This window comes from Gordonibacter sp. An230, assembly GCF_002159915.1.
In the GTDB taxonomy this organism is placed as follows: Bacteria; Actinomycetota; Coriobacteriia; order Coriobacteriales; family Eggerthellaceae; genus Rubneribacter.
Window position 1 is genome coordinate 1 of the sequence record NZ_NFJP01000007.1, and the last position, 115,343, is coordinate 115,343.

Annotated in this window: 96 protein-coding genes and 3 tRNA genes (1 of these 99 running past the window's edge); 36 read left to right on the top strand and 63 right to left on the bottom strand. The window is 65.6% G+C overall.

Translation table 11 applies throughout. The features are described 5' to 3' along the window. Together B5F40_RS16815 and B5F40_RS04930 are read right to left on the bottom strand one after the other, a co-directional pair. A partial coding sequence (locus B5F40_RS16815; RefSeq protein WP_140396429.1) for an S-adenosylmethionine synthetase N-terminal domain-containing protein occupies window positions 1-119 on the bottom strand: 119 nt, incomplete at its 3' end. 430 nt (window positions 120-549) lie between these two features. Continuing rightward, entirely contained in the window at window positions 550-1,053 is a 504-nt protein-coding gene (locus tag B5F40_RS04930) for a LabA-like NYN domain-containing protein (RefSeq protein WP_087193272.1), read from the bottom strand. 238 nt (window positions 1,054-1,291) lie between these two features. Here B5F40_RS04930 and B5F40_RS04935 point away from each other — a divergent pair, with 238 nt between their 5' ends. From B5F40_RS04935 to B5F40_RS04965, 7 genes are all read left to right on the top strand, one after another. Next, window positions 1,292-2,656, top strand: coding sequence for a carboxylate--amine ligase (locus tag B5F40_RS04935; protein ID WP_087193273.1), 1,365 nt, complete (start codon window positions 1,292-1,294; stop codon window positions 2,654-2,656). A 170-nt stretch (window positions 2,657-2,826) separates the two neighbouring features. Next, window positions 2,827-3,564, top strand: a complete 738-nt coding sequence (locus B5F40_RS04940) for a lipoprotein intramolecular transacylase Lit (RefSeq protein WP_087193274.1) — start codon at window positions 2,827-2,829, stop codon at window positions 3,562-3,564. A gap of 461 nt (window positions 3,565-4,025) precedes the next feature. Continuing rightward, a complete protein-coding gene (locus tag B5F40_RS04945) occupies window positions 4,026-4,697 on the top strand; it encodes a hypothetical protein (RefSeq protein ID WP_239442917.1) in 672 nt (223 codons plus the stop codon). Window positions 4,698-5,255: 558 nt separating this feature from the next. After that, on the top strand, window positions 5,256-6,797 hold the full coding sequence (gene gltX / locus B5F40_RS04950) for a glutamate--tRNA ligase (protein ID WP_087193276.1): 1,542 nt from the start codon (window positions 5,256-5,258) through the stop codon (window positions 6,795-6,797). Further along, window positions 6,790-7,902: a 4Fe-4S dicluster domain-containing protein gene (locus tag B5F40_RS04955; protein ID WP_087193277.1), complete on the top strand. Its 1,113-nt coding sequence runs from the start codon at window positions 6,790-6,792 to the stop codon at window positions 7,900-7,902. The genes gltX and B5F40_RS04955 overlap by 8 nt, the downstream gene beginning before the upstream one ends. A 315-nt stretch (window positions 7,903-8,217) precedes the next feature. Then, window positions 8,218-8,991: a hypothetical protein gene (locus tag B5F40_RS04960; protein WP_087193278.1), complete on the top strand. Its 774-nt coding sequence runs from the start codon at window positions 8,218-8,220 to the stop codon at window positions 8,989-8,991. Further along, window positions 8,952-9,407, top strand: a complete 456-nt coding sequence (locus B5F40_RS04965) for a PaaI family thioesterase (RefSeq protein ID WP_239442918.1) — start codon at window positions 8,952-8,954, stop codon at window positions 9,405-9,407. Before B5F40_RS04960 ends, B5F40_RS04965 begins: the two co-directional genes overlap by 40 nt. Here B5F40_RS04965 and B5F40_RS04970 read toward each other — a convergent pair. Further along, window positions 9,404-10,528 carry a dipeptidase gene (locus B5F40_RS04970; protein ID WP_087193280.1) on the bottom strand — a complete coding sequence of 375 codons (1,125 nt, stop codon included), beginning with the start codon at window positions 10,526-10,528 and terminating at the stop codon, window positions 9,404-9,406. The two genes, B5F40_RS04965 and B5F40_RS04970, sit on opposite strands and share 4 nt — an antisense overlap. A 13-nt stretch (window positions 10,529-10,541) precedes the next feature. Then, window positions 10,542-11,081: a cysteine hydrolase family protein gene (locus tag B5F40_RS04975; protein ID WP_162610899.1), complete on the bottom strand. Its 540-nt coding sequence runs from the start codon at window positions 11,079-11,081 to the stop codon at window positions 10,542-10,544. Between the two features lie 507 nt (window positions 11,082-11,588). Between B5F40_RS04975 and B5F40_RS04980 the strand changes: the two genes are divergently transcribed. Together B5F40_RS04980 and B5F40_RS04985 are read left to right on the top strand one after the other, a co-directional pair. Next, window positions 11,589-11,897: an autorepressor SdpR family transcription factor gene (locus B5F40_RS04980; RefSeq protein ID WP_087193282.1), complete on the top strand. Its 309-nt coding sequence runs from the start codon at window positions 11,589-11,591 to the stop codon at window positions 11,895-11,897. Then, window positions 11,854-12,504, top strand: coding sequence for an SdpI family protein (locus tag B5F40_RS04985; RefSeq protein ID WP_087193283.1), 651 nt, complete (start codon window positions 11,854-11,856; stop codon window positions 12,502-12,504). Before B5F40_RS04980 ends, B5F40_RS04985 begins: the two co-directional genes overlap by 44 nt. A gap of 14 nt (window positions 12,505-12,518) precedes the next feature. Here the strand turns inward: B5F40_RS04985 and B5F40_RS04990 are convergent, their stop codons facing one another. The 5 genes from B5F40_RS04990 to B5F40_RS05010 all read right to left on the bottom strand — a co-directional run bounded on the left by B5F40_RS04990 (window position 12,519) and on the right by B5F40_RS05010 (window position 20,091). Beyond that, the gene (locus B5F40_RS04990; protein WP_087193284.1) at window positions 12,519-13,028 is read right to left on the bottom strand and encodes a nucleotidyltransferase domain-containing protein; all 510 of its coding nucleotides are present in this window, start codon (window positions 13,026-13,028) and stop codon (window positions 12,519-12,521) included. Next, window positions 13,025-14,020: an alpha/beta fold hydrolase gene (locus B5F40_RS04995; RefSeq protein ID WP_162610900.1), complete on the bottom strand. Its 996-nt coding sequence runs from the start codon at window positions 14,018-14,020 to the stop codon at window positions 13,025-13,027. Before B5F40_RS04995 ends, B5F40_RS04990 begins: the two co-directional genes overlap by 4 nt. After that, window positions 14,013-15,212 (bottom strand): DMT family transporter, encoded by a 1,200-nt coding sequence (locus B5F40_RS05000; protein WP_087193286.1) that lies wholly within the window; start codon window positions 15,210-15,212, stop codon window positions 14,013-14,015. Before B5F40_RS05000 ends, B5F40_RS04995 begins: the two co-directional genes overlap by 8 nt. Continuing rightward, on the bottom strand, window positions 15,209-18,697 hold the full coding sequence (gene mfd / locus B5F40_RS05005; protein WP_087193287.1) for a transcription-repair coupling factor: 3,489 nt from the start codon (window positions 18,695-18,697) through the stop codon (window positions 15,209-15,211). The genes B5F40_RS05000 and mfd overlap by 4 nt, the downstream gene beginning before the upstream one ends. Before the next feature lie 569 nt (window positions 18,698-19,266). Further along, window positions 19,267-20,091: a metallophosphoesterase family protein gene (locus B5F40_RS05010; protein WP_087193288.1), complete on the bottom strand. Its 825-nt coding sequence runs from the start codon at window positions 20,089-20,091 to the stop codon at window positions 19,267-19,269. A 116-nt stretch (window positions 20,092-20,207) separates the two neighbouring features. Here B5F40_RS05010 and nth point away from each other — a divergent pair, with 116 nt between their 5' ends. The 4 genes from nth to B5F40_RS05030 all read left to right on the top strand — a co-directional run bounded on the left by nth (window position 20,208) and on the right by B5F40_RS05030 (window position 25,098). Then, window positions 20,208-20,870: an endonuclease III gene (gene nth, locus B5F40_RS05015; RefSeq protein ID WP_087193289.1), complete on the top strand. Its 663-nt coding sequence runs from the start codon at window positions 20,208-20,210 to the stop codon at window positions 20,868-20,870. A 37-nt stretch (window positions 20,871-20,907) separates the two neighbouring features. Beyond that, window positions 20,908-23,373 (top strand): excinuclease ABC subunit UvrA, encoded by a 2,466-nt coding sequence (locus B5F40_RS05020; protein ID WP_087193290.1) that lies wholly within the window; start codon window positions 20,908-20,910, stop codon window positions 23,371-23,373. Between the two features lie 88 nt (window positions 23,374-23,461). Then, window positions 23,462-23,878: a cupin domain-containing protein gene (locus B5F40_RS05025; protein ID WP_087193291.1), complete on the top strand. Its 417-nt coding sequence runs from the start codon at window positions 23,462-23,464 to the stop codon at window positions 23,876-23,878. A 77-nt stretch (window positions 23,879-23,955) separates the two neighbouring features. Further along, entirely contained in the window at window positions 23,956-25,098 is a 1,143-nt protein-coding gene (locus tag B5F40_RS05030) for an aldo/keto reductase (protein ID WP_087193292.1), read from the top strand. 27 nt (window positions 25,099-25,125) lie between these two features. On the opposite strand, the gene B5F40_RS16620 is transcribed toward B5F40_RS05030, so the two are convergent. The 5 genes from B5F40_RS16620 to B5F40_RS05055 form a co-directional block, all read right to left on the bottom strand. Continuing rightward, the gene (locus B5F40_RS16620; RefSeq protein ID WP_239442919.1) at window positions 25,126-26,061 is read right to left on the bottom strand and encodes a flavodoxin domain-containing protein; all 936 of its coding nucleotides are present in this window, start codon (window positions 26,059-26,061) and stop codon (window positions 25,126-25,128) included. Further along, on the bottom strand, window positions 26,058-26,699 hold the full coding sequence (locus tag B5F40_RS05040) for a TetR/AcrR family transcriptional regulator (protein WP_087193293.1): 642 nt from the start codon (window positions 26,697-26,699) through the stop codon (window positions 26,058-26,060). Before B5F40_RS05040 ends, B5F40_RS16620 begins: the two co-directional genes overlap by 4 nt. 465 nt (window positions 26,700-27,164) lie before the next feature. Beyond that, on the bottom strand, window positions 27,165-27,587 hold the full coding sequence (locus B5F40_RS05045; RefSeq protein ID WP_087193294.1) for a DUF488 family protein, N3 subclade: 423 nt from the start codon (window positions 27,585-27,587) through the stop codon (window positions 27,165-27,167). Between the two features lie 193 nt (window positions 27,588-27,780). After that, a complete protein-coding gene (locus B5F40_RS05050) occupies window positions 27,781-28,269 on the bottom strand; it encodes a hydrogenase maturation protease (protein WP_087193379.1) in 489 nt (162 codons plus the stop codon). Between the two features lie 124 nt (window positions 28,270-28,393). Next, window positions 28,394-28,822 carry a viscotoxin-A3 gene (locus B5F40_RS05055; protein ID WP_087193295.1) on the bottom strand — a complete coding sequence of 143 codons (429 nt, stop codon included), beginning with the start codon at window positions 28,820-28,822 and terminating at the stop codon, window positions 28,394-28,396. A gap of 99 nt (window positions 28,823-28,921) precedes the next feature. On the opposite strand from B5F40_RS05055, the gene B5F40_RS05060 reads away from it, so the two are divergent. Further along, window positions 28,922-29,503, top strand: coding sequence for an NADPH-dependent FMN reductase (locus B5F40_RS05060; protein ID WP_087193296.1), 582 nt, complete (start codon window positions 28,922-28,924; stop codon window positions 29,501-29,503). 497 nt (window positions 29,504-30,000) lie between these two features. Here the strand turns inward: B5F40_RS05060 and B5F40_RS05065 are convergent, their stop codons facing one another. The 3 genes from B5F40_RS05065 to B5F40_RS05075 are packed head-to-tail and all read right to left on the bottom strand — an operon-like array spanning window position 30,001 to window position 33,586. After that, entirely contained in the window at window positions 30,001-30,687 is a 687-nt protein-coding gene (locus B5F40_RS05065; protein WP_087193297.1) for a cytochrome b/b6 domain-containing protein, read from the bottom strand. Between the two features lies 1 nt (window position 30,688). After that, the gene (locus tag B5F40_RS05070) at window positions 30,689-32,335 is read right to left on the bottom strand and encodes a nickel-dependent hydrogenase large subunit (protein ID WP_087193298.1); all 1,647 of its coding nucleotides are present in this window, start codon (window positions 32,333-32,335) and stop codon (window positions 30,689-30,691) included. Between the two features lie 6 nt (window positions 32,336-32,341). Further along, complete coding sequence (locus tag B5F40_RS05075; protein ID WP_087193299.1) at window positions 32,342-33,586, bottom strand: hydrogenase small subunit; 1,245 nt, start codon at window positions 33,584-33,586, stop codon at window positions 32,342-32,344. A 387-nt stretch (window positions 33,587-33,973) separates the two neighbouring features. On the opposite strand from B5F40_RS05075, the gene pheA reads away from it, so the two are divergent. Continuing rightward, entirely contained in the window at window positions 33,974-34,825 is an 852-nt protein-coding gene (gene pheA / locus B5F40_RS05080) for a prephenate dehydratase (protein ID WP_087193300.1), read from the top strand. Window positions 34,826-35,237: 412 nt separating this feature from the next. On the opposite strand, the gene B5F40_RS05085 is transcribed toward pheA, so the two are convergent. From B5F40_RS05085 to B5F40_RS05170, 18 genes are all read right to left on the bottom strand, one after another. Further along, window positions 35,238-35,816, bottom strand: coding sequence for a manganese efflux pump MntP (locus B5F40_RS05085; protein ID WP_087193301.1), 579 nt, complete (start codon window positions 35,814-35,816; stop codon window positions 35,238-35,240). Window positions 35,817-36,242: 426 nt separating this feature from the next. Beyond that, entirely contained in the window at window positions 36,243-36,863 is a 621-nt protein-coding gene (locus tag B5F40_RS05090; RefSeq protein WP_087193302.1) for a TorD/DmsD family molecular chaperone, read from the bottom strand. Then, window positions 36,856-37,296: a DUF4405 domain-containing protein gene (locus B5F40_RS05095; protein WP_087193303.1), complete on the bottom strand. Its 441-nt coding sequence runs from the start codon at window positions 37,294-37,296 to the stop codon at window positions 36,856-36,858. Before B5F40_RS05095 ends, B5F40_RS05090 begins: the two co-directional genes overlap by 8 nt. A 3-nt stretch (window positions 37,297-37,299) precedes the next feature. Then, window positions 37,300-37,656, bottom strand: coding sequence for a hypothetical protein (locus B5F40_RS05100; RefSeq protein ID WP_087193304.1), 357 nt, complete (start codon window positions 37,654-37,656; stop codon window positions 37,300-37,302). Window positions 37,657-37,719: 63 nt separating this feature from the next. Next, window positions 37,720-38,946, bottom strand: a complete 1,227-nt coding sequence (nrfD, locus tag B5F40_RS05105; RefSeq protein ID WP_087193305.1) for an NrfD/PsrC family molybdoenzyme membrane anchor subunit — start codon at window positions 38,944-38,946, stop codon at window positions 37,720-37,722. 15 nt (window positions 38,947-38,961) lie between these two features. Next, on the bottom strand, window positions 38,962-39,585 hold the full coding sequence (locus B5F40_RS05110) for a 4Fe-4S dicluster domain-containing protein (RefSeq protein ID WP_446718588.1): 624 nt from the start codon (window positions 39,583-39,585) through the stop codon (window positions 38,962-38,964). Continuing rightward, window positions 39,585-42,146 (bottom strand): molybdopterin-containing oxidoreductase family protein, encoded by a 2,562-nt coding sequence (locus B5F40_RS05115; RefSeq protein ID WP_087193307.1) that lies wholly within the window; start codon window positions 42,144-42,146, stop codon window positions 39,585-39,587. The genes B5F40_RS05110 and B5F40_RS05115 overlap by 1 nt, the downstream gene beginning before the upstream one ends. Window positions 42,147-42,445: 299 nt before the next feature. Continuing rightward, a complete protein-coding gene (locus tag B5F40_RS05120) occupies window positions 42,446-43,381 on the bottom strand; it encodes a slipin family protein (RefSeq protein ID WP_087193308.1) in 936 nt (311 codons plus the stop codon). Window positions 43,382-43,384: 3 nt separating this feature from the next. After that, window positions 43,385-43,783, bottom strand: a complete 399-nt coding sequence (locus B5F40_RS05125) for a GntR family transcriptional regulator (RefSeq protein WP_239442920.1) — start codon at window positions 43,781-43,783, stop codon at window positions 43,385-43,387. A 49-nt stretch (window positions 43,784-43,832) separates the two neighbouring features. Further along, on the bottom strand, window positions 43,833-44,711 hold the full coding sequence (gene nrfD, locus B5F40_RS05130; RefSeq protein WP_162610901.1) for an NrfD/PsrC family molybdoenzyme membrane anchor subunit: 879 nt from the start codon (window positions 44,709-44,711) through the stop codon (window positions 43,833-43,835). Window positions 44,712-45,099: 388 nt separating this feature from the next. After that, on the bottom strand, window positions 45,100-45,975 hold the full coding sequence (locus B5F40_RS05135; protein ID WP_087193311.1) for an adenine glycosylase: 876 nt from the start codon (window positions 45,973-45,975) through the stop codon (window positions 45,100-45,102). Next, entirely contained in the window at window positions 45,966-46,502 is a 537-nt protein-coding gene (locus B5F40_RS05140; protein ID WP_087193312.1) for an RrF2 family transcriptional regulator, read from the bottom strand. Before B5F40_RS05140 ends, B5F40_RS05135 begins: the two co-directional genes overlap by 10 nt. A 3-nt stretch (window positions 46,503-46,505) precedes the next feature. After that, window positions 46,506-48,104, bottom strand: coding sequence for a ribonucleotide reductase subunit alpha (locus tag B5F40_RS05145; RefSeq protein WP_087193380.1), 1,599 nt, complete (start codon window positions 48,102-48,104; stop codon window positions 46,506-46,508). A 242-nt stretch (window positions 48,105-48,346) separates the two neighbouring features. Beyond that, a complete protein-coding gene (locus B5F40_RS05150) occupies window positions 48,347-49,066 on the bottom strand; it encodes an HAD family hydrolase (RefSeq protein ID WP_087193313.1) in 720 nt (239 codons plus the stop codon). Window positions 49,067-49,115: 49 nt separating this feature from the next. Then, window positions 49,116-50,996, bottom strand: a complete 1,881-nt coding sequence (locus tag B5F40_RS05155; RefSeq protein ID WP_087193314.1) for an ABC transporter ATP-binding protein — start codon at window positions 50,994-50,996, stop codon at window positions 49,116-49,118. After that, window positions 50,993-53,155: an ABC transporter ATP-binding protein gene (locus B5F40_RS05160; RefSeq protein ID WP_087193315.1), complete on the bottom strand. Its 2,163-nt coding sequence runs from the start codon at window positions 53,153-53,155 to the stop codon at window positions 50,993-50,995. The genes B5F40_RS05155 and B5F40_RS05160 overlap by 4 nt, the downstream gene beginning before the upstream one ends. Continuing rightward, window positions 53,146-53,604, bottom strand: a complete 459-nt coding sequence (locus B5F40_RS05165) for a MarR family winged helix-turn-helix transcriptional regulator (RefSeq protein ID WP_087193316.1) — start codon at window positions 53,602-53,604, stop codon at window positions 53,146-53,148. The genes B5F40_RS05160 and B5F40_RS05165 overlap by 10 nt, the downstream gene beginning before the upstream one ends. A 556-nt stretch (window positions 53,605-54,160) precedes the next feature. Then, window positions 54,161-54,370, bottom strand: a complete 210-nt coding sequence (locus B5F40_RS05170) for a hypothetical protein (RefSeq protein WP_087193317.1) — start codon at window positions 54,368-54,370, stop codon at window positions 54,161-54,163. Here B5F40_RS05170 and B5F40_RS05175 point away from each other — a divergent pair. Further along, window positions 54,371-54,447: transfer RNA gene (locus B5F40_RS05175), tRNA-Asp, on the top strand. It begins immediately after the preceding gene. Window positions 54,448-54,604: 157 nt separating this feature from the next. On the opposite strand, the gene B5F40_RS05180 is transcribed toward B5F40_RS05175, so the two are convergent. The 16 genes from B5F40_RS05180 to B5F40_RS05255 form a co-directional block, all read right to left on the bottom strand. Beyond that, complete coding sequence (locus B5F40_RS05180; protein WP_087193318.1) at window positions 54,605-55,300, bottom strand: TIGR03936 family radical SAM-associated protein; 696 nt, start codon at window positions 55,298-55,300, stop codon at window positions 54,605-54,607. Then, window positions 55,293-57,308, bottom strand: a complete 2,016-nt coding sequence (locus B5F40_RS05185) for a TIGR03960 family B12-binding radical SAM protein (RefSeq protein ID WP_087193319.1) — start codon at window positions 57,306-57,308, stop codon at window positions 55,293-55,295. The genes B5F40_RS05180 and B5F40_RS05185 overlap by 8 nt, the downstream gene beginning before the upstream one ends. Window positions 57,309-57,354: 46 nt before the next feature. Next, a complete protein-coding gene (locus B5F40_RS05190; RefSeq protein ID WP_087193320.1) occupies window positions 57,355-58,437 on the bottom strand; it encodes a hypothetical protein in 1,083 nt (360 codons plus the stop codon). Between the two features lie 14 nt (window positions 58,438-58,451). Continuing rightward, on the bottom strand, window positions 58,452-59,654 hold the full coding sequence (gene rodA, locus B5F40_RS05195; RefSeq protein WP_087193321.1) for a rod shape-determining protein RodA: 1,203 nt from the start codon (window positions 59,652-59,654) through the stop codon (window positions 58,452-58,454). Between the two features lie 35 nt (window positions 59,655-59,689). Continuing rightward, window positions 59,690-61,852: a penicillin-binding protein 2 gene (gene mrdA / locus B5F40_RS05200; RefSeq protein ID WP_087193322.1), complete on the bottom strand. Its 2,163-nt coding sequence runs from the start codon at window positions 61,850-61,852 to the stop codon at window positions 59,690-59,692. A gap of 9 nt (window positions 61,853-61,861) precedes the next feature. After that, window positions 61,862-62,389, bottom strand: a complete 528-nt coding sequence (gene mreD, locus B5F40_RS05205) for a rod shape-determining protein MreD (protein WP_087193323.1) — start codon at window positions 62,387-62,389, stop codon at window positions 61,862-61,864. Next, window positions 62,386-63,279: a rod shape-determining protein MreC gene (gene mreC, locus B5F40_RS05210; protein WP_087193324.1), complete on the bottom strand. Its 894-nt coding sequence runs from the start codon at window positions 63,277-63,279 to the stop codon at window positions 62,386-62,388. Before mreC ends, mreD begins: the two co-directional genes overlap by 4 nt. 18 nt (window positions 63,280-63,297) lie before the next feature. After that, window positions 63,298-64,353 (bottom strand): rod shape-determining protein, encoded by a 1,056-nt coding sequence (gene mreB, locus B5F40_RS05215; protein WP_087193325.1) that lies wholly within the window; start codon window positions 64,351-64,353, stop codon window positions 63,298-63,300. A 955-nt stretch (window positions 64,354-65,308) separates the two neighbouring features. Beyond that, entirely contained in the window at window positions 65,309-66,601 is a 1,293-nt protein-coding gene (locus B5F40_RS05220; RefSeq protein ID WP_087193326.1) for a Ni/Fe hydrogenase subunit alpha, read from the bottom strand. A 10-nt stretch (window positions 66,602-66,611) separates the two neighbouring features. Beyond that, window positions 66,612-67,406, bottom strand: a complete 795-nt coding sequence (locus B5F40_RS05225) for an NADH-quinone oxidoreductase subunit B family protein (protein WP_087193327.1) — start codon at window positions 67,404-67,406, stop codon at window positions 66,612-66,614. Between the two features lies 1 nt (window position 67,407). Next, complete coding sequence (locus B5F40_RS05230; RefSeq protein ID WP_087193328.1) at window positions 67,408-68,319, bottom strand: FAD/NAD(P)-binding protein; 912 nt, start codon at window positions 68,317-68,319, stop codon at window positions 67,408-67,410. Continuing rightward, a complete protein-coding gene (locus B5F40_RS05235; RefSeq protein WP_087193329.1) occupies window positions 68,309-69,346 on the bottom strand; it encodes a 4Fe-4S dicluster domain-containing protein in 1,038 nt (345 codons plus the stop codon). Before B5F40_RS05235 ends, B5F40_RS05230 begins: the two co-directional genes overlap by 11 nt. A gap of 74 nt (window positions 69,347-69,420) precedes the next feature. Continuing rightward, window positions 69,421-69,825, bottom strand: a complete 405-nt coding sequence (gene ndk / locus B5F40_RS05240; RefSeq protein WP_087193330.1) for a nucleoside-diphosphate kinase — start codon at window positions 69,823-69,825, stop codon at window positions 69,421-69,423. A 182-nt stretch (window positions 69,826-70,007) separates the two neighbouring features. Beyond that, window positions 70,008-71,366 carry a tetratricopeptide repeat protein gene (locus B5F40_RS05245; RefSeq protein ID WP_087193331.1) on the bottom strand — a complete coding sequence of 453 codons (1,359 nt, stop codon included), beginning with the start codon at window positions 71,364-71,366 and terminating at the stop codon, window positions 70,008-70,010. Between the two features lie 46 nt (window positions 71,367-71,412). Then, complete coding sequence (locus tag B5F40_RS05250; RefSeq protein WP_087193332.1) at window positions 71,413-71,946, bottom strand: peptidylprolyl isomerase; 534 nt, start codon at window positions 71,944-71,946, stop codon at window positions 71,413-71,415. 649 nt (window positions 71,947-72,595) lie between these two features. Then, window positions 72,596-72,671 (bottom strand) — tRNA-Arg (locus B5F40_RS05255). A gap of 65 nt (window positions 72,672-72,736) precedes the next feature. Here B5F40_RS05255 and rlmD point away from each other — a divergent pair. Both rlmD and dcd read left to right on the top strand, forming a co-directional pair. Further along, on the top strand, window positions 72,737-74,080 hold the full coding sequence (gene rlmD, locus B5F40_RS05260) for a 23S rRNA (uracil(1939)-C(5))-methyltransferase RlmD (RefSeq protein ID WP_087193381.1): 1,344 nt from the start codon (window positions 72,737-72,739) through the stop codon (window positions 74,078-74,080). A 57-nt stretch (window positions 74,081-74,137) separates the two neighbouring features. Beyond that, complete coding sequence (dcd, locus tag B5F40_RS05265) at window positions 74,138-74,716, top strand: dCTP deaminase (protein ID WP_087193333.1); 579 nt, start codon at window positions 74,138-74,140, stop codon at window positions 74,714-74,716. A gap of 4 nt (window positions 74,717-74,720) precedes the next feature. Here dcd and B5F40_RS05270 read toward each other — a convergent pair whose 3' ends face one another. Then, entirely contained in the window at window positions 74,721-75,140 is a 420-nt protein-coding gene (locus tag B5F40_RS05270) for a GtrA family protein (protein ID WP_087193334.1), read from the bottom strand. A gap of 14 nt (window positions 75,141-75,154) precedes the next feature. Beyond that, the gene (locus tag B5F40_RS05275) at window positions 75,155-77,413 is read right to left on the bottom strand and encodes an ATP-binding protein (RefSeq protein WP_087193335.1); all 2,259 of its coding nucleotides are present in this window, start codon (window positions 77,411-77,413) and stop codon (window positions 75,155-75,157) included. 187 nt (window positions 77,414-77,600) lie between these two features. On the opposite strand from B5F40_RS05275, the gene B5F40_RS05280 reads away from it, so the two are divergent. After that, window positions 77,601-78,575, top strand: a complete 975-nt coding sequence (locus B5F40_RS05280; RefSeq protein WP_087193336.1) for a glycosyltransferase family 2 protein — start codon at window positions 77,601-77,603, stop codon at window positions 78,573-78,575. Window positions 78,576-78,860: 285 nt separating this feature from the next. On the opposite strand, the gene B5F40_RS05285 is transcribed toward B5F40_RS05280, so the two are convergent. The 3 genes from B5F40_RS05285 to B5F40_RS05295 all read right to left on the bottom strand — a co-directional run bounded on the left by B5F40_RS05285 (window position 78,861) and on the right by B5F40_RS05295 (window position 85,717). Continuing rightward, window positions 78,861-82,412, bottom strand: coding sequence for a UvrD-helicase domain-containing protein (locus B5F40_RS05285; protein WP_087193337.1), 3,552 nt, complete (start codon window positions 82,410-82,412; stop codon window positions 78,861-78,863). Next, complete coding sequence (locus B5F40_RS05290; protein WP_087193338.1) at window positions 82,409-85,330, bottom strand: PD-(D/E)XK nuclease family protein; 2,922 nt, start codon at window positions 85,328-85,330, stop codon at window positions 82,409-82,411. Before B5F40_RS05290 ends, B5F40_RS05285 begins: the two co-directional genes overlap by 4 nt. Window positions 85,331-85,642: 312 nt before the next feature. Continuing rightward, a tRNA-Glu gene (locus B5F40_RS05295) sits at window positions 85,643-85,717 on the bottom strand. A gap of 134 nt (window positions 85,718-85,851) precedes the next feature. On the opposite strand from B5F40_RS05295, the gene B5F40_RS05300 reads away from it, so the two are divergent. Further along, window positions 85,852-87,309, top strand: coding sequence for a glycosyltransferase (locus B5F40_RS05300; protein WP_087193382.1), 1,458 nt, complete (start codon window positions 85,852-85,854; stop codon window positions 87,307-87,309). 14 nt (window positions 87,310-87,323) lie between these two features. On the opposite strand, the gene B5F40_RS05305 is transcribed toward B5F40_RS05300, so the two are convergent. Further along, entirely contained in the window at window positions 87,324-87,539 is a 216-nt protein-coding gene (locus tag B5F40_RS05305) for a helix-turn-helix domain-containing protein (protein ID WP_204217332.1), read from the bottom strand. A 140-nt stretch (window positions 87,540-87,679) separates the two neighbouring features. Here B5F40_RS05305 and B5F40_RS05310 point away from each other — a divergent pair, with 140 nt between their 5' ends. The 4 genes from B5F40_RS05310 (at window position 87,680) to B5F40_RS05330 (ending at window position 92,906) form a co-directional block, all read left to right on the top strand. Next, window positions 87,680-88,096, top strand: coding sequence for a cytochrome c3 family protein (locus B5F40_RS05310; RefSeq protein ID WP_162610902.1), 417 nt, complete (start codon window positions 87,680-87,682; stop codon window positions 88,094-88,096). Window positions 88,097-88,160: 64 nt separating this feature from the next. Then, the gene (locus B5F40_RS05315) at window positions 88,161-89,696 is read left to right on the top strand and encodes an FAD-dependent oxidoreductase (protein WP_087193340.1); all 1,536 of its coding nucleotides are present in this window, start codon (window positions 88,161-88,163) and stop codon (window positions 89,694-89,696) included. Between the two features lie 658 nt (window positions 89,697-90,354). Next, window positions 90,355-91,893: a DEAD/DEAH box helicase gene (locus tag B5F40_RS05325; RefSeq protein ID WP_087193342.1), complete on the top strand. Its 1,539-nt coding sequence runs from the start codon at window positions 90,355-90,357 to the stop codon at window positions 91,891-91,893. Window positions 91,894-92,549: 656 nt separating this feature from the next. Beyond that, window positions 92,550-92,906, top strand: a complete 357-nt coding sequence (locus B5F40_RS05330; protein ID WP_087193343.1) for a NifB/NifX family molybdenum-iron cluster-binding protein — start codon at window positions 92,550-92,552, stop codon at window positions 92,904-92,906. Window positions 92,907-93,065: 159 nt separating this feature from the next. Here B5F40_RS05330 and rplT read toward each other — a convergent pair whose 3' ends face one another. From rplT to infC, 3 genes are read right to left on the bottom strand one after another with little or no spacing between them, the layout of a single operon-like run. Then, window positions 93,066-93,419: a 50S ribosomal protein L20 gene (gene rplT, locus B5F40_RS05335; RefSeq protein WP_087193344.1), complete on the bottom strand. Its 354-nt coding sequence runs from the start codon at window positions 93,417-93,419 to the stop codon at window positions 93,066-93,068. Window positions 93,420-93,442: 23 nt separating this feature from the next. After that, window positions 93,443-93,640, bottom strand: a complete 198-nt coding sequence (rpmI, locus tag B5F40_RS05340) for a 50S ribosomal protein L35 (protein ID WP_087193345.1) — start codon at window positions 93,638-93,640, stop codon at window positions 93,443-93,445. Beyond that, entirely contained in the window at window positions 93,633-94,229 is a 597-nt protein-coding gene (infC, locus tag B5F40_RS05345; RefSeq protein WP_204217333.1) for a translation initiation factor IF-3, read from the bottom strand. The genes rpmI and infC overlap by 8 nt, the downstream gene beginning before the upstream one ends. A gap of 1,726 nt (window positions 94,230-95,955) precedes the next feature. On the opposite strand from infC, the gene B5F40_RS05350 reads away from it, so the two are divergent. The 4 genes from B5F40_RS05350 (at window position 95,956) to B5F40_RS05365 (ending at window position 100,442) form a co-directional block, all read left to right on the top strand. After that, the gene (locus tag B5F40_RS05350; protein WP_162610903.1) at window positions 95,956-97,371 is read left to right on the top strand and encodes a LuxR family transcriptional regulator; all 1,416 of its coding nucleotides are present in this window, start codon (window positions 95,956-95,958) and stop codon (window positions 97,369-97,371) included. A gap of 162 nt (window positions 97,372-97,533) precedes the next feature. Continuing rightward, window positions 97,534-98,136 carry a cytochrome c3 family protein gene (locus B5F40_RS05355; RefSeq protein ID WP_087193347.1) on the top strand — a complete coding sequence of 201 codons (603 nt, stop codon included), beginning with the start codon at window positions 97,534-97,536 and terminating at the stop codon, window positions 98,134-98,136. A 55-nt stretch (window positions 98,137-98,191) separates the two neighbouring features. Further along, entirely contained in the window at window positions 98,192-99,865 is a 1,674-nt protein-coding gene (locus B5F40_RS05360; RefSeq protein WP_087193385.1) for an FAD-binding protein, read from the top strand. A gap of 169 nt (window positions 99,866-100,034) precedes the next feature. Continuing rightward, window positions 100,035-100,442 (top strand): YbaN family protein, encoded by a 408-nt coding sequence (locus B5F40_RS05365; RefSeq protein WP_087193348.1) that lies wholly within the window; start codon window positions 100,035-100,037, stop codon window positions 100,440-100,442. Window positions 100,443-100,460: 18 nt separating this feature from the next. On the opposite strand, the gene pyk is transcribed toward B5F40_RS05365, so the two are convergent. The 3 genes from pyk to B5F40_RS05380 all read right to left on the bottom strand — a co-directional run bounded on the left by pyk (window position 100,461) and on the right by B5F40_RS05380 (window position 103,568). After that, on the bottom strand, window positions 100,461-101,945 hold the full coding sequence (gene pyk, locus B5F40_RS05370; protein ID WP_087193349.1) for a pyruvate kinase: 1,485 nt from the start codon (window positions 101,943-101,945) through the stop codon (window positions 100,461-100,463). 129 nt (window positions 101,946-102,074) lie between these two features. Beyond that, complete coding sequence (locus B5F40_RS05375; RefSeq protein WP_087193350.1) at window positions 102,075-103,217, bottom strand: histone-lysine N-methyltransferase; 1,143 nt, start codon at window positions 103,215-103,217, stop codon at window positions 102,075-102,077. 33 nt (window positions 103,218-103,250) lie between these two features. Beyond that, window positions 103,251-103,568 (bottom strand): hypothetical protein, encoded by a 318-nt coding sequence (locus tag B5F40_RS05380; RefSeq protein ID WP_087193351.1) that lies wholly within the window; start codon window positions 103,566-103,568, stop codon window positions 103,251-103,253. A 408-nt stretch (window positions 103,569-103,976) separates the two neighbouring features. Between B5F40_RS05380 and B5F40_RS05385 the strand changes: the two genes are divergently transcribed. The 8 genes from B5F40_RS05385 to B5F40_RS05420 all read left to right on the top strand — a co-directional run. Further along, complete coding sequence (locus B5F40_RS05385) at window positions 103,977-105,602, top strand: ABC transporter substrate-binding protein (RefSeq protein ID WP_087193352.1); 1,626 nt, start codon at window positions 103,977-103,979, stop codon at window positions 105,600-105,602. Window positions 105,603-105,811: 209 nt separating this feature from the next. Continuing rightward, window positions 105,812-106,831, top strand: coding sequence for an ABC transporter permease (locus B5F40_RS05390; RefSeq protein ID WP_087193353.1), 1,020 nt, complete (start codon window positions 105,812-105,814; stop codon window positions 106,829-106,831). 5 nt (window positions 106,832-106,836) lie between these two features. Next, on the top strand, window positions 106,837-107,781 hold the full coding sequence (nikC, locus tag B5F40_RS05395; RefSeq protein WP_239442921.1) for a nickel transporter permease: 945 nt from the start codon (window positions 106,837-106,839) through the stop codon (window positions 107,779-107,781). A 4-nt stretch (window positions 107,782-107,785) separates the two neighbouring features. Next, window positions 107,786-108,913 carry an ABC transporter ATP-binding protein gene (locus B5F40_RS05400; protein ID WP_087193355.1) on the top strand — a complete coding sequence of 376 codons (1,128 nt, stop codon included), beginning with the start codon at window positions 107,786-107,788 and terminating at the stop codon, window positions 108,911-108,913. After that, window positions 108,910-109,941, top strand: coding sequence for an ABC transporter ATP-binding protein (locus B5F40_RS05405; protein WP_087193356.1), 1,032 nt, complete (start codon window positions 108,910-108,912; stop codon window positions 109,939-109,941). Before B5F40_RS05400 ends, B5F40_RS05405 begins: the two co-directional genes overlap by 4 nt. A gap of 463 nt (window positions 109,942-110,404) precedes the next feature. Next, entirely contained in the window at window positions 110,405-113,350 is a 2,946-nt protein-coding gene (locus B5F40_RS05410; RefSeq protein ID WP_087193357.1) for an insulinase family protein, read from the top strand. A gap of 569 nt (window positions 113,351-113,919) precedes the next feature. Then, window positions 113,920-114,696, top strand: a complete 777-nt coding sequence (locus B5F40_RS05415) for an ABC transporter ATP-binding protein (protein WP_087193358.1) — start codon at window positions 113,920-113,922, stop codon at window positions 114,694-114,696. A 92-nt stretch (window positions 114,697-114,788) separates the two neighbouring features. Then, window positions 114,789-115,343 carry the 5' portion of a SufB/SufD family protein gene (locus tag B5F40_RS05420; RefSeq protein WP_087193359.1) on the top strand. The gene runs 375 nt beyond the window's last position, so 555 of the gene's 930 nt are visible here — the first part of the coding sequence; the start codon lies at window positions 114,789-114,791; the stop codon falls past the right edge of the window.

A 115,343-nucleotide genomic window follows, 5' to 3' on the forward strand; every position in this document is an offset into this window, starting at 1 on the left:
TCTATCTCCTTGGAGATGATGGCGTCCAAGATGGCGTCCGATATCTGGTCGCACATCTTGTCGGGATGCCCCTCGGTAACCGATTCGGACGTGAACAGGTACGACGATGCTTCGGCCATGAGTTCCTCCTTCATCGCTGTAGGCCGGACCACCTTGGCGTATCCGCCAGGTTGGTGTCGGGATCCCAGAGCCAACTCTCTCCCCCGACTCTCGATAAAACAGAGGATGCCGCGAAGCGGCCGAAACCCCTGCGAAACCTTGCCGATGGTACCTTGAAACCTTTCCCCGCGCAATACCGGGCGCGCCGCGCGCACAACCCCCACGAGCTGCCGCGTGAACGCGCGGAACGGTCCGACAGCGCGAGCTCCCGCCTGCTCCCAGCCGCGGGCCGACGCCGACCCGCACGGCCCCGCACCAGCAGCATCCGCGCATACACCCGCATGCGGAAGCGCCGCGCGCCTCCCGCCGCCCGAAACGCCGCCGCGCATGTCGTCCAAAACGCGCGCCGACCGCCGCGCCCGAAGCCAAGCAGCGCGGGGGAGGGCGACCCTATCCGACCCGCTCTACCTCGTCCCTAATGTCCGCGAAATCCACGTAATGCATGCCGCAGACGGAGCGGATCTCCTTCGCCACGAGTCCCGCCGTGGCGATGACCTTGAACTTCTTCCCGCGCGCCCGCAAAAGCTCCAGCGCCCGCTCGAAGTCGCCGTCCCCGCTCACCAGAACCGCCATGTCGTAGGTGTCGATGGTGTTGAACAGATCGAGCACGATCTCTACGTCGAGGTTGGCCTTCTGCTTGGAATCGCCGGTGTGGGGGTCGAAGATCGTCTTGATCTGCTTGGTCACGAGCGAGTAGCCGATGTGCGAGAGGGCGCTCAGATACGCCTGCTGCTGAGCCTCGGGAGGCGCGCCCGTCCCGATGTAGTAGTAGGCGTCCTGCACGTCCCCGAAGCTCCGGCAATAATCCAGAAGCTTGCAAGCGTCGATATGCCAGCCAAGCTTCTTCTGCATGTAAAAGTAGTTCGCCCCGTCGACGAAAACGGCCACCCTCATCGTCGTCCTCCGCCCCTGCTCGCATGCTCGATCTTGGACAGGATACCACAAGCAACCGGCCAGATGCGGCGCGGAGACGCGCCTGCGCGGCCGAAGGCAGGTTCCGGGGCTTCGCCGTTCATGTGGCGATACCGCAACCGAACCCGCGGCGAGAGTTCGGCCATGATACACTTTTCGAAAAACTCCCTTCGTCCGACACCGCCGCACAAGGGCGCGGACCACCCGAAAGGACCGTACCATGACCTCAAACGCCGACTACACCAGCGAGTACTTCGCCATCATGGACTCCCTCGACGGCGACGTCGCCGGACGGCGCGCCGCTTGCGACTACATGCAAGGGTCGACCGCCATCGTGCATCACCAGGTGGTGGCCAGCACGTTCGTTCCCCGCCTATTCGACCGCGAAACGCGCAAGGCCATGAAGGAGACGGCGGAGACGGCGCACCGCATCCTCGTCAAGGTCATCGAGCATTACCTGGCCGATCCCGAGTACCGTCGCGCCTTCGACTTCGACCCGCGCCTCGAGGAGCTCATCCTGCTGCCGCGCGGATACGACTCGGTGCTGCCGTTCGCGCGCGTTGACACGTTCTTCGACGAGGACGACCTGCGCGTGAGGTTCTGCGAGTTCAACGCCGACGGCTCGTCGGGCATGAACGAGAACCGCGAGATCACCGCGTCGATTGCGCAGTCCGAGACGTACAAAGAGTTCGCGCGCCGCCACCGCGTGGAGGGCTGCGAGCTGTTCGAGCCGTGGGTCGACGCCTTCCTCGACATCTACGCCACCTACGACCGCCGCGTGGAGAACCCGCGCATCGCCATCTGCGACTACCTGGAGAACGGCGTGGTGGACGAGTTTCACGTGTTCGCAGAGCTGTTCCGCAAGCGCGGCGTGGAGTGCGTCGTCGCCGACGTGCGCGAGCTCTCGTTCGACGGCGAGGCGCTGCGCGACAAAGAGGGCGGGCGCATCGACGCCATCTGGCGGCGCTGCGTCACCAACGACGTCATTGACCATTGGGACGAATCCCAGCAGCTCATCGAAGCCGTGCGCGCCGAGAAGGTGGCGCTCATCGGCAGTTTTGCCGGCCATATCGTGCACGACAAGCAGATATTCAAGGCGCTGTTCGACGAGCGCACGACCGCCTTCCTCGACGCCGACGAGGTGTCGTTCATCGAGCAGACCGTGCCCCTGACCGCGTTTCTGGACGAGAGCCACGTCAACCTGCCGCAGATCCGCGAGAACCGCTGCGAGTGGATCATCAAGCCGACGGACCATTACGGCGCCGACGACGTTTACGCCGGCGAGTCGGTGACGCAGGAGATGTGGGAGCGGCTCATCGACCGGTTCGCCAACGGACGCGCAGGCCACCCCTTCATCGTGCAGCGCTACATCCGCCCCTACAAGACCGAGACGCTACCGCCCGATACGGGAATCGACGGACTGGCTGACAGCGAGGTGCGCCGCGAACCGGCGCTCTACAACAACCTGAACGGGCTTTACCTGTACGACGGCGAATTCGCGGGCGTGTTCAGTCGTCTGGGGCCGCTGCCGACGATCTCGAAGGACATGCAGGGCATGACGGCCGCCACTATCTGGGTGGATTAGGAGCCGACAGGCCGCACCGCTTGCAGCGCGGTCTTTTTCTTTCGCACGCTCGGTCGGCGTCGCTCCACGCGCCGACCTCGAGGATTCGGGGGATTGCTTTGCCGACGTGCGGAGTGCCGTCGGCCTGCGTGCCGACTAGGCGCGCCATGAGAGCTCGGGAGAGGAACGTTATGCCCAACTTGATCAACAAGGCGGCAGCTGCCGTGGCCGTCGTATCGCTTGCGGTCACGCTCGTGGCGGCAGGGTTCGCAGCGTGCGCAGCCTTCCCGCAGACCACGGAGATGCTTGCGGAAGCGTTCTCCGGCGATGGCAACCCGGACACGCCGTTCTCGCATGACGAGCTCGTGCACGCGGCCGTGGCAGCTCGCGAATACACGGTGGGTTCGAACGACCGCGAGGCCGTGCTCGCCGCGATCCGCTCCATCAACGAAAGCGCGGACACGCCCTACGCGGACGCCGACGACGACGAGCTCGCCGCCGCCCCCGAGGAGTACACGCTCACCTCCGATGCGCTGTCGCACCTTGACGACGTCTACCGCGTCGTGGCGGGCGCGCGCATCGTGCTCGCCGCCATCGCGATTCTGGCCGTTGCGGCCTGCGCCCACGTTGCCATCCGCGTCGGACGGCGCGCCCTCGGCGGCGTGCTGCTGGCGGCTGGCATCGCGGTGGTCGCCGTGTTCGCGCTCTTGGCCGCCTGGGTGGTCGTGGACTTTAACGGCTTCTTCGCCGCCTTCCACTCGCTGTTCTTCGCGAACGGCACCTGGACCTTCTCCTACGACTCGCTGCTCATCACCATGTACCCGCCCGCTTTCTGGATGGGGATGGGAGCGGTGTGGCTCGCGGCCACGGGCTTGCTGTCGATCGCGACCGTCGTCGTCGGCATGTTCTTGCGTCGCAAAGGCGCGTAGAGCGCATCTCCCACCTGCGAAGCCGCGCGGAACCGACGCGGACCGGGCGGAAAATCTACGCGGATCTAGCCAAAACCCAGCGCGCTTCCAGCGCTCAAATTGGTGTACTTTTAGCGTTTGAACTGGTAAGATGTCATTTGTTTCCCCAGTCGGCCCTACCGGGAGGGAGCGACATGACTTTGTACCTTACCAATGCGTCGGCCGTCGAATACTGGAGAAAGACCGCCCCGAGCGCGAAGGCGTTCACGAGAGCGGCCACGCCGTTCGGACGGGATTTCGCGACATCGCCGTTCAGCGCTTCGGATCTCGCAGCCCTCGAGGAGGCGGGGGCCGGATGGCTCTCCGAGCCAATCCACCTCCTCGTACCCGATGCGTCTTCGCGCAGGCGATGCAAGAGGGCGAGGCTCCACGTGTGCTCACACCGATTGCCGGAGCGATCCTTCGTCAAGCTGTCGCGTCGCGTGATGGTCGCCTCGCCCGAGCTCACCTGTCTGTCGATCGCGCCGTCGACGTCGTTCCCCCTGCTCGTCGAATTCCTGTACGAGCTCTGCGGCCGCTACCGTCTGCCCAACGGCCGAGGAGGCGACGCCGTCGAGTTTCCGCCCGCGACGACCGTGGTCGGCATCGAGCGTTTCGTCGACAAGGCCCGGGGAGTGCGCGGAGCCGCCGAGGTGAAGCGGGCCTTGCGCTACGCGTGCGACAACTCATTGTCGCCGATGGAGACCGATATCGCGGAAACCATGGTATTCGATCCGCGCATGGGAGGCTTCGGTCTGGAGAAGCCTCAGTTGAACCCTCGTTTCGTGGTGGCACGGAAAAATCGCCGCGCACTGCCGCAGTCGGCATACCTCCCCGATCTGTACTGGCCCCGCGCGAACATCTCCGTGGAATACGACAGCGACAAGCACCACCGCAGCAACCGAAAGGCATCCGAGGATGCCATTCGTCGTAACGGCATCGAGCATCTGGGCACCCGGGTTGTGACCCTCACTTGGGGACAAGCTCGAAATTACTACGAATTCGAGCGCGTCGCACTGCTTGTGGCCAGCGCCCTGGGCAAGAAGTTCGGACCGGGCTGGAACGCATGGGCGCCTCGGCGCATCGCGCTCCACCGCTTGCTGGTTCAGCGATAGGCGAAACGAGCGCTCAGACGGAATCAGCCATCCTCACGGTGTTCCTTGCGCGACGCGCGGAAACCGAAGCGGGGGAAAGTCTTTGAGTTATGCGCGCTCGCGTTATCGAAAAGGACAGGAAAGCACCATGTGCCCGACTTATGCGCACCTCACAAGGAACCGAAAAGGAAAAAGTGTGTTTTGGTTAATTTCTGACCTGCGGTTTTCTTTAACGAAGGATCGCATCGCCTTCCACAAAAGGCGTTTTCCCACGACGAAGGTGCGCATAAGTCCGGCACACGGGAGAAAGCGCGGCTTTTCGCGGCAGGGGCCAATCGAGCGACTCCCCTGCCACCCGGAAGACGGGGTTCCGACATCGACGCGGCTGAAGTTCGGCACCCAACGTAGAAAGCGCGCGACGCCAACGCACCGCGAACGCATTGGTCGAGCATTTTGATGAGGATGCGGCGCATGCGGTTTGCGGCTTGAGCTAGGTTGTCTATACTGGCATTCGTCCCCGAAGCCCTGCTTCGAGGGCTTGAAACGAGAAATCATCCAATCCGGAGGATCGCCGCAACCATGACTGACGAGAACAAGAAAGTGCGCGTGCGCTTCGCGCCTTCCCCTACCGGCCGCCTGCACGTGGGCGGCGCCCGCACGGCCATCTACAACTGGGCGTTCGCGCGCGCCATGGGCGGCGACTTCATCCTGCGCATCGAGGACACCGACCCCGAGCGCTCCACCGAGGAGAACGTGCAGGTCATCTTGAACGCCATGAAGTGGCTGGGGCTCGATTGGGACGAAGGTCCCGAGGTGGGCGGGGGCGCCGGCCCCTACTTCCAGACCCAGCGCATGGACACGTACGCCGAGGCGCTCGAGCGCCTGCGCAAGCGCGGAAGCGTATACCCCTGCTTCTGTACGAAGGAGGAGCTCGACGCCAAGCGCGCGAAGGCCGAGGCCGAAGAGGGCGGCTATGCGGGCTACGACCGCACCTGCCGCGACCTCGACCCCGCCGAGGCGGTCGCGCGCATCGAGGCCGGCGAGCCCCACGTGTGGCGCCTGCGCGTGCCCGAGGGCCGCGGCGCCATCGAGTTCGACGACGCCGTGTACGGCCACGTCAGCTTTCCCGCCGAGGTCATGGACGACATGATCGTCGTGCGCACGGACGGCTCCCCCACCTACAACTTCGCCGTGGTGTGCGACGACGCGAACATGGGCGTCACGCACGTCATCCGCGGCGACGACCACCTGTCCAACACGCCGCGCCAGATCCTCATCTACGAGGCGCTCGGATTCGACGTGCCCACCTTCGCGCACCTGTCGATGATCCTGGGCCCCGACGGCAAGAAGCTCTCGAAGCGCCACGGCGCGGCCTCGGTGGAGGAGTTCTTCGAGCGCGGCTACCTGCCCGACGCCATGGTGAACTTCCTGGCGCTTTTGGGCTGGTCGCTCGACGGCGAGACCACCCTCATCGACCGCGAGACCCTCTGCCGCGAGTTCAGCCTCGAGCGCGTGACCAAGAAGGACGCCGTGTTCGACGAGACGAAGCTCGACTGGATGAACGGCCAGTACATCAAGGACATGGGCGCGAACGCGTGGGTGCAGGCGTCAACGCCGTGGCTCTTCCGCGCGCATGCGGGCGTCGCGGCCGACGGCGAGCTTACGTGTGAAGCGCGCGACGCGGCAGCGGCCGACCTGAGCGCGCGTCCTGACTTCTACCTGGGGCTCTACCCGCTCGTGGCCGAGCGCCTCGTGCGCCTCGACGAGATCCCCGCGAAGCTGGCGTTCATGTTCTGGGGACCCGAGGTGCGCGAGCTCGACGAGAAGAGCGTCGCCAAGGTGCTGAAGAAGGAGGGCGCGCGCGCCGACGAAGCGCTCGCCGCGTGCCGCACGGTGCTGGCCGACGAGGATCGGGCGTGGAAGGCTGCACCGCTCGAGGAGGCGTGCCGCGCGCTGTCCGAGAAGCTGGACATGAAGCTCAAGCTCGTACTGCAGCCTTTGCGCGTGGCCGTATGCGGCAACATGGTGTCGCCGCCGCTCTTCGAGAGCATCGAGCTTTTGGAGCGCGCCGACGTGCTGGCCCGCATCGACCATGTGACGAAAGAGGTGTTCGGTGGCTGACGCCCCAGAGACAACCGAGGGCGTCGCTCCCACTCGGGAGCGACCGAGCCAGATCGTGGTGCTGCGCGATTTCTGCATCCGCACGCGCGGCGCCGCATGCGAGCGGTGCGCGGTTGCCTGCCCGCATGCGGCCATCGCGTTCGACGAGGACGGCCGCCCCGGCATCGACGAGAACTCCTGCACGCATTGCGGTATCTGCCTGGGCATCTGCGACGCGTTCTCGTCAACGCGCGTGACCATGCACGACCTGCACGCGCGCATCCGCCGCATCGCCCTGCGCGGAGAAGATGTGATGCTCACCTGCAAGGAAAACGTGTTCCCTGGCCTCGAGCCCGCGGCGAACGTCGTGGTCCTGCCCTGCCTGGCCATGCTCTCTCCCGAATTCTGGACGCTCGTGCTGGCCGAGAATGTGCCCGTGAAGGTGACCGCCGACCTGGCCTACTGCGCCGACTGCGAGCGTGCGGGCGAGATGGGCGAGATGCTGTACTCCCACGCCATCGAGACGGCCGAGGCGTGGAGCGGGCGCAAAGTGGGCTACGTGGACGTGATCCCCGAGAAGGAGAGTCTGGTCAAGGATTTGGCCGATCCCACGGGAGTCGACCGGCGCAGCGCCTTCGCGAACCCCGTGGGCGACGTGAGCGACATCGCCACGGGCAAGCGCCGTCTGCGCAACTCCGAAGTGCTCCAGCAGTTCTACGAGCGCAAGGAGCGTGCTCGCGCGCTCGCGCGCCTCAACTTGACCGACGGCATCCAGTTCAACGATTTCGTGCCCGAGGGACGCACGAGGAAGACGATGCATCCCAAGCGCCAGCTTTTGCTGGAGGCCATCGACCGCGACCCGGACATCGCCGCTCGTGTACCCGTGGCGGTGTCGGCCACCGACTGCGAGCTCTGCGCGAACGCGCTCGACTGCGCAGCCGCCTGCCCCACGGGGGCCCGTTTCCCTGATCCGGCCGACGGGACGCTCGCCTTCGACGCGCGTTACTGCATCGGCTGCGGTCTGTGCGTTGGGGCGTGCCCGGAAGGCGCCGTCACGCTCGTCGAGGCAACGGCTCGGCTGTTTCTGCCTGGAGAAGGCGAAAGAGGCAGCGAAAGCCGGAACTAGACCGGATCATCCGGTGAGCGAACCAGAGAGAGGAAGAAACCCATGAACGACCCCGAGCGCCCCACCACCGAAAATGACGGCCCCCAGTGGTCGGCGCACCAGGGCCCGACGCCTCCGCCACCCCCCGGTCAGCCGACCCCGCAGGCGCCCACGCCCTACGCCGGCCCCCCGGCACCGCCGCCATACGGTTCCCAACCGCCTTATCCCGGCAACGTCCAGCCGCCGTATCCGCAGCAGCCTTACGGCGCTTACCCGCCGCCGCCCATTCCGACTCCCCCCGCTCCGCCTCAGGCAAAGCGCAAGGTATGGCCTTGGGTGCTCGGCGGCTGCCTGATCGCGCTCGTGCTCGGCTTGGGAGGCTGCGTGGGATGCATGTCGTGCGCCGCCATGCTCGACCACGCCTACGAGAGGGGACACGCCTACGACTACCGTTTCGACGGAGGTTCGGAAACCTATCCGTACGACGGGTACTACGACGGCTATGGCGGAAGCCCCGATCCGTACGGATCGGGCACCTTGGGCGGATTCACTCGCCAAGACATCGAGAGGGCCTTCGGCGGAGGCGTCGGGACGATCGAGAACGGGCGATGCTCGTCCGGCGTCTACGAAGTGGGAGTCGACATCATGCCAGGACGCTACTTTCTCGACGGCAGCCCGAGCGCCGAAAGCTACCTCTATGTCTTCAAAGGCGAGAACGGAGGCACCTACCGCACCGACAAGTCCCTGGTGTATTTCGGCAATTACTACGCCGACCTCGAAACGGGCGACCTCGTGGTGTTCGAGGCCCCCGACGAGAACGCGCGCATGTATCCGGAGAGCGAAGCGACGTTCGAACCGCAGGCGCCTTACAAGAGCGGCCTGTACCTTGCGGGCAAGGACATACCCGCCGGCACTTACACCATCACGGTCGACGAAGATGCCGAGGGCATGGCCGAGCAGGAGTGCGCCGCATACGTGATGAGCGACCTCGCATTCGACACCGATTCCATCACCGACACGAAATACGTCGTGCGCGGCGGAACGCAGACCGTCACGATCAAGGACGGGGAATGGCTCGAGCTGTACGCCGCCACGGCAACGCCCGCTTGAGGACAGGCGGCCCCGTGCTTTCCGACAACCCGACGCTAACCGAGATAGAAGCGGTCTTCGGAAAGGACCGCTTCGCCACCGAGGCCGCTGGCTGCCGCATCGTGTCCGCCGAGCGCGGACGCGCGGTCGCCGAGATGGAGCTTTCCGACATCCACCGCAACGCCATGGGCAACGTTATGGGCGGCGCCATCTTCACGCTGGCCGACTTCGCGCTGGCCGTCTGCTGCAACATCGGCGAGGAGCCCACCGTGTCGGTGGACTCCTCCATCAGCTTCCTCCGCTCCACGCAAGGCTCGCGGCTTATCGCCACCGCAGCATGCGACAAGCCGGGCCGTCACTTGGGATTCTACACGGTCGCAGTCGAGGACGACCTGAGCAAACCCATCGCCCGCATGACCGCCACCTGTTATCGCTAGCACGACCGCACGTCAACCCGGCCGCCCTCTTCCAGCCGTTCGAAGAACGCGCGAGCGTTGCCGAAAAGCGCCTTGTCGGCCACCTCCCGGCCGAACCGGCTCGCGATGAGCGCGTGCAGGCCGCCCACCTGGTCGCACGGGTCGAGCCAGCTGGGCACGTCGCAGCCGTCGTAGTCGCTGCCGAGCGCGAGCACGTCCTCGCCGGCGGCTTCCAGCACGTGGTCCACGTGCCGCAGCACGTCGTCGGGGGTCGGGTCGGCGTGCGTCTCGGACAGGAAGTCGCGGCAGAAGTTCAGGCCCGCCACGCCGCCCGCGTCGGCCAGCTCGCGCAGCTGCCAGTCGGCGAGGTTGCGCGGGTGGCCGCACACGGCGCGTGCGTTGGAGTGCGAGGCGGCGAAGGGTCGCGTCGCGGCCGCGCACACGTCTTTGAAGCCGGCGTCGTTCAGGTGCGACACGTCCACGGCGATGCCGCGCAGCTCCAGCTCGCGCACGCAGGAGCGGCCGAAGCCGGTGAGCCCGTCGGCCGTGTCGTTGCCGCTGCCGAGCGCGTTGCGCCCGTTCCACGTGAGCGTGACCATGCGCACGCCCGCCTCTGCGAGCGCGTCGAGGCGGCCCTCGGCAGCCGCGTCGTCCTCGAGGAACGACGCGCCCTCAACGGTGAGGAGGCCCGCCGTCCTGCCGACGGCCAGCGCCGCGTCGACATCGGCCATCGAGCGCGCCGGCGCGAGCCGGTCAGGCCAGCGGCCCAGCTCGCGCTCCCACACACGCCGCACGCGCTCGAACAGCGCCCAAGCCGCGTCGCCGTGCACCTCGTCGGGGACGAACGCCGCGAAGCACTGGCACCAGGCGAACGCCGCTGTGCGCGCGAGCGAGATATGCGCGTCGTTGTCCGCGAGCGAGCTCATGCGCGCGGCCGGGATAGGCGCGTCGTGCGCGGCGAACCCTCCCGGCACCGACGCATCGCCGTGGAACGCCAGCCGGTCGAGTGTGTCGCAGTGCAGGTCGAACACCCGCAGGCGCCCCCCGGCCGCCCCGTCCGGCGCCTCCTCGGGCAGCACGCCCTCCCGCAGCAGCGCCGCCTCCTCGGCCGACGCGTCCTCCAACGTCATGAACAGCCCCACGGCCGCCCTCCTCTCACACGCCGCGCCCGATCGCGCCCAGCGCCTCTTCCAGCGGGACCACCTGCGCATAGCGGCCATCCCAGATGCAGTCCTCGAAGTACGTCGTCAGATCCCCGCCCGGGGCGAACGCGCAGTCGAACGTCGTCACCGCGCCCCTCGGCACCGTCACGTCGAAGCCCAGCTCGAAGGCCACCTTGACCGACGCGTCAAAGCAGAACTCCGTCTGCATGCCGCACATCAGCAAACGATGCAGGCCGCGGCGCTCGAGGTGCTCCTGCAGGCCCGTTTGACGAAACGCGCTGTTGAAACGCTTGTCGAACACGGGCTCGCCTTCCTGCGGCGCAAGCGGCGCGCAGATCCGCCAACCGTCCGTGCCCGCCTCCAGCTCGTCGCCAGGCCCGCCGTCGTGGCGCACGTACAAGACCGGCACGCCGCTTTCGCGGCACGCACCGACAAGCCTCGCGATCGCGCCCACCGTCCCATCCGCCCCGCAGGGCCGCCGCCCAACGAGGGCCTCCTGCATGTCGATCACGATCAAAGCGTCGAACTCCATCCACACATCCTTTCCGTCTCGTGTAGGCACTCCGCCATTGTACCGCGGCGCAGGGGGCAATCCCGATCGTCTCGGCAACGTGCGAAAAACACCGAAGGGTGCGCATACGACGGCACCTGATCGAACCGTCTTCGTCCCATCTGCGAAAGCGCACGCAAATCGCAGCCGACACCCAGGAACGATCCTTTTACACACGAGAAAACGCAACATTCCGTCGCTTTTCGCTCATTCACGACAAGCGAGATTCGTATATTATACGAATTGCAAAGCGCCCGAACGGTGAGTCATCGCCTACCTCCGGCGCTTTAGCTTTTCTTGCGGCCGTTTTCCTGACGCGTCGCCTCTTTCCGAAGCCCCTTCCCAGACGCCTCTCCAACAACCCGCACAGCCGAAAATCCCAGCGCATCCCAGCCAAGAAGCGAGCGGAGCACTTACCCCTTGCACGCGCTCTCTCGATATGTAACAATTAACTTAAATGTTAATCGTTATGCGAAGGAAGGGTGCGCCATGGGCATCCAGGAGACGCTGAAGGCCTTGTCGGACCCGGTTCGCCGGGATATCCTCGAGCACCTGAAGCGCGGCCGCCTTCCGGCCGGGCAGATCGCCGAGCTGTTCGACATCTCCGCCCCCGCCGTGTCGCGGCACCTCTCGGTGCTCAAGGACGCCGGGCTCGTGCGCGACTACCGCGAGGGGAAGTTCGTGTTCTACGAGCTGAAGGCGTCGGTGCTGGAGGAGACCCTGCTGTGGATGATGAACTTGAAGGAGGCAGGCGATGAAGAGGCTCTACGCAGCCACGTACATCCTGATGGCGCTTGACGTCCTCGTGGCGTCCGTGCTCATCCACCTCATGCCCGACCAGGTGCCGGTGCACTTCAACGCGGCGAACGAGCCGGACCGCCTGGGCAGCAAGTACGAGTTTCTCGTGGCGCTCATCTTCCCGCTCTGCGGAGTGTTCGGCGTGATGGGTTCCAAGAACGCGCCGATCGGCAAGGAGCGCCGCTGGGCGTGGGGCGCCGTGGCCTTCGAGGTGTTCGTGCTGGGCTGGATACTGCTCTACCTCACGAAGGCGCTCCTCTACGACGGCGCGCCCTTCCCCGAGCCCGACCCGGACGCGAGCCGCTGGGCCGCCGTCATCGGCGGCGCGCTCTGCGTCGTGGCGGGGAACCTCATGCCGAAGGCGGACCGCAACCCCTTCTTCGGCCTGCGCACGACGCAGAGCGAGGCCAGCCCGGAGACGTGGCGGCGCAGCCAGCGCCTCGGCGGGTACGCGGGCGTCGCAACGGGCTTCGCCATGATCGTGCTCGGCCTCGTGCTTCCCGCGCGCCTCGTGACCCTGGCGGTGCTGCTGGTGCTGCTAGCAGGGTTCGCCGCCGCCATCGTCGGCTCCTACGTCATCTACCGCCAGGAGCTGGGCAAGCAGTAGCCGCATGGCCGCCCCTATCCCTCGATCTCGCGGGCGTACTCGGCGGGCACGGGGATGCCGAAGCGCTCGCAGAGGAGGCGCACGTCGTGGACATCGCCCTCGTCGTGGTCGTAGCCGCAGCGGAAGGCCACCTGCTCGGCCAGCGGGATGCAGCGCACGGCGCGCCCCGCGATGCGGCCCTCGCCGTCGAAGGTGCTTGACGGGTAGGCCTCGCCCTCGAACAGGAGCGACCCGTCGGCCGCGCGCTCGAACACGTGCAGGTCAACCTCGCGATCCTCGTCGTCGGCCCAGGCCGTGTGCGCCTCGGTGGTGAACGCGCGCCCCACCGGCGCGAAGCCGCGCTCGCGCAGCAGGGCGACGAGCGCGTCCTCGTCGCGGCGTTCTGAGAACAGGTCGAGGTCGTTGTGTTCGCGCGTCTGCCTGCCCAGCAGCGCGTCCACGCCCCAGCCGCCGTCGAGCCTCACGTCGATGCCGCGCTCGGCGAGCGCGTCGAGCAGCCCGGCCGCGTCCTCTTCCCGCATCATCGGACCGCCTCCGCCGCCGGCGTGCTTGCGCCCAGAAAGTCGGCCATGCGCGCGAACAGCAGGTCCATGCCGGCCGTGCCGGGCATGTGGCCGCTGCGCGGGGCCTCAGCGTAGCGCAGGTTGGGGTTGCCGCATTCCGCGACGAACGCTCGGATGGCGCGGGTGGACGTGACGATGTCCGTCTCGCCCTGCACGATGAGGTACGGCACCTGCATGTTCGCGAGCTCGTCGGACAGGTCGACGGCGAAGATCTCCGCGAACAGGCGCTCGCTGCGCGAGAAGTCGTTCGACACGGCCGCCACCAGGTCGCGCAGAGTGTAGTCGGGGCTCGCCAGCAGGCCGCGCACGAACGTGCCGACGGGCATCATGCCTCCGCCCTGCGCCTGGTAGCCCTCGGTGTACTTCCGAACCCACCCCGCCAGTCGCATGCCCGACTTCAGGTCGCGCACGCCGGACCCGCGGATCGCATGCAGCTCGTTTTTCAGCTTCCCGGGCATCGCCGAGCGCTCGAGCGCCTCGAACACCTCTTCGTTGAAGCCGAGCTGCTTGAGCACCTGGCCGTACGTCACCACGTGGTCGATGAGCTCCGGCTCGCGCGTGGCCGCCCGAGCCGCCAGGATGGAGCCCCACGACACGCCCAGCAGGTTCACCTCGTTGCCGGGGAAGTCGCGCCGCACCGCGCGCACCAGGTCGAGCGTCATGTCCACGTAGCGCTCGATGCACGCGTCGTCGCCGAGCGCGCAGCGGTTCGCGCCGCATCCCAGCTGGTCCCACGCGACCAGCACGTAGCGGTCCGCAAGCTCGGGGAACATGCCGCGCGTGCCCACCGAGATGGGCAGCGGCGAGCCCGGCCCGCCGTGCAGGAAGATCACCACCGGCGCGTCCGCGCGGCGGCCTTCCAGCGTCACCTTCTGCTCCACGCCGCCCAGCTCGTAGCGGACGAGCCGCGACACCTCGCACGACTCTATGCAGCGCTTGCGCTCCTCATTCACGAGAGGCCTCCCCGTCCGCACGGCCTTGCGCGCCGCCTGCCGCCTCGGCAAGCGCCCTGCGCCCGCCAGCCGCCTCAGCATCGGATTCCGGTTGAGGCTTCTCGCCCGTGACCAGGAATATCATGGCTATCATGAGCACGAAGCCCACCCAGTCGGCCCCGGAGAACGCCGTGCCCAGCCACAGTGCGGAGAACGCCGTGGCGCTCACCGGCTCGATAGCGCCGAGCAGGCTCCCCTTCACCGAGCCCACGATGGACACGCCGTGCAGGTACAGCGCGAATGCGGCGAACGTGCCCACGACGATGATCAGCCCGAACACGAGGAATCCCGCCGCGTCGAGCGTCGGCAGCGCAAGCCCCGTGCCGTCCGCGGCACCGCCTGCCAGCCACACGAGCGCGGCCGCCACGCCGCCCACGAGCATGCCGATGCCCGTGACCGCGAAGCTGCCCCATTCGGCGAACAGCTTCTTCGGATATACGATGTAGAACGCCACCGACAACCCGTTCGCGATGCCCCACAAAAGGCCCGGCAGCGGCAGCGACAGCGCCGACGGGTCGCCCTGCGTGGCGATGAGCCAGGTGGCGAACAGGGCCGCCACCAGCCCGACGAACTCCTTCGCCCGCGGCAGCTTCCTCCCGACGACGCACGTGAACAGCATGACGAACGCGATGCCCGTGCACTGCAGCACCGTGGCAGTGCCCGCGTTCGTATAGTCGATGACGATGGCGTACGTGATCTGGCAGAGGTAGAGTCCCACCGCGCCGAACACCACGAGGCGCCCGAACGTGCGCCGGTCGCGCAGCATCGCGGCCAGCCGCTCCCGCTGGCGCGCTGCGAGCACGACGAGGAACAGGAGGCCCGCCCCCAGCATGCGCACCGCCGTGACGAAGGAGGGCTCGATGTCGTAGTTCGACAGCAAAAACTGCGCGCAGGCCCCCGAGAAGCCCCAGAGCCCCGCGCCCACGAGCGCGCAGACGACTCCGCGCCAGAACCGCCGCCTGAAAAAGGCATCTCCCGCCGCGACGCCCGCACCGGGAGCGGAGCCGAACTGGCGCCGCGAGCTCCCCGGATCCGCCGCCGCACATGCGACGGCCCCTTGCGCCCCGCCTCGCGACGTTCGAGACCCACCGGTCAACTCGGCCGTTGGGGACCCGGGGCGGCGAAACGGCGCGCGCTGCTTTCCCGCGCTCATCCCGCCAGCTCTTTCAGGAACTCGGCCACAGGTCCGAGCAGGTTGTCGCCCTCGTCCAGCTTGAAGTAGCGCAGGGGCAGCGACAGCTTCCGCTTGTCGGCCAGGTAGCGTCCGCCCGCGCGGCGCAGACCCGTCATCAAGGTGCGCGGCACGTCGATGGGTTCCACCACCAACTTGCCGGCCGTCACCGAGACGGTCTTAATGCGATGCTCGTTCGCATAGGCTTTAATGCGCGCCTTCTCGATCAGGTTCTTCGCCGCCTGAGGCATGTCAGGACGCTTCTCGGCCAGATCGGAGGCCACGTCTTCGACAGCCTGCTCAGTGGCGGCGCCCGCGATCTTGCGGTACCACAGCACCCGCTCGTCGGCATCGGGCACGTAGTCCTCGGAAAGGTAGGTGTGCCCCGGCACGTTCACCGTAATGTCGGAGAGCGCGGGGGGCAGCTGGTCCACGGCCTTGAGATCGCCTTCGCGCGTGGCGGAAACCGCCTGCGCGAGCATCTGAGCGAACAGGTCGAAGCCCACAGCTGACATGTTGCCCGACTGCTCCGCGCCGAGCAGGCTGCCCGCGCCGCGAATCTCCAGGTCGCGCATCGCGATGCGCATGCCGCTGCCCAGATCGGTGTGCTCGTTCAACGCCGTCAGGCGCGCGGTGGCCTCTTCGGTCAGCTCCTTGTGCTCGGGGAACATGAAGTAGGCGTAAGCCTGCGTGGACGAGCGGCCCACGCGGCCCTTCAGCTGGTACATCTGCGCCAAGCCGTAGCGCTGCGCATCCTCGATGATGAGCGTGTTGGTGTGCGGGTTGTCGATGCCGCTCTCGATGATGGTGGTGGCCACGAGCACGTCCAGCTCGCCGGCACTGAAGTCCTCCATCACGCGCTCGAGCTCCTCCTTCGACATCTGCCCGTGCGCCACGCCCACGCGCGCCTCGCCGGCGGCCGCCGCCACGCGGCCCACGGCCTCCTCCATGGTGCGCACGCGGTTGGACACGTAGTACACCTGCCCGCCGCGCGCCAGCTCGCGGCGGATGGCAGCGCTCACGAGGTCCGGGTCCCACTCGCCCACGTGCACCTCGACGGGGCGGCGCTCGTCGGGCGGCGTGAGGATGAGGCTCATGTCGCGCACGCCCGACAGGCTCATCTGCATGGTGCGCGGTATGGGCGTGGCCGAGAGCGTGAGCACGTCGATGGACTCGCGCAGGTTCTTCAGCTGCTCCTTGTGCCCCACGCCGAAACGCTGCTCCTCGTCGATGATCACCAGGCCCAAATCGTGCGGGTTCACGTCGCGCGAGAGCAGTCGATGCGTGCCCACGAGGATGTCCACGTCGCCCTCTTGGAACCCTTTGAGCGCCTCGGCCTGCTGGGCGGGCGTGCGGAAGCGCGAGAGCACCTCCACGCGCACGCCGAAAGGCTCGCAGCGCTCCTTGAAGTTCGTGAAGTGCTGCTGCGCGAGGATGGTGGTGGGGCACAGCACCATCACCTGCTTGGAATCCTGCGTGGCCTTGAACGCTGCTCGGATGGCCACCTCGGTCTTGCCGAAGCCCACGTCGCCGCAGACCAGCCGGTCCATGGGCTTGGCGGACTGCATGTCGGCCTTCACGTCGGCGATGGCGGCCAGCTGGTCGGGCGTCTCCTGGTAGGGGAACGCCTCCTCCATCTCGCGCTGGGCCGGCGTGTCGGGCCCAAAGCGGTAGCCCTGCGTGGCGGCGCGGCGGGCGTACACGTCCACCAGGTCGAACGCGAGCTTCTTCGTGGCCGCGCGCGCCTTGCCCATCGCACGCGACCAGTCGGCGGTGTTCAGGCGCGTGAGCCGGGGCGACGCGCCCTCCGGCCCCACGTAGCGCGTCACGCGATCGAGCTGCTCCACCGGCACGTAGAGCTTGTCGCCCTCGGCGTACTCGAGCAGGAGGTAGTCGCGCGCGGTGCCGTCCACGTCGCGGCGCACGAGCTCCTTGAAGTGCGCCACTCCATGGGCGGCGTGGACCACGTAGTCGCCCGGTTTATAGGGGAAGGTGATCTCGGTGATGTCGACGCTCCTGGCAGGACGCGAGGACGAGGACGCCCCCTGCGTGTCCGACACGCTCACGAGCGCGAGCAACGCCTGCGGGATGATCATGCCGAGCGGGATGTCCACGTCCACCACGTTCACCACCCCGCGCCGCAAGCGGCGCTTGGCGGCGCCCTCGGTCTCGTCAGCTTCGGCCTGCGCGTCCAGCGTCTCCTGTATCGGCAGCCCCCGATCCACGAAGGCGAGCTTCATGTCCTGGCGGGCGCGGAAGTTCGGCGCGCTAAACACCACGGTGTAGTCGCCGTCCACGAGCGTGCGCAAACGTCCGAACAGCTTGTCGGGATGCCCCGCCACCTCCACGCGCTTCACCGGCAGCTCGTCGTCCACCTGCCCGCCCACGCGCATGATGGACACGTAGGTGGCGCGCTGCCCCTCGCCGAAGCTCACGTTCGAAGGCTCGACGTACAGGCCTTGCGGTGGGATGCTCGAGCCCGCTGCCCGCCCGCGCACGTCATCGTAGGCGTGCGCCATGTCGTCGAAGAGCGATCGCGGTTCGATGAGCGCCGTGAGAGAGCCAGCCCGCACATAGTCGCCGAGCGTCGCCGTCTTGTTGTACAGGTAGGGCAGAAGCGCGTCCGAGCCGTCGAAGCGCAGGCCTCCGTCGAGCTTCTCCAGGATGTCGCGCAGCACGGGGTTGGTCTCGGCAGGCCGCTCGAGCTTCTTGCGGGCACGGGCGAGACCCGACTTCGAACACGAGAACTCCACCACCGGGTAGATGTCCACATGCTCTAGCGAGGCGATTGTCTGCCCTGTGGAGGGTACGATGCGGCGAATCTCGTCCAACTCGTCGCCGAAGAAGTCCAGGCGCACCGGGTACACGAGGTTGCCGGGAAACACGTCAACGGTGCCGCCGCGCACGGCGAACGTGCCGGGGCCGTCCAGCTCGCCGGTGTTCTGGTAGCCGCGTTCCTCGAAGGCGCGCGTGAGGTCGCCGAGCTCGGCGACGCTCGCCCTTTGCGCACCGGGCATGTCCGCAAGCTCGCAGCCTGCGTCGAGCGCGATCGGCAGGAACGCGCCCGAACCCGCCGGCGGCAGCGCTCGCACGAGCGAACGGGCGCTCGCCACCACCACGGCCTCGCGGCCGGTCGCGAGCGCGTGCACGGCCTGCATGCGCCGCGCCACCTGGGCCGGGTCGCTCGGCTTGGGGGCGAAGGGGAAATCCGAGCGCTCGGGGAAGCGCATGACGCGCTCCTCGCCCAGATAGGCCGCCAAGCTTCGCGCGAACGCGACGGCGGCGTCCTCGCCGGCCACCACGACGAGCGTGGCCTGCGGCCGGTGCGCGAACCGTGCCGCCACGAGGAACGGCCGCGCGGAGTTCGCCACGCCGAGCGCACCGTCCTCCCCCGCGTCCAGCTTGCCCCAGAACGCGTCAAGACAGCCCGATTTCTCCAGGGTGAACGTGAGCGAGTCGATGAGCATGGCGTGTCCTATCCGTATGCGAACAGCACGAAAAGCCGCGATTCGCGGCCTCGTGCAAGGTTTCTGCCTGCCGCCCGCGCAGGCGCGAACAGCGCAGACGATTCTACCACCCGAGCGCGCCCTGCACGATGCCCGAAGGCGCGCATGAAGGAGAAACCACAGGCGGGCGGAGCGCGCCGATGCATCGAAGGAGCGGAGCATCCGGCGCACGTTCCGGAGGCGCACGTTCCGGAAGTCCCTTCCGTATCCAAGGGTCCTCGGTCACCGTTTTGGCCGCTGTGAAGCGTTTCGGCGGCAAAAAGGGGCTCGGTGAGGTTCGCGACCTGCGCAAACGCGCAGAGGACAAGCAATCCGCCGCCGAAATCAGACTCTGAGCACGCGAGAAGCCTTCACAGCGGCCAAAACGGTGACTTTCGGAATGCTTTTCGTCGTTGTTTCGAGGCGAAGGAGGATTCCGCGCCTCGGATACCGTGTGGCGACAACCAGCCGCGACCTCCTCGGCTATCGCCGCGCGGGCTCCTTTCACCCCGGCGCTTCGCGCTCCTTCGAGGATGACAAAAGGGAATCCCCTACCAGACGCCGGCCGCGGCCACGACCTCGTCCCACGGCTCGAAGGCAGGATCGTCCGCGCCGGCCACGACCTCCACGCGGCCGTCCTCGACGAGCAGCATGCCGCCGTCGCCGATGGGGCGCATGCGGCTCGTGAGCGAGAACGTGTCGCACAGCCACAGCTCCTCGCCCGCGTCGACCCGCGCCCAGGCGGACGCGGGCGGCATCCGCTCGCAGGCGGCGACCGGCGTGTGCCCGACGATCTGGTCGATGCCGGGGTAGGCGTCCTCCCACAGCTCCGAGCGGTCGGCCCACAAAGGGCTCGGCTCGTCCCAACCGCCACGCCCGGCGCCGCAGGACGACAGCGCGCGCAGGTCGTTCCAGGTTCCGCGCTCGAGCATTGCGTTCAACTGCGATTTCGCCTCCTCCGCCCCGCTCGGCGCATCGAGATGCAGCCGCGCCCACTCCGCCGTGAGCCCCGCGTGCGTGAGCAGGAAGCCGTCTGCCGTCTCGGCCATCGTCGCGCCGAGGCCCCGAAGCAGCGCCGCGACATCGCCCATGATGAGGACCTGGGTGCCGGGCCCCTCCTCGCCCAGCAGGTACTGGAAGTCGTGGTTGCCCAGCAGCAGGTCGACCCGCACGCCCGCTGCACGCGCGTCTTCCACCCAGCCGGCGAGCAGCTCGAGCGCCGCGAGCAGCTGCCGGCCCGTCGACCTCCACTCGTCGCAGTAATCGCCCAGGAACACGACGCGCTCCGCCCCGCAGCGCTCGACCGACGCGTCGACCCGCGGCAGGATGATCTCCTGCTTCACATGGGTGTCCCCCACAACCAACGTCCCTCCCACGCTTCCCGCCTTTCATCGCAGCAGCTTCCCTTCCGCACCCAGTATACCCGAGAAGCGCCCGGGAAGTTCGCTATACTGGAAGCCGAACCCGTCCACACGACCCGACAGGAGACCCTATGCCGCGCGAGACCATGACCGCCAAGCGGGAGCGCGCGCTCGAGGTGGCGCGCCGCATGAACGAGCACTACCCGGCCGCCGAGTGCGCGCTGCACTACTGGGGCGACCCGTTCCGCCTGACCATCGCCGTGCTGCTGTCCGCGCAGACCACCGACAAGGGCGTGAACAAGGTCACGCCCAAGCTGTGGGAGCGCTACCCCACGCCGGCCGACCTCGCCTCCGCCGACGTGCGCGACGTGGAAGATATCATCCGCACCATCGGCTTTTTCCACACGAAGGCGGCGAACGTCATCAAGTGCGCCCAGATGGTGGTGGCCGACTACGCAGGCGAGATCCCGCGCGACATCGACGAGCTGCAGAAGCTGCCGGGCGTGGGCCGCAAGACGGCGAACGTGGTGCTCAACGAGGCGTTCGGCATCGTGGAGGGCATCGCGGTGGACACGCACGTGTTTCGCATCGCGCACCGGCTGAAGTTCGCGGGCCCCTCCGCCGACACGCCGGCGAAAACCGAGACGGCGCTGCTCAAGCTCTACCCGCGGGAATACTGGGGGCCCATCAACCACCAGTGGGTGCTGTTCGGCCGCGAGACGTGCATCGCGCGCAGCCCGAAGTGCGGCGAGTGCTTCATCTGCGACCTGTGCCCCAGCTGCGGCAAGGTGTAGGGTTCCCCCGATTCCCCTTCGGCGAAAGGACCCCGTTTTGGACACCCTCACCATCGTCGGCGCGCGCGAGGGCAACCTGCGCGACGTCACGCTCGCCATCCCCAAAAACAAGATCACCGTGTTCACGGGCGTGTCGGGCTCGGGCAAGTCCACCCTGCTCGTGGACGTACTGGCCACCGAGTGCCAGCGCCTGCACCTGGAGGCCCTCTCGATGCAGGGCATCCCCAAGCCCGCCGTCGAGCGCGTGCGGGGCGCCTCCCCTGCCATCGCCATCCTGCAGGACGGCGCGAACCGCAACCCGCGCTCCACCGTGGGCACGGCGACCGACGTGTACACGGCGCTGCGCATGGTGTTCGAGAAGCTGGGCGAGTACCCCTGCCCGCACTGCGGCCAGATGCTCTGCGCGGCCGACTGCGCAGAGGAGACGGAGCACGTGGGCGACGACTTCCACGTGTACCAGTTCTGCCCCTCGTGCGGCGAGCGCATGGACAAGGTCACGCGCACGGAGTTCTCGTTCAACACGCACGAGGGCGCCTGCCCCGCATGCGAGGGCATGGGCGACGTGCTCGCGGTGGACCGCGCGGCCGCCGTGGACGAGTCCCGGTCGCTCGAGGACGGCGCCGTGGCCTTCTGGCAGGCGAGGTACCGGGAATATCAGATAGGCGTGTTCCGCGCCGCGTGCCGGCATTTCGGCCTGCCTGACCCCGCGCACGTGCCCGTGGCGGCGTTCGACGCGCTGCAGAAGGCGCTCTTGTACGAGGGGTCCGAGGCGCCCGCGCTCGAGCGCGCGCTGCCGCAGGTCGAGCCGCCCCGGAAGGTGGCCGACGGGCGCTTCGAGGGCGTGGTTCCGCTGCTCATGCGTCGGCTGGGCGAGCAGGGGCCCGACGCGAAGGGCGTGCGCGCTTTCATCATGCGCACCCCCTGCCCCGCCTGCGGCGGCGAGCGCCTGGGCCCGCGGGGCCGCGACGTGGTCGTGGCGGGCACGCGGCTGCCCCAGCTGGCAGGCCGGTCGCTGCGCGAGCTCGCGGCGTGGGTGCGCCGGGTGGGCGCGCAGCTGGACGGACCGCGCCGCGCGGTGGTGAAGGACTACCTGCTGGACATGGAGACGAAGCTCGCGCGCATCGGTGCCGTGGGCCTGGACTACCTGACGCTCGACCGCGCAACCACCACGCTCTCGGGCGGCGAGCTGCAGCGGCTGCGCCTGTCCGCCGTGCTGGACTCGGAGCTCTCCGGCGTCGTCTACATCCTGGACGAGCCCACCGCGGGGCTCCACCCCTGCGACACGGAGGGCCTCGTGGGCATCCTGCGGCGCCTGCGCGACCTGGGCAACACCGTGCTCGTCATCGAGCACGACCCGGACATCATGCGCGCGGCCGACCACCTGGTGGACCTGGGCCCCGGCGCGGGCGCGCACGGCGGGCGCGTGGTGGCCGAGGGGTCGCTCGCCGACCTCGCGGCCGCGCCCGACTCCGCCACGGGGCGCTTCCTCGCGCGCCCGCTCGCGCCCAAGGCGGCGCCGCGCGCACCCCAGGGCGCTCCGATCAAACTGCGCAACGCCACCCGGTTCAACCTCGACCATCTGGATGCGGACATCCCCGCCGGGTGCCTCGTGGCGGTGACGGGCCCGTCCGGCTCGGGCAAGTCCACGCTCGTGTTCGACATCCTGGCCCGCGGCGACGCGCCCGGCCCCGAGAACGCGGTGTCCGGCTGCACGCAGTTCGACCGCATCGTCTCCGTAGGGCAGGCGCCCATCGCGCGCATGAAGCGCTCGAACGTGGCCACGTATGCGGACGTATGGACGCCCATCCGCGCGGCCTTCGCCGCCACCGGGGAGGCGCGTTCGCACGGGCTCTCGGCGAAGGCGTTCTCGTTCAACACGCCCAGCGGCCGCTGCGAGACGTGCGAGGGCATGGGCACCGTCACGAGCAACCTGCTGTTCTTCCAGGACGTGCAGGTTCCCTGCCCCACCTGCCGCGGCCGCCGCTTCCACGACGAGGTGTTGGAAGCGACGCTCGACGGACGCTCCATCGCCGACGTGCTGGCGCTGTCGGTGGACGAGGCGCAGGACGCCTTCGCCGCTTATCCCAAGGTCGCCCGCGCGCTCGGCCTCCTGTCCGATGTGGGCCTGGGCTACCTGGAGCTGGGACGTCCGCTCACCACGCTCTCGGGCGGCGAGGGCCAGCGGCTGAAGCTGGCGCGGGAGCTCCTCGGCGGCGGCCGCGGGCGCACGCTCTACCTGCTGGACGAGCCCACGCGCGGCCTGCACCCGCAGGACGTGGAGCACTTCCTCGCGCTGCTCGACCGCCTGGTCGATGCCGGCAACACGGTCGTGGCGGTGGAGCACGACCACCGGGTGCTGTGCGCGAGCGACTGGGTGGTCGACCTCGGCCCCGAGGGAGGCGAGCGCGGCGGCCGCCTCGTGTTCGCGGGAACCCCCGCCGAGCTCGCCGCGCACGGCGAGGGCGCCACGGCCGCCTGCCTGCGCCGGGCGCTCGGAAGGTAGCCGCGCTCCGGACGGAGGCTCTTGACTTGGAGCAGGCTCCAGGAAGTATCGTGGAAAGGACGATCCACTGCGAACCAAGGAGGCATCCATGAGCGACAGTCCAGCGCCCCTCGAACACGAGACGTTCCCGCGCGGCGAGGAGAACCCTTTCGGGCGACATTTCACCGGAAAGAGCTATTTGCACCTGCTCTCCACCGACCAGGCGACCATCGGCAACGTGACGTTCGAACCGGGCTGCCGTAACCACTGGCACGTCCACCGCGCAACATCGGGCGGCGGACAGATCTTGCTGATCACAGGCGGTCGCGGCTGGTACCAGGAATGGGGCCGGCCAGCCCGCGCGCTGAAAGCAGGCGACGTGGTGAACGTCCCCGCCGATGTGAAGCACTGGCACGGAGCCGCAGCCGACAGCTGGTTCGCCCATCTGGCCGTCGAGGTGCCCGCCGAGAACGGCTCGACCGAATGGTGCGAACCCGTGTCCGACGAAGAGTACGCGGCACTCTAGGCGCGACGAACGGCACCTGTGTTCGGGCTCGTCCGTTGGCGCCATCGACACGCGAAGAAGCATGCAGGAGGACAACCATGCGCTATCGGGAACTGGGCCGCACCGGCCTTGAGGTGAGCGAGATCGGCTTCGGGGCCGAGTGGATGGAGAAGAAGACGGCATCCGAGGTGAAGGCCGTGGCGGACGCGTGCGCCGCGTCAGGCATCAACGTCCTGGACTGCTGGATGGCCGAGCCCGAGGTGCGCAGCAACCTGGGCGCCGCCATCGCGGGAGAGCGCGACCGCTGGATCGTCCAGGGGCACATCGGCTCCACCTGGCAGAACGGCCAGTACACGCGCACGCGCGACCTCGACGCGGTGCGCCCCGCGTTCGAGGACCTGCTCGCGCGCCTGGGAACCGACCACGTGGAGCTCGGCATGATCCACTACGTGGACGACGTGGAGGAGTTCGAGGCCATCATGGCCGGCGAGTTCATCGCCTACGTGCGCTCGCTCAAGGAGGCGGGAACGATAGGCCATATCGGCCTGTCCACCCACGCGCCCGAGGTGGCGCGCCGCGCGGCACTCTCCGGCGAGGTGGAGGCCATCATGTTCAGCGTGAACCCCGCCTTCGACCTCCTGCCCGCCACGGCCAGCCTCGACGACGCGTTCACGTTCGACTACGCCGACGAGCTGGGCGGCATGGACCCGGCGCGGACGGAGCTCTACGCGCTCTGCGAGCGCGAGGGCGTGGGCCTCACCGTCATGAAGGGCTATGCCGGAGGCCGCCTGTTCAGCGCCGAGGCGTCGCCGTTCGGCGTGGCGATGACGCCCGTGCAGTGCATCCACTACGCGCTCACGCGCCCCGCCGTGGCCAGCATCATGGCCGGTTTCGGCGAGCCGTCCCACGTGGCCGACGCCTGCGCCTACGAGACCGCCGACGACGCGGCGAGGGACTACGCGAGCGTGCTGGCCGGCGCCCCGAGACACGCCTACTTCGGCCAGTGCACGTACTGCGGGCACTGCGCGCCCTGCCCGTCCGGCATCGACATCGCGCTCGTGAACAAGTTCTACGACCTGGCCACGATGCAGGACGAGGTCCCCGCTGGCGTGCGCGCCCATTACGGGTCGCTCGACGCCGCGGCCGCCGACTGCATCGCCTGCCGGGCGTGCGAGCCGCGCTGCCCCTTCGGCGTGCCGGTGGCCGAGCGCATGGAGAGGGCCGCCGCGCTATTCGCGTAGCGGCCCTCGCCCCGTCCGATGAACGCATTACGCGACAAGGCGGCGCTCCGTCCGTGATCGGTGCCGATCACCTGAGACGACGCCGAAGCGTATCGAATCCAACACCGCCTCTCGTCCACCCGGGAGACGCGTCCACAACAGGTCGCAGGGAAGCAACGAAAGCGCGTCGCTCTCAACCGCCGTTGTGCGCGCAGACGCCTTCCGACAAAGGACCGCACCCTGAACCCGATGCTGCCGCAGACCGCGACCGTTTGATCGCGGGAACACCCTCGTCCCGACAGGACGCGCGGAACGCACGTCGGCAGCGACCATCCTGCCGAGAACGGCCTCATGCGGCACGCCGCTCCCGCGCGCCGCCGCTAGGAGCGTCCGGCCCGGCAGGCGATGCGGCGGCTTCCCCGCCCATCCGTCAGGCTTGCTCCGCGCCCTTCGCGGCCGCCAGCTCGCGCACCCGGGCGACCACCGGCGCGATGGCGGCGCGGTCGGTGCCGTCGAAGCCGCCGCGCATGCCCGAGAGCATCTCGGCGCATGCGGGTCGGTGGCCGCCTGCTTCTCCTGCATCTTGAAGAACATCTTCATGGCCAGCTTGTTCGGCAGGCTCAAGCGCTCGTAGGCGAACCCGCCGCGCAGGTAGAAGCGCTCCACGCTGTCGAACTCCGGCGAGGGGAACTCCCGCGCCATCGCCTCGTCCACCATGTCAGCCCACTCGGGCGGCGTCGCGCCCACCGCGAAGGCGACGAACGGGGTGTGCGGATGCGCGGCGCGGGCGCGCGCGAGCCACTTCTTCCCCACAAGCCCGCCCGCATGGAACCAGCCGCCGAACACGACCGCGTCGTAGGCGCCCGCGTCGATCCCGTCTGCCCGCTCCACCGGCACGGCCTCGCAGCCCAGCTCCTCCGCGATCCATTCCGCATAGCGCCTCGTAAAACCCGTTTGCGATGCGTACACCACGACAGCCCTCATCGCGCACCCCCTTCCGTTGCGGCGCCCGCGGGCACCCCGATTACATGCGCGGAGAAGAACCGCCCCAGGTGGCCGCGCACGAGCGGCTCCGCATCCCCCCAGGAGACGTCCGAGAGCAGAAGCAGGAACACCGGCCCGTAGAACTCGCGCGCGAGCACCGCCGCATCGTCGAGTGCGAACTGCCCGACGGCCATCAGATGCTCGAACACCGCGCGTTGGATGGCCAGGGGCTGCTCCACGAACACGAAGCGGAACGCCTCCGCGGCATGCTCGTCGGCATAGCGGCTCGCAGCCAGCAACCGGCGCAACCGAACCATGTCCCCGTCCGCGAAGAAATGGCGGAACCCCGCCAGCACCCGCCGCTCCGTCTCCTCGAATGCGCCCGCATACCCGGCTGGGTCCTCGGCCGGCGCGGTCATGACGCCCTGCTCCGCGAACACCGCGCGCGTGCGCTCCAGCTGCGCGGCCAGCACCGCGTCGAAGATGGCCTGCTTACCCGCGAAATGGTTGTAGAGCGACGCGTCCTTGACGCCCACCGCCGCCGCGATGTCGCGCACGGAGACGGCATGGTACCCCCGCTCCGCGAACAGCCCGAACGCCGCCTCGACGATCAGAGCCTTCGTGCCCCTGTCCCTCATGCACCCTCCTTAACTAGCGAACGCTAGCTATTATACTAGCACTTGCTAGTTTTGCAAGCAAGTCAAACGATCGTACAGATGTTTCACATGAAACATCCGGCCAAGAGGTGCGGAATCGGGGCTGGAGACGTGCGCGCAGGGAGCGGGACCGCGGTGCGCGGACGCACGCGCGGACGGAACGCGCGAATTGCATGCGCGAACGGAATGCGTTGACTTCATGCGAATGGAACGCGCGGACGGAATGCATGGACCGCGCGCGGGATGGGATACGCGGACCGCGCGCGAATGGAACCGCCATCCAGCCGAACTGAACCGCCGCCCGGCGGAGCCGCACGCAATCGAAATCACCGCCCGCGAAGCCGCAGGCGCGGACGGGGCCGCCGTCCGGCGGAAAGCAAGGCCGACTCAGCGCGCGACCCGGCGCGGGCGTGAAAGCGAGCGCTCGACGTCGGCAGCTCGAGAACGCTAGCCCCTCGCTGCGGCCTCGAGCATCTGCTGGAGCACTTCCACGTGGCTGCGACGCTTATGGGTGGCGGTGCCCAGGAGGCAGACGCTTTTGTACTCGCCGTAGCGGTCGTAAAACCGCGGCACGGCCTCGCGCTCGCGAATGTCCTCGCGGTAGGCATCGGCGAAGGCATCCCAATCGATGTTGCCGTTCAGATAGCGCTCGAACATGGTGGGCGCCGGTGCGAACAGCGTGTCGTGCACGTAGCGGGCATGCGCGACGCGGCTCACGAAGAACGCCAAGTCGTCGCGCTTCGTGAATCCGGCCAGCTGGTTCGTGTTCCTGAGACGCGCATCCAGCACGAGATCGGCCCCCCACTCCTCGAGGCGGCCGAAGAACCGTTCGGCCGAGGTCTCGTACGCGCTGATGGTGTGGATGTCCATGGACGAATCTCCTTCTGCGGAAGCGGCGCACTCGGGCGGCACCGTGCTTTGTCGCCAAGAGTAGCGCATGATCCCCTATGGAAAGCGGCCGCGATTCGAATGTGGAGGAGCCGAAGCAACCGCGTCACCTCCGCGCCATGCGGAAGGTTCGAGCCGGCCGCGACCTGACGGCAGGCGGCAGCTCGACCGCCCCTTACGACCGAAGCCGCAGGGGCGCGCCGAAACGGGCCAGCTCCCCAGCTACGGTGTCCACGAGCAACGGCAGCGCCTCGTACACCTTCGGCGTGAGGCCGATGGTCGCTACGACAGGCGAGGCGTTCTCCACCTGCACGCCAAGGCACAGACCCTCGGCTTCGTAGCCCAGGAGCAAAGCCGCATCGAACAGGTCGACGAGCTTCAGATCGTGAAGCGACGCTGTGGCACCCGCGCGACGAGCCATCGCATCGGGTGCGAAACGCAGCACCGTCCCCGGTTGAGCGCCGGTTCCGTCGACCGCGTCCACGGTGATCAGAAGGTCGTAGTCGCGAACGGCTCCGATCATGTCGAGGCTCAGGCAGCCGAGGTCGAACGCGTCAACGTTCGGGGGCAGCTCATAGCGCTCGAGCAGCTCTTCGTAAGCCGCCGGACCCACGCCGTCATCGAGCATGAGCCTGTTCCCTACGAACAGAACCGCGATTCGCACAGGCGCCTCCTGCGCGTCCTCGGACCGCGATCCCTCGCCCACGCCCTGCGGTTCCCGAATCCTCGGCGCTTCCTTCGAAGCGACGACCCCCTCGCGCCGCTCCCCCGCGCCCCGCGCCGCCACGCTACGCCCCCGCCGTCGGACGCAGGACCAGGTTGTAGTACGTGGCAAGCGCCACCACCGCAAGCGCCACCACCGCACCGACAACCGCCCAAACGCGCTCGCGGCGAAGGTACTCTTCCTTGCCACGGCCCATGCTTGCGGCGCGATGCGCGGCGAAAGGCTGGCCTATCAAGGAAAACGCAACCGTACCCGCCAAAAGCGTGGCGAACACCGCGACGGCCAAAACGATGGATAGCGGCGTACGCTCCGTCACAGCGGCATAGAAGATATTGTCAGCGAACAACCACACTGGATAGAACAGGATGGAAGCCCAAAATCCATGCGCAGGCCCCCAGATGGGAGGGATGAGCAGCGCGCCTATATTGATGCGAGGGATGCCTTCGAGAAACTCCCTCTCGCGAGCGATCTGCTCGTCGGTCAGTTCAGCCACAATACGCCATCCTTTTTCGAAACATGCGAGAATCTCTGCCATTATAGACAAGGTTCCCCCCGATGCGAGAGGGACTTTTCCCAACGGAAGGAGATGGGCATGCACGTGCTCGCCATCGCAGGATCGCTGCGCGCGGGAAGCTACAACCGGCAACTGGCAGAGACTGCCCAAGACGTCGTGAGAAAAGCACGCCCCGACGTCGGCTTCACGATCCTTGCCTGGAATGATGTGCCCTTCATGAACGAAGACGCCGAAGATCCTCCCCCTGCCGCCGTGACGCGCGTGCGCACCGCCGTGCGCGAAGCCGACGGCCTATGGTTGTTCAGCCCCGAATACAACCACGCCATCCCCGGGCCGTTCAAGAACCTTCTCGACTGGCTCTCGCGACCGGAGGGACCGACGCGCCCTTCGGTCCTCGTTCGAAAGCCCATCGCGCTTGCGGGGGCGAGCGTGGGCATGAGCGGCGCATCCCATGCGCAGGACCAGATCGTCGGCATGTTGAGCTTCATCGACGCGAACGTCATGAACAAACCGCGCCTCTCCATCCCGCACGTCGCCTCGCAAGCAAAGGACGGTGTGCTGGAACTCACCGCATCCGCTCCCCATCTCGAAGCGCAGGCCGAGGCCTTCATTCGCTTCCTCGAAATCACCCGAGAGGGAGGCTGGAGGCAAAACGCCTGACCGGCGTCGATATCGAATCTGCGAAAAAAAAAGGGGGGGGGTCATCGTCGAACGGTGCCACTCGGCGCGGCGTGCAGCCCACGCCGCGCTTGAAAAGACCGCTCCCAGCCCGTCCCGCAACGACCCCCGATGCCGGATATGGAAAACGGGGGAAGGCCGGCGAGCCGAATCCGGAGCCGAAGCATCGGCCGGCGGGCACGAGGCCGAGGAGCCTAAATGGGCTCGCCTCTTTTCCGCACGACGGGAGCGTGTTCCGCACGCGAAACCGGGTTTCGACGTGGTAAAGAGAAGGGCCTCGAGAGCCGCCCATGCAACGAAGGGAAGCGTCGAGATCGCGCGGCGCCTCCTGGAGGGAAACGAGCGCCCGGCCCCTTCTCGCCTCGGGACCGCCCCTCCGAGGTAGTCGACAACCGAACGAGAAAGGGCCCGCGGACCGAGTTGACGATCCGCGGGCCCGAGAAGGCCGGAGCTTCCTCGTGCGGCAAGGCCGCCGAGCCTCAGTGCTTGAGGTCGTCCTCGCCTACGATCGCGTGCTTCTCAGGATCGTAGACCAAGCCGCCGTGCTCCTTGTGGAAGAACATGAGCAGCGTCGGGGAGATGCCCTCGATGTTCGCCAGGTACACGTGGATGAGCATGAAGCAGATGAAGATGTACATCATGAAGTAATGGATGATGCGCATCGACATGAGGCCGCCCACCAGATCGGTGCCCGCCGCGAAGAACCCGAGGTTCATCGTGGGGTTCCAGAGAGCCAGACCCGTGTAGAACATCACGATGATGAGGACGGGAATGGCAAGGTAGCTGATCTTCTGGGGCACGCCGAGTTTGGCGGACAGCGGATGGTCCTTCTTGAGGAACAGATAGTACCTGATCCAGTGAATGCCCTGATGACGGTTGTCAGCCTGCGGCAGCCACGTCTTGTAGTCCGTCACCTGCACACGCGTGCCGCCGGTAGGCGACGACTTCACGAAGAAGGCCATGACCACGCGGGCGATGCAGTTGATGAACAGCACGAACCCGCAGAACACGTGCACGCCACGGGCAATGCCCATGAAGTACGGCCAAAACGGGAAGTGGATGCAGAAGCCGGTGACGATGAGCAGGATCATCGCCACAAGGTTGATCCAGTGCGTGATGACGAAGGGCATCGGATGCGCTTCGCGGTAGTGTGCCAAATGCGCCATGTTACTTCACCCCCCAGGGGCTCGTGACCGTCTCGAAGCTCTTGCCCGTGGCCGGCTCGGTGATGTGGACGGCGCACGCCGTGCACGGATCGAAGCTGTGAACCGTGCGCAGAGCGTTGATCGGCTTCTCGATATCGCCGACCGGCACGCCGACGAGCGCCTGCTCGAGCGGGCCCGGGACCCCTTGCGCATCGCGCGGAGCGAGGTTCCAGGTGGAGGGGATGATGATCTGATAGCCCGTGATCTTCCCGTCCTTGACCTCCTCGCTGTGGTAAAGCGCTCCGCGAGGAGCCTCCCAGAAGCCGGTGCCGGCCCCCGTGATCCCCTCAGGCTTGCGGAAGTACTCGCCATCTCCGCTCTTGACAGCCTCGATAAGCTCGTCAACCCACTCTTTCATGAGACCGGCGATGTAGAGCGTCTCGATCTGGCGGATGGCGGTGCGGCCAAGCGTCGACTGCGCGATGCTTATCTGGCCGGGAGCGCCAAGGGCCTCGAGGAGGGAGTCCACCTGCTCCACGACGAACGGGACGTTTCGCTTGTAAGCAACGAGGATGCGGGACAAGCTGGTCGCCTCGTAAGGTTTTCCATCATAGGAAGGGCACTTGACCCATGTGTAGCGATCGTTCACATCGTAGGACGTGTACTCCGGCTCCGTCGTGAAATACGGAGCGTTGTAGCTATCGCTTCCTTTGTACCACGAGCGACCGACGTATTCCGTTATGAGGCTTTCCTGCGCGTCGGACAGCGAAAGGGAGTCGTCCAAAACGCCCATGGGAAGGTAACGGTCCACCATCTCCATGCTCTGATTCTCGAAGACGCCCCAGGCCAGGTAGCGACCGCAGCCCTTGCCCCAATCGAAGGCATCAGCGTAATGGGGGGCGAGCGCCAACGTGTCGGGGATCATCGTGGAGGCAACCCACGTGTACAGCTCGTCGACGAGTCCCTTTAGATCATCGAGCTTCTGATCGGTCGGAACGAAGGAAGTGCCTCCCGGAACGAGCGTCATGATATGGGGCATTTTCCCGCCGAGCAAAGCCGATATCTCGGAAGCCTTCGCCTGCATGGTGAGCGCCTCGAGGTAATGCGCCGTGCAGATGAGGTCGAGCTCGGGCGGCAGCGTATAAGCCGTGCCGTCCTCGGCGTCGAACCAGTTGCCGGAGAAGATGGACAGCTGGCCGTTATCGGCGAAAGCAGACAGGCGCTCCTTGAGTGCCACGAAATCGCTGTTCGTGGACGTTCCCGCCTCGAGCGCCAGCGCATAGGCGTCGGCCGGATCGGCCTTGAGGGCGTTCAAGGGGTTCACGTAATCGAGAGCGGCCAAGTTGTAGAACCACAGGATGTTGCTATGCAGGAACTGGGATCCCTCGAGAAGGTTGCGGATGATGCGCGCGTTGTTGGAAATCTTGATGCCGTAGGCCTTTTCGGCCGCAATGGAGGACGCATGGGCATGAGAGACCGGGCACACGCCGCAGATGCGCTGCACGATTTGCGCAGCGTCTTCGGGCGTGCGGTTCTCCACGACCATCTCCATGCCTCGGAAGCAGCCGCCGGACACCCAAGCGTCGGAGACCTTGCCGTTCTCTACTTCCATCTCCACGCGCAGATGGCCCTCGATGCGGGTGATCGGATCGATGACTGAACGGGTCATGTGGGCTTACCTCCCTTCCTTCTTGTCGTTGGGAACGTCGGCGGCGTCGTACTTGCCGATGGATTTGTCGGGATGCTTCGCGTCCCAGCTGCGGACCTTCTCGAAATCGGCGCCGCCGTCCATGCGGCCCGTGATCTTCATGCCGAAGCCGTGCACGACGAGCGCGGCGGCCAGAATGCCGGTGATGCCGAGCGCGATGGTTCCCGGCTGCACCATCCAGTCGCCGATGCGCAGGTCGCGATGGCGCTTGTAGAACGGGGTGTTCACCTCGACCCAGTTGTGGCCGGGGTCGTTCGGGTTCGCCTCGCAGCATCCAATGCAGGGAGCTCCGGCCTGGACGCACCAGCTGCGACGATTGTTATAAAGAACGACGCCGCAATTGGCCTTCGTCTGCGGACCGCGGCAGCCGAGCGGGTAGAGGCAGTAGCCAAGGGCCTCCTCCTTGCTGCCGAACTCGTAGACGAACTCTCCGTTCTCGAAATGGCCGCGACGCTCGCAGTTGTCATGCACGGTCTGGCCGAAGATGCCGGCGGGCTTGCCTTCGCTCGTCAGGTCGAGCTCGGAAGGAGCAAGGCTCAGAAGCACGACGTCGGCAAGAACGGCGACGAGCCACTCGGGGTTCGCCGGGCATCCCGGGACGTTCACGACCGGCGTGCCGACGCCCTGCTTCTTCAGGTACTCCTGCACGCCGAGCGCGCCCGCCTGGTTGGGATGCGCGCCCATCCAGCCGCCGTTGACCGCGCACGAGCCGAGCGCGACCACCACCGCGGCGGACTCGGCCGCTTCATACAGATGCTCCGTGCCCGGCTTGTCGGCGACGCGCAGCGCCTGGCCGCCCCAGCCTTCGAGCACGGCCCCCTCGTACACGAGGATGTAGTTTCCGGCGCACTCCTTGATGGTCTGCTCTTTGGCCAGCTCCATCGACTCACCGGCCGCGGCCGACAAGGTTTCCGAATAGTTCAGCGAGATCATTTCCAGCACGATCGACGCGGCATCAGGAGCCTCGAGCTTCGCGAACGCCTCCGTGCAGCCCGTGCACGACGCTCCTTCGATCCAGATGACCGGGTACAGCTTGCCTTTCGCTGCGCCGATCACGGACGACTCAAGGGCCTGCGCCACGCGGGGCGCTGCGAGCTCGGACAGCCCCGCTGCGACCGCGACCGCGCCACAGAGCTTCATGAAACTGCGTCGGCTGACGCCGCGTGCGGAAAGCATCTGCTGAAACTCCGAAACCGTGGCCTCTGTTTCCATGTGCACACCTCCTCAGGTGCTCTCGTCTTCCCTTTTCTCTGGTCACGTATTCTCCACGACGTGCGAAACAAACGGGAGAACATGCGCGCGAGCGCAACGTTTGGCCCGCCAATGGCATGAAAATGTTACGATTTCCGCCAGTCGTAACATGATCTATGCACTCTCGACGCCATTTCCCGCGATTTCATGCAAAACGGCCCGGAAAATCGCACCGCGTATACAGACGGCGCCCGTCAAGAAACGCACGAAAGCTGGTCGACCCTCTCGCTTGCCGGCCTCTCGTATGTTTCTTGTCGCGCGCCGCTTCTCCCGTCCCGTCTCGTCGCGAAGACCGGTATCATACCACAAGCAAGAACAAACGAGAATCATGAGCCAAAGGATGAACCCATGCCTGCTGACGGAACCGTATTCGCCTTCCTCGGCCCCGCCGGAACCTACACCCACGAGGCCGCTCGCGCCTTCGCCGCGCGACTCGGCATCGACGATCCCGCCTTCCTGGAATGCGCGTCGTTCGACGAGGTGTTCGACGCCGTCGACCGCGGCAAGTGCGAGTTCGGCGTGGTGGCGAAGGAGAACTCGCTCGAGGGGTCGGTCACGGCCACGCTCGACAACTTCGCATTCAAAAGCCAGGCCTCCATCCTGGGCGAGCACGTGCTCGACATCCACCACTGCCTCGTGCTGCACCCCGACGCGAAGCTCGAGGACGTGACCTGCGTGGCCTCGCACGCGCAGGGGCTCGCGCAGTGCCGGCGCTTTTTGGCCGAGCGCCTGCCGGGGCGCGCGACCGTCACCACGTCGTCCACCGCCGAGAGCGCCCGCATGGCCGCCGAGGACGTCCATGTGGCCGGCATCGCGAACGCGTTCGCCGCCGAGCTGCACGGTGCGCGCGTGGCCGAACACGACATCGAGGACCATTTCGGCAACCAGACGCTGTTCGCGCTCATCGGCCGCCAGGGGCACCCCGCCGTGTTCCACGGCGAGCGTTACAAGACCTCGATCGCGCTTTTTCTGCAGGTGAACCGCGCGGGAACTTTGAACATGATACTGTCTGAGTTCGCCTACGCGGGCATCGACCTGTCCATGATCCAGTCGCGGCCCACCAAGCAGCAGCTGGGCGACTACATGTTCTTCATCGAGTTCGAGGAGGACGCCAACGCCCTGCCCGTGCAGACGGCCCTCAATTGCCTGAGGCTGAAGCTGCGCGAGGTGAAGGTGCTGGGCAGCTACCCGGTGGGATAGCGCATCAACCTACGAGAGCCGGAGTCGGGGGAAGAGGCCCGACCATTCGGGCGACCCTCGCCTCGCCGCGAGACCCGCATGGCGGATCCCCTCCCCACCTGGTTGCCGGTTGGGGCGATCCATTGGCAGCTCCTCGCTCGAGCAGGAGCCTTCCGAAAAAGCGGCCATTCCGACGCAACGAGCCTCAAACCAGCGTGTTTTGCGCCATGGGGAGCGTAGTTGGAGCGCTTCCCGCCATCGCCGTGCGGAACATTTCAACTCCGGCGCTCCACGCTTCCGCCAAGGCGGCGAAATTCCCAGGCTGGCTAGACGCATCGGGTGCAGCGTTTTTGCGATTTGCACGAAAATATTTGACGACGCGCCTTTCGAAAGGACGACGAGCCGAACGCTTCCTGCATTGCGGACCCCTCTCCTATAGGGCCAGCACCCCTAAATGCTCCAAAAGTATTTTCATTCCGATGAGCACGAGCACGACGCCGCCGACGACGGTGGCGGCCTTCTCGTAGCGCGCGCCGAAACGGTGGCCGACGGCTACGCCGACGAGCGCGAGCACGAACGTCGTCGCGCCGATGAGGCCCACGGACATGACGACGTCCATGCGCAAGAACGCGAACGTGATGCCCACGGCCAGGGCGTCGATGCTCGTGGCGATGGCGAGCATGACGAGCTCGCGCAGGTCGAGCTTGCCGTCGGCCGGGCAGGACAGCTCCTCGTCGTCCTCATGGAAGGCGTCCCACAGCATTTTGCCGCCGATGAGCGCCAGCAGCGCGAAGGCGATCCAGTGGTCCACCGGCGTGATGTACTTCTCGAACTGGGTGCCCAGCGCCCAGCCGACGAGCGGCATGAGCGCCTGGAAGCCGCCGAAGAACAGCGCGATGACCGCTGCTTGGCGCAGGTTGAGCCGCTTCATGCACAGCCCCTTGCACACCGAGACGGCGAACGCGTCCATCGACAACCCTACCGCGATCAAGAACAACTCCATGAGTCCCATGGTCGTCTTCCTCCCGTCTTTCGCGCGGCACGTCGGCCGCTCCGCGGCCCATCCCCAGCCGCAGGCAAAAAAACACCGGCGCATGCGCACCGGCTGCATAAGCAAGCGGTGCGACGTCGAGCGCCACACCGCGAGTCTTGTCGTTTCAGGTTGCGCCAGCTTCGAGAAGAAGCAGCATGTTGACGCAGCCGCGCCTTGCCAGCGCCGACTACTCCCCCACGGGATTCGGCTATTCTAGCACAGGTTTCGCAAACCATGGGGAAAAGAGCGCGCCGAAGCCTGGCGTGCCGGTACCGCCCTTGCCAGAAGGCACCGACGGTCGCACGACGCGTGTTTTTTACAAGCCTCTGAACAGGTGAAATCATAAGTTTTACCCGATCTGACAGCCTGTTTAGCTCTGCACGAAAAATGGCTTCACGCGACGACCTACCCGACGAGAGCCCCCAGGAATGCGGCAGCGTCGCGGTAGAAGGGGATGCGGGTCTTTGCGGCGACGGCCTCGGCGAAGCGGGGCATCCAGGCCAAGGCGTGCTCGGCGAGGAAGGCGTCGTGGGCAGCTTCGGGCGAGCCTCCGGGGAGGCCGTCGTCCGCAGGAGCGCCCTCGGGCGGCTCGGCGCCTGCGGCGCGCAGGGCGAGGCGCTCCAGGAGCTCGCATTCGGTGGCGACATGGTCGAGCGGCTCGTTCGTGCCCTCGGGGCGGCCGAGGCCGCAGGATTTCATGAAGCGCTCGACGGCCATGGAGTGCGGGTTGACGAAGAGGAGCGCCTGAACCCCGTCGTCGGAGGCGCGCCACACGCCCTCGTAGGGCGAGACCGCCGGCTCCGGCGCGCCGACGAAGAGGCGCGTCGCCTCGGGGCGCAATCCCTCGGCGGAGAGCTCGGAGCCGAAGCCCTCCGGCAGCGCGAGGCCGAGCGCGGCCGCCACCTCACGGGCGGCCTCGGCCCACTCGCCGGACGCGACGGCACCGGCGAGCTCCGCGCCCGGGTAGCGGAAGGAGAGGGCGGCCAGCTCCCAGGCGGTCGCGACGACCTGCCAGTCCCTATTCATGATCCCTTCCCTTCTTCAAGAAACGGGCGATCCACTTCCAATGTACGACGACGTGCACCAGCAGCAAGGCCAGCAGCGCCTTGGCCGACATCGCGTGCAGGGGATCCCAGAAGTAGTACCCCTCCGCGTAGAGCCCCAGCGCCGGCAGCACCGCGCCGGACACCATGACACCGGAGACCGTGGCCGCCATGAAGACCAAGACGATCAGCAGGTCGAGCGCCAGGTTGCCCGTGCGGCCCCACGACGGATGCGAGAACGACCCCCGCAGGGCCTCAACCGCCCAGTCCGCGTGCAACAACAGGTGCACGAAGAACGCGACGAAGACGCCCAGCCCCAGCCACTCGTGGAGGCCGATCCCCGTGAGCGCGGGGTTCGCGACGACGAGGTAGGCCGCCAGCGCCGCAATGTCGACGATCAGGTTGCGCCTGTCCATGGCTCACCCCACCTTCCGCACGATCAAGACCAAGCCCACCACGAGGGCCACCGGCGCGAGAAGCCACAAGTTGAGGCTCGCGTCGCTCGCCTGGTGGTAGCGCGTCGTGAGCGAGTCCCACGCGTGGCACTCGACGCTCGCGCACAAGGCCTCGGGGCACTTCATCTCGTGCACGCCGCCCGGCTCGGGCACGGCGTCGAAGCCGTGGCACTCCCCGTTCGCGCAGCCGACGGCCGGGCAGGGAGACTCCGCCGTTATCGGCGAGACCCCCGTGGACGGCTCCGCAGCAAAGCCCGCAGCCAGCACCACGCCGCCCGCGAGCAGGAAGACGGCGAGCGTTACCAGGATTCTTCTCAGCATGGCTCCCCTTCCGCAGCCGCGACGAGGCGGGGCCGGTAGCGGGCCCCGCCTAGAACATGGAGCCTAACGAGACTCCTCCGCCGGCTTCAGCGGCAGGTACTTGAGTCCCACGAGCAGCAGAAACGCCCCCAGGCCCACCACTCCCAGCGCCACACCGAACTCAAGCGGCGTCGGCCAGTACACGAGCCCCTGATAGGCACCCGACATGCCGGATTCCCAATTGGTAACCGTGTGCTGCGCCATCACGCCCGGATCGGCGATGTTCGCAAGCTGGAAGCCGCCCACCAGCAGCTGCACGCGCTTGCAGAAGATAGCGGCGATACCGGCGACCGAGGCGGCCACGATCAGCCCGTTCCTCCTGAGGGCCGGCACGAACGCCACCACGGCTGCGAAGGCGCACAGCACGATCTCACCCCAGAAGAACGGCGCGAGGGACCCGGTGGTGAGCATCGTCACCACCTCGACGCCCGGGCCGCCCGGAAAGCCCTCGGTCAACAGATCGCAGCCGAAGAAGTACAGGTCCACTAGCACGAACGCGCCGAGCATCTTCAGCATCTTCACGACCTTGGCCTGCGCGACGTCCAGGTAGCTGGCCTTGCGCAAGGCCACCACCACGATCAGCACGAGGGCCGTGCCGCACACGAGCGCCGAGGACACGAACCACGGGGCCATGAGCGCCGTGTGCCACATCTCGCGCCCCTGCTGCAGGCTGAAGATCCAGGCGGTCACGGAATGCACGAGCACGGCGCATACGAGGGCCACCACGCTGATGACGCGCAAAGCCTTACCCGACACCTTGCCGGCCTCGTTCTTGAGCGTCGCCCATAGGTACACGATGGACAGGATCAGGTACGCGCCCAAGACCAGGATGTCCCACATGAGGGGGCTTCCCAGGTTCGAGTACGCGAACAGCTCCCAGAGGCGAAGGGGCTGGCCCAAGTCCACGACCACGAACCCGATGGCGAGCACCGTGCAGCAGATCGACGTCCACACGGCCACCTTCGAGATGCCGCCGAAGCCGGCCATGCCGAACGCGCGCGGCACCGACGAGATGATGAGCCCGCCGGCTGACAGCCCTACCAGGAACATGAACATCGTGATGTACAAGCCCCACGAGTCGAGGTTCCTCATGCCCGTCTGCACCATGCCGCCGGACAGCTGCGCGAACCACAGCGCCAAACCTGCGACGGTCACCAAGGCCGCCACAACGATGGCGACGTTCAATCCCCTGCCCCCGAATTTGGCAGCAGGAGCCTTGGGCGACGACGTCGCCCGCGTGTTCTCAGACATTGTTCCCCCTTTCTGCTAGACGAGGTAGTAGACGGAGGGCTCGGTGCCCTTCTCCGGAAGCAGCTGCATAACCTCGCGCTCGCGGATCAAGCGCGACACTTCGGACTCGGGATCGTCCAAATCGCCCCAGAAACGCGCTCTTTCGGGGCATAAGCGTATGCACGCGGGCTCCTCGTCCTTGGCCAGCCGATGCCAGCACATCGTGCACTTCTCCACCACGTGCTTCTGATGCCGAGGGACGTCTGAACCGCCGATGGAAAAATCGATCACATACTTCGGCTCCTCCCAGTTGAACGAGCGCACGCCGGTGTAGGGGCACGCCGCCATGCACATGCGGCAACCGATGCACTTGTCGTAGTCCTGGCGCACGACGCCCGTTTCAGAGTCGACGTAGGTCGCACCCACCGGACACACCTTCACGCATGCGGGATTGGCGCAATGCTGGCACGAAACCGCGATGTAGGACATGGCGACATCCGGAAAGAGGCCTTCGGGCGTGTCCATCTCCTCGCCGCCGTCGGTGAGGATCCTGTTCCACCATGTCCCCTTCGGCAAGTTGTTCTCCATGCGGCAGCTCACCGAGCAGGTATGGCAGCCGATGCATCGCTGCGTGTCTATCGCAAATCCGTAACGCATGATCAGCCCTCCCACTTCTTGAAATCGACGCGCGTGTCGTAAGGCGCGATCGAATCAGAGTACTTGTCCGTCTTAGGATTGGTCATCTCCTGGTAGCAACCGGCTTTGAACTGGTCACGTTGCCAACCCTTGGGAATGGAGACGATGCCCGGGGCGATCGATTCGTCGATCAGGCATTTGACCACCGCGAAACCGCGATCGTTGAACACCTCGATGTAATCGCCGTTTGCAACGCCCCGCGCCTCGGCATCCGCCCCGTTGACCTTGCCGAGAGGCTCGGGGTCGAGCTCGCGCAGGACGGGAGTCTCGTACCATTGAGTGTGGACGCGGAAGCGGGAATGCTCCTGCAAGTAGACGAGCGGGTATTTCTCGGCCATGGGGCTGTCGATTCCGCACTCGTCTGGCTCGCGGAAGTAGACGATGTGCTCGTCGGGATCGCGATCGGCAAGGTCCTGCCCATAGCTTAAACGCGGCGCGACCGCCTCATAATACAGCTGAACGCGTCCGGATTGGGTCGGCCAGGGAGCGCTTTTTCCACGAATCCAGGGCTTTCCCTCCTCTTGGCCGGTGTAGTTGATGACCTTCTCCTTGCGCAACCTTTCCTCAGAATAGCCGGCATCCTGCGAAACCTTGTCCGAGAACAGGAGTTTGAGCCAAAGCGACGTGTCGTTCCAAGTGTCCTCCGGGAAAGAGGCTTCGTACCCCAAGGCGCGGCCGAGCATCCCGATGATCTCCAGGTCGCTTTTCGTGTCATGCAAAGGCTCGATGGCCTTCTCGCTCAAAGTCATGTACGGGTTGTTGTAAGCCGTGCGCAGATCTTCCTTCTCGTACCAAGAAGCCACCGGTAGGATCAGGTCGCAATAACGGCACGAGTCGTTCATCTCCATATCGAGCACGATCCAATACTCCACGTTAGGAAGCACCTTGCTGATCCACTCGTTCTGCCCAACCATGTTGCTCATGGGGTTGTGGCAGTAGGATACGAGCACCTTCGCAGGATAGTCCTTGCCTTCGAGTTTCTGCGTCTCGAACATCTCAGGCAGACGAACGTTGGGGACGTTGGTGTTGTACTCCTTGAATTCCGGCGTGTTGAACCAGTAGGTTGTCAACGCGGGCGTGTAGGTCTGGGTGAACACTCCCGTGAAGCCCGCTCCATCGCGCTCGAACTGCCCGCACAGCGCCAGCAAGATGGCGACGGCCCACGTGTTGAGGTAGCCGTTCACGTAATGATCCAACCCGTAGGTGATGTTGACGGAGACGGCGCGCTCGGTTGCGAACTCCTTGGCCAAAGAGACGATACGGTCCTCGGGAACCCCAGTGAGTCGCGACGCCTCGGCAATGCTGTATTGGGTGAGCTGCTCCTTGAGCAAGCTGAAGGCCGTCGTCACCTTGACGCCGTCGGGCGTGGTGAACGTGCCTTCGAGCACCGGATTCGCAGCCTCTTCAACGAGAACGGGCGCGTTCACATCTGCATCCCACACATAGTATTTGTTGGGTACGGCAGCTGCTGCGGCGGCCATGGCAGCTGCCCCGCTGGCCTTGGCGGCCTCTTTCGCCGCACCGACGGCCGACGCGTACGCCGCGGCGCTTTCGGCCGGCCAGTTGCTCGTGCGCAAATGCGCTTTCGTGTCTTCCCTGACGAGGAAGGGGCCCGTCGATTCGGACATGATGTAGTCAGTGTTCTGCAGATCGTTCTCGATCAGGTAGTTCGCCATAGCGAGCGCTAGGTACCCGTCGTATCCGGGCTTCACGCAGATCCATTCGTCAGAGCGATGCGCAGTGGCCGACTTGATCGGATCGATGGTGATGACACGCGTACCCCGCTCTTTCGCCCACTGGATCCATCGCCAATTCTGCGGCGCAGTGAAAACGGGGTTGGTGCCCCACACCACCACGAGCGACGAGTCCAGCACCGAATTGGGCTCGTTGCAGTACGCCCAGTCGCCCGTTCCGAGAACGCGGTTGATGCCGTAGCCTGCGGCATAGTCGTAGCAAACAGCCGTTTTGGTCGCGCCCATGACGCCAGCCAACCGTGCGAACTGATTGTACACGCCGTTGAAGTAGCCGTACTGCCCCGACGCGCAATCGAATATGATCGATTTCGGACCGAACTGGTCGGCTGCCGCCTTGATCTTCTCGGCCGCCTCCGTCATGGCTTCGTCCCAGCTGATGGCCTCCCATTCGCCCGCGCCGCGCTCCGAGCCGGCGACGCGCCTCAGGGGCTGTTTGATGCGCGTCGGGCTGTAGACGCGCTCAATGTACGCGGAGCCTTTCAAGCAGCCGCCGCGATACCCCTCGTTGGGATAATCTCCCGGCTCAAGCTTGACCAGCTTGCCGTCTTTAACGTGTGCGAGCCAGCGGCACGATCCCATACAGTTGGAACGGCACATCACGCTGAAGATCTCCTCGTTTTCCCCCGCACGAGAGTTGTCGTCGAGAGATGAGGCAACCGCAAGCCCTCCTCCCAGCAAGCCGCTGCAAGCCGCAATGCCGGCCGTCGCCCCCGTCGTCTTCAAAAAGCTCCTGCGAGTCAGCCCGGTATGCGGACTGCTTGTTCCTGACATAGCTCCTCCTCGAACTCGTCAGAGATCCCCTGGCGATCCTCCATGCGCCATGGCTGCGCAACCAATACGCACGTCACACCACGAAAGGCACCCCCATTGAACCATAAGCAGAATCGGCCAGATCCCTTGTTTGACATATTATCATATTGAACTAGTTCAATGCAATTAAATGAATTGTTCTATATGAGGGATAATCTACGCGGGCGACGGCGCAGCCGATACGCAGAAGGCGCTCGACAAGCGAGCGCCTTCTCGTGACGAACGGCGGGAATGAGACGATATGCCCCCGTCCCTTTGCCTCACTCCCCCTTGAACAGCTTGCTCACGTCGAAGCCGTCAGCCAGGCTGCTGGGCGCCAGCAGCACGCCCTTGCCGTCCTTCGCGCCCTCATAGGCCAGGTTCATCGCGCGCAGCTGCATGGCCTTGGGGTTCTTGTCGTACACCTCGGCCGCCTCGACGAACATCTCGGAGATGTCCTTCTCCACCTCGGCCAGGATGACGCGCGCGTTGCGCTCGCGCTCCGCCTGGGCCTCCTTCGACAGCGCGTCCTGCAGCTCGCGCGGCACCTTGATGTCGCGGATCTCCACGCTCATCACCGTGATCCCCCACTGCTCGCACTTCGCGCCCATCACCTCTTGCAGCTCGCGGTCGATCTGCTTGCGCCTTAGCGACAGGTCGGCCAGGTTCAGCTGCCCGATGGCGTCGCGCATGGCCGTCTGCGCCGACCACAGCACGGCCTTCGGGTAGTTCTCCACCTCCAGGCACGCCTTCTCGGCATCCCACACCATCCAGAAGAGGATCGCGTCCACATCCACCGGCACGAGGTCGGCCGTGAGCGCGGCCTCAGCGGAGAACGACGAGGTCATCGTGCGATGATCGATATGGATGGCGGTGTACTCCGCGAACGGGACGAGCACGTAGAGCCCCGGCCCCGCGACGCGATGGAATCGCCCGAACCGCAGCACGGCCACGCGCTCCCATTGCGGCGCGACGCGGATGCAGCTCGCGCACAGCAATCCCGCCGCAGCCGCCGCGACCACGGTGCCCGCCGACAGCCACGGCAGCGTGGCCGCGAACACGACGCCGAACCCCAGCGCGAACACCACGAGCGCGAACAGGTACACGCCCGCCCGCGTCGCCTCGTTCGGCTCGAGTTCGGTGGACGCCACCGAGCGCCGCTCGTCGTCCTTCGCCTTCGACACCTTGGTCTTCTCGCTTCTCAGGCTGAACTTCATACCCTACCCTTCCAACGCTTCCAAGCGCCGCTCGACCAGCTTGGCGATGTCCGCCCTGGGCACGCCGAGCTCGCGGCACTGCTGGATGAACACGTCGGCCAAGGACTCGACGGCGTTGTCGGCCGTCTCCTCGGCACTTTTGTACCTGTCGTGCACGAACGTCCCGCGGCCCCGCTTCGAGACGATGTAGCCGTCCCGCTCGATGTCCTGGTACACCTTGCTCACCGTGTTGTAGTTGATCCCCAGATCGACCGCCATCTCGCGCACGGTGGGCAGCTTGTCGCCCGTTCGGTAATGCCCCGAGGTGATCAGGTAGATCAGGCGGTTGCGCAGCTGCAGCCAAATGGGGATGCCGCTGTCGTCGTCGATGGTGATCTGCATGGTTTTGCTTTCGGTAGTCACGCTATCCTGCAATCATGTCGTCCGAACCCGTATCTGCGTTGCGCGCTCATCATACCGCACTGAGCACGAGCGGCGAAAAGCTCGCCGCGGCCACGATGCAATACCTCAGAAGAAGTCCACCGACCAGCACGCCGAGCGATGCGGCCAACATGGCAGCGCGCCCGGGAAGCGCCCGCTCGAACGCATGCGCGGCCAGCGGCAGGGCGAGCCCCGTCGCGACCACGCCGCCCCAGAACATCGGGGCGAGCCGACCTTCGAGCAGCAGTTCGCACGAGGCGCGCGCCGAGTCCGTGAACCCGCTCTGCACGACGACGAACGCCGCGAGCACCGCGGCCTCGACGCAGCCGAGCGCCGCACCCGCCTTCCACAGCCCTCGCGAAACCTCGTACGACGGCGGCGCGAGGGCCGCGTCGAGCGCCACGATGACCGCGACGCCGCACGACAGAGACGACGCGACGAACAGCGCGACGAGCCACGGCGTGCGCCAGAAGTCGATCGACACCATGTCCGACAGCAACAGCCCCGTGTAGCCCATCACGCCGAGCGCGCAGGGAGCCCCGACGACGCAGCACGTCCATAAAAGCGCGCGCGGGACCGAGCCGAGCGCCGCGCTTGCCGCCACGGCGCACGACGCCGCGGCCAGCAGCGCCACGAGCCATGCGCCTGCCGACATCACCGACTGGAACGGCGAGAGGACGACGAGCCATGCGCGCTGGGCGTTGCCTAGGTCGAGCAGTAGGAAGAGCGCCGCGAGCACCACGAGGCAGGGCGCGGCGTAGAACCCCGCCTGACAGGTGCGCAGCATCCGCTCGCTCGCATCGCTGCGGACCGCGGCGTCCCACATGCTCGCGCAGGAGGCCGCGAAGAACGCGCCGGCGCCCGCCCCCGCCAAAAACAGGTACGCCACGATGTACCAGCCGAACACCACCGCACTCCCCTTTGACGCGACGATTTTCACGCTGCTGCCAGTATAGCATCTATGTCATAGAATATTAGTACAAGTTATGAAGAAAGCGATGCGCCGAGCGCGAGCCAGTCGAGATGGGAAGCCGTAGACTTATGCGCTCTTCGCAGGATGTCAAGCGAGCTTTTCCTGATCCCAAGAGGACATCGAACGAGAAAGGCGCAACTAGCGATTCCAGCAATCGCCGAGCGATCGCAGCTAGCGAACGCACGCCACGAGCACTTCGCGGTTTCGAAGCGGTCTCGACGATGCAGCGATACGAAGATCGAGGACCTTGAGGCTATTGCCGCCGAGAGCCTTCGACCGCAACCTCACCTTGCCAACCCGCCGCTTAGCCGCCCAAGTGCTCCCGTTAGGCCCAGAACCGCTCCCCCTCTCTGCGAAAAAACCCTTCAGAGACCAGATCGTCCACGATGGAGCGGAACGTATCGCCGTCCACGCCGTCGCGACCAGCGGCCCGCTCGAAGGCATCGAGACGCCGCGCCAGCTCATCTTGGCCGATGCCAGGCTCGGCGAGCACAACGCGCACGAGCTCAGCGCGCTTCTGGCGCCGCGAGCCCTCGAAGACGCTCTGCCGCGCGTGGTGCGCGCTTCTGCGCGAAGGATTCGCCATGACGGTCTTCAGATGTGCTCCGTAATCGAGAAGGGCATAGTACCAAGCCCGCGCCCCGTTCTCGGGGCACGTGGCCTCTACGAGCGGCACGAGCTCCTTGTCCGTCACGCCTTCGCATCCTGGAAACAGCTCGTGCAAGAACACCGCGCGCACGTTTGTCTCAAGGTACACGCCCGGCTTATCGAAGGCGAACGCCATGACGCCCGCCGCGGTGGCGGGTCCGATGCCCGGCAGCTTCACCAACTCCTCAGCCGTCTCAGGCAGCCTCCCCCCTCGAGAGGCCGCGCACGTCTCGCAAGAGCGTTTGAGCGCGAGAGCGCGACGGTTGTAGCCGAGCCCTTGCCATTGGGCGAGCACGTCCGACGTCGAGGCCGCCGCGAGGGCGTCAACCGTGGGAAACATCGCCATCCAGCGGCTCCAGTGCTTGAGCACGCGAGCCACCTGCGTCTGCTGTAGCATGACCTCGGACACGAGCACGGCGTAAGGATCGTCGACGTTGCGCCATGGCAGATCGCGATACAAGCGCCTTCCCTCCGAACGCACCTTCTCTTCGAAGGCTTTGCGCGGCGGCACGCCCGAAGGCCATGCGAGAGGGCGGGCGTCGTCTAGGCGCACGGATCGCAGACGTCCTTGCGCGCCGCCGACGCACGGGCTTTGCCCCTTGCAACGTCAAGGGCTGCGCAGATCGGGCGATGCCCCTCGGGAGCCCTGGCCATGGCCGCCTCCACCACGGGATGCGACGCCCCTTGATCGATGAGCTCTTTAAGGGTTATGGACGAGAAGTACTCATTGAGCAAGGCGTCAGCACCCTGCCATAGCTTGTTGTAGGCGCAGCTCTCCTGCTTTGCGCAAAAGCCGGGGTCGACAGAGCACAATGCGACGCTCACCGGCCCCTGCACCGCCTCGAGCACATCGAGCAGGGTGGTTTTTGTCGGATCGCAGTTGAGCGCAAGTCCTCCTCGGGCGCCGCGTACCGTTTTGATGAGGCCACCCTTCACCAGATCGTGCTGGATGCTGCGTGCGAAGGCGTAAGGTATATCCTCGACCTCGGCGATGTCCGATACGGACACATAGGAATCGCCGTTGCGATAAGCGGCTCGAAGGATCCGGCAGGCGTAATCGCAGCGTCGCGTGATATCCATCGGTTAGCTCTCCTCCTTTTTCAAAAGATCGTCCACATGTTCAAGCTCGCGACGAAACCCGCTCACGACGGCCTCTTCGAGCGCACGGTACTCGTCGGAATCAAGCGGCTGGTAAGCCGCCAGCTTGTCGAACAGGTTGTCGGCCGTCACCGGCACGTAGCGGCGCGATACGAGGCTGGCCTTATAGGCTTCCTCTATGGCTTCGCGCGCAGCCATGTACATGTCATAGCGAGGCATTTGCGCCGAATAGCGCACGAGAACCGCGCGGTCGACTCCTCGGACGGAAGGATGATCGCGGGCGATCTCCATCCAGATGTCGGCCCGCTCGGACTCGCTAGGATAGTCGATATCGATGAACGACAGGGGCTCGAGCAGCTCATAGAAAAACGGATCGATTTCACTTGACTCCGCTGCGGAAGCCAACACGTGCACGTCGGGGTTCTCCACCGCCGAGCGGATCAAGCCGATAGCCTCGCGCGCACCACGGGATAGACTAGCCATGAGAAATCCGCCGAGGTCGTCGGCGGCGACGTCGACGAGGGGCGACACCCACAGATCGATATCCTCGAGAACGAGCACGCCCGCGCCTTCGAAGGCCGTGCGGGACGCGTTGAGTCGAGGCTGGCGATCAGCTTGCGCCATGACGCACAAAACCGGCACGCCCTGAAGGTTCTCCTCCATGCGCATGCGAATGGCCGGCAGACCGAGCTCGCCAAGCGTGGCGGCAACGAAGCGGTTCGCGTCCTCGCGCGCCGGCGAACGGAATAGAAGCGCGTCGGAAGCCGGCATCCGATCAAGCCCATGGCGGTCGTTGAGCATGCTGACGAGCTCCTGGAAGCGCTCGTCATGCTGCATGCCAACACCGAAGTCGCGCATGAGGGCCACCGTCTCGTCGTAACCGACGAGATCTTTGTACGATATGGTCTCCATCGCAGGCGCAGTCGACCGGAGACCGGCCATGGCGTCAGCTTCGCGCGGGATGGTTCTGCGAGCGCCGGGATCGGAAGGACGCGCGGAATCGGCAGCCTCGCCAACCAACGAGGATCCGGCATCTGCCGACGCCGCATCCTCGGCAACAGCGGGCTTCGCATCCGCCTCGGACGATCCGTCTTTCCCGCCGGGCGGGCGCTTCGCCTCCGCAGGGCGCCCCAAAGCCGTTACATGCTCAACGCGCATGAGACGAGCCCCGCCAGCTCCTAGGAAGTCCTGGGAGATCATGTCGGTCATGTCCTCGAGATCTTCGCGCGAAAGCCCGAACTCCTCGAGCTTGTCGAGCGCAAGGCTCTGCAGTTGGTCGGCGCAAGCGGCCACCTCCTCCTGCGTGAGGTACGGCTCGAGCCGCTCGAAGGCGTATTCGGCAATGGAGCGCTCTTTGAGAGTGCACGCGAGACTCCACGCCTGTTTGAGGCCTGCAAGCGCGTCCTCGTCCGGCGGCGTGCCGTCGCTGTGCTGGGCTCTCTCGAACGCCGCCAAGTACAGATGCATGCCAAGCACAGCGTCGCCCGATGCGCACGCAGCGGCAGCGCGGCGCAAATACTCGTCAGACGAGTTCGCCTGCCCGTCATTGTGGCTGGGCGAGTTGTTCGCGTCGTTCTCAAACATGGACCCAACCTCCTTCGTCATGGGAAATGTCCTTGCCTCGAGTACAATTTGCCTATGAGCAAGTCCCATTTTAGCGGAGAAGCCGACAAAGAGAGCGACGCACCGCAAAAATCCCAAAACGTAGGAAAACCGAAGCCCCATCGCCCTCCGCGCGGACCCGTTCGCCTGCCGGAGCATCGGTTCCTCGCCCGCTTGCGCAAAACGCCGCGGCAAGCTCGCAGACGAGCCGAAAACGCACGATGCTACCAGTCGAGCACGTCCCATCCCCGCGCCCGCGCCGTGCGGGAAAGAGGGCGATCAGGCGAAACGGCATGAGCATGCTCGGCCGCAGAGAGCACGGCGCGATCGGAGTGATGGTCGCCGTAGGCATGGGCGAGTCGCCATCCCCCCGGGCCGAAGCGAGCGTCACCAAAGCGCTGGACGGCGGCGAGCTTCTCCTCCCCCTCCACGGGAAGCCCATCCACCTGACGCGTGTAGGTGCCGTCGGGAGCCACCCGCATACGCGTTGATATCTGGTTCTCGAAAGGATGATGCTCCCGCGCACGCAAGATGATAGGCTCGAACGTGGCCGATATCACCACGACAACGTCGCCGGCCGCAGCGTGCGCTCGCATGGCCGCATCGGCTTCAGGCCGAAACAGCGGCGCTACGCGCTCATCGTAGAACCTCGCCAGGAACGCATCCACTTCGCAGGCAGGCTTGCCCTCAAACGCGGTGAACACAAGGCCGCGCACCCAGCTCTCGTTCTGCGGAAGGCGGAACTTGTAGGCCGCCGCCCACAAGAGGATGCGCGCGAGAACGCGCTTTTTGAGCATCTTCTTGCTCATGAGGTAGGACACGAGCAGAACCGGCGAGTTACCGTCGATGCTCGTTCCATCGAAGTCGAACACGGCGAGCCGCGCCGGCTCGCCCGGCGCGGCCTCTTCGCGCTCGCTCGTCAATCCGGTCCCCGTCTGGGACATGCGCCGCCACCCCATCCTGTTCGAACGGAAAGGCGGCGCCTGAACGACGCTAGCCTTCCGTCCCGTCCATCGTCTCTGCGAACTGTGAATTATACAGCTCCGCATAGAAACCGCCAAGCGCGAGCAGTTCCTCGTGCGTGCCCTGCTCCACGATGTCGCCGTCGCGGATGACGAGGATGAGGTCCGCATTTCTGATGGTGGACAGGCGGTGCGCGATGACGAACGAGGTGCGCCCGGCCATGAGGTTGTCCATGGCCTTCTGGATACGCTCCTCGGTGCGCGTGTCCACCGAGCTCGTGGCCTCGTCGAGGATGAGCATGCGGCGGTCGGCCAAGATGGCGCGCGCGATGGTGAGCAGCTGGCGTTGACCTTGGCTGATGTTGCTCGCGTCCTCGTTGATCTCGGTATCGAAGCCTTGCGGAAGCGTCTGGATGAAGTGGTGCGCATAGGCCGCCTTCGCCGCCTCCTCCACCTCCTCGTCGGTGGCGTCCAGCTTGCCGTAGCGGATGTTGTCGCGGATGGTGCCGTGGAAGAGCCACGTGTCCTGCAGCACCATGCCGAACATCGAGCGCAGGTCGTCGCGCGCGAAGTCGCGGATGTCGTGGCCGCCTATCTTGATCGAGCCCGACTGCACGTCGTAGAACCGCATGAGCAGCTTCACCATCGTGGTCTTGCCGGCACCGGTGGGGCCCACGAGCGCCACGGTCTGGCCCTCGGTCACGCGCGCGGAGAAATCTTTGATGACGGGCTTGGCCGGATCGTAGCCGAAGTGCACATGGTCGAACGCCACCTCGCACTCCACCTGCGACGACGTGATCGTCGCGTGGTCCGGCTCCTCCTCGGGCTCGTCCAAAAACTCGAAGATGCGCTCGGCGGCGGCGGCCATCTGCTGCAACACGTTCGACACCTGCGTGAGCTGCGTGATGGGCTGCGTGAAGTTCTTCACGTACTGGATGAACGCCTGGATGTCTCCAACCGTGATGGTCCCTTGCACGGCCAAAAAGCTGCCCGTGACAGCCACGGCAACATATCCTAGGTTGCCCACAAAGTTCATGATGGGCTGCATGAGGCCGGACACGAACTGCGACTTCCACGCCGATTCATAGAGACGCGCGTTCGTTTCTCCGAAGCGCTCGACCGTATCGTCTTCCCGGTTGAACGCGCGCACGACGGCATGACCCGAGAACGTTTCCTCCACAAGGCCGTTGATCTCGCCGAGCGTGTTTTGCTGCGCCAAAAAGAACTTCTGCGAGCGTTTCACCACCACCGCGATGAGCGCAAAGGAGATCGGCAGGATGACCACGGTCACAAGGGTCATGAGAGGGTTGATGGACAGCATCATGGCGAGCACGCCAACGATGGTAACCGTGGACGTAACAAGCTGCGTCACGCCTTGGTTGAGGCTCTGCCCGAGCGTGTCCACATCGTTAGTGATGCGGGAGAGCACGTCCCCTGTGCTCGCACGCTCGAAGTAGCCCATGGGCATGCGGTCTATCTTCTCGGCGATGCTCTTTCTCAGCTCGTAGCATGTGCGCTGCGACACCGAGGACATCACCCAACCCTGCACGAACGAGCAGGCCGCCGACAGCAGGTACAGCCCGAGTGCGAACAGGAGAATCCGCGCGATCGAGTCGAAGTCGATGCCGCCCGTCCCTCCGATCTTCGCCACGATTCCGTTGAACAGCTCCGTCGTCGCCGTGGACAGCACTTTCGGCCCCACGATCAAAAACACCGTTGAGCCGACGGCGAACGCGAGCACCACCGCGACCGACGTCTTGAAACGGCCCATGAAGGCGATCATCTTCTTGAGCGTGCCCTTGAAGTCCTTGGCCTTCTCGCCAGGCATCATGCCATGCCCGGGTCCGTGGCCACCCATGGGGCCGCGGCGCGGTGGGCGGCGCGCGGCCACCTCGTTCTCCTGAGCGCTCATGCCGCATCACCCCCGTTCAGCTCAGCCTCGGACAGCTGGGACATCGCGATCTCCCGATATTCCTCGCACGTTTCCATAAGCTCCCCATGCGTTCCCTGGCCGACGACGCGTCCCTCGTCAAGCACGACGATCTTGTCGGCGTGCAGCACGGTCGAAATGCGCTGCGCCACGATGACAACGGTCTTGTCGGAGAGGCGCGCATGGAGTTCGCGGCGCAAGGCAGCGTCGGTCTTGTAATCGAGCGCCGAGAAGCTGTCGTCGAACAGGTACGCGCGCGCATCCGTCGCCAGTGCGCGCGCGATGGCAAGACGCTGGCGTTGGCCGCCCGAGACGTTCGTGCCGCCCTGCGACACCGGAGAGGCGAGCCCCTCCTCCTTCGAAGCTACGAGCTCGGAGGCCTGCGCGATGTCGACGGCTTCCTCGACGCGTTCCCGCGGCATGCCCTCGTCCGCGTACGCCACGTTCGACTCGATGGTCCCGCTGAATAGGAACGACTTCTGCGGCACGTAGCCCAGCTGTCCGCGCAGCGCGCCCTGCGTCACCTCGCGCACGTCCACGCCGTCGATGGTGATCGAACCGCACGTCACATCGTAGAACCGCTCGATGAGCTTCACCACCGTTGACTTTCCCGAGCCGGTTGAGCCGATGATGGCCGTGGTCTTTCCTGGCTCAGCTGTGAAGTCGACGTGCTCGAGCACGCATTCCTTGGAGCCCGCGTACCTGAAGCTCACGTCGTGAAAGGCGATTGCCGCTCCACCCGTGCATGCGGCAAGCTCGGCGTCACGCGCTCGGGTGGGATCGGGATCGCAGATCGAAGGCCTCGCCGCCAAGACCTCGTTCACACGCTGCGCGGCCACATCGGCGCGCGGCAGCATGATGGAGATCATGCCGATCACGAGAAAGCCCATGATGATGACCATAGAGTAGGTGATGAACGCGATGAGGTCTCCGGTCTGGATGGCCCCCGAATCGATGTAGCGACCGCCCACCCACACGATGAGGACCGACACGCCGTTCATAACGAGCATCATGAGTGGCATCATGAACGTCATGACGCGGTTCGTGAACAGCTGCGTCCTCATAAGGCTTGCGTTCGCCTCGTCGAAACGAGCCTCCTCGCGAGATTGCCGGTCGAACGCCCTGATGACGGGCAGGCCGTTCAGCATCTCGCGCGACACGAGGTTCACCCGATCGATGAGTTTCTGCACGATCTTGAACTTGGGCATGGCGACCTTCATGAGCACGGCGATGATCACGCCGAGCACCGCAACGGCCAGCGCGATAACCCAGCTCATGGACAAGTTGGTGCGCGACACCATGATGATGCCGCCGATGGCAAGTATGGGCGCGTAGAGCACCATGCGCAACAGCATGACCACGACCATCTGGATGAGCTGGACGTCGTTGGTGCCGCGCGTGATGAGGGAGGCTGCGGAAAACCCCTGCACTTCGGCATCGGAGAACGACACCACCCGCCTGAATAGCTTGGCGCGCAGTCCAGCACCTACTTTCGCGGCCGTGCGCGCGGCGATGAGGCCCACGAGCACCGAAACGGCCATGCCGAGCGCCGCGAGGCCGAGCATGGTCAAACCAACGTGGAAGAGGTAGGACATCTGCATATCCGACATGTTGTAGCCGAGCTGCTCGTACTCCGCGCGGGCTGCGGAGATCGCTTGCTGCTCCACGATGGAGCCGCCTCCGGCGCCCAGCTTATCCCTCGCCTCCGCGAGCATGTCGACAATCTGGCCCTTCGAGACCGCTCCGGCCTGATAGGCCTGCAATGCCTGATCGAGATCGATATCGGGCACCTGTTGGGAAAAATGGACGGCTACTAGCGGCAGCGCCATCATCGCATCGAGAGCATCAACCTCTTTTCGACCCTGATCGTTGAGACGGTAGGTGCCCTCGGGGGTTTCATCGTAGGCGTCCCGAAAAGTTCGCTCATCGGCCTCGGGCAGCATCATGGCGACAAGATCGTGGGTGCGGGTCGACATCTCGTCGACGGCGGCATGCTCGACGCCCGATTGCTGAATGCCCACGTCAACGATCTTCGACGTATAGTTAGGAAGCGCCAAATCGGTTGCCGCCTGCACCACGAGCAGGCACACGACGAGCGCCACTGCCAGCTTGCAGTCTTTGAGGTAGCGTATTATGCGCACGCGCCGTCCCCCTCCTTCCCATCGTGGAAATCGGCCACCTTGCGAAGTATGCGCACAAGGCAACGCACATCTTCCTCGCCAACATAAGCCATGACCTCGCCCATGTGCTCGCTGTACAGCCTCCTCACCTCGGCGGCAAGCCGCTCGCCTTCGGGCGTGAGGGCGACGGCGACGCCTCGCCAGTCTCCGGCCGCCCGGTGTCGCTCGATGAACCCTTTCCCTTCAAGCGACCTGAACGTCTGGGACAGAGCGCTTGGCGCGATGTGAGAGAGCTCAGCGATACGGCCGGGACGCGTTTCGCCTGCGCGGTGCGCTTCGGCCACGGCAAGCGCCGTTCGAGCCTCGAGGGGCGTCACCCCCTCGGGAATCGGAAGCGCGACGCGAGAGCCCCTCATGCGCTGCATGAGGTCGTACAGCTCGTGTTTGAGTTCTGCGAACGAATCCTCCATACCTCTCTCCTTTTCCACTTGCGACCGGCGCGTCCCGCATCCGTCCGCACTTCTCGCCTTGCCCTTGCTCCCACGTGATCGTCTGCGTCGTCCACGCCATTCGCGTTCGATTGCGACAAGCTCGTCGGCTTTCGCCCTGACGAGCGTTGCACAACCCGCAACGGTCGGAGCCGCGGAGGGCGTCGACACGGACGAGAAGCGCTCGCGCAAGGACGATTCCTCCAAAATCCAACAATAACAGAACTTATAATTTAGTTTATAAAATGTTTTATTAATCACAGAACTTTCTCAAGCGCCAATCGAAGGCTCGCAAAAAACCATGAGTCGAGAAAGGCCAGTCATCGCGTCGTAAAAAAAAGGGGGGGGGTCGAAGCGCCGCATTCCTGCGTCATAAGCTCGGAAGGCGCATTCGCCCTCGAAAACGGAAGCAAGATGGAAACCCCTCTCGATGTCTTTCTCGCAATCCGCATCGCCTCTAGAAACCACGCTTGGGTCGGCATAATGGTCGCAGATAGGGAGATACCGGAATGCCTCGCGCCCTGTCAGGCGGTTTTCGTCAAAAAGCATCCGAGCTTTCCGCATCCACGACCATGGGAGGCGGATGATCGCAGCCGCGCTCCATGCTCCAACTCGAGGCTTTGCGCAGCAGCGGCTCGCGGCGCAACGCGAAGATCGGAAGGAGCGCACAGCATTCATCGTTTTTCTTCAAAATAAGTATTGCGCGCTCGCGCGACACCCGGTAGAATAATCCGCGCTGCTGAAGCATGGGGTGTTAGCTCAGTTGGTTAGAGCGCCGGCCTGTCACGTCGGAGGTCGCGAGTTCGAGTCTCGTACATCCCGCCATCGAAAAGCCTAGCCCGCCGTATGGCGGGCTTTTTCGTTGATCAGACGACCGCGGACGAAGCGTTATGCCGCCCGAATCGGCTTTAGAGCGGCACCGCGCGTCTTCGGCTATGAGGGATCGTCCGACGACCTTCCGCCCCCCTCCCCTGCACCGAAATCACTCTGCGCGCGAAGCCTGGGAGATGCGCGTCACGGAAAGCGCACGCAACGGCGCCGTCGGAGCATCGCCTTCGACGGACGAAGGAGATGCGTTCTCCACGAACAAGAGCAACGGCAGATCGTCCGCCTCGTCAAGGCAGGCGCGCAGAAGCACGTCCGGGCGCAGGCTTCCCGTGGGCTTCGACTCGAGCGAGAACGTGAGCACCGCTCCGGAGAGCTCAGGCTCGCCGACAAGGAACTCCGCGACGGAAAGCTCCTTCTCCTTTCTCTTGCGCACCACCGTCACGGTCTCTGGCACGGACAGCGCGCGGACGGCGCGCGAAAGAAGAGCGCGGTACGTGCTCAGAGGATAGGCCGCCGACGCCGCGGGCGCATGCGGTTCTATGTAGGCGCACGACTTCACCATGAGGTCGGGCACGCTCGCTTTTTGAAGCGCTTCGAGAACCGTTTCGGGAGGGACGTAGCGCGTCATCTGCAAATCGAAGAGCTCGCCGGTTCCCCCGACACCCACGGGAAGCGCCGATCCGAAGGATATTTTCATATGAGGAGAGAAGCCCCGGCTCACCGCAAACGGCAGCCCTGCGCGGCGCACGGCGCGCTCGAGAGCGCGAGCCACTTCGAGATGGGACAACAACGCGAGGCGTCCCTGCTTGCAGAACGTCGCACGCAGGCGGAACAGGCTCGGATCAGGCATGCGAGACCTCCTTTCCAAAGTCTTCGCGCCTCGCGGATCCCTCCGGCTCCACAGCCTCGCCGCCGCAGCCGGGATAGCGGAAAAGGTCCGCGTCCGTGCCGGGTGCGACCTGATCGGCATTCCCTTTCGCGTTCGGACCAGCGGCCACCCGGGGCCGCGCAAGCTCGTTGTCGACGCCGAGCGCAGGGCACGCACCGCACGCGGAGCAGCGCTCGAACGTGCAGTCCGGCGTGGTGCTCCCTTCCCCCGCCAGCTTCCGCTCGCGCGCGAGCCAGCGCGTCGACACGCCAGTGGAAATGTGCGCCCACGGCATCACGCGCTCAACCGGATAGGCCGTCTGCGCGATGGCCTCCGGATCGATGCCCGTCTCGGCGGCCGCCTGCCGCCACGCCTCCTCGTCGAAGCACTCCGTCCATGCGTCAAAGCGCGCACCGCGACGCCATGCGGCCTCCACCCACGCGGCCGCCTCGCGCCCCGCGCGGCTCATCACGGCCTCCACGAAGCTTGTGGCAGGATCGTGCCAATGCACGTCCACCGCCTTGTACTTCACCGAGCGACGCAGCAGGTTCACACGACGAAGGGCCTCTTCGGGTGGGATCTGCCCGTCCCATTGAAACGGCGTCTGCGCCTTCGGCACGAACAGCGCGCACGACACGCTCACACGCACGCTGCCGCGCTGCTCGGGCGCCACGGCGGCCTTCGCGCGATCGTAGGCGCGCTGCGCGAGGCTCGCGATGCCCTTGACATCGTCATCTGTCTCGGTGGGAAGCCCTATCATGAAATACAGTTTGCAGCGACGCCACCCGGCGGCAAACGCTGCGTCGATGGCGCCGAACAGGTCGTCCTCGGTGACGTTTTTGTTGATGACGTCGCGCAGCCGTTGCGTACCGGCCTCGGGGGCGAACGTGAGGCCTCCCTTCTTCTGTCCGGCCACAAGGCCAGCCATTTCCACCCCGAACGCGTCGAGGCGCTGCGAGGGCACCGAGATGCGAATGCCCTTGCCCTCGCAGGCGCGGTTCAGGCGCGCAAGTATCTCGGCGATCTGCGAATGGTCGGTCGACGAGAGCGAGGTGAGACTCACCTCGTCGTAGCCCGTCTCGGCGAGGCCGCGCAACACGGATTCCACCACGTTGTCGGCCGAGCGCTCGCGCACGGGACGGTACATCATGCCCGCTTGGCAGAAGCGGCAGCCCCGCGCGCACCCGCGCAACACCTCCACGTTCAGCCTATCGTGCACCACCTCGGTGAACGGCACGATGCACGGTTCCCATCCGCTGCTTCGCGAGAATCCTTCGAACAGGCGCTTCTCGATGCACGCAGGAACGCCCTCCTCGGCCGGCACCGCCCATGTTCCCGCACGCTGAGCCTCGTCCTCGGAGAGCCAGCGGTAGAGCCCGGGCACGTACCAGCCCTTCTCGCGCGAAAGCGCCAGCAAGACGTCGGCGCGGCAAGCCCCTTCGGCACGCATCCGCCTGATGAGCGCGAGGCCTTCCGGTACGGCCTCCTCCCCCTCTCCGATGGACAGCGCGTCGAAGAAAGGGGCGTACGGCTCGGGATTGAACGCGCACGGGCCTCCGCCCAGAACGAGAGGATCGTTCTCGGCACGCGCATCCGCATGCAGCGGGATGCCCGCCAGATCGAGCGTCTCGAGCACGTTCGTGGCCGCCAGCTCATGCGGCAGCGTGATCCCCACCGCATCGAACTCGCGCACAGGCGCGCAGCTTTCGATGGAGAACAGCGGGATGCCTTCTGCGCGCAGCGTGTCGCAGAAGGCAGGAGCGGGCAAAAACGCGCGCTCAGCTGCCATGCCGTCTTGGGCGTTCACCGCGTTCACGAGGATGCGCAGCGCCTGGTTCGCCTGCCCCAGCTCGTAGGTGTCGGGATACACCATGCAGAAGCGGAAGGACGCATCGGGCTTGCGCACGCAACCGCACTCGTGGTTGAGGTAACGCGCAGGACGCTCCGCTTCGGACAGCAGAGGCTCGAGGCGCGGCCAGAGATCGGTCATCGGAAGGCTTCCCCTTTCTCGAAGCGAAAACGAGGCGACGCGACGGCTAGCGACGCCCTCTTACGAGGCGCGACGCAGCCGCCCGGCGCATGCCTCCCGCGACCCGCACCGCGCAGTCACGCGCATGCACAGCCGCAGCTGCGCCCGCATCCTGCGCTTTGGCCGTCACTCGGGAAGCGGCCGCCTGCACCGCCCGATCGCGCGCCCTCGCCACCGCGTCGACGAGGCGACCAGCCGTCACCCCGCCCTCATAGTACTCGATGGCCGCGCGTCCCATGGCCTGAGTCCCCGTGTACCCGATGGCGGCCTTTACGGCCCAGCCGAGGGCAGGGACAAATGCCACGAGCTGGCGTGCGACGGCTCTACATGCAAAAGCGCCTCCCACAAGCGCCGCAAGCTCCTTCACACGCGCAAGGCCAAGCTCCTCGCCATAGGCAGCCGCTATCTGCAGCAGCATTTTCGCCTGATTGAGCGTCATGACGGGCAGATCGGCCCCGGGAATGATGACGAGCAGCCCCACGCCTGCGTTTTGCAGAGCCGTGGCGTTCACGGCTTCGAGCGCGAGCGGCTTGCGAACGAACGGAAACGCGAGCGCGAACGCGAGACGCTTGTCCGCGCATGCGTCTATCACCCAATCCCCCATGCGCTCGGAGAGGGATGCGGCCGCGAAGGCGTCGAGCGCATAGGGCTCGGCGCCGAGATCCCCATCGTCGGCTGCCACGGCGGGAAGATCGCGTGGCGCTTTCGGCGCGACGAGATCCCCGCAGGGGATGGCGTGTCCGGACGCCTGGGCGATGTCGGACACAAGCTCGGGCAGCGTGGTCGCCACCATTACGGGCACGCCCGCCTCGCGCAGCCGTTTCGCGCACTCCCCCACCCGCTCGTCGAGGCCCGCCACGATCACGGCCATGTCGTCGCCCGCATAGGGCGCGAACGGTCGGCCTTCCAGATACATGAGCGACACGCGAGCGTGAGGGGACGCGCTGGCGAACGCCTGACGCACGTGAGCCTGCACGTCGCCGGGCGCGGTATCGTCCACGTACACGCTCACCGACAGCGGAGTCCGCCGTGCCTCGTCGATGCTGGCAGCCTCTTCGACAACTGCTTTGATGTCAACGGGTAGCTGCATAACCGCCCTTCTTCCTAATGCTGTTTCTGGGCATTGCGGGCCCACACTGAGCCGATAAAGCCGAGTACGATGAAATTGAGCACCATGCCCGACGAGCCGTAGGTCATGAACGGCAGGGGGATGCCCGTGATCGGCATGAGTCCGAGATCCATGCCGATGTTCTCGAGTATCTGGAATAGCCACATGCCGACGCCGCACATGACGACAAGCGCGCCGAACAGGTCGCTTGACGCGCTGGCGATGCGAAAGCATATCAAAACAAGGGCGGCGTACAACGCCATCAGCACCATTACACCGAAAAACCCCAGTTCCTCGGCAAGCACGCAGAAGATGAAGTCGGTCGGCGCCTCAGGCAGGAGACCGAGGGAATGCTGCGTTCCTTGGAACAGCCCTTTGCCGAACAACCCCCCCGATCCGATGGCGATCTGCGCCTGGCGCAGGTTGTAGCCGTCGCCCGTGATGTCGGCGTCAGGATCGAGGAATACGGTGAGGCGCGAGCGCTGGTAGTTCTTGAGCAGCTTGTACTCCACGGTCCCGTCGGGGTTTCGCGTGGCCAGCACCTCATCGAGAGCGAAGACCGCCGCCACAGCCAGCAAGCCGACAAGGAGCGTCACCAGCAAAAATTTCGGACGAGCCCCTCCGACGACTAAGGCCGTCGCCGCGATGGCGAGGTACACGAGGCCCGTGCCGAGGTCGGGCTGGGTCATGATGCAGAAAAACGGCACGAGCATGATGCCGAGGGCCTTCGCGTACTCGCGCGCATCGTCGAGCCGTCCGCCGTAGCGAGCCATGACGCTCGCATCAAGAAGAATGACCGTGACCTTGGCGAACTCGCCCGGCTGTATCTGCATGCCGAGCTTGATCCACGACTGGGCCCCTTTCGCCTCCACGCCAAGGCCCGGTATGTGCGGCGAGAGGATGAGCACCACGTTCACGATGAGGAACAGCGTCGTGAAGTCCGACAGGCGCCGGTAGTCGAAGCGCCATGCGACGATCATGGCCACGATGCCCGCGGCCACGCCCGCTAGCTGGCGGGAGAACGAGTAGTCGGGGTCGTTCGCAACCGCAGACATCACGATCACGAGGCCGTAGCACACGATGAGCGCGATCACGACGACGAACGGAAGGTTCAGCCAGGGGAAGCGCCGCGCGCGCGTGGCCTGCGCCACGGCGCGGTCGGGCGTCTTGAGCGAGTCGATCTGCGGCAGTTGCGGCATAGGCGGTCCTCCTTCCCTTCGTCCGACCCTCGCGGTTAATCGGTGCGCCCGGTCATAGCCCGTTTGGACGCGTCGGGCAGCGCGCGACCGGTCGAGCCGGCGATCTTGCCCATCTCGTCAAGCGTCCCCGCATCGTAGGACAGCACGGCAGCGAGCACCTCGGCACCGAGCGGAGCCGCCGCGGCCGATCCGCCGCCGCCGTGCTCGACCACGCAAGCCACCACGTATTTGGGATCGCTCACCGGAGCGTAGCATGCGAACCAGCCCGTGTCTCCGTCGTCGGTGTACTCGGCGGTGCCCGTCTTGCACGCCACGACGGCCGGATCGATCCCGAACCTCTCGAGCGTGCCGGAGACGTCGGCGTTGTCCGTGGCGACGCCGTTCAACGCCTCGCGCACGTACGCCAGATGCTCGGGACTCACATCAGGCTCGTCCACCACCTCCGGCTCGAAGGTGCGCACCGCCTCGCCCTCGGCGTTGCGCACGTCCTTCAGCACATGCGGCTTGAGCACTTTGCCCGTGGCCACGGCCCCGTAGGACACGGCCAGCTCGATTGGGGTGACCAAGACGTAGCCTTGCCCGATGCACATATTCACCGTGTCGCCGCCCACCCAGGCCGCCGACTCGGGATAGTCCCGGTAGTTCTCGGCCTTCCACTCGGGCGTCGGGATGCGCCCGACCGCCTCGCCGGCAAGGTCGATGCCCGTCGGGCTCTCGAGCGGGTACTTCGCAAGGAAGTCCTGCAAAGCGTTCTGGCCCGCGCGCTCGCGGTTGTCCCAGAACTGCTTGCCGATGTCGTAGAACACCGTGTCGCACGACTGCACGATGCCGCCGCGCAGATCGAGCGTGCCGTGGCCGCCGTGGTCCCAGCATAGCTTCTCCTCGCCGGAACCCCATCCGTCCCACGATCCGGTGCAGTTCCACGAGCTCGAGGCGGATGCAAATCCGCTCTCGAGCGCGGCGAGGCCCGTGAACGTCTTGTAGGTGGACGCCGCGGGGTACTGTCCGCCGATCACGCGGTTCATGAGGGGGTTCCACGTTTCCGCAGACTGGTAGAGATCCCATGTCTCCTGCGAGACAACGCCTTCGAACACCGCAGGGTCGAACGTGGGGTAGCTCGCCATGGCGACGATCCCCCCGTCGGAAAGGTCCATCACCACCACCGCGCCCGCCACGCCGGTGCCGGTGCCGATGGTGCCGTCCTCGGGCGCGATGAGCGCGGCGAGCGCGCGGTCGCACACGTACTGCACGGGGCCTTTGAGCGAAAGGCGCACATCGGAGCCTTTCGAAGGCTGCACCTCGCTCACCACCTCCACGATGTTCCCATCGGCGTCGGCCACCACCTTGCGCTCGCCATGGTCGCCCGCCAAGAGGTCGTCGTAGTACTGCTCGACGCCGGCGCGACCCACCACGTCGTCGAGCTCGATCTCGCGGCCCTCGCCCACCGAGGCGAGGTCCCCTTCGGTAACGGTGCCGGTGTAGCCTAGCACATGCGCAGCGAGCGCGCCGTACGGATAGTCTCGCACGCTGCGCTCTTCGACTTCGACGCCGGGAAACGCATCGGAATGCTCGGCGATGAAGGCCGCGTCGCGCAGGCGCGCGTCGCTCGCCACCACGCGCTGGCTCTGCGCGCCGGACGAGGCGTCCTGGATGCGCTGGCGCACCACATGGTAGGGCACGCCGAGCAGCGCCGAAAGCCGCAGCACGACATCGCGGTCGTCGGCCACGTCGGGATCGGCCAGAACGGTGAGCGATGCGCGGTTCTTCACGAGCGGAAGACCATCGGCATCGCAGATGAGGCCGCGCGGTGCGGGTTTGCGCACCGTCGCGTACCTGTTCGCCTCCGATGCGCTGCCGAACTCCTCCGACTCGAGGATCTGCATCACCCAAAGCTTGGCGGAAAGCGTGCCGAAGACGGCTGCGGCGAACACCCCCATCGCAACGAAGCGCGACTTCAATCCGTCGGCGGGGTTCACCGTGGATCGTGCGGGCGCGCCGGAGCGGCCTGCGGCCCGCGGAGCCGCCCCTCCGGTCGACTCGCCGAGCGATGAGGACACGCCCACTGAGCTGATGGAGCGCACGTCCTTCTTGACGCTCACGTTGGACGTCCTCGCGCGGTCGCGCGCGACGAGCACGGCGACCGCAACGGCAACGACGGCGACGAGCGTGACGATGGCTGCGAGGATTGCGACGAGCATAGCCAGCTCCTAGCGCAACCGGGGCGCGCGCGGCCTGCGATCCTGGGTTCCGTCCGCCACGAGACGCGCGACAAGCGGATAGAGCACCAGTCCCGCGACGCAATCATAGAGCGCGCACGGCAGAGCGCGGTAGAAAAACGCGTCCACCGGACCGACCGGCAAGCCAAGCGCGATGAGCAGAGCGCCGTAGAGCGTCTCCACGGCAAACGAGGCCGCAACGAGTATGGCGAGCGGCATGAACAGCGTATCGTTGTCGAGCACGGCGAACGCACGCGACGCGACGAACGACACGAGCACGAACAAAAGCGCCATGCCCCCCACAGGCCCCGTCCCGAGCAGATCGGCAAGCAGCCCGAGGACGAAGGGCAGCACGGGGCCCGCACCGAGCGGGTTCGCAATGGCCACCGCCAACACGTACGCGAGGAGGAAGTTGGGCTGGGCCGAGAAGATGGCCACGTTCGGCGACACGACCACCTGCAAGACGATGGCAACGACCGCGCCCACGGCGACGACGATGTTCTCGCGGGTTAGGCTCACTCAGCATCGCCCCCTTCCGCGCCGTTCGCATTTTCACCGTCGTCCCCGTCGGCCTCGAGGGCGCTGAACACCACGAGCACCTCTTCGAGAGCCGAAGCGCTCTCGTTGGGCGAGACGACTGCGCGTCGGGAGGACTCGCCCTGCTTCGCGTCCACTTTGACCACCGTACCGATGACGAGGCCGCGCGTGTAGCTGCCGCCGAGACCCGAGGTGACAACGAGGTCGCCCTCCGCAACCTCCGCATCGGCCTCAAGATCCTCCAGATAGAGCAGCCCTTCGAGCGAGCCGCGCACAACGCCCTGCGCACGGCTCGACTGTACGAGCGCGGCAGCGCCGCTCTTCGGATCGGTGAGCAAGCGGACGGTCGCGGTGCGCGCGTCGGCAGCGACCACCTGACCGATCACGCCGGACGTCCCCATGACGGTGAGACCGGCATCCACGCCATCATCCGAGCCTTTGTCGATGGTCACGGTCTGGTCCCACGCTCCCGCAGGGTTGCCGATCACGCGCGCACCAACGCCTTCGATCCCATAGGTGTCCTTGAGGTCGACAAGCTGGCGCAGGCGCTCGTTCTCTTGCCGGTACTCCTCCATCTGCGCGTACTGCTCGACAAGCTGCTCGTTGTAGGCGCGCAGCTCCGACAGCGTGTCCGCGTCAGCTGCAAGGTCGCCGAGCGCCTCGCCGGCCGACTGCGCGCCCGAGCTCGCCGTCGCGCCGACGAGCTTCAACGGCGCGGCGGCACCCGAGACGGCGGCCTGAGCGCGATGGAGCGCGCCGTCGTCCCCTTCGCGCGCGTACACCGCCGTCATCGCGAGCGACGCAACGAGGAGAACACCGAACAGGACCCGGCGGACAAGCGCCGAGCCCCTCTGTTGGAAGTTAAGCGCCATAAGGGGAGGTGTCCGCCTTTACTTCGAGCGCATGAGCGTCTGCTTGAGGGCCGTGGGCGTCTCGAGCACCTTGAGGCAGCCCATGACCACGTTCGTGAGCGCCGTCTCGCTCACCCACACGGGAATCTCCAGCTTGTCGGTGAGGTAGCGGTCCAGTCCGGACAGAAGGCCGCCGCCGCCCGTGAGCAGGATGCCGTTCTGTATGATGTCGGAGGCGAGGTCGGGGTTGGTCTTCTTGAACGTTTCCTTGATGTGCACGACCATCTCCTCGCACGGCTGCACGAGCGCGGCGCGCACGTCCTCGGACTGGATGGTCACTTCCTTCGGCTGCTCGGTGATGACGTCTTGGCCCGAGATGATCATGTCGCGCTCGCGGCCGTCCTCGAACGGCAGGATGGAGCCGATCTTGATCTTGATGATCTCGGCCGTGCGCTCGCCGATCTTGATGCCCAAAAGGTCGCGCAGGTGCATGGCGATGGCCTCGTCCATACGGTTTCCGGCTAGGCGAAGCGACGAGGAGGTGACGATGCCGCCGAGCGAGATGACGGCCACCTCCGTGGTGCCGCCGCCGATATCCACCACCATTGACCCTGTGGGCTCGGTGACGGGCAAGTCGGCGCCCATCGCCGCGGCCATCGGCTCCTCGATGAGGTAGGCCTGGCGCGCTCCGGCCTGGATGGCGGCCTCGAACACCGCGCGCTTCTCCACCGAGGTGGCGCCGCACGGGATGCAGATGACGATGCGGGGCTTCGCCTGCCACGGATACTTGCGCGGCGCGGCCTTATTGATGAACGCCGAGATCATGGCCTCGGTCACATCGTAATCGGCCACCACGCCGTCATGCAGCGGGTGCTCGGCCGAGAACGCCTCCGGCGTGTGGTTGATCATGTTCTTCGCCTCGTGGCCCACCGCGAGTACGCGATGCGTGCTCTTCTCGATGGCCACGACGGACGGCTCGTTCACAACGATGCCCTCGCCCGGAATGGCGACCAGTGTATTTGCAGTCCCGAGGTCGATGGCCATGTCCGTAGACATTTGGCCGGTCAGCCCGGAGAACGCGTCTAAGAAGGACATAGAGGCAAACCCCTTGAATTCTCGTGTTCCAAGTAAAATCGCATTCTAGCACAGGCGTTGCCACGGCGTTGAAAATCCACGAGGGACACACCCTGCCCGACAAGCGGAGACTGCGACGAGAGGACGGGCTCCTTCGCACCAAAGCTGTGAGAAGCGGGCCTATCGCGCCGCACGGTGGCGCCATGCGCGTCATCGATCCCGCCTGGATGGCGGAGGCGGCCGCGGCGCTTGCGAGCCGCAGGGATCCGGAAGCGGAGCACGAGGCGCCACGACGGGCGAAACCGACCGCAGCTATGCGCTCGAAGTCGATCTCGACCGACGATGATCCTTCGAAAGGCTCCTCGAGCCTGCGGGAAACCCTGCGTCGATCTGCTCGCGCGGCGCCTCATGGACAGACGCACCCACATGCCGGCAAAGGCCGCCACGCGCACTTGCCAATGAGCTCGCCTCGTCCCGCCGCCTCGCGAGCCATGCGCCCCTACGACATGCAAGACCACATGGGCCCCTCATTCGGACCGCTTATGCAGCCTCCCCCATCGAGGCGAAATGGCGCCCGCCATGGCGCCGCGCTCAATGAATCCCGGCCCCCGACCTGGGAGCGGCCTTCCTTGAAAACCGCCGAAGCGGCTACGGACAGCACGCCGGCAGCGATTCGAGGCCGCCTACGACGCCTCGACGGCGCTCGGCCTCCTCACCGCGAAAAACCCGTCGTCGAACCCTGCAATCCGCACCATGGCCACAAGCGCTTGGCCGGTCTCGACGTGAAAGGAATCCGCCCAAGCGAGATCGAAAAACAAGCGCCCAGCTGAAACTTGCCGGAGTGCGGTTTCCCAGACCGAGGCTGGCTCGCATCGCACGCGACATCATCATGCACGCGACTCTGGCACCGCGCCGATGAGCGCTTCTATGCGCTATCGATCCTCCTATCCCCTTGTTGCAAGCTCGCAGCGAGAGGTTAATGCACGCTGCAAGAGAGACAGGGATCGTAGGCGCGCACGAGCTTCTCTATCTCGAGCTGGATGTCGTCGCGCTCAGCGCCGTCGGAAACCAGCTTTTCGGCCAAAGCGCGCATATCGGTTTCGAGGCTCGCGCAATTCTGAGCCGTGGGAGTGAGGATAGAGGCATGCTCGACGCGCCCCTCGGCATCGAGCGCGATATCGTGGAAGAGCGCCCCGCGCGGAGCCTCGGTGAAGCCCGTGGCGCGACCGGCACGCACCTCGAAGGGTGCGGGAGAGCTCGCGCCCTCGAAGGAGTCCGGCTCGGCAAGGCGACGGCACAGCGCCGCACAGCGGTCGAGCGCATCGACGATCTCGACCGCCTGGGCCACGTTGTTCATGAAGGGGTTGCGCTCGGGCGGGCGCAACCCTGCCTTCGCGGCGGCCACTTTGGCATTTTGACCGAGATGCTGCCACGAGGCGTTCGCTCGGGCGAGCGCTCCGGTGAAGTACGGTCGGCCCGTCTCGCGCACGCGCGCGAAGAGCGCCGCCGAATGCGGCACCGAAAACTCCTCGATACGCACGGCCGCCTCGTCTGCGTCGAACTCCGCTTCGGCATCGAGGAAGCGCGCGCTGCGCGAGCTCGCCACCGGATAGGCTCCCTCCTCCACCATAGCCAGCATGTCGCCGGCCATCTCGACATCAGGCGCCGAGAAGCTGCGGAACAGATCGACCGCCCGAGTCGCGAACTCGCGCGCCGCGTCCATCTTCTCCGCCAGCTTTAGGTACTCCCCTGCCGAGATCTCGTGCGTGAAGCCTCCCACGACCGCGGTGATGGGGTGCACGCTGCGACCGCCCACTTTCGTGCACAGCTCGTTGCCGAGCGCCTTGAGGGCAAGCGCCTGCTCGAACAGCGCAGGGTCGGTCTCGGCCAGCGGAAACACGCTTGGCATACCGAGGAAGTCCGGCGCGGCGAACACGAATAGGTGCGTGGCGTGGTTCTGGAGGTAGGATCCGTACACGAGCAGGTCGCGCAGCGCGAGCGTACGGTCGGTCGGCTCGATGCCGAAGACGCGCTCGATGGCCAGCAAGTCGGTGACCACGTGGCTCGAAGAGCAGATGCCGCAAATGCGGGAGGCGATGTAGGGAACCTCGTCGAAGCGGCGACCGCGCACCATGCTCTCGAACAGGCGCGCCGGCTCCACCACGTTCATCTCCACGGTCTTCACAGCGCCGTCCTCAATGACCACGCGCACGTTGCCGTGGCCTTCGACGCGGGCGATATGGTCCACGCGTATGGCGGTTTTCGTCATGGGAGCTTCCTCACTCGCTGCCCCGAAGGGCGGGGTTCGTCTGGTTGAACATCTCGAGCGCCCGATCGAGGTCGGATGCGGGCACGCCGTAACGCTCGCAAGCCTCCTGCGCGCTTCTCAAGTTCGCGTCCGGCGAGAGACCGCGGCACCCGTTGCAAGGACGGCCGAGGCTCACGCAGCGCGCTCCGCAGCCGGCGCGCGTCACAAGGCCGAGGCACAAAGAGCCCTTCCCGAAGAAGCACTCCGTCTCGTTGCGCTTGCAATCGCCGCACATCGTGCGCGTGGGGATCGCCTTGTTCGAGCCGTAGAGAGCCCGTTGCAGCACGCTCACGAAATCGAGCGAGTCGATAGGGCACGAGCGCACTTCGAAGTCCACGTCCACGACGGCGCTCACGGCGCGCGGCGCGATCATGTCGCCGCACGCAGAGGGCACATGCTCGTACACTTGGCGCGGACGCTCGATAAACCCCGCAGCCGCCATTCCGGGGATGCCCGCCGTCGTGGCGCACGCGCCGATGGCGACAAGCGTGCGAGCGCGCTCGCGCAGCGTTCGCACGAGCTGCTCGGCCTCCTCGGTGGTGACGGCGCCCTCGATGACGGCCACGTCGAACTCCTCGGGCAAGGGATCGCTCGAAGCCAGCTGCCAGTAGCGCAGATCGACTTGACCGAGCACGTCCACAAGGTGCTCCTCGGCGTTGGTGATCTGCAGCTGGCAGCCAAAACAGCTGGCCAAGCCCGCCACCACGACACGGGGCGCGGCCGCGTCGCCGCGTCGAAGGGGGCGCTGTCCGTTCTCATTCGTCATATCACATCGACCCCTGGATGTTCTTGGCTTCCCAGTAGTTGAACACGGGCCCATCGATGCACACGTACTGATGCCCGATCTGGCAGTGGCCGCACTTGCCCATGCCGCACTTCATATGCCGCTCGAAGCTCACGTAGATACGGTCGTAGCTGATGTTCTTCTTGCGCATCTCGTCGATGGCGAACCGGTACATCACCGGCGGGCCGCACAGCGCCCCGAACGTGTTCGACGCATCGATCTCAAGATGCTCGAAAGGCTTCGTCACCACTCCCACCTCGCCATCCCACGTGTCGTCGGGATGATCGACCGTCAGGTGCAGATCGAAGTCCTTGCGGTGGCGCCACATCTCGAACTGCTGGCGGAACATCACCTCGGAGGGGTTCTTCGACCCGTAGATGATGGTGACCTTGCCGAACTCGGAACGCTCGTCGTGAATGTTGTTGATGAGCGAGCGCAGAGGCGCGATGCCGAGACCGCCCGCCACGAGCAGGATGTCGTGCCCCTTCATCTCCTCCACGGGAAATCCTCGGCCGAACGGACCGCGCAGGCCCACGATGTCGCCGCACTGCATCGTGTGCAGCACCTCGGTGAACGCGCCGGCGCGGCGCACGGTGAGCTCGACGAACCCGCGCTTGGTTGGCGAGCTGGAAATGGAGATGGGAGCCTCGCCCACCCCGAAGATCGACAACTCGACGAACTGACCGGGCTCGTGACGGAACGCGTCGCGAATCCGCTCGTCGATGAGGCGGAATTCGAAAAGCTTCTCAGTGGCCGTGAGATCGGTGATGGACGTGATGCGAGCCGGCCAGGGTCGGTAGGGGTTCGCAGCCATCATCTGCTCACCCGTCTGCGACGAAAGGGCCGCGTCGTAGGGCTTCACCCGCACGGTGGACGCGGCGCAGCTACTGGGCATCGTCAGCCCCCTTCCTCTCGAAAAACTCGAGCACCCTGATGGGGTTGATGTCGGCCTTGCACGCCTTCACGCACCGTCCGCAGCCCACGCACAGCATGCGGTCATGATTCGCCAAGAAGCCGTTGAGCTTGTGGTACATGCGGTGCCGCACGCGACCCCTCCCGTCGGCGCGGAAGTTGTGCCCGCCCGCCACTTCGGCGAACTGGGGCGAAGTGCACGCATCCCATACGCGCTCACGCTTCCCCGTCGCTCCGTCGGGGTCGAGCGCATCCCGGATGTCGAAGCAGAAGCACGTGGGGCACACGGCCGAGCACGCCGTGCATGAAAGGCAGCGCCCTCCCAGCTCCTCCCAGAACGGATCGCTGTGGAATGCGTCCATGAGCATGGCGACGTCCTGGATGTCGGGAATAGCGCCGTTGAACGCATCTTGGCGTCGACGCGTCGCATGGCGGAACTCTATGCGGTCGGCATCGGTTGCCACACGCGGGTTGCAGGCCGCTTCGAGGATGTTCGCCGCCTCGACGCTCGATATGCTCACGAGATACTTGCCGCCTATATCGTGCAGGAACAAATCGTAGCCGAAACGCGCCTCGTCGCCATCCCACAGATGGCAGAAACATGTATCGGCAGGCGTGCAGCTCACGCCCACCACGAGTGTTGCCGCACGGCGCGCGACATAGTAGGGATCGGGATAGCGGCCGTCCCTGAACACGAGATCGAGGCGGTTCAGGGCATTGATGTCGCATGCGTGTGCGCCGAAGACGACCCGGGGAGTGATCTCGACGGCGTAGTCGCTCACGCCGTTTTCCCTCGCATCAAACGTCATGAGCGTCTCGACGGGCGGCAGGAAATATTTCTTGGGAGACGCGATGGTGGTGTCGTAAGAGAGATCCATGTCATCGGGCGACTGAATGGCCTCGAACACGTAGCTCCGGCCGCGCTTGACCGGAGCTACCACTTCATAGGATTCCATGAAAGCCGACACGAGCGAGGGAAGTTCTGAGGCATCGATGACGCGATAGAGCATGCTCTCGTCCTTTTCTCGTCTGGTGACCTGCTAATGCGCAACAGAATACCCGCTCGATGCGCCAGCGGCGATGACTATTCGAAGAAGATGCCGATTTCTCGCTCAGCGGACTCGGGGCTGTCGGAGCCATGGATAACATTCTCGTCCATAACGAGGCCGAAATCGCCGCGAATGGTGCCGGGGGCCGCCTCCGCCGGATTCGTGGCGCCCATGAGTGAGCGGCACTTCGCCACCGCGCCCTCGCCGGACACGACCATCTTCACCACAGGACCGCTCGTGATGTAGGAGATGAGGCCCTCGTAGAACGGCTTGCCCTCGTGCTCGGCGTAGTTGGCCTTGGCCTGCTCGTCAGTGACCATGCCCAGCTCCATGCGCTCGACGGTGAGGCCCGCGCGCTCGAAGCGGTTGACGATCTCGCCGATGTGGCCGTTGCGCACGCCGTCGGGCTTGATCATGGTGTAGGTTCTCTGCACTGCCATGGGGTTTCCTCTCTCTCGTGTACAGGTCGTGCCAAGCGGCGGCGCGAGTCGTCGCGCAGCCTCCGAGCGGGATGCGGCACAGCGAAGGCGGAAGAGCCTGCGATGACCGCAGAGCCCTTTCCGCCCAGTACGCCGACGACGTCGCCCGGGCGGTGAAAAAACGGCTCCGGCCGTCGTTTCCGTCAGTTCTGGCTGGCGAAGTAGAGATCGACGCTCGATACTTTCCAGCCGATCAGATCGCGCACGAGCGACACCTCGTATTGCATCTGACCGCCCTCGGGCGTCTCGACCGTCACATGAGCGGTCGTCTCGCTCATGGAAGCGTCCATCCCGTCGAAGCCGACGAGTCCGGCGCCCTCGGGGATCAATCCCGCCATACTTGCGGCGCTGTCAGGCTCCACTTCGTCAGCGAACAGCGTCGATGGCGCCGCCTGCGGGTCGGCGAACAGCTCCTGCACCACCGTCTCCGCGGACGGATAGCCCCAACCCTGCGTGTACAGGAAGACGGCGGCGGCAAACGCCGCCAGCACGAGCAGAACGATGACCACGAGGATCTTCAAGCCGACGTTCCTGCGCTTGCGATCCTGCTTCGCTAGGCCGCGCGACCACTGCTCGAGCTCTTCGTCGCTGGCGTTGAAGAAGCGATCCTCTCCCCCGGCCGCCGGATAGGCGTCCTGCTGAGCATAGGGATCGGCATAGTAGTACGGATCGGAGGTGCCGTAGGGATCCTGCTCCACGTAAACCGTCGACCCGTCGGCGGCAACGTCGAGACCGGACATGTCGGCAGCGGAAACCGGAGCCATGACCTGCGTGATCTCAGACGTTCCCTGCGCCACGGCGGCAACGGCGCGCTGATAGTCCACGCTCGCCGAATCGCTGAGAAAATACGTCTTGTCCGCGATGGACTCCTCGAAGGCGTTGACGGCCTTCTGCATCTGCCCGCAGGCCACGTAGGCTTGGCCAAGGTTCGCGTACAGGCGGTTGCGCGTCTCGGGCCTCATGTCGAACTGCAGCGCGCTCTCGTAAGAGGCGACGGCATCGGCGGGACGATCGAGCGCCATGAAGCAGACGCCTAGGTTGAGGAGCGCTTTCGTGGGATCGGGATTCGCCTCGTCGAGCGCGGCCTCGCGGAAGGCGACCCCGGCCTCGGCCGACTTGCCCAGCTTGAGAAGCGCGCTTCCCATGCCGGTATAGGCCTTGTAAGGGGCGTCGTACTTGGCGTCGGACACAGCCACCTCGAAATGCTTGACCGCATCCTCGTAGTCATGCAGCGAGGCGTAGGCCATGCCGAGGTTGTAGTTCACCGCGCCGCACGCATCGTAGGCCGCATCGGCCGTGGCCTGCGTGTAGGCATGAATAGCCTCGCCTGGATTTTTGAGTTTGACCAGGCAGTTGCCAATTTGATGGTAGAGCAGACCCGATTCGCCGGGGGCGAGCGGACTGCTCGCATCCTGCAGGCACTGCGTGTACGCGGTCAGGGCCTCTTGGTAGTCCTTGCGCGCATACGCTGCCCGAGCCTGCTGGAATAACTCGTTGTTCATCTGCTTCCTTCGTGTCCTCGTGGGCCAACGCCCGCTACGGGGGCCCTTACTCCGCGGCGTTCTCGATCTCGACGCTTTCGATCACATCGCCGACGCGCAGCTGGCCGATCACGTCCAAGCCTTCGACGGTCTGCCCGAACACCGTGTAGCCCGAGTCGAGCATGGGTTGGGCGCCCAGGCACAGGTAGAACTGGGAGCCAGCGGAGTTGGGATCCTGCGAGCGAGCCATGGCGAGCGAACCGTCAAGGTGCTTGTTGTGGGGGTTCGTGGAGAACTCCTCCTTGATGGAGTAGCCCGGTCCTCCGGTGCCGAGGCCCGCAAACGGGTTGCCGGCCTTCTTCACGACCTCTTCGGAGGAGAGGTCGCGGGTGTTGGGGCATCCGCCCTGGATGACGAACCCGGGAACGTGGCGGTGGAACTTCAGGTTGTCGTAAAAGCCCTTGCGCGCCAGCTCGACGAAGTTGCCCACGTGGATGGGGGCGTCTTTGCCGGCCAGCTGAACGCGGATGTCGCCTTTCGACGTCTTGATGACGGCGATCTCCTCGCCGGTCGGCTGGTATTCGGGGGTGTACTGCGCCATGGAGCGGCTCCTTTTCGTTTCTCATCTATCGTGCGCCCACGCGAAACGGGGCGATTGGCGTCGCATGCAAGGACGAAGTTTAGCAGGTCGAAGCCGCCCGTTCGGAAAAATCGTAGAACATCCACGTCGCAGCCGCGCGCCCGACGGACAACCGCGCCCGATGCGAAAGGGACGCGTTCGCGGCGCACCGCCATGCGGAAAAGACGGCAAGGAGGCACCGCCCCTTGCCAAGCCCCCTCGTCGTCTCGGATCGGCTTTTCGCCCAAAGCGAGATCCCCGCCAGCGCCGATCGCCTCGAACCGAGCTCCCGCGCGCATCTCGCACAAGCATTCCGCAGGGCCAGGTTCGCAAGGCGAACCGGGCAAAGGCGCCTTCCCTCGCGCCCGTCTCGACGCCCTTGCGCTCGCGTCCGACCCGACGACCTTGTGACCCATCGAACCCCCATGAGCGCTGGCCACCTCGTCGACGTCATCGAGATTCCGGCCAACCGACGCCTGGCGATCAGGAATTCCCCAGATTCGGAAACGAGAGACGGGGTCGTGCGAAAAAGCCGCCGAGAAGTGAGAGAAGAACCGCTCGCCCGTTGTCCGACGAGCCGTTTGGATGCGAGCCGAGGGCAGATCGCGCCCCTGCGCCGCCTATGGCGATGTGGTGCCCTTGACAGGATTCGAACCTGCGGCTTTCTGCTCCGGAGGCAGACGCTCTATCCCCTGAGCTACAAGGGCACGGACGGAGATTATACGCTATCATGGTGGAAAACGGAAAAACAATGCAAGGAATCCCCACGATCATGAAGCAGATCATCACGATAGAGCGCATGGGCTACGGCGCCGAGGCGGTCGGGAGGCTGGAAAACGGCAAAACGGCGTTCGTCGAAGGCGGCGCGCCCGGCGACGTCGCACTGATCGACGTCTTCGAGGAAAAGCCGTCCTTCGCCCGCGCGCGCATAGCGAGGCTCGTCGAGCCTTCCACTCTGCGCGTCGAGCCCCTTTGCCCGCACGCGGCGCTGTGCGGCGGCTGCCCATGGGCGCACTTGTCCTATGCCGCCCAGCTCGACGCGAAGCGCGCCAACGTCGTGGCGGCGCTCGCACGCACGGCCCGCCTCGACGAGAAGCGCGCCGACGAGCTCGTGCGCCCCTGCCTGCCGAGCAAGCGGCAGTGGGGCTACCGCAACAAGCTCGAGCTGAGCGCGACCTTCGACGGACGCGGAGCGCTCCATTTGGGGTTTCATCGCGAAGGCACGCACGACGTCGTCGCAGTCGACTCCTGCCCCGCAGCAAGCTCCCCCATCGCGAGGGCCCCGAAGGCGCTGCGAGGCGCGCTCAGGTTCGCCCAAGGCTCGCAAGACCTCGGCATCTACCGGGTCGGCGTGCGCGGCAGCGTTCGCACGCGCGCCGTGGAGATCGCGCTGTGGACGAGGCCGAGGGCGTTTCCGCGCGGGCACGTGGCGAAGACGCTCAAAAGCGCCCTCAAGGCCACGAGCATCGTGCGCGTCATGGCCGACCCCGGCAAGGCGCGCAAGATCAAGGGCCTCGAAACGCTCGACGGCAGGGGCTGCTGGGAGGAGCGGCTGGGCGAGGCACGCTATCTGACGAGCGCCCCGTCGTTCTTCCAAGTGAACACCGCGCAAGCCGAAAAGCTCGTCGCGCGCGTCGTCGAAGGGCTGGGCGGCCGCATGGGCGAAAACGGGCCAGAAGGGCTGAACGGCCTTCTGGTGGCCGACCTCTACGCCGGTGGCGGCACGTTCTCGATTCCGCTCGCGCAGGCGGGCGCCGATGTGCTGGCCGTGGAATCCGCAGGCTCGTCAGTGCGCGACCTTCGGCGCAACGCCGACTTGAACGCCGTGGATGTCGAGGTGATCGGCGGCGATGCGGCACGGGAGCTGCCGGAGCTCGGAGGCCTCGATGCGATCGTGGTGGATCCGCCGCGCGCAGGCCTCGCCGACGGCGTGGCGGAGAGCATCGCCGCGGCCGCTCCCGCGCGCGCGATCTACGTCAGCTGCAACCCGGCCACATGGGCCCGCGACGTCGCGCGCTTCGAACGCGAAGGGTACCGCCTGGTGAGCGCCCAGCCCGTCGACCTGTTCCCGCAAACCCATCACGTCGAGACCGTCGGCGTCTTCGAGCGCCTTTGACGGCATGCGGCGCTCCGCGCCGACCGATACCGCCCCGAGAACCTGAAAGGACCCGCCATGATCTTGTCGGACGCAACCATAGAGAAACTGCTCGCCGAAGGCATGCTCTCCATCGAGCCGCTCGAGCCCGAGCAGATCCAGCCCGCGAGCGTGGACATCCGCCTCGGCAACACGTTCAGCATCATCGAGGACACGCCGAGCGGCATCGTGGGGCTTGAGGACGAGATCGCCTACAAGTCCATCCACGCCGACCGCTACATCCTTCTGCCGGGCCAGTTTGTGCTGGCCACCACCATGGAGTACGTCCGGCTCGGAAACGACCTGACCGCTTTCGTGGAAGGCCGAAGCTCACTTGGGCGCATGGGGCTGTTCGTGCAGAACGCCGGCTGGGTGGATCCGGGCTTCGAAGGGGAGATCACCCTCGAGCTGTTCAACGCGAACCGCTGCGCCCTTGAGTTGCGCGCTGGGCGGCGCGTGGGGCAGCTCGTGTTCGCCCGCATGGACGGCTCGGCGAAGAGCCCGTACGCGGGCAAGTACCAAGGGCAGCGCGGCGCGACGGGTTCGCGCGTGTACCTCGACCGCGAAGTCGGTCGCGAGCGCCTCGATCGCCCTGACGGCCCGCAAGCGCGCCGTTAGGGTGCTACTCGGCTTCGGGAAGCGCCCCTTCGAGCTCGTCCCCCGCATCGAGAAGCTTCTTGCGGGTGACGAAGTTCCACACCATGACGAGGAACGTGGCTCCGATCTTCACGACGAGGTAATGGATGCCGACAAGTTCGACGCCGGCCCACATGCACAAATTGTTTATGGCAAGACCGATTACCGACAGAGCAACGAAGATGGCGAACTCTCGCCGACGGCTCATGCCCTCCTTGTGAGTGAACACGTAGCGCATGGACGCAGCGTAGTTGAACGCGACCGAAACGGTGAACGATACGGTAGCGCTCGCAAGGTAGTTCACGCCGAACACCTCGGTGAGCAACGCGAGCAGTCCATAGTCTATGGCGAACGCGACGACGCCCACGACGCCGAACTTCATGATCTGGGCAACGAGCCTCTTCACGGGCGCACTCCCTTTCACCCCCGAGCGCCGCCTGCGGGCGGCCTTTTCAGAAACCCATCTATTGTGGCATAAACGCGACCGATATCAAGGGGCTTGCTCAGATGGCCGTCCATGCCGCTCTCTCGGCTTCGACGCTCGTCCTCGGAGAACGCGTTCGCCGTCATGGCCAAGATGGGCACGCGCGCAGCGTCGGCTCGCGAAAGCGACCGGATGGCGCGCGTGGCCTCGTAACCGTCCATCTCGGGCATCTGCACGTCCATGAGAACGAGGTCGTAGAGGTCCTCCGGAGACTCCTCGAACAGGCGCACGGCCTCGGCGCCGGTGCGCGCCTCGTCCACCCGCGCGCCCGCCATGGACAAAAGCTCGACGGCGATCTCGCGGTTGAGGTCGTTGTCCTCGGCCACGAGGATGCGCGCGCCGGAGAAATCGTAGCCGGACTTGCCCCTCCCGCCTTCGCAGCGAGCCGCAGGCGCCGGCAAGGGCCCCGCCGGAGCCTTCGACCCCTCCGCCTCCTCGGCAAGCGGCACCTCCACCGTGAACGTCGATCCGAGACCCACCTCGCTCTCCAATCGGATGCGGCCGCCCATCATCTCCACGAAGCGCCTCGAGATGGCGAGGCCGAGCCCCGTTCCCCCGAAGGAGCGGCCCGTCTCGTCGTCTCCTTGGTCGAAAGACGAGAAGATGCGCTCGAAATGCTCGCGTTTGATGCCGCGTCCCGTATCGGAAACCTCGAAGCGCACCCAGACAGGCTCGGTGCCCTCGTCTCGCGGACACCCGCGAGCGGGCCCCGAAGGTGCATGCGCGTCGTCGATGCGCTCGATGCGCAGGCTTACGCGTCCGCCCGCCGGCGTGAATTTGAGCGCGTTGCCCAACAGGTTGTACACCACTTGGTTGAGCCTGAGGGCATCCCCTACCAACCGCGGCGGCATCCCAGGATCGACGTCCATGCGGAAATCGATGCCCCGTTCGGCCGCCTGCGCGGCGAACACGGCGTCGAGGGCGCGAGCGAACGTCGGGAAGTCGAAAGGCTCGCAGCGGATCTCGATCCGACCGCTTTCGATCTTGCTCATGTCGAGGATGTCGTTTATGAGCGCCATGAGGTGGCGCGAAGCGACCGTCACCTTTTCCAGACACTCGCGCACCTTCTCGTCGTCTCCGATGCGATCAAGGGCGATGGAGGTCATACCCATGATGCCGTTCATAGGCGTGCGGATCTCGTGCGACATGCGAGAGAGGAACTCGCTTTTGGCGAGGCTCGCCCGCTGCGCCTGCTCGAAAGCCACTTCGGCGCGGTTCTTCTCCTCGGCGAGCAGGCGCGTGTTGCGCCGGACGAACCGCGCGTAGACGAGGAAGCAGGCGCCCACGGCAACCGCGACCGCGCCGCCCATGACGATTGCGTTTCCCAAGAGCACGCCGCTCAGCGAGGCGATGCTGGCATCAACGAGGTCGGAGGGCATGCCCGTGAGCAGATAGCGGCCGCTGTCGCCTATGGGGCGCAGGTAAAGATAAGTGCGGCCGGAGCCGGTCGAAACGGTCACAAGGCGGGGTTCTCCGCAGGCCATGCCATCGCGCACGGCTTCGGCGACGGAGCCGTCGGTCGACGAGCTCCCGCCGAGGACCTCGAACGCATTGGCGCCCACCCGAAGCGAGCTCTCCTCCCCGCATGCGACGCAGGTGCCGTCCGCATCGACCATGCTCGAATGGGACCAGCCGTCAACCAGGTCGGCGCCGTGCGCTTCGGAAACCTGAGCCGCGTCGCACACGGCCATGATCGACGTGATCGTAACGCCGTCGCACGTCACAGGATCGATCGGACACGAGAAGACCACGGCCGATCCGCGCAAGGCCACCTGCCGCCCTTGCGACGCGCCATCGGCCTGCTGCCCCCTGTCCGCAGGAACGGGACTCACGGCATCGGAGGTGACGCGCCTGCCGTCGTCGGTGTGAAAGGCCAGGTACGCGTACTCCCCCGCCTCCTCTTCCGCAGAAAGCAAACTCTGGGCGTCCTCCATCGTGGGTTCGTCGAGCGCCGCAAGCGAGGCCCCCACGCGTTCTGCGAGTCGAAAACGATCATCGACGTCGGAGGCTACCTGCGTCGCGGCCTGGTCGCTCAGCCCCCGAAGGTACACTCCGCTGATGGACTCGACAGCCCTCTGCGTGGCCTCCTGGGACGAGAGCACCGTGCGAGCGAGCGCTCCCACCAGCCCGAGCGCGAGCACGACGGCGAGCAAGACGAGGCTTCGATGAGTTCGAACGCGTTTCGTCAGTTCCATCGGAAGAGCGCCACCTCACCTCGTTGTCATGGGCGCGAGTATTCTACCACGCACCGAATCGAGCATCCTTACCGCACGTCAACGGCTCGCCCACCGCATTCCGTCTGAAAAATGACGCGCACGGCTGGCGCGAACCGCCCCGTTCGGGTAGGATGAAGCGGCTTACCGACACCGCAAGGAGCCTTCCGTGGAACAAACAGCTTACGCCCCCGAGACGCTCGAGCGCGCACCCCGCGTCGCCGTGCTCATCCCCTGCTACAACGAGGCCGTGACCATCGGCAAGGTGGTCGACGACTTCCGCCGGGTGCTGCCGGAGGCCACGGTGTACGTCTACGACAACAACTCCTCGGACGGCACGGGGGAGATCGCGCGCGAGCACGGGGCCGTGGTGCGCTGCGAGCGGCGCCAGGGCAAGGGCAACGTCGTGCGCCAGATGATGCGCGACATCGACGCGGACTACTACCTCATGGTGGACGGCGACGACACCTACCCGGCCGAGGCCGCGCCCGCGCTCCTCGCCCCGCTCATGGCCGACGAGGCCGACATGGTGGTGGGCGACCGCCTCTCCAACGGCACCTACGGCGAGGAGAACGACCGCGCCTTCCACGGCTTCGGCAACGACCTCGTGCGCGTGCTCATCAAGTGGATCTACGGCTTCGAGTTCTCCGACGTCATGACCGGCTACCGCGCCTACAACGCCGTGTTCGCCAAGACCATGCCGGTGCTCAGCCCCGGCTTCGAGATAGAGACGGAGCTCTCCATCCACGCGGTGGACAAGCGCTGGCGCATCGCCGAGGTGCCCATCGACTACCGCGACCGCCCCGAGGGCTCGGAGAGCAAGCTCGACACGTTCTCCGACGGGTGCAAGGTGCTGCTCATGATCCTGTCGCTGTTCAAGGACTACCGGCCGCTGGCCCTCTTCAGCTGGGTGTCGCTCCTGTTCTGCGTGCTGGGGCTCGTGGCGGGCGTGCCCGTGATCGCGGAGTTCCTGGCGACGGGCCTCGTGCCGAAGCTGCCCTCCGCGCTTTTGGCCGTGGCGCTCGTGTTCATCGGCATCTTGAGCTTCACCTGCGGGCTCATCCTGGACACCGTGGTGAAGGGCACCCGCAAGGAGTACGAGCTCGAAGTGCTCAAGGCCTACGGGCATTACGGGCATCGCTGACGCTCCTTCCGGACGGTCGCTCGGCCGCCGCGCCGCCCGGAGGCGCCTCGGGGCCTGTTTACAGGTCGGTCGCGTCGTCGTGCTGCCTCCCCCCGCGCGCGGCCCCGACAACCCTCATGATAGCAGCGTTCCGTCGCGCTCACCCCGCACCTTCGTTACAGCCCCCAACCATTCGCAGGGGCTTCGAGGCGCGCCCGTCTGCGATACTAGAAGGTTCGGGCTTCCGGGGCGCTTCCCGGAAGCCCGAACCGCATGAAGGGGTTCATTGTCGCCTGGTGCACTTTTTCACGAACGCTTCCGCGCTGCGAGAATGCGCGCTTCGAGATCAGCGAGGTCGGAGATGGCGAAACGGTAGCGCACCTCCTCAAGATCTCCGTCCGGCGTTTCGCGCTCTACTCGCACGAAACGCAGCTCCACCTCCTCGAACCCGCTCCTTAGAAGCGCGAAAGCGTAGCAGGCAGCCTGCAGCCCATGGCGCTCGCGAACCGAATCCAAAGGCTCGCCGCCCCGACCGCCCGTCTTATAGTCCACGACGAGAGCGCGCCCCTCGGCGCATGCGCCCCTCGAGCACAGAAGGTCGATCGCTCCCGCCAGGCGCGCGCCACCGACCGTCACGAGGAACGGAACCTCCGCGCGGCACATCGGCCAAGAGAACGCCTCTGCGAACGTGGCGCTCGAGAGCCAGCGGGCGCACGCGGCCTCGAGACGCGCGCGCTGCGCCAAGGAAAGCCCGAAAGAGCGTTTGAGGGCGTCGAGATGCGCGGCATCGGGGAAGCCCCCCGTTTCCACGATCTGCTGAGCGGCTCGATGGAACGCAGCGCCGAGGCGGGTGGCGCGATCGGCGTCCATGCCGCCGAGCGCCCCAGTCCCCTCGATATCGGCATCCCCTTCGGAGGCGCCATCAAAACTGTCCGAGGAGAAAGCGGGCGCGATCGAGGAGTAAGAGAACACGTCCTCACGTCCGCCCCCCCAAAAGAGGCGGGGGATGCGGGCACGACCTCCCGCGGACGGGACGAAGAAGCGCTGCGTCGCAGCGTCGGATGCAGCGCGCACGTCCGCGTCGCCAGCCGCGGGCAGGACGTCGACCGACCGCACGGCGATGCGCTCGAACCGCGCAGGGCGCGTGCCCCCATACGCAAGCTCGGCCTCGCCTTCGGGGAAATCCTCGACACCGCAGAGCGCGCTGCGGATGTCGTCGACGAGCGGTGCGTAGGAGAAGGGTTTGCCCGGAGAAGGAGCCTTCGCGTCCATGGCAACGACAAGAGCCTCGCTCGCCCGCGTGAGCCCCACATAGAGCTTGCGACGCGCCTCGGCCAGTTCCTCGCAGGCGGCGCGATCGATAAGCGCAGACCGATAGGCCGCTTGCGAGCAGGAGCAAGACGCATCGACGCCGCCTTCCACGAACCGACGGGCGGCGATCACGTCGGAATCTTCGTCCTCGTCGCCGCCCGAAGAGGCGACAGCCCCCGCTACGCGCTTCGCAAGCCGGGGAAAGGCGTCGAGCGTCGATCCGGGCATGAGCGAGCCGCGCACGACCTCGCCGCAAGCCTCGACGACGAGCTTCGAGCCCGCGCGGCCCGCGTCCGCGAAGTCAGCCAGCGCGACGATGGGGAACTCGAGGCCCTTCGACGCGTGGATGGTCATGATCTTCACCACGTCGCCATCCGCGCCCGACAGCGCGCCAGGCGCCTCTTTGAGTCCCGCATCCAGCTCGTCGGAAAAGGCGCGCGCGACCGAAGCCGGTCCGAGCGGGCGCGCGCGTTCGATCTCCTCGACCAGGCGAATGGCCTTGAGCACGTTCGCCGCGCAAGCCACGCCGCACGCCCCCTTGCGCTCGAGGCGCGCCATCCATCCGGAACGCACGACCGCCTCGCGCAGCACCTCCGACGCCGGACGCGTGCGGATCGCATGACGCGCGCCATCGATGAGGCGCAGCGCATGCGCGAGGCTCGGCGACAGCCCGTCCTCGCGTCCGACGAGACGCGCGAGGCCCTTGTCGAGATCGCGGCGACGCAGCTGCCCTGTCTCGGGGTCCTCCTCGGTGGAAAGCTCGAGGAAGTCGTCCGCCGACAGACGCGCCAGGTCGCTCGCGAGCACCTCGAAAAGCGCCGAAGTGTTCGCCGGGTTCGCAACGGCCTCCAGAAGGCGCTCAACCACACGCACCTCGGGAGCGGAGGCGAACAGCGAGCCGCCCGCGATGACGCATTCGAAACCCTCCTCGCGCAGCGCATCGGCGTACAACCCCGCACGCGACATCTTGCCCAGAAGCACCACCATCTCGCCCGCCGCGTGCCCGTCGTCCTTAAGGGCCGCGAAGCGCCGCGCGACGGCGCGCGCGCAGGCGCGCTTCGCATCGGCCGCGCCCACCCCCGTGCCGCGACCCGGCGGCAGCTCGGCCAGCACGAGGTCGATGCGGGGAGCGCGACCCCGGTAGCGCGAGACGCGCGCCTCGCAGGGGGACAGCGACATGAACGCGCTCCCGAACACGTGAGGCTGTTCAAACACCCGGTCCACGAACGACAGCACGTCGGCATGGCTGCGGAAGTTCCGGTTCAGTTCCACATAGCGCGCTCCCACCGCTTCGGAGCACATGACGCGCTTGTGCTCTTCGTACACACCCACGTCGGCGCCGCGGAAGCGGTAGATGGACTGCTGCGCGTCGCCCACCGTGCACAGACGCGAGAGGTTCGGGCCGGCCAAGCGCGCGATCATGTCGATCTGCAGCTGACTCGTGTCCTGGAACTCGTCAACCATCACAAGCTTGAAGCGCTGCTCGTATCGTCGAGCGATATCGGGATGCCCCTCAAGGGCCTCGAGCGTGCGTGAGAGCAGATCGTCGTTGTCGAGCGCGCAGGCCTCGCGCTTCGCCTCTTCGTAGCGGAAGCTCACGTCGGCGGCAAGATCGACGAGGGCGCTTGCGAACGGACGAGCGAGCCCGAGCGCGATCTGGCAGACCACACGGTCGTAGACCGCCTGAAACGCCCTGACCGCGGGCTTCGCCACCGCCGCGAAGTTCCCGCCGATGCGCGCGCAATCCGCATCCACAATGCCCGCAAGAGCACGCAGCGCGACGTCCGCACCGTCCCCTTCTGCGCACTCCTCGCCGACTCCTCCTGCCAGAAACGCCTCGAGCGCCGAGGCGGCATCGGCCGCCTGGGCTCGAGCGCGCTCGGCCGTCGCGCTGCCCCCCGCACCCGCAAGCGCGCCTGCCGCCTCCTCGTAGGCTAGGAGAAGATCTCGCGCGAGAACGGAGGCTCGCTCGGACGTCGGTCCGAAGTCCAGCGCGTCGATCCCTCCGCGTTGCCCGGCCGCCTTGTCGATCAGGGCCTCGACCATCGACGCCACCGACGTCTCGTTCGGCATGCGCGAACGCGCTTTGTACTCGTCGAGGAGCGCGCGGTACGCATCGCCGCCCGCAGACAAGGCTGCGTCGATTGCCGTTTCTAGAAGGTCGGCGCGCTGCGCGTCGCCCACGATGCGAAACGCGGGATCGATGCCCAGCTCGAGCGCATGCGCCCTCAGGATGCGCGCGCACATGCCATGGATCGTCGATATCCACGCGCCGTCCACCTTGAGAGCCTCGCCTCCCAGGCCCTCCGCTCGCAGCGTGCGCTTGACGCGCGCCTTGATCTCGGAGGCCGCCTTCTCTGTGAACGTGATGGCGAGCACCTCGTCGATGCCGTCTGCGGCAGGGCCGCTGTCCGGCAGAAGAGCGTAGGCGATGCGCTGCGTGAGCGTGAACGTCTTGCCCGAGCCCGCTCCCGCGGACACGAGCAAAGGGCCCTCCACGTGCTCCACGCTCGCGCGCTGGCCCGGCGTGCAGGCGTCGAGGTTCATGCGTCGCGCCTCCTCTCGCAAGCGGGCACGGGGCAAAATCCACACGGATCGCCGCCGCGCGGATCGGGATCGATGACGCCTTGCGAAAGCGAGCGCACCGCGCAGGCGATGCCCTCCTCAACCGCATCCACCAGCTCGGAAAAAGACGCGGCGCCCATGGCCTCGCATGCGGGCCCCGGCGCGCCGCACCCCTCCTCGTCGATGCCGGGCAAGTCGACAGGGCCGAGGACGGTGCGGTCGAACGCCCCGGACACGCCCCCGTTGCGCCCATAGGACACATAGAGCGCCCCCACGACGTCAAGTCCGAGAGCCCTGCGCGCCACCTGGGCGTACACGAGCGCCTGCACCCGATGGGGCAGAAGCGCGCCTGCGGCCTGAGCGACGGGAGAGGCCGCCGCGAGGGCATGATCGCGCGAAAGCGAGCCTTTGTAGTCGATGACGACTGCCTGCCCGCGGTCGTTCACGTCGATGCGGTCCACGCTTCCGCGCAGAAGGCAGCCTCCGTAGGAGAACGCCGCATGGCCGCCGAACTCGAACTCGAAGCGCTCCGGCACGAAGCCCGGCAAAAGCCCGCACTCGCGATCGAGATAGGACAGGAGCGTTCGCTTGAGCTCCCGCACCTCGGCCCGCTCGACGGCTGTGCGCGGCACAAGCGGGTTGAACGAGCGCTCGAGTTCAGGCTGGATCGCAAGGAGCTGCTCGAACGTCTCGCTCAAGAGGACGCGAGCCGCCTCGACGTTCTCCGACGACACCCTTCTTCCACCCGCCTCGCGGAAGCGCTCGTAGAAGCTTTTGAGCACGCTGTGCGAGAAGCTCCCCCTCTCGAGGGGGCCGAACCCCGCGTCCAGCTCTGACAGGCGCAGGCGCCGCGAGGCGAACCACTTGCAGGGGCATTCAAGATACGCCTCAAGGGCCGAAGGAGACAACACGATCCGTCCCTCGTCGAGATCGATCGCCGGCGATCCCTCCGAAGCGCGGCGGGGCAGCGCTACTCGATCCCTGCGAACGACCTCGCCCACGCGCGGCAAATCCCACTCCTCGCCCGCTCCCAAGGCCAGAACGTCGGCGGAGACGAGCGCGAGGTTCTCGTGAAGCGCATCCTCGCCTGCGGTGCGCGCGAAAGGAACGAGTCGCACAGGCAGGCTCGTCGTCCGGTCGACATCCTCCGCAGGACCCACAGAGGCATCGCGATAGCAGTCGAGCAGCTCTTCGAGCATGACGGCAGGATACGCCTCCGCCGCATCCTGCGTGCTGAGTTCGCGCTCGCACACCACCTCCGAGCGCGCCGCGCACAAAGCGCGGAAGAAGCGCCGCCGGGCTGCGGCGAGAGGGTCAACGGGGCGCGCCAGCCCGAGGCGCTCGAGCAGAAGCGTCCCGGTGTCCTCTTCGACACGCACTGGATACGCCTTTGATGTGAGGTCGCAGATGAAAAGCGCCGATACCGAGCACATCGGCAGCTCGGCCGCATCCGATAGCGACATGAACATAGCATCGGGACTCGCGACGGCGCCCTGCAGCGGCGTCTGGGCGCTCGCCGGACACGGGGCCCGCTCGAGAAGGGGGAGGGCCGGCAACGCGTCCGTTCCGACCATGTCGCACGCGTCGACGAAGCGCCGAGCTCGCGCCGCGGCCGCAAGCGCCTCGGCACGGCTCGCCGCATCAAGCCCGCCGGCCTCGCGCGCACCCTCCTCGAGAGCGCGCAGCGCCCCATCCGCATCCTTGCGAGAAAGCGCCTCGAGCGCGTCGGACGCGACGGAGCTCGCGGCCGACAGGTCGCGAATAAGGCGAGCGGCATCGACGGTGCGGTCGCCGCGCCAGGCGGCGTCGAGCCGTCCGGCCGCATCGATCGACATGCCGGAAAAAGCGCCCAACGCAAAGTCTGTGGCTCTCTCGACAAGCCTCCCCTTCCCGATCACGAGGGAAACGAGCGCTCCGAACGCGCGGCCAAACGCCGTTTGGGAGAACGGACGAGTCGCGACAACGGCGACAGAGGCTCCCTTTTCTCCGAGCGCGTCGGCAAGCTCGTCGAACAACCCGAGCGGATCGCGCGCGCACACCACCGCCGGTAGCGGATCGCGCTCTTGGCGCGCTGCAGCCTCACGCTCGCGGGCGATGGCGTCTAACAGCTCGTCGAGCACGAGCGCAGGTGCAGCGTAGCGGCCCGCGGGCACGAGGAAGCGCACCGCCCCCGTCGGCTCCACCGGATCTGCATCTGCCTTGTAGAGCCGTCCGACGAGCGAGGTGAGCTCCGGCGCGCGACGAGCATCGGCAAACGGAGCCCGGCAGCCGTCATCGAAGCGCGCTACGACGGTGCGCACGGAGAGGGCTTCGGAGAGGACCTTGAGATAGCAGGGGACTTCGTCGAAGCCGAGCAGCACAAGCGGGCGCGCGGGCAGCAGCGCGGGCAGCTCCCATGCCGCCTGCGACGCCTCCGCAAGACCGCGCTCCCCGAGCAGTCCGGCGTAGCGGGACAGCGCGTCGACGAGGGCCCGCTCGGCGTCGCCGAGCACAAGGCGCTGCGCCTCGGCGCCGCCAACCGAGACGATCCCCGGCAGAGCCTCGCGTGCGAGCGCAGAGGCGAGATCGATCATGCCGGGAGTGGGCTCAGGGCACAGAACGTCCGACGAGCCTTCGGCGAGCGCACGGCGGACAAGCAGCTCGCGCTCGACTCCGTCCACAAGACGCCTGCCGTCGCCGAAAAGCTCCCATCGGTCGGCAATCCAAGACTCAGGGGTCTCGACTCGAGCTCCGAACGCGTCCGCATCATCCGCAAGCGCGCATCGGACACGCAGTGCAGCGGCCGACGTGGGCACGAGCAGCGTCGGGTCCTCCCCCGTCTCCCCGAACTCAGAGAGCAGCGAGCGCGCGGCGTCGAGCGCGGCATCCGCATTGTCGAATATGTGCGATCGAAACGGCATGGCGTTCATTGTAGCGCAGACGCGCCCGCAGCGCCGATATGGATGGGCGCCTTGAGGACGAACCGAATCCGACGAGCGAAAGGCCTCCGAAAGCCGAGAGCGCCGTCGCTCTCGCTTCACAACCCACTGAAGCCGAGGCACGCAGAGGATCGCGGCGGCGCCTCCGAACCTTTCCCACGCTCGGCAGGCCGGCCATCGTCCGAGCACCGAATGGGCGCGGCCGCGATCACCGCCACGATCAGAGGGCCGTCCGGCGAACCGCCTTCAAGAGAAAAACGGGCCGGGCGACATGCGCCCGGCCCGCGATGTTCGTGGTGCCCCCAACGGGAATCGAACCCGTGTCTCAGCCTTGAAAGGGCCGCGTCCTGACCTCTAGACTATGGGGACATGGCATGCATTTTCCCTGCGGAAAAGCAGCCTGAATATTATTGCAAAGCCCGCGCGGCATTGCAAGCGGTTTTTTCGCGCATCGATGCTCGAACGCGGTGGCCGATGCCGTCCGCTGCGGTATGATAGTCGCCATGAGTCCAGACGTTTCCGACACCACCGAGCACCTCTCATCGCCCGTCACCGCCTCGGACGGCGGCGACGGGCGTACCCGCTCCGACGAGACGGCGCCCGAACCCAACCCCCAGCTTGCGCTTGGCGTCTCGCCGGCGAGCCGTCAAGCTCTCGGCCCCCAAGAGGGGCCCGAGAGCGCCCACCGCCCGACGCTCATCATCATGCACGCCTCCGTGGGCTCGGGCCATCGCAGCGCGGCGAACGCCGTCGCCCAGGCTTTCCGCCTGCTGCGCGACGAGCTTTCTGCAGCCGACGGTTCGTCCGACGACTTGAAGGCCAAACCCCACTTCCCGGAAGATCTCGAGGTGGAGGTGCTCGACGTGCTCGATTTCGGGCGCATCGTGTTCGATGGGAACAAGGCCGCGTCGCTGTTCACGGGCGCCACCCGACCCATTTACGACCTCACCTGGCGTTTCACGCTCACCGGCCGCCTTTTGTGGGGAGGCGGCACCGCATGGAACCGCATCATGTACCCCGCATTCACCGAGTTTGTCCGCGAGCGCGAGCCCATCGCCATCGTGTGCACTCACATCACCGCAGCGAACGTGGCGGTGGCTGCGCGCATGCTCACCGGCCAGCACTTCCCCATCGTATGCGTGCCCACCGACTACGAGACCGAAGGGCTGTGGCCGCACCTGTCCGCCGACCTGTTCTGCGTGGCGAACGAGTCGATGGCCGAGACGCTGCGTCCGCGCAAGGTGCCCGAGGAGCGCATCCTCATCACCGGCATCCCCACGCGCGACGACTTCCGCCGGCCCATCGATCGACCGTCCACGCGCGAGCGGATCGGGCTTCCGCAGGATAAGCTTGTCGTGCTCGCGCTAGCAGGCGCCTACCTGCCCCGCCCCTACGTCCACTTCCGCGCCGCCCTCGACAAGCTCCTGCCCTATCTGCACACTTTCGAGAAGACGCTGCACTTCGTGTTCGTGGCCGGCAACGACGCCGACTACGCCCGCCACCTGCGCCAAGAATGCGACGAGCTGGGAGTTGGCAACGCCACCGTGTTCGGCTACGTGGACGACATGGCCGCGCTCATGGCCGCAAGCGACGTTGCCATCTGCAAGTCGGGCGGCCTCACGGTGACCGAATGCTTGTGCGCGCAGGTGCCCATGATCCTCATGGGCAAGGCCTACGGGCAAGAGAAGGTCAACGTGCAGATGCTCACGTCGCTCGGTGCGGCCATGCATGCGACCACGGCTCGCGAGCTGCTCGAAGCGCTGCGCCGCGTGGCACGCAACCCGGAAAGCGCGCGCGCCATGCTCGTCAACGGGAGCTTCCTGCGTCGTCCGGACGCTGCCCGAGACATCGCTATCGCCACAATGCGCCTGGTCGAGAAGCCGAAGGATCCCGCAGACGCGCGCTACCGCAAACGGTTCCTTCATTTTTATTGGGGAGGCAAGCCGGCGCACATACGCTAGCGCATCCGAAGAGGCTAGAACTCGATCAGATCGCGAACGTCCACCCCGAACGCCGTGGCGATGCGGCACAGCACATCTATCGTAACGTTCTTATCGCCCCGCTCCATCGCCGATATGTATTGTTTGCTGCCGTTGCCTATCATCGCAGCCACCTGGGCCTGCGTCAGCCCGCGCTCTTCCCTTAACGAGCGTATCCGGCGCCCGAGCAGCTTTCTCTGTCCGATTCCCATTGGACAAGCGTATGCTCTTCGGATATTATATGGTCATCCTATAGGATGACTTTTGCAAGAAGAAGCAAGAAGGGCTCGTCACGAGTGCTCGATTCGGGCGCTTGCGGCGAGCCCTTCGCGAGCGAATGAAAGGAAAGGCTATGAGAAGAGCAGCGACGGCGCTTGCGGCGGCCGCGCTCGTCGCGGGTGCGGCGTGCCTGGGGTGCGCGCCGCACGGAGCAGCCGTCTCCGACGAGGACGCGCTTCGCGCGGCCTACCCGCTCAACAACCCGATGCACAGCGAGAACGCAGCCATGACGTGCGCATCCTGCCACGACGAGGAGGATCCGACGCAGGGAGTCCAAGCGGTTTCGAACGACAAATGCCTCTCGTGCCACGAAAGCTACGACAAAGTCGCCGAGAGGACGGCCGGCATCGGAGAGGACCTCAACCCGCACAACAGCTTCCATTACGATCAACAACTCGACTGCACGACCTGCCACAAAGCCCATTCGGAATCCGTGAACCTCTGCATGAGCTGCCACGACGCCGACCAATGGATGAACGACGCCCCCTGATCGGGCGCGAAAGGCAATCGTGCAACAACGCACGAGGGAGAACACGACACCCGAAGGAGGGTCCATGGATAGAAAGCAGTTTCTGAAAGCCGGCCTCCTCGCAACCGTCACAGCTGCGGCAATGGCCGGAACAGGACGCGCCTTCGCCGAGGACGGAAGCGGAAAGGAATCCGGGAACGAAGGATTCGACGAGATCGCCGACGTGATCGTCGTTGGCAGCGGTCTCGCAGCCACGGTCGCCGCCGTCACCGCTGCCGAAGCAGGAGCCAAGACGCTCGTGCTCGAGAAAATGGATCAACTCGGCGGCACTTCGCGCGTGAGCGGGCTTAACTGCGCCGTGGTAGGCAGCGACGAGCAGGCCGCGGAAGGCATTCTCGACGATCCCGAGTGGATGTACGAGGACATGAGGAAGGTGGCCGAGGACTACGGCAACCCCGATCTGGCGCGCGTCGTGGCGGAGGGATCGCACGACCTCTACCGGTTCCTCACAGAGCGAGGAGCGACCTTCAAGCAGCTCAAGAGCGGCGGCGGCCACAGCGCGAAGCGCCTGCTGTGGGCCGGAGGGGGACGGTACCTGCTCGACGCGCTCGTCTCGCACGCGCAGAGCACGCTCGCCGACACGCTCGAAATGCGCACGCGCTGCAAGGTTGACGACCTCGTCTTCCGCGACGGACGCGCCATCGGCGTCATCGCACGGGAGAATTACTCGTTCGACTACGGTGCGCCAGAAACCGACGACCTTGAGAACCAGACAGGGAGCGCCAAGCGCATCGGCGCACGTCGAGGCATCGTGTTCGCCACGGGCGGCTACGCGCGCGACAAGGAGCTTTTGCGCTCCGAGTCCGCCGTCTTGGCGCAAGCGGACACCATGACCAATCCCGGAGCCACTTCCGGGGTGCTGCGGATGCTGGCCAAGCACGGCGCGCAAACGGTCAACCTCTCGCTGTTCCGCCTGTCCTACCCCATTCCCACCGAGGATGTCTGCTGGGGCATGCTCGTCAACCCCGACGGAAAGCGCTTCGTCAACGAGCTCGGCAGCCGCAACGACCTCGGCATCATCATCCTGAGGCAGATGCGGGACTTCGACGGCAAGCCCCCTTTGCTCGTGTACGATTCGAAGGGAATCGAACTGTTCCACGACAAGCAGCGTCTTGAGATGTCGCTTTCCGGACGCAATTTCAAGAACGGAACCATGTACCGGTTCGACACCGTCGAGGAACTGGCCGACCACTTCGGCTACGACAGGCAAACGCTCGTAGACGCGGTGAGCCGCTATAACGAGATGTTCGACAACGGGGTGGACGAAGACTTCGGAAAGGACATGTCCGCTTTGCAAGGAGCCGCCATAAAGCAGCCACCTTTCTACGGAATGAACCTCATTCCAAACAACAACTACACGCCCGGCGGCGTGCGCATCGACACGTCGGCCCGCATCCTCGACTCGAACGGGAGCCCCATCGAGGGCCTCTACGCCGCGGGCGAGGTCACAGGCGGAGTTCACGGCGCACAGCGCCTCACCGGATGTTCGGCTCCTGACTGCGGCGTGTTCGGCATGGTGGCGGGCTCCACGGTCGCGGGCGCGACGCCCGTAGAGCCGTAGGCAATCCGCTCGCAGCCGTCCGAACCGAAAGAGCGGGCAGCCGCGACGACCCGCCCGCCGAGGTCGAATCCCAAAGCCGGCCGCAGGCGAACGGGGCTACACGCTCGCACACGAAACGGTGTCGGAGGCGCCGCGTCGACCGGCGCCTCCGACACCGTCCATCGCAGAAGCCCGAAGCCTCTGCGGCAAAGAACCCGCCTCCCGACGGCGCCTCGCCCTTGGATCTGCGGCAAAAGCGTTTAAACCGCCTTTTTTTCGGAGAGGATCTGCTTTTGGGCGAAATGCGCCGCAGAAAGGCCGGGACATCGGCTTCGATCCGCAGCGTCCCCCTCCTTGCGCCCACGGATCCCTGCGAAACGACCGCGCGCCGAAGGCGAAAGGCCGAACGGGCCTCCGAAAGCTTTCGCGTGGAACCCGCCCTGCGAGCATCGTCGCACGCCCTCGCGCTGTATCCGCTCGATCCGCCATGCGCTCGAGCGATCAGAACTTTCTCGGCGCATGCTCGCGAAAGCCCGCTGGAAGACGTATAATATCGACCTGGCGCCCCTCGGCCGCGGGCCGGGACGCCTCGATCTTCCGCACAGACGACGCGGCGGATCGAACCCCGCGTCCGCATCGCGCGGCCTGCGCCGCGCCGACACAGAAATCAGAGAAACCTATGCTGAAATTCGACGAACTCGGCCTGTCAGAGGCTGCCCTGCAGGCCGTCGCCCGACTCGGCTACGAGGACCCGACGCCCGTGCAGGAACGGGCCATCCCACTCGCGCTCGAAGGCCGCGACCTTATCGCCGCCGCCAAGACCGGCACCGGCAAGACCGCCGCGTTCTCGCTGCCCTCCCTCGACAAGCTCGGCCATGCGAAGGGCGGGCAGGGCCCGCTCATGCTCGTGGTCACGCCCACGCGAGAGCTGGCGCAACAGATAGGCGAGGTGTGCGGCACCATCGCAGCGTCCACGCACCATCGTATCCTCACTGTGGTGGGAGGGCTGTCCTACGAGCCCCAGATCAGCAAGCTCAAGCGCGGCGTGGACGTGCTCATCGCCACGCCGGGGCGACTCGTGGACCTCATGGAGCGGGGAGCAGCGCGCCTCGGGGACGTGGAGGTGCTCGTGCTCGACGAGGCAGACCGCATGCTCGACATGGGCTTCTGGCCTGCCATGAAGAAGATCATCGGCGCGACGCCGGTCGGCCGCCAGACGCTTCTGTTCTCGGCCACCATCGACCGCTCCATCCTCGGAAGCGTGGGGAAGCTTTTGCGCAACCCGGCCATGGTGGAGATCGCCCACAAAGGAGAGACGGCCGACACCGTGGAGCAGTACGTCGTCCACACGCAGCAGGCGCTCAAGCCCGCCCTGCTCAAAGCCCTCCTCGCCGAGAGGGGCGCCGAACGCGTCATCGTGTTCGCTCGCACGCGCAGCCGCGCGGACGCAACCTGCCGCCGCCTCAAGCGCGCAGGGTACGCAGCCGAGGCCATCCACTCCGATCGCAGCCAAAACCAGCGCCGTCGCGCGCTCGACAACTTCGCCTCCGGAAAGACGAACGTCATAGTGGCGACCGATGTGCTCGCACGCGGCATCGACGTGGACGAGGTCGATTACGTGGTGAACTACGACCTTCCCACCCAGCCGGAAGATTACGTGCACCGCATCGGACGCACAGGGCGCGCAGGCGCGGCGGGCTTCGCCGTGTCCTTCACCTGTCCCGAAACCGCCGACGCGCTGCGCGATATCGAGAGGCTCATCAAGCGTCCCATCCCCGAGCTGAAGCTAGCCTCTTGGGACGCCGAGGCCGCCGCCGAAGAGGAGGCGGCCCGCGCGGCCCGCTCCGAAGCGCGCAGGGACCCCGAGATCAAACAGGCCGCCAAAGAGCTGGCCGCGCGGGAGCGCAAAAAAGAAAAGGCGCGCGAGACAGCGCGCAGGGAGTCGCCAACCGGCGGCAAGAAAAGGCAGGGTGCGGCGAAAGGGGGCGGCGGCGATCCGAAAACGAAAAACGCCCCCAACCGCGGATGCCGCAAGCAGACAGGCGGAAGGCAAGAACCGCAGCGCGATGGCCGGCCTTTGGGCAAAAAGCCCCGAGCAAACGCTCCGAAGCGGAAAGGATCGCCGAGGGGAGACGAGCGCCAAACGCGCAAGCCCGACCTGCGCCCAGGTCGGGCGCACCGCGCCTCGCTCGCGCGGGAACGTGGCGAACAGCGCTAATTCATCTTTGCAGGATACGGCAGCGATCATCCGTCGCGGATCGCAGACGACGCCCTTCCCTTCCCAGCTTTTGGCAAGGACTCAATCGCTGCGATCTTCGTCTGCCGAATACGCCGAACCCACGCACTCGTCGGCGGCTGCGACGCCCTCCAAGGCACCGCGCCCGCCGACCAAGAAGGCCCTCGCCCCGCTTCGCGCCTACGCACACGAAGCGCATGGGCGGCCGCTGCGCCCCTCGAAGCAGCGAAACCCGAAAGAGGGGTATCGGCGTCCCCACGCCGTCCCGATGACGACGAGATCGTCCTTGCCGCTGCGTCGAACCGCACGTACGCCGCCACAGGACATGTCGTCGCAACGACAAGCAACTCGCCAAATCCGCCCTCCCTGACGCCCTCACTGCATCGCCATCCCGTTCACATGCCCTCGAGCACCTTGTTTTAGCCGCACTGCGAGGCCTCGGCCCGCCTGAAGCGCACGGGGCGGGCGTATGCCCAGCGCCGCGTCGTCGCACGGCGGCGCTTCCTGATTAGTTATATGAGCACTCAAATCATATTATGTCGTTCATCTTGCTATTTGTCCCCGCTGGGCGAAAGAGCGCCCCGGGGCAGGGTTCGACGCGCTATCGTGGCAGGAACGAATGCGACGAAAGGATCGATATGAGGATAGCGGTGGCGAGCGAGGGGCTGAACGTGTCCCCTCACTTCGGACAATGCGCAAGCTTCACCTGCTACACGATCGACCGAGGCATGATCGTCGAATGCCAGAACACGCCCAACCCCCGCCTTCCGCCTCGCCAGCTGGCCTCGATGCTCGGCGATCTCGACGTACGAGTGCTCGTCGCAGGATGCGTCGAACGCGACGCCCTCGATGCCCTGGGCGCCGAGGGCATCGAGGTGGTTCCGTGCGCTTCCGGAACCGCACGCGGCGCGGCAGAAGCCTATTTGGCGCGCACCCTCGCCGGAGACGGCGAGTGGCACGGCGAAGAGGAGGGACGCGCAGTCCACGGCATGTAGGCCATCGCCCAACGCTCCCAGGGCCCTATATGCGAAGGCCCCCGATAGGGGGCCTTCGCATATCGTTTTCTGCCAGGCAACCAACCCGAGCGCCGCCGAAGCGCGCCGGACATGCCTTCGCCTCTCGGCCCAAAGTCCGGAAAAGTCGAAAAGAAGCCCTTACAAGGCCTTCTTGGCCACCTCGACGACGGCGGCGAACGCGGCAGGATCGTTCACGGCCATGTCGGAGAGCACCTTGCGATCCAGCTGCACGCCAGCCTTCTTGAGACCGTTCATGAACACGGAGTAGCTGAGTCCGTTCAGGCGGGCGGCCGCATTGATGCGGGTGATCCACAAACGGCGAATCTCGCGCTTCTTGTTGCGGCGGTCGCGGTACATGTACTGGAGCGAATGCTGCACCTGCTCCTTCGCCGCGCGGTACGAACGGGACTTCGCGCCATAGTACCCCTTGGCGCGCTTGAGGACGGTACGACGCTTCTTATGGGCGCTCACTGCGCGCTTGATGCGTGCCATAGTATCTCACTGCTCCTTCTGGTCTAGCGGATGCCGAGGTTTCGACCGATAACCTTCTGGTCGGCCTTGGACACCTCGGTCTCGTGGCGGAAATTGCGCTTGCGCTTCTGACTCTTCTTCGTCATGATGTGGCTCTTGTAGGCCTTGGCGCGCATGATCTTGCCGGAACCGGTGACGCGGAACCGCTTCGCGGTGCCACGATGGGTCTTCATCTTAGGCATTGCCGTCGTCCTTCCCTTCAACTTCCTTTTTCTTGTCGTTTTCCTTCTTCTTTTTCGCCGCCACCGCCGAGGGAAGCGGGGCGATGAGCATGTGCATGTTGCGGCCCTCCATCTTGGGCTGGCTCTCGATGACGGCCACGTCCTTCAGATCGTCGGCCAAGCGCTCGAGGATGGTGAGGCCCTGCTCAGGATGCGCCATCTCGCGACCGCGGAACATGATGGTGATCTTCACCTTGTTGCCCGCATCGAGAAAACGCAGCACGTGCTTCTTCTTCGTCGTGTAATCGCCCACGTCGATCTTCGGGCGGAACTTCATCTCCTTCGTCTCAACCTTGCTTTGGTTCTTGCGAGCCTGCTTGGCCTTGATCGCCTGGTCGTATTTGAACTTCCCATAATCCATGATGCGGCACACGGGCGGTTCGGCCATCGGGGCGATCTCCACAAGGTCGAGACCTTCGTCGTCGGCGATCCGCTGAGCCTCAGACGTGGCGTAAATGCCCATCTGAGTGCCATCGAAGCCGATGAGGCGGCATTCGCGGACGCTGATTTGTTCGTTGAGCCGAGGCTCTTGGGCAGCTATCGCGCTCACCTTCCTTTCCTGCGCGCCAAGGCGCTTCAATGAAAAACCCGTCGCTTTGGAAGCGTACGGGTTTCGCATTCGTTTCGGGCTTTTCAGCCGACATTCGAGCGACCCATCAGCAACCAAAGCGCCGAACCAGGTGGAGGGCTTCCCCTCACTTGAATAAACAGTCCGTTCATTGTAGCACGAAGCCAGGCGGATGCAAGCGTTTTGCGCAGCTTTTCCCCGGCAGCTTTTTCAGGTCGCTTGCGAAAGCAAGAGCGGCACTGCAGAGCTAAGCACAACGGTTGCACTTTATCTTGCAGAATATAGTGAGCTGATTGCAAATGCCAGTGCAACACCGAGGGAGCAAGCGCAACAGCTGCGTTCTCCCGTGCAGGATCTGATCGAAAGCGCTGCGTTCACCCTTGCAAGAAAGGCCGCAAAGAGGCATTCTCCCCGAGCCTTTCCAACGAGTAGAAGCTCGCATGGCCGCAGCAGACGCCCAGATCCCAGGCGGGCAGCGCATCGAAAGTCGGCTTGCGTCGAAGCCGAGGGCAGATCGCCGCAGCAGGCGATTGACAACCGCTTGCCAGAACCCCTGCGTCTCTGGCATGCGGTTGTCGCCCCCCCATGGACAGCGGTCAGCCAACTCGAGGGGGGGGTGGATGCACCATGGGAGAGGGGTCGAAGGGGGGGGGTCGCCGACGACACCCCCTTTTTTCAGACGGTCAAGGAGAACCGCAGTTCAAAGCAATGATCGAGCGACCAAGGCGTGAGAACGAGTCGCTTTCAAAGCGAACGCCTTCTTCGCCAACAGGCAGTCACAAGGGCCGAGACGAAGAAGGCGAAGATCGAGACCATCCCTACGAACAAGAGGCGCCGGACAGTGCCGGACACGCGTTCTGCGCCACCGGACGGGGCTACTGCACGCGGCGTGCACTCCTCACGCGAGCAGGTGGTCCACATCATGTGGAAGAGAGTCTCGCCGACGACGCGCTCGGGTGCGATCGCCCACAGGCATCCGGAAAAGGGCCGCGTCCGCCACGGTGGCCACGGGTCGCAGCGCGTTTCGCTGCTGCTCGACGAGGCTATGCGCGGCACCGGCATCGAGTCTTCCGCATGCCTGATATCCTGCCTTCGGGACAACACGGCCATGGAGCCCCATGGAGTTGATGGGGCACGAACGCGCGCACGTCCGCGTGTTCGACGGCAGGGAGCAGGCGGCGGTCGAAGCATTCGACTGCATCGAGACGTTCTACGACAGGGTCGGGGAGCATTCGGCACCGGGACGCCCCAGCCCGGACGGGTTCGTAAAGCGAACAGGCCGAAGCGAAGAACTGCGGAGAAGTCGGCTTGAGGGTGTAGACGGAATCGGGATGGATTCAGGATTCCGGCATGCTCCTTTCTCCTGCCCGCCTGTCGCCTTCGGCGGGCGGAAAGGGAAAGAGGGAAAATCCTCCTTCCCAGGATGGGACCTTCGACCCTACGCCCGGAAAGGCGAATACACGCTATCCTGCACGACCAAGCGCAACGGAGCTGCGTTTTGAAATTTAATCTACGGGATCTTTTCCTCACGCCCCTGTCATCTTGAAAGGGGCGGCTTGGAGCCACTTGCGCATCGACGGCGAATAGAGCAGCGCGGCTAAATGATCGATCATTGACTTCGACGGTCATTTGCCAGCGGATCACGGCTCGACGATAATGGCATGCAATGCGATGGATGAGGCCGCAGCATGCAAAGGGGATGGGGATCATGCGCGCTGTCAAGAATGCACGTCGAACACGTACGTCGTTTGAATGGGATCTTCTGGGGTTCGGGCTTTGCCGTGCATGGATCTCGACCGTGTTCGCCCTACCCATTCCCGCCTTGCTCACGCTGGGTTACGATTTTTCGCCATGGTATTTTCTCCCCGGCGCACTCGCTTGCGTCGTGGTCGGCATCGTGTCGGAAAGAACGGTCCCCGAGCGTGCCCGAACGACCATCCTCCTCGTATCGGCTGCGCTTACGATTATCGGCATCGCCGGAACGACATCGAGCATCGGCGTCGAAAGCGAAGCGCCTATCACGATCTCACTAGTTTGCACGGGAATCGGGGCAGCGATGCTGCAGACGCTCTGGGGCGACAAGATGGCGGTTTTGCCTTCGCGCGACATCAACCTGTACACGGTCGCATCCATGCTGCTCGCAGCGTTGACGTCCATCCTCGTTTGGTCGGCGACGTCGCTTGAAGCAGCCTTGCTCGTATTCGCCGTGCTCCCCGCCGGATCGTTCATCCTTCTGTTCCGGGGCTTCGATTCGGGACGATGGAGCATCCCCTCTAAAATGGACGCAACGGAAGAGCTCGAGGACGGGCCCTTGCACCTCGACCGACTTTGCACCTCCATATTCGTGTTCGTATTCGTGTTCAACCTCGCTTACACCACCCTGCCCGCCAGCCCTTTCGAGGACATGGCGGCACACCCGATTCGCAGCGTGGCGAACGTAAGCGTCACGATCGCGCTTCTGGCCATGCTCTTGGCGAAAGGCAACATCAACCAGATGAGCCTGTACCGCCTTTCGTTCCCCGTGCTGCTCGGAGCGTTGCTCCTCATGCTCGTGATACCCGACGAGCACGCCGTATTGGCGTCCGTGCTCGCCGCAGCCGGGTACAAGCTGTTCGACGTTCTGTTCTGGTGCGTGCTCGTAGGGCTCGCCCATGAGAACAGGGCGATTTCATGGCGGGTGCTCGGCTTCGGCATGACCGCCAACTTCCTCGGCATGGGATTGGGCATAGGGCTGCGAGAGCGCGCATGGGCAGCGACCGCATCGGGAGCCCTCGATCCCACCCTGCTCGTGTGCGGCCTCATGTTCGCTCTCGTCGTCATCATCATGCTCATCCTGCCCGAAAGCGTCGTCTCCCAGATCATGACCCGGAGCTCGAAGAAGCAACGTCAAGAGGAGCCGTCATTGGCGCAACGCTGTTCGACCGCAAGCGAGATGCACGGGCTGACGACTCGCGAGCGGGAGGTGCTCGTCTTCCTCGCGCAAGGGCGCACGCAGGGCGTGATCGCGCGGAAGCTGAGCATCAGCGAGGGCACGGCCCACACCCACATCATCCACGTGTACCAAAAACTGGGGGTTCATTCCCAACAGGAGCTGATCGACCTCGTGGAGGGGATCGCCGAATAAAAGGGCGTCCCGCCAGGCACGGCGCGGCGCCTCTACCGCCTCCGGGATTCCTCTACCTGAGAGGTAGAGAAGCGCATCGCACGCAAAATCCACCCCTCGGGCAGTTCCCCCCTTCCTCCTTTCGCTGTTCCATGGAGCCGCGGACAGAAAGGAGGGAACGCAATGAAGAACCGCATCATCATCGCCTCGGCTGCAGCCATCGCGCTGGTCGGCATCCTGGCAACCGCCGGATGCGCGCCGCAGGCGAACGGCGAATCGGAAGGCGGGAACACGACGGTGCCCGAGCCGAACGGATCGCAAGCCACCGTGGCCTGGTCTCCCGATTCGGACTGCAGCGCCTGCCACGAGAAAGAAGCGGACTCGGCGGGCGAGGCCGGATGCCTCGCGCAAGCGCACGCGCAAGAGGGATACGCATGCTCAGACTGCCACGTCGACGAGCAAGCTCTCTCGGCGGCGCACGAGCAGAGCGCATCGAGCTCGCCGGCATCGAAGCTCAAGAAAACCGACGTGAGCGACGAAGCCTGCCTCGCCTGCCATGAAAGCCGCGAGACCGTGGCAGCCGAAACCACCGACGTCGTGCTGACGGACGACCACGGAACCGCGGTGAACCCGCACGACCTGGCTCCCAGCCCCGATCACGACGCGCTCGCGTGCACGGACTGCCACGTGTCGCACGAAGCGACACCGGCAATCGAGGAAGCGCAGAGCACATGCGCGTCGTGCCATCACGCCGGCGTGTTCGAATGCGGCACGTGCCATACGTAAAAGCCTGCGTATTGCCGCGATTCGCAAAAACCGTATGCAGAACAAGGAGGAGACCATGAGACAGCAGGAAGCAACCGACGTTTCGCGCCGTTCGTTTCTGAAGGGCGCGGCAGTGGCGGGAGCCTCGCTCGTCGCGACGAGCGCGCTGGCCGGGTGCGCTGCCGGACAAGCGGAGGAGGAGACGCCCGACTGGATGCCCGAAGCCTGGGATTACGAAACCGACGTGCTGGTGATCGGGTACGGAGGAGCCGGAATGTGGACCGCGCTCACAGCCGCCGACGAAGGAGGGTCGGAAGTATTGATCCTCGAGAAAGCGCCCGTTCGAGGCGGCGGCAACTCGGCCATCAACCTGGGCGAGTTCACCATTCCCGTCGACGAGCAGGGTTGCGCCAGGTACATCAAATCGTTCAGCCGAGGGCTGACTCCCGATACCATGGCGGACGCCTGGGCAAAGGAAGCCATGCGAAATGGGGAATACGCCACCAAGTGGGGCCTGCCTTGGCAGCAGAACGAGGGCACGCTCGCCAGCCGCTACACCGAAAGCTGCGAGTACCCGTTCCTTCCCGGAGCCGACTCGATGGAGATCGGAGCCATCGAGGGATACGGCATGAACTTTTGGGACATCATGGACGCCCATCGCCAGGAACTCGGCATCGAAGTGCTGTTCAGCGTCGAGAACGAAGAGCTCATCCAGAACCCCGACACCAAGGAGATCCTCGGATGCTACGCCGACTATGAAGGCAAGCGCATCGCCATCAAGGCGCGCAAGGCTACGATGATGACCATCGGCGGGTTCGAGTTCAACGAGGAGCTCAAAAACGAGTATCTCAAGGTGTACCCGGCGCTCGGCTTCTACGGCTGGCCGTACAACACCGGAGACGGCATCCGCATGGTGCAGGCCGTGGGCGCCCAGCTGTGGCACATGAACTGCATGATCGGAGGCGCGAACCCCAACTTCCAAGACGAACAATACCCGTACGCCATTCAGCTGAGCCCGAAAACCGACAACTTCATCTGGGTCGACCGAACCGGCAAACGCTGGCGCAACGAGAAAGCCAGCAGCAGCCCGCACGTCGGATGGCATCAATACCTCGCGTTCGACGACGGCATCTGTGACTTCCCCCTGATACCCACCTGGGCGATCATCGACCAAACCGCCTTCGACGCCGGCAGGCTGGGGCCGGATCCGTCCGCCAAGCTCGCCCGTGGCATGTACGCCCCCACCTTGCCCGACGAAGTGGGCCGCTACCCAGGTTGGAGCGAGGACAACAAGGCCGAACTAGAAAGAGGGTGGCTCAAAACGTCCGACACCGTCGAAGGATTGGTCGAGCAGATGCGCCAGGTCGACCCGGATATGATGGACGCTGAAACGCTGAGGGCGTCGATTGACCGGTACAACGCGCATTGCGCCGCAGGCGACGACCCCGATTTCAACCGTCCGGCCGAGAGCCTGCTTCCGCTGGACAACCCGCCGTACTATGCGTGGCCCATCTATCCCGGCGGGTGCTCCACGCTGGGCGGGCCCAAGAAGAACGAGAACGCCCAGGTTCTCGATGTGAACGACGAGCCCATCCCACGCCTGTACGCAGCCGGATGCTTCGGGAACTTCGCCGCGCACACCTACGGCATCTCGGGAGGCAACAACGCCGAGAACATGGTATGGGGACGCATCGGTGCCCGACACGCCTGTACGCTCGATCCGTGGGATGCCGGGACCGCATCCTCCTAGCAAACGGCCGCTCCTTCCTTCCCCCTCGCGGGCCGGCACCCCTCCCTCACCGGCCCGCGTGCGGGTAAAACCATCGATTCGCCCAGCGCTGCGCTGCGACGGCGCGAGAGTTTGCTATACTCCGGACATCAGATGTCCGAAAACCGCCCTCCCCGACGGAAGGACGCCCATGAGTCGCATCGCACGCTGCCTCCTGCTCGCCTGCGCCTGGATATCCTGCGCGCTCGGCTTCGTCGGCATCGCCGTCCCCGTGCTGCCGACCACCCCGCTTCTGCTGCTGGCCGCGTTCCTATTCGCGAAATCGTCGCCGCGCTGCCATGCGTGGATCGTCTCGACGAAGGTGTACAAGGACTACGTGGAGGCGTTCAAGGAGTCGGGCGGCATGCCCGCATCGCAGAAGGTCAGGATCCTGGCCGTCTCCTTGCCCGTCATGGGCGTGAGCGCCTTCGTGGTGCAGAAGGCGCTCGTTTGGGTCATCCTCGGCTGCGTTACGGCGTTCCTGCTGTACCTCATGCTCGTACGCATCCCCACGCTGCGCCCCGATAGGATCGCGGCGCAGGACGTGCAATCGGAGTAAGCGGGCCCGACGCCGCCGTCAAGGGCGAGGAGCGCCGCCGGGGATGTCCTCGGGACGAAGCTCCACGACGTACATGATGTTCGTGGGCGCGAAGGCCGCGTGATCGGCGTTCGGACTCGTGTCGCGATCCCCCACGGTGAACACGCCGATATCCCCGACGTCGGCCAGCCCGCGCTCGAGGACGATGCGGCGGGCCTGCTCGATGACGTAGTCCGTGTCGCCCTGCACATCCCCCAGAAGCGGCGTGACGCCCCAGTACAGCTGCATGGAGCGCATGACGCGCGGAATCGGCGTCACCGCGTAGATAGGCTGGCGGGGCCGAAAGCTCGCCATGAGCCGTGCGCTGCGGCCCGACATCGTGGGCGCCACGATGCAGCGCGCGCCGAGCGTCTCGGCAGCGTGCACGGCAGCCATCCCCACGGCCACCGACACGCTGCCGTGGCCCTCCATCCGCGACGCCTCGCGCAGGCCCGCCGCCTCCTCGCGCAGATACGGCTCGCTCTCCTCGGCGATGCGCGCCATGATGCGAACCGCCTCCACCGGATACGCCCCGGCCGCCGTCTCTCCCGAAAGCATGAGGCAGTCCGTTCCGTCGTACACGGCGTTGGCCACGTCGGCCACCTCCGCTCGCGTCGGACGCGGAGAGCGAATCATCGAGTCGAGCATCTGCGTGGCGGTGATGACGGGCGTGTTGCGCTCGTTGCACAGGCGGATGATCTTCTTCTGGATATGGGGCACGCGGTAGGACGGTATTTCCACGCCCAGATCGCCACGCGCCACCATCACGCCGTCGGAAGCCTCCACGATAGCCTCGATGTCCTCGACCGCCTCGGCCGTCTCCACTTTGGCGATGAGCCCGACGTGCCCCCCTCCGTGCTCGCGCAGAAACGCGCGTATCTCGCGCACGGCCTCGGCGCTGCGGACGAAGGAGGCGGCCACGAAGTCCACGTCCTGCTCGATGCCGAAGAGAAGGTCCGCGCGATCCTGATCGGTCATAACGGGCAGCGGCACCGTCACGCCGGGCACATTGACGGACTTGCGCTCGCCGAGCATGGCGTCGTTTCCCACGCGGCACGCGATGTCGGCGCCTTCGACGCCCTCCACCGAAAGCTCGATGAGGCCGTCGTCCAGAAGCAGCTGCGTTCCAGGGCGCACGTGCTCGGACAAGCCGACGCACGTCTGGGTGACGAGGGCCGCGCTTCCGGCCACCTCTCGCTCCGTCAGCACGATCGAATCCCCCGCGCGAAGCGCGACCGGACAACCGCCTGCCAGTCGGCCCGTCCTGATCTCTGGGCCGCGCATGTCCAAAAGGATCGCGCAGGGATCGCCCGCCTTTGCGCACGCCCGACGCACGCGCGCGATGCGCTCGGCGTGCTCGGCGTGCGTGCCATGCGAGAAGTTGAGCCGAGCGATGTCCATGCCCGCGTCGAGGAGGCGCGAAAGCACGCCCTCGTCGTCGGTCGCCGGGCCCAAAGTGCAGATGATCTTCGTTCGCTTCGCCATGTACTCGCTCCGATCGCTCTCGAAAACGGCCGACGACCATTGTACCCGACCACCGCTCGTTAGGCGAGAATCGAGCGCGCCCTGCCACCGAACGCGCCGCCCCCGCGCAGACGGGCCACGAGCCGAGCGCTACGCGTTCACGTAGACGTAGATCATGCGGATGGTGTCTGCGAGATTGCCCGAGGTGTTGGCGGTAGCGTAGTTGTACAGCAGCACCGACGACCACTCGTGCGCGACGCCATCGAGCTCCACCGTCCCGGAAAACGAGCACTTCTCTTCGACGAGCGTCGTGCCGTCGGATGCGTACGTGGAGTAGGCCGCCTTGTCCTCGGGCAGCACCGCGGAGCCCGCGGGAACGCTCACGCCGGCCTCCTCGAGCGTCTTCTCGACGATGCCCTCGTTCTCCACGGCGTCCACGAAGCTGAGCGATCCGTAGCCCAAAGACGCGGTGGCGGCCGAGTAACCCGCCTGGATGGTCCTGCCCCCCTCGTCGAGGCCCAGGTAGACCGTGGGCGTGCCGGAACGCGTGTCGGCCGGCTCGTCGGTCAGCGCGATCGTGACGTTCGTCTTGACGGCGCTGCCCTCCTCGCTGACCTCCTTCTCGCTTGTCACGGTGGCACCATGCCGAAGCTTCTCCACCGCCTCGTCCCGCGTCAGCCCCAGCACGCCTGCCAAGTTCGGCACCTCGGTCTTCTTCGTGGTGGCCGTGGCGGCGTCCTTGGTGTCCTCCTCGTGCATGGCATCGACCTCTTGGGAGCTTTGCTGCTGCTGGGCCTGCTGCGTGGCGAGCGTCTGGCTCTCCCCCAGAAGCCTCCATGTGAGGTAGCCGAGAGCGCCGATGAGCAGCACGAGAAGCACTACGACGGCGATGAGGATGCGCCTCATGCGCCGCGATTTGCGCAGGTGGGGCGGCAAAGGCTGCTTACTCGCCCCTTGGCGCTTGCCGTGACGGCCCCTCTTCTCGCCAGCCGATGCCGCAGACGCACCGTCATCGTAGAGAAGCGAGGGTTCCGGAGCGGGCTCGAGGCTCTCGAGCGCGTCGGGATACTCGCCCTCGTTGTCGCCCCGGTAGCTGAAGCCTTCGGCATGGGCGCCGCCCACGGGGGCGAACGCCTCGGTCAGGCCGATACGGCCCTCCTCGTCAGAATGCCCGGGACGCTCGGCTCCCACGGGCGCGAACGCCTCGGTCAGGCCGATGCGCTCGTCGGAAGGGCTCTCTGGAGAGGATTCGGGGGAAGCGCCTCGGGGTGCGTTTGCGGCATGTTTCGGCATCGTTTCAACCTTCCTGATCTATGCTGCGCGAAGCTAATGCGTGGCGAGATACGCCACCGCGACGACGAACAAAACCACGGCCACCGCGATGACCGCCTTCTGCATCGTCGGCATGGGAGGAGGCTCGAGATCCTCGATCGTCGTTTCGCGAAAGGCCTCATCCGAGGAGGGCGCGCCCTTCTCCGAAGCCGGTCGAACAGGACGCACGGCAGGCGCGTCGTCGGCGGGGACATCGCCCGCACCGTCGTCATCAGAATGGGAGGTATCGGGGGCCCCGGCGCGTATGACCACATCATCCTCGTCGTCGGGCGTCACGGTGATATGGGAGAACCTGGTTTCGTCAAAGGCCACAGAGCACATCCTTTCACACGTTGCTGCGATTATAGAGGATCGGGAACCCGCACGAGGGCCCCGCAAATAATATCCACGCCGCGCCGCTCCGCCCGCGTGCGGCGTGGCGTCCGCAGCGCGCCGTCGAGAAGGCCTCGGCGCCCGTTTCTCGAAACGCCAACCCGACGCGGCTTCACCCTGGAACGGCCGGGCGGACGGCACGCCGCTCGCCCTCCCCTTGCTACCTTTCAGCGGGGCAATCCGCGCGTTCGTCGGATTGTGGGGCCTCTCACGGGCCTTTGCAGCCCCTCAGCCTCTTTATTGCACTAAAGTATAGCGATACGCGTTCGCACCCCAAGCGAAGCGTCGGCGGGGAGCAGCCCCCGCGGATCGCCCCGTGAAGGACGGGGCATGAGGGAAGGAGAACCTATGGAACGGAAGACAAGCGCGTTCAGCAGGCGCACGTTCGTCGAGCTGCTCGGCGTGTCCGCAGCGAGCTTCGGCCTCGTGAGCCTGGCCGGATGCGGCGGAGGCGGCGAGGGCGGCTCTACAGGCGGCGGGAGCGCGGGCGGCGCGGCGGACAGCCTCACCTACAGCCTCACCGCCGATCCGCGCGCCCTCGACCCGGCCTTCTTCGACGACGGCGAGTCGGCCGTCGTCGCCTGCAACATCCACGAGGGCCTGTACCGCTTCGGCGAGAAGGACGCGACGGTCGAGCCGTGCCTGGCTACCGAGCTACCCGAGATTTCGGACGACGGCCTCGTGTACACGATCAAGCTGCGCGAGGGCGTCAAGTTCCACGACGGCGCGGAGTTCAACGCCGAGGCCGTGAAGAAGTCCATCGAGCGCCAGCTCGAGCCCAACCGCACCTCCGACATGCCCTACGCGTCGTTCGTGTTCGGCGAGGAGGCCGCCGGCAACGGTGTGGAGAGCGTCGAGGCCGTGGACGCCACCACCCTCAAGATCACCCTGCGTGCGGCGTCCACGCCGTTCGTGAAGAACCTCGCCATGGCTCTGGCCTCCCCCATCGTCTCCCCGACGGCGGCCGAGGCCGCCACGCCGGGCCAGCCCATCCAAAAGCCCGCAGGCACCGGCCCCTACAAGTTCGTCGATTGGACGAAGGGCGCCTCGATCACCCTCGTCGCCAACGAGGAGTACTGGGGCGACGCTCCCAAGATCAAGAACCTCGTGTTCAAGATCATCGCCGAGGGCAACACGCGCCTCACCGCGCTCATGAACGGCGAATGCGACATCATCTCGAGTGTCGACTCCGCCTCGGCCGACCAGGTGACGAGCAACGGCTTCGAACTGTTCGCCGAGGATGGCATGACCATCAACTACATGGCCTTCAACACCGAGACGGGCCAATGCACCGACCAAGAGGTGCGCAAAGCCATCGCCCAGGCCATCAACGTCGAGGAGATGGTGAAGTCCATCTACGGCGAGTACGCAACGGTGGCCAATTCGGTCATGCCCACTTGGATGGCCCCTTACACCAAGGACGTCAAACAAACCGCCTACGACCCCGAGGCCGCTAAGAAAACGCTCGCCGACAAGGGCATCACGTCGCTCACGTGCATCACCTACACCACCGCTCGCCCCTATAACCAAAAGGGCGGCAGCGACCTGGCCCGCATGATCCAGGGCTACTTGGCCGAGGTGGGCGTCGACGTGAGCATCACCGAGTACGACTGGACCACTTACAAGACCAAGGTGCAGACCGATCCGTACGACATCTGCTTCTACGGCTGGACGGGCGATAACGGCGATCCGGACAACTTCATGAACCTGCTCGCCGACACGAACTGGTCCATGAACGTGGCGCACTGGCAGGACGAGGAGTACAAGGCGCTCGTCGCCGAGGGCCTCACGGCTCCCGATGGAGATGAGCGCGACGCCATCTACCTCAAGTGCGAGGAGATGGTGGCGGAAAAGCAGCCTTGGCTGCTCATTTCCCACTCCAAGAACCTGCTCGGCATCAACCCGAAGGTTAAGAACTTCTACTACCATCCCACCGGTGTCGCCTTCTTCAAGGGGGTTTCCAAGGAGGCGTAAGGCCGCGGGCTCCCGCAAAAGGCGCGGATGATGCGAACGGACGGCCCGCACGTCATATTCTCAAGGCGTGCGGGCCGCTCTTGCGCTAAACTATCGTCGGCACCGCCTGATCGATAGTGCGCGCCGAACGGATCCGGCGCGGTTGAAGCCGAGGGTCGCAGGCCCCCGGCTTCCTTCCTGTTCAGACGGGAAACAAGAAAGGAGCAGCGTTGCTCAAGTACATCCTGAAGCGAATCTTGATGGTGATCCCGGTCCTTTTGGGTGTGACCGTGATCATCTTCATGATCACGCGCGTGTTAGCCTCGGATCCGGCCCCCGTGGTCCTCGGCGAGCACGCAACCCCCGAGGCGATGGAGGCGTGGCGGGCCGACAACGGCCTCGACGACCCCATCTGGCTCCAGTACGTCAACTTCGTCGTCGGCGCCGTCCAAGGCGACCTCGGCACCTCTTACTACACCCATCAGCCGGTCACCCAGGAGATCGCCGCGCGCTTCCCCGCCACGGCAGAGCTCGCCGTCTGCGCCATCATCGTGGCGTCGCTTCTGGGCGTCGCCCTCGGCGTGCTGGCCGCCGTGCGCAGGAACAAACTCGCCGACAACGTGAGCATGGTCGTTGCGCTCGTGGGCGTGTCGATGCCCATCTTCTGGTCGGGCATCCTGCTCATCCTTCTGTTCTCCGGCATCCTTCACGTGCTTCCATCGAGCGGACGCGTGTCCCCGCTTCTGCAGCCCACCGGGGGCACCGGCTTCTTCATCATCGACACCATCGTGCGAGGTGACTGGACGGCGCTCGGCGACGTGCTCGTGCACCTCGTCCTGCCCACGCTCGCCTTGTCGCTGTACTCGATGGCCATCATCACGCGCATGACGCGCTCGAGCATGATCGAAACCCTCAGCGCCGACTACATCCGCACCGCGCGGGCGAAGGGGCTTTCCAAAGGCGCCGTGAACATCAAGCACGCGCTGCGCAACGCGATGCTGCCCATCTCCACCGTCATCGGCCTGCAGTTCGGGAGCCTCCTCGGCGGCGCGCTGCTCACCGAGACGGTGTTCGCATGGCCGGGCATCGGCAAGTTTGCCGTCGACTGCGTGTTGAAGAGCGATTTTCCTGTCGTGCAGGGCATCGTGCTTCTGGTGGCGGTTATCTTCGTCATCATGAACCTCGTCGTCGACATCGTCTACGCCTACCTTGATCCCCGTATCAAGTACGGCGCGAAGGAAGAGGGGTGATGAGCATGGCGAAGAGCAAGCTGCTCGCAACCGATCCGGCCCCGTCCGGCGAGGCGGCGCTCGGCGGGAGTCCGACCGCGCCGGCGAAGGAGAGGCGCGTGAGCGTCTGGAGGGACGTCCTTGCGGGCATCGTGTCGAACAAGGCCGCGCTCGCAAGCGCGATCTTCATCCTGCTCCTGGCAGCCGTCGCGCTCGTCACGAAGTTCTTCCCGCAGGTGCTGCCGTACGATCCGTACGCTCAGAACCTGAGCGAGTCCTTGCTGGGGCCCTCGGCGCAGCATTGGTTCGGGACCGACATCCAAGGGCGCGACATATTCTGCCGCGTGCTCGTGGGCACGCAGATCACGCTCACCGTGGGCCTGGCCGCCGTGGCCATCTCGCTTTTCGCAGGCGTCCTCCTCGGATCGATCGCCGGGTACAAGGGCGGCAAGTGGGACACGGTCATCATGCGCATCATGGACATGATGCTGTCCATCCCCTCCATCCTTCTCGCGATCGCCATCATGGCGGCCCTCGGCCCCGGCATCGAGAAGGCGGTCGTCGCCATCGGGCTGGTGGCCATCCCCGAGTACGCGCGCATCGTGCGATCGGAGATCCTCTCCATCAAGGAGAACGACTACGTGGCCGCTGCGCGCGTCATAGGCGACTCGAACGCGAAGATCGTTTTCAGGCACGTGCTGCCCAACGTGCTGCCCTCCATCATCGTGCGCGCCACGCTCGGCATCTCAACGGCCATTTTGGACGCGGCGGCGCTCGGCTTCCTGGGCCTCGGCGTCCAGCCTCCGGCCGCCGAATGGGGCGACATGCTAGGACGCGGGCGCAACGAGCTGTTCCGCGCCCCATGGCTCATGATATTCCCCGGCCTCGCCATCACGCTGACCGTCCTCGCGTTCAACCTCTTGGGCGACGGCATCCGCGACGGCCTCGACCCCAAAGCTAGGAAGAGGTGATCCCGTGCTTCTTTCGGTGAAGAACCTCTCTACGGAGTTCCCCGTCAAGAAGGGCATAGTCCGCGCTGTCGAAGACGTGAGCTTCGACGTCGATCAAGGAGAGATACTCGCCATCGTGGGCGAATCGGGCTCCGGCAAGTCCGTCACGAGCCTCTCGGTCATGGGGCTTCTAGCCGATCCGGGACGCGTGGCCGGCGGCTCGATGGAGTTCGAGGGCAAGGATTTGGTGTCGCTGCCCGAACGCGAGTACCGCGAGCTGCGCGGCAACGACATGGCGATGATCTTCCAAGAGCCGATGACCTCGCTCAACCCGGTGTACCGCGTGGGAAAGCAGATCGTTGAGGCCATCCGCACCCATGAGAAGATATCCAAGAAGGAGGCGCGCGAGCGCGCCATCGACATGCTGCGCAAGGTGGGCATCCCGAGCCCTGAGAAGCGCATCGACGACTACCCGCACCAGATGTCGGGCGGCATGCGCCAGCGCGTCATGATCGCCATGGCGCTGGCTTGCAACCCGAAGCTTCTGATTGCCGACGAGCCCACCACGGCCCTCGACGTGACCATCCAGGCGCAGATACTCGATCTTTTGCGCCGCCTGCGCGACGAAACCGGCATGGCCGTGCTTCTGATCACCCACGACCTGGGCGTCGTGTCCGAGACCGCCGATCGCGTGGTGGTCATGTACTGCGGACAGGTGGTGGAGGAGGCCGAGGTGCGTGCGCTGTTCGACCACCCGATGCACCCCTACACGCTGGGCTTGCTCAAGTCCATCCCCCGCCTCGAGGACGACGACACAAAACGCCTGTACATGATCAAAGGCATGGTGCCCAATCCGCTCGAGATGCCTCCGGGCTGCCACTTCTCCGACCGCTGCGACTCGTGCATGGACATCTGCCGCGCACAGATGCCGAAGCTCGTGGACGTGGGCGGCCGCAAGGTGCGCTGCTTCCTTTACGAGGACGCCGACGGCCACGTGAAGAGCGATGCGGCCATCGCCGAGGCCGAAGCGGAGGCCGTCGCCGATGCCGAGGCGGCGCGCGAGGTGGAAACTGCCGAGGCGCTTTTGGCGGGCGAGGAGCTCCGCGAGGCGGAACTCGAAGAGCTCGAAAAGGACGAGGAGGGCATCCGATGAATCGGAACATCGAATCCCAAGGCGCGGCATCCGATCAGGACGTCCTGCTCGACGTGCGGCATCTGACGAAGCGCTTCGCCGCAGAGACGAACTTCTTCGGCCGGGCCACCTCCTACGTGCAGGCTGTCGACGACGTGAGCTTCCAGATTCGCAGGGGCGAGGCGTTCGGCCTCGTTGGCGAATCGGGCTGCGGCAAGACCACCGTGGGCAAAATGCTCGTGAACCTGCTTACGCCCACCTCGGGCACGATCATCTTCGACGGACACGACCTCACGGCCATGAAGCGCTCCGAGCGCAAGCGCTACTGCAAGGACATCCAGCTGATCTTCCAGGATCCTTACGCCTCGCTCAACCCGCGCATGCGCATCGGCGACATCATCGCCGAACCCATCATCACGAACAACATCCTGCCGAAAGACCAGGTGGAAAGCCGCGTTGACGAGCTTTTGGAGTGTGTGGGCCTGGCGAACTACATGCGCAACCGCTATCCCCATGAGTTCTCGGGCGGCCAGCGCCAGCGCGTGGGCATCGCGCGGGCGCTGGCCGTGAACCCGAAGCTCATCGTGTGCGACGAGCCGGTATCGGCTTTGGACGTTTCGATCCAGGCGCAGGTGCTGAACCTGCTCGACGACCTCAAGGAGCGTTTCGGTCTCACGTACCTGTTCATCGCGCATGGTCTGAACGTGGTGAAGCACGTGTCGGACCGCGTAGGCGTCATGTACCTCGGCAAGATGATGGAGATCGCGCCCAAGAAGTCGCTCTACGCCGACCCGCTGTCGCCCTACACGCAGGCGCTGCTGTCGGCCATCCCATCGGTCGACCCGGCCGCCAAACGCGAGCGCATCATCCTGGAGGGCGACGTGCCCTCGCCCATCGACCCGCCCGCAGGCTGCCGCTTCGCCGGTCGCTGCTTCGCGAAGGTGGACGGCTGCGACGAAGTCATGCCCCCGCTTTCCGAGGTGAAGCCCGACCATTGCGTGGCCTGCCACCGCTTCGACGAAGGCGGACCGGGAGCAGCGCTCATCTAGGACGCGCAGGGAGCCATGGGGTTTTTCGAGGGGCTCGCCCATGATGGCGGGCCCCTCGTCGCGTGCGCTGCCTGGCAACTGCCAGTTCGACAATTCGTCGCACGCTGTTTTAGCTCAAATTTGCACTTATGAACGATTCTGCATCACCATTTCACACACGGCGAAGAAAAACACCTGATCGCGTTCTTCTCTCTCGCTGAAAATCGTTCATAACTTGCGATCTGTGCTATCGGCAAGGTTTAGCGAAGAGCATGGGTGTAGCGCGAACGCAGGACGCATCGAAGCGCAAGGCGCGGTCGAACGCAAAGGAGCGACGACGCAAGCGCAGTGCCAAGCGGGAACGGCGAGGCAACGGGAGTTTGCGGATGAGGTGATGCGGCCCGCGCACGGGCGTACGAGCGACATCGTTGTGAGACAATGGGGAAAGCATAAGCGAACCGCACATACGAAAGGCGTGAATCACATGGATCTGACCCCTGGTTTCCAGCTGCACGGCTTCACCGTGCGCTCGTGCGAGAAGCTTCCCGAGATCGACGGCACGGCCTACGTGCTCGACCACGGCAAAAGCGGAGCACGCCTGCTCTACCTCGCCAACGACGACCCTAACAAGGCGTTCTCCATCTCCTTCAAAACCCCGCCCGCCGACGACACGGGGGTGTTTCACATCCTCGAGCACTCGGTGCTGTGCGGCAGCCGGAAATTTCCCGTCAAAGAGCCGTTCGTGAACCTGCTGAAGGGATCGATGCAGACGTTTCTGAACGCGATGACGTTCCCCGACAAGACTACGTATCCCGTTGCCAGCACGAACGACAAGGATCTGCGCAACCTCATGGACGTGTACCTAGATGCGGTTCTGCATCCGGCCATCTACGAAAAACGCGCCATCTTCGAGCAGGAGGGCTGGCACTACGAACTTGTCGACAACACGGAGCAAACCGGCGACACGGGACGCCTCATCCTCAACGGCGTGGTATACAACGAGATGAAAGGGGCGCTATCCGACCCGAACTCGGTGCTTTACGACGAGCTGCAAGCGGCCCTGTTCCCCAACACGGCGTATCGCTTCGAATCCGGCGGCACGCCGCTCGCCATCCCCGACCTCACCTACGAGCGGTTCCTTGAGGAGCACCGCCGTCACTACCGCCTCGACAATAGCTACCTCACGCTCTACGGCGATGTCGATCTCGACGAGACGCTGGCGTTTTTGGACGAAGCCTACCTCTCCCCCGTCGCCGACGAGGAGACCGTCCGCGACGAGGAGGACGGCCGGCTCAACCCCCATCCGCTCGAGCTTCAAGCCCCTGTAAAGACGCGCGGTGTGGTGCGCCGAATGGCTACCGCGCAGGAGAACGCGTGCATGGCGCTCGGATACGTGATCGGAGAGGCGCGCGAACGCACGCGAATGGTCGCCGTCGACATCCTCATCGACGCGATGATGGGCAGCAACGAGGCGCCGCTCAAACGGGCGCTGCTCGACGCCGAGATCGCCGACGACGCGCAGGCGTTCTACGCCGACGCCTTGCTGCAGCCCTTCGCAGTCATCCAGCTCAAAGGCCTTGTCGAAGGCGCTGCCGAACGCTTTAAGCCCATCGTCGACGAGACGCTCGCCGCCCTCGCAGACGGGGGGCTCGACCACGCTCTTGTGGAGGCGTCGCTCTCCCGAGCCGAATTCGTCATGCGCGAGCGCGACTTCGGCATGGCCGACGGAGTGGCGTTGTCGATGGCCGCGCTCTCAGGCTGGCTCTACGACGAGGAACTGGCCACCTCCTACCTCAAATACGAGGACGATTTCGCATTTTTGCGGCGCGCGCTCGACGAAGGGTACTTCGAAGAGCTCATCCGCTCCGTGTTCTTGGAGAACGCCCATATGGCTGAAGTAGAGGTGCGCCCGACCGACGGCGACGAGGACGCTAACGAGCGCGAGCGCCTGCGAATCGCGGAGGCCTCCTTCTCCCCCGAGGATTTCGAGCGCGTGGCCGAAGAACAGGCCGCGCTACGCCGACTGCAGGAAGAGCCCGACCTTCCCGAGGCGCTGGCGACCCTGCCGCGCCTCACGGTGGGCGACATTGGACCGGCTCCCGAGGAGCCCGCTTACGGCCTGGTCGAGGGAATGCCCGTGCCGTGCCTGCGCCATCACGCCCCCACGCGGGGCATCGCCTACGCGTACCGCTACCTCGACCTTTCGGGCGTGCCGTACGACGAGCTCCCCTACGTGGCAGTGCTCGGACTCGTGCTGGGCAAGCTCGGTACGGCGAAGCGCTCGGCCTCCGAGCTCGACACGCTTGTGAACGGCTCTTTGGGCAGCCTCTCGTTCTTCGCTGAGATATACGAGGACGCAGACGATCCCGAGCGCCTCGCACCGAAGCTCGTGGTGGGAGCGAGCGCGCTCTCGGAGAACGTCGGGCACTTGGCCGACCTGCCACGCGAGGTGATGCTCGAAACGGACTTCTCGGACACATCCAAGATCAAAGACGTGCTACAGCAGCGCCGCATCGGCATGGAGCAAGCGTTCGCCTCGTCGGGCCATGCGAGCGCCATGGCCCGGTTGGCCTCCTACTACCTGCCTGCAGGCGTGGTGCGCGAGCAACTGGGCGGAGTCGGATTCTACCGCTTCCTGAAAGGCCTCCTCGCAAGCTTTGACGAACATGCCGAGGAGCTGTCCGCGCGTCTGGACGATTTGGCGCGGCGACTGTTCGTCGACGACGGGTCCCTCGTGAGCTTCACCGGATCCGACGAGGACTTTGAACGCTTCTGGCCCGCAGGCGGCATCCTCGGGCGCACTTCCGAGGGCTGCGCGAACTACAGGCTCGCCGCTCCCGCGCCCGAAGTGCGCAACGAAGCGTTCATCGTGCCGACCGACGTGTGCTACGCCGCGCAAGGGTTCGACCGCCGAGCCTTCGGAGCCGCGTACTCGGGCGTCTGGCAGGTGGCAGCACGGGCGCTGTCTTACGATTACCTGTGGAACGAGGTTCGCGTGAAAGGCGGCGCGTACGGAGCGGGTTTCCAGACTGCGCGCACCGGCAATCTGCGCTTCTACTCCTACCGCGATCCGCACCTCGATGAAACCCTCGTGCGCTTCGCGGGCGCGTCGGCATGGCTGGCCGCGTTCGACCCCGATCCCGACGAGATGGACGGCTATGTGGTGAGCACCGTGGCCAGCTTCGACCAACCGCTCAAAACGCGCGCGCTCGCACGTCGCCAAGACGGCGACTTCTTCGGAGGCCGGACCCCCGCTGATCGCGCTCGGACGCGCGAGGAGATGGTCGGCGCCGACGTAGGAGCCGTGCGCGCCCTTGCGATGCCCGTGGCGCAAGCGGTGCGCGCGAACGCCGTATGCGCCTTTGGGAGTCGAGACATCCTCGAAAGCGCTCAGACCACCTTCGAGATGGTCGATTTGCTGAACGAGTAGCCCTCGCCCCGGCAACGACATCGGCCTCCGCAACCGTCTTCGCTCTGAGCCGGGCGCGCGCTCGTTTGCCTGTGCAGCGAGGGAAACCTCGCCGCACAGGCTTCCTCGGGAGAAGAGCGCCTCCAGCCGCCCCTCGCTTCCAGCTGCGACGCAACGCGGGGTCACCGCTCGCAACGGGCAGTTCGCATGCCGACCAAAAGCGCATCGTAAAGGAGGAGGGGGGGGTTCGACCGAAGGCGCTGAACGCCATCGCAACTGGGCGCCCTGCGCCACCCGCAACGCGCCCGAGCCCCCTCCCTGCGCCGTCCCCGCCCTTCCCGCCTCCCGTATGCGCGCCGACTCGGCAAACCGCACTTTCGACGCACCTTTGCCTTCGATTGAGCTAGAATAGGCGATTGGAACCGAACCCGCGCGACGCGACGACGCGGTCGGATCGGAACTGTCCCGTCCGTTTGCCGGCGAGACGACGCTTCCCTTCCCGCCCGTGCGGCGCGGTGCTTGACGGGGCGTCGTTTAAATGATAGTAATAGAGCATCAATTAACGCGAACAGACAGAGAGGCCGCACATCATGCTTGAACTCAAGAACCTCTCTTTCGAGGTGCCCTTGTCCGAGGGCTCGAAGGAGACGAAACGCATCATCGACAACCTGTCCCTCACCATCCCCGACGACCGCTTCACGGTGATCACCGGCCCGAACGGCGGCGGCAAGTCCACGCTCGCAAAGCTCATCATGGGCGTGGAACGACCCACGGGTGGCCGGATCGTTTTCGACGGCGAGGATGTCACCGACCTGCCCATCACCGAGCGAGCCAAGCGCGGCATCGGCTACGGCTTCCAGCAACCCGCGCGCTTCAAGGGCATGAAAGTGAAGAAGCTCCTCGACATCGCAGCCGGCAAGAAGCTGCCGATGCTGGCCTGCAACGAGTACCTGGCCAAGGTGGGCCTGTGCTCGGCGAGCTACCTCACGCGCGAGGTGGACAAGAACCTTTCAGGCGGCGAGGTGAAGCGCATCGAGATCGCCACCATCCTCGCGCGCGATCCGAAGCTGGCCATCTACGACGAGCCCGAAGCCGGCATCGATCTGTGGAGCTTCGACCGCCTGACCGAGACGTTCCGCGACATCCACGAGGCACGCGACGGGCGCTCCATCGTGATCATCTCGCACCAGGAGCGCATCATCCAGCTGGCCGACGAGATCGTGCTTTTGCGCGACGGCAAGGTGGCCGAGACGGGCACGCCCGACGAGCTCATGCCGAAGCTGGGCTTCGTGTCGAAAGGCATCCCCGGCTGTCAGCTGAGCACCCCCACCGAGCTGCACATCACCGAGATCCCCACCACCTGCTAACCCGCCCGTGCCGCGCCGAATGTTTCACATGAAACATTCGTTCGCCTTTAAGCGAGAGCGCAATACGGACACTACCCACGAAGGAGGCCATCATGGCTGTTGATTTGTCCCCCATCGACGAGAGCCTGCTCGCCGAAATCGCCAACATACACGGCATGCCGAAAGGAGCCTTCAACATTCGCAAGGATGGAAAGCTCGTCGAGCGCCACTCGTCGGCGAACATCGAGATCGCCACGAAGACCGACAACCCCGGCATCGACATCCGCATCAAGGCCGGCACGAAGGGCGAGACGGTGTACATCCCCGTCATCGTGACGCAGGCGGGCCTCAAGGACGTCGTGTACAATACGTTCTACATCGAGGACGACTGCGACGTAACCATCATCGCCGGCTGCGGCATCCACAACAAGAGCCACCAGGCCTCCGAGCACGACGGCATCCACACGTTCTACTGCGGGAAGAACTCCCATGTCAAATACGTGGAGAAGCACTACGGCGAGGGCACCGGCACCGGCGAGCGCATCCTCAACCCCGTGACGAACGTCATCATGGAAGAGAACTCGAGCTGCGAGATGGAGCTCACGCAGCTGCGCGGCGTGTCGTCCACCGTGCGCGATACGAACGCCGAGCTGGGCGCGGGCGCGAAG

Bases quoted from the DNA above. Each gene is read 5' to 3' on its own strand.
- B5F40_RS04930 (WP_087193272.1), bottom strand. From the start codon at position 1,053: ATGAGGGTGGCCGTTTTCGTCGACGGGGCGAACTACTTTTACATGCAG.
- B5F40_RS04935 (WP_087193273.1), top strand. From the start codon at position 1,292: ATGACCTCAAACGCCGACTACACCAGCGAGTACTTCGCCATCATGGAC.
- B5F40_RS04940 (WP_087193274.1), top strand. From the start codon at position 2,827: ATGCCCAACTTGATCAACAAGGCGGCAGCTGCCGTGGCCGTCGTATCG.
- gltX (WP_087193276.1), top strand. From the start codon at position 5,256: ATGACTGACGAGAACAAGAAAGTGCGCGTGCGCTTCGCGCCTTCCCCT.
- B5F40_RS04965 (WP_239442918.1), top strand. From the start codon at position 8,952: ATGGCTCGAGCTGTACGCCGCCACGGCAACGCCCGCTTGAGGACAGGC.
- B5F40_RS04975 (WP_162610899.1), bottom strand. From the start codon at position 11,081: ATGGAGTTCGACGCTTTGATCGTGATCGACATGCAGGAGGCCCTCGTT.
- B5F40_RS04980 (WP_087193282.1), top strand. From the start codon at position 11,589: ATGGGCATCCAGGAGACGCTGAAGGCCTTGTCGGACCCGGTTCGCCGG.
- B5F40_RS04985 (WP_087193283.1), top strand. From the start codon at position 11,854: ATGAAGAGGCTCTACGCAGCCACGTACATCCTGATGGCGCTTGACGTC.
- B5F40_RS04990 (WP_087193284.1), bottom strand. From the start codon at position 13,028: ATGATGCGGGAAGAGGACGCGGCCGGGCTGCTCGACGCGCTCGCCGAG.
- B5F40_RS05000 (WP_087193286.1), bottom strand. From the start codon at position 15,212: ATGAGCGCGGGAAAGCAGCGCGCGCCGTTTCGCCGCCCCGGGTCCCCA.
- mfd (WP_087193287.1), bottom strand. From the start codon at position 18,697: ATGCTCATCGACTCGCTCACGTTCACCCTGGAGAAATCGGGCTGTCTT.
- nth (WP_087193289.1), top strand. From the start codon at position 20,208: ATGCCGCGCGAGACCATGACCGCCAAGCGGGAGCGCGCGCTCGAGGTG.
- B5F40_RS05025 (WP_087193291.1), top strand. From the start codon at position 23,462: ATGAGCGACAGTCCAGCGCCCCTCGAACACGAGACGTTCCCGCGCGGC.
- B5F40_RS05030 (WP_087193292.1), top strand. From the start codon at position 23,956: ATGCGCTATCGGGAACTGGGCCGCACCGGCCTTGAGGTGAGCGAGATC.
- B5F40_RS16620 (WP_239442919.1), bottom strand. From the start codon at position 26,061: ATGAGGGCTGTCGTGGTGTACGCATCGCAAACGGGTTTTACGAGGCGC.
- B5F40_RS05040 (WP_087193293.1), bottom strand. From the start codon at position 26,699: ATGAGGGACAGGGGCACGAAGGCTCTGATCGTCGAGGCGGCGTTCGGG.
- B5F40_RS05045 (WP_087193294.1), bottom strand. From the start codon at position 27,587: ATGGACATCCACACCATCAGCGCGTACGAGACCTCGGCCGAACGGTTC.
- B5F40_RS05060 (WP_087193296.1), top strand. From the start codon at position 28,922: ATGCACGTGCTCGCCATCGCAGGATCGCTGCGCGCGGGAAGCTACAAC.
- B5F40_RS05065 (WP_087193297.1), bottom strand. From the start codon at position 30,687: ATGGCGCATTTGGCACACTACCGCGAAGCGCATCCGATGCCCTTCGTC.
- B5F40_RS05070 (WP_087193298.1), bottom strand. From the start codon at position 32,335: ATGACCCGTTCAGTCATCGATCCGATCACCCGCATCGAGGGCCATCTG.
- B5F40_RS05075 (WP_087193299.1), bottom strand. From the start codon at position 33,586: ATGGAAACAGAGGCCACGGTTTCGGAGTTTCAGCAGATGCTTTCCGCA.
- pheA (WP_087193300.1), top strand. From the start codon at position 33,974: ATGCCTGCTGACGGAACCGTATTCGCCTTCCTCGGCCCCGCCGGAACC.
- B5F40_RS05085 (WP_087193301.1), bottom strand. From the start codon at position 35,816: ATGGGACTCATGGAGTTGTTCTTGATCGCGGTAGGGTTGTCGATGGAC.
- B5F40_RS05090 (WP_087193302.1), bottom strand. From the start codon at position 36,863: ATGAATAGGGACTGGCAGGTCGTCGCGACCGCCTGGGAGCTGGCCGCC.
- B5F40_RS05095 (WP_087193303.1), bottom strand. From the start codon at position 37,296: ATGGACAGGCGCAACCTGATCGTCGACATTGCGGCGCTGGCGGCCTAC.
- B5F40_RS05100 (WP_087193304.1), bottom strand. From the start codon at position 37,656: ATGCTGAGAAGAATCCTGGTAACGCTCGCCGTCTTCCTGCTCGCGGGC.
- nrfD (WP_087193305.1), bottom strand. From the start codon at position 38,946: ATGTCTGAGAACACGCGGGCGACGTCGTCGCCCAAGGCTCCTGCTGCC.
- B5F40_RS05115 (WP_087193307.1), bottom strand. From the start codon at position 42,146: ATGTCAGGAACAAGCAGTCCGCATACCGGGCTGACTCGCAGGAGCTTT.
- B5F40_RS05120 (WP_087193308.1), bottom strand. From the start codon at position 43,381: ATGAAGTTCAGCCTGAGAAGCGAGAAGACCAAGGTGTCGAAGGCGAAG.
- B5F40_RS05140 (WP_087193312.1), bottom strand. From the start codon at position 46,502: ATGGATATCACGCGACGCTGCGATTACGCCTGCCGGATCCTTCGAGCC.
- B5F40_RS05145 (WP_087193380.1), bottom strand. From the start codon at position 48,104: ATGTTTGAGAACGACGCGAACAACTCGCCCAGCCACAATGACGGGCAG.
- B5F40_RS05150 (WP_087193313.1), bottom strand. From the start codon at position 49,066: ATGTCCCAGACGGGGACCGGATTGACGAGCGAGCGCGAAGAGGCCGCG.
- B5F40_RS05155 (WP_087193314.1), bottom strand. From the start codon at position 50,996: ATGAGCGCTCAGGAGAACGAGGTGGCCGCGCGCCGCCCACCGCGCCGC.
- B5F40_RS05165 (WP_087193316.1), bottom strand. From the start codon at position 53,604: ATGGAGGATTCGTTCGCAGAACTCAAACACGAGCTGTACGACCTCATG.
- B5F40_RS05170 (WP_087193317.1), bottom strand. From the start codon at position 54,370: ATGCTTCAGCAGCGCGGATTATTCTACCGGGTGTCGCGCGAGCGCGCA.
- B5F40_RS05180 (WP_087193318.1), bottom strand. From the start codon at position 55,300: ATGCCTGATCCGAGCCTGTTCCGCCTGCGTGCGACGTTCTGCAAGCAG.
- B5F40_RS05185 (WP_087193319.1), bottom strand. From the start codon at position 57,308: ATGACCGATCTCTGGCCGCGCCTCGAGCCTCTGCTGTCCGAAGCGGAG.
- B5F40_RS05190 (WP_087193320.1), bottom strand. From the start codon at position 58,437: ATGCAGCTACCCGTTGACATCAAAGCAGTTGTCGAAGAGGCTGCCAGC.
- rodA (WP_087193321.1), bottom strand. From the start codon at position 59,654: ATGCCGCAACTGCCGCAGATCGACTCGCTCAAGACGCCCGACCGCGCC.
- mrdA (WP_087193322.1), bottom strand. From the start codon at position 61,852: ATGCTCGTCGCAATCCTCGCAGCCATCGTCACGCTCGTCGCCGTCGTT.
- mreC (WP_087193324.1), bottom strand. From the start codon at position 63,279: ATGGCGCTTAACTTCCAACAGAGGGGCTCGGCGCTTGTCCGCCGGGTC.
- mreB (WP_087193325.1), bottom strand. From the start codon at position 64,353: ATGTCCTTCTTAGACGCGTTCTCCGGGCTGACCGGCCAAATGTCTACG.
- B5F40_RS05220 (WP_087193326.1), bottom strand. From the start codon at position 66,601: ATGACGAAAACCGCCATACGCGTGGACCATATCGCCCGCGTCGAAGGC.
- B5F40_RS05225 (WP_087193327.1), bottom strand. From the start codon at position 67,406: ATGACGAATGAGAACGGACAGCGCCCCCTTCGACGCGGCGACGCGGCC.
- B5F40_RS05230 (WP_087193328.1), bottom strand. From the start codon at position 68,319: ATGCCCAGTAGCTGCGCCGCGTCCACCGTGCGGGTGAAGCCCTACGAC.
- B5F40_RS05235 (WP_087193329.1), bottom strand. From the start codon at position 69,346: ATGCTCTATCGCGTCATCGATGCCTCAGAACTTCCCTCGCTCGTGTCG.
- ndk (WP_087193330.1), bottom strand. From the start codon at position 69,825: ATGGCAGTGCAGAGAACCTACACCATGATCAAGCCCGACGGCGTGCGC.
- B5F40_RS05245 (WP_087193331.1), bottom strand. From the start codon at position 71,366: ATGAACAACGAGTTATTCCAGCAGGCTCGGGCAGCGTATGCGCGCAAG.
- B5F40_RS05250 (WP_087193332.1), bottom strand. From the start codon at position 71,946: ATGGCGCAGTACACCCCCGAATACCAGCCGACCGGCGAGGAGATCGCC.
- rlmD (WP_087193381.1), top strand. From the start codon at position 72,737: ATGAAGCAGATCATCACGATAGAGCGCATGGGCTACGGCGCCGAGGCG.
- dcd (WP_087193333.1), top strand. From the start codon at position 74,138: ATGATCTTGTCGGACGCAACCATAGAGAAACTGCTCGCCGAAGGCATG.
- B5F40_RS05275 (WP_087193335.1), bottom strand. From the start codon at position 77,413: ATGGAACTGACGAAACGCGTTCGAACTCATCGAAGCCTCGTCTTGCTC.
- B5F40_RS05285 (WP_087193337.1), bottom strand. From the start codon at position 82,412: ATGAACCTCGACGCCTGCACGCCGGGCCAGCGCGCGAGCGTGGAGCAC.
- B5F40_RS05290 (WP_087193338.1), bottom strand. From the start codon at position 85,330: ATGCCGTTTCGATCGCACATATTCGACAATGCGGATGCCGCGCTCGAC.
- B5F40_RS05300 (WP_087193382.1), top strand. From the start codon at position 85,852: ATGAGTCCAGACGTTTCCGACACCACCGAGCACCTCTCATCGCCCGTC.
- B5F40_RS05305 (WP_204217332.1), bottom strand. From the start codon at position 87,539: ATGGGAATCGGACAGAGAAAGCTGCTCGGGCGCCGGATACGCTCGTTA.
- B5F40_RS05310 (WP_162610902.1), top strand. From the start codon at position 87,680: ATGAGAAGAGCAGCGACGGCGCTTGCGGCGGCCGCGCTCGTCGCGGGT.
- B5F40_RS05315 (WP_087193340.1), top strand. From the start codon at position 88,161: ATGGATAGAAAGCAGTTTCTGAAAGCCGGCCTCCTCGCAACCGTCACA.
- B5F40_RS05325 (WP_087193342.1), top strand. From the start codon at position 90,355: ATGCTGAAATTCGACGAACTCGGCCTGTCAGAGGCTGCCCTGCAGGCC.
- B5F40_RS05330 (WP_087193343.1), top strand. From the start codon at position 92,550: ATGAGGATAGCGGTGGCGAGCGAGGGGCTGAACGTGTCCCCTCACTTC.
- rplT (WP_087193344.1), bottom strand. From the start codon at position 93,419: ATGGCACGCATCAAGCGCGCAGTGAGCGCCCATAAGAAGCGTCGTACC.
- rpmI (WP_087193345.1), bottom strand. From the start codon at position 93,640: ATGCCTAAGATGAAGACCCATCGTGGCACCGCGAAGCGGTTCCGCGTC.
- B5F40_RS05350 (WP_162610903.1), top strand. From the start codon at position 95,956: ATGCGCGCTGTCAAGAATGCACGTCGAACACGTACGTCGTTTGAATGG.
- B5F40_RS05355 (WP_087193347.1), top strand. From the start codon at position 97,534: ATGAAGAACCGCATCATCATCGCCTCGGCTGCAGCCATCGCGCTGGTC.
- B5F40_RS05360 (WP_087193385.1), top strand. From the start codon at position 98,192: ATGAGACAGCAGGAAGCAACCGACGTTTCGCGCCGTTCGTTTCTGAAG.
- B5F40_RS05365 (WP_087193348.1), top strand. From the start codon at position 100,035: ATGAGTCGCATCGCACGCTGCCTCCTGCTCGCCTGCGCCTGGATATCC.
- pyk (WP_087193349.1), bottom strand. From the start codon at position 101,945: ATGGCGAAGCGAACGAAGATCATCTGCACTTTGGGCCCGGCGACCGAC.
- B5F40_RS05375 (WP_087193350.1), bottom strand. From the start codon at position 103,217: ATGCCGAAACATGCCGCAAACGCACCCCGAGGCGCTTCCCCCGAATCC.
- B5F40_RS05385 (WP_087193352.1), top strand. From the start codon at position 103,977: ATGGAACGGAAGACAAGCGCGTTCAGCAGGCGCACGTTCGTCGAGCTG.
- nikC (WP_239442921.1), top strand. From the start codon at position 106,837: ATGGCGAAGAGCAAGCTGCTCGCAACCGATCCGGCCCCGTCCGGCGAG.
- B5F40_RS05405 (WP_087193356.1), top strand. From the start codon at position 108,910: ATGAATCGGAACATCGAATCCCAAGGCGCGGCATCCGATCAGGACGTC.
- B5F40_RS05410 (WP_087193357.1), top strand. From the start codon at position 110,405: ATGGATCTGACCCCTGGTTTCCAGCTGCACGGCTTCACCGTGCGCTCG.
- B5F40_RS05415 (WP_087193358.1), top strand. From the start codon at position 113,920: ATGCTTGAACTCAAGAACCTCTCTTTCGAGGTGCCCTTGTCCGAGGGC.